General features: G+C 71.4%; 103 protein-coding genes and 1 pseudogene. 34 read left to right on the top strand and 70 right to left on the bottom strand.

The genetic code is table 11. The features are described from left to right. Positions 1 to 101: 101 nt before the first annotated feature. From EUA98_RS05690 to EUA98_RS05635, 12 genes are all read right to left on the bottom strand, one after another. Positions 102 to 497, bottom strand: coding sequence for a hypothetical protein (locus EUA98_RS05690; RefSeq protein ID WP_130101702.1), 396 nt, complete (start codon positions 495 to 497; stop codon positions 102 to 104). A gap of 2 nt (positions 498 to 499) precedes the next feature. Then, positions 500 to 709 (bottom strand): hypothetical protein, encoded by a 210-nt coding sequence (locus EUA98_RS05685; protein WP_130101701.1) that lies wholly within the window; start codon positions 707 to 709, stop codon positions 500 to 502. A 1-nt stretch (position 710) separates the two neighbouring features. After that, positions 711 to 980, bottom strand: coding sequence for a WhiB family transcriptional regulator (locus tag EUA98_RS05680; protein WP_130101700.1), 270 nt, complete (start codon positions 978 to 980; stop codon positions 711 to 713). Between the two features lie 145 nt (positions 981 to 1,125). Beyond that, positions 1,126 to 2,163, bottom strand: a complete 1,038-nt coding sequence (locus EUA98_RS05675; protein ID WP_207218981.1) for an AAA family ATPase — start codon at positions 2,161 to 2,163, stop codon at positions 1,126 to 1,128. Between the two features lie 215 nt (positions 2,164 to 2,378). Continuing rightward, on the bottom strand, positions 2,379 to 2,666 hold the full coding sequence (locus EUA98_RS05670) for a hypothetical protein (RefSeq protein ID WP_130101699.1): 288 nt from the start codon (positions 2,664 to 2,666) through the stop codon (positions 2,379 to 2,381). Next, positions 2,659 to 2,919, bottom strand: a complete 261-nt coding sequence (locus tag EUA98_RS05665; RefSeq protein WP_130101698.1) for a hypothetical protein — start codon at positions 2,917 to 2,919, stop codon at positions 2,659 to 2,661. Before EUA98_RS05665 ends, EUA98_RS05670 begins: the two co-directional genes overlap by 8 nt. 4 nt (positions 2,920 to 2,923) lie before the next feature. Then, a complete protein-coding gene (locus tag EUA98_RS05660; RefSeq protein ID WP_130101697.1) occupies positions 2,924 to 3,100 on the bottom strand; it encodes a DNA-binding protein in 177 nt (58 codons plus the stop codon). A 448-nt stretch (positions 3,101 to 3,548) separates the two neighbouring features. Continuing rightward, positions 3,549 to 4,091, bottom strand: coding sequence for a hypothetical protein (locus EUA98_RS05655; protein ID WP_130101696.1), 543 nt, complete (start codon positions 4,089 to 4,091; stop codon positions 3,549 to 3,551). A gap of 74 nt (positions 4,092 to 4,165) precedes the next feature. After that, the gene (locus EUA98_RS05650) at positions 4,166 to 5,263 is read right to left on the bottom strand and encodes a tyrosine-type recombinase/integrase (RefSeq protein WP_130101695.1); all 1,098 of its coding nucleotides are present in this window, start codon (positions 5,261 to 5,263) and stop codon (positions 4,166 to 4,168) included. 1,367 nt (positions 5,264 to 6,630) lie between these two features. After that, positions 6,631 to 6,951, bottom strand: coding sequence for a hypothetical protein (locus tag EUA98_RS05645; RefSeq protein ID WP_130101694.1), 321 nt, complete (start codon positions 6,949 to 6,951; stop codon positions 6,631 to 6,633). A 543-nt stretch (positions 6,952 to 7,494) separates the two neighbouring features. Next, positions 7,495 to 7,947, bottom strand: coding sequence for a hypothetical protein (locus EUA98_RS05640; protein ID WP_130101693.1), 453 nt, complete (start codon positions 7,945 to 7,947; stop codon positions 7,495 to 7,497). Positions 7,948 to 7,989: 42 nt separating this feature from the next. Beyond that, positions 7,990 to 8,346: a hypothetical protein gene (locus tag EUA98_RS05635; RefSeq protein ID WP_130101692.1), complete on the bottom strand. Its 357-nt coding sequence runs from the start codon at positions 8,344 to 8,346 to the stop codon at positions 7,990 to 7,992. 186 nt (positions 8,347 to 8,532) lie between these two features. Between EUA98_RS05635 and EUA98_RS05630 the strand changes: the two genes are divergently transcribed. Continuing rightward, positions 8,533 to 9,108, top strand: a complete 576-nt coding sequence (locus EUA98_RS05630) for a GrpB family protein (RefSeq protein WP_207218980.1) — start codon at positions 8,533 to 8,535, stop codon at positions 9,106 to 9,108. A gap of 46 nt (positions 9,109 to 9,154) precedes the next feature. On the opposite strand, the gene EUA98_RS05625 is transcribed toward EUA98_RS05630, so the two are convergent. After that, on the bottom strand, positions 9,155 to 9,544 hold the full coding sequence (locus tag EUA98_RS05625) for a VOC family protein (protein ID WP_130101691.1): 390 nt from the start codon (positions 9,542 to 9,544) through the stop codon (positions 9,155 to 9,157). A gap of 253 nt (positions 9,545 to 9,797) precedes the next feature. On the opposite strand from EUA98_RS05625, the gene EUA98_RS05620 reads away from it, so the two are divergent. From EUA98_RS05620 to EUA98_RS05610, 3 genes are all read left to right on the top strand, one after another. Further along, positions 9,798 to 10,199, top strand: coding sequence for a VOC family protein (locus EUA98_RS05620; protein WP_130101690.1), 402 nt, complete (start codon positions 9,798 to 9,800; stop codon positions 10,197 to 10,199). Between the two features lie 203 nt (positions 10,200 to 10,402). Next, entirely contained in the window at positions 10,403 to 10,825 is a 423-nt protein-coding gene (locus EUA98_RS05615; RefSeq protein ID WP_130101689.1) for a YciI family protein, read from the top strand. Continuing rightward, complete coding sequence (locus EUA98_RS05610) at positions 10,825 to 12,066, top strand: RNA polymerase sigma factor (protein WP_130101688.1); 1,242 nt, start codon at positions 10,825 to 10,827, stop codon at positions 12,064 to 12,066. Before EUA98_RS05615 ends, EUA98_RS05610 begins: the two co-directional genes overlap by 1 nt. Before the next feature lie 80 nt (positions 12,067 to 12,146). Here the strand turns inward: EUA98_RS05610 and EUA98_RS05605 are convergent, their stop codons facing one another. From EUA98_RS05605 to map, 3 genes are all read right to left on the bottom strand, one after another. Further along, positions 12,147 to 12,938, bottom strand: coding sequence for an SRPBCC family protein (locus EUA98_RS05605; protein ID WP_130101687.1), 792 nt, complete (start codon positions 12,936 to 12,938; stop codon positions 12,147 to 12,149). Beyond that, positions 12,935 to 13,513, bottom strand: coding sequence for a winged helix-turn-helix domain-containing protein (locus tag EUA98_RS05600; protein ID WP_130101686.1), 579 nt, complete (start codon positions 13,511 to 13,513; stop codon positions 12,935 to 12,937). The genes EUA98_RS05605 and EUA98_RS05600 overlap by 4 nt, the downstream gene beginning before the upstream one ends. Before the next feature lie 76 nt (positions 13,514 to 13,589). Next, positions 13,590 to 14,372 carry a type I methionyl aminopeptidase gene (gene map, locus EUA98_RS05595; RefSeq protein ID WP_130101685.1) on the bottom strand — a complete coding sequence of 261 codons (783 nt, stop codon included), beginning with the start codon at positions 14,370 to 14,372 and terminating at the stop codon, positions 13,590 to 13,592. A 67-nt stretch (positions 14,373 to 14,439) separates the two neighbouring features. On the opposite strand from map, the pseudogene EUA98_RS20215 reads away from it, so the two are divergent. Then, positions 14,440 to 14,697, top strand: a pseudogene (locus tag EUA98_RS20215) (helix-turn-helix domain-containing protein); the annotation flags it as partial. Positions 14,698 to 14,711: 14 nt separating this feature from the next. Here EUA98_RS20215 and EUA98_RS20210 read toward each other — a convergent pair. From EUA98_RS20210 to EUA98_RS05570, 5 genes are all read right to left on the bottom strand, one after another. Then, positions 14,712 to 15,065: a hypothetical protein gene (locus EUA98_RS20210; protein ID WP_242511298.1), complete on the bottom strand. Its 354-nt coding sequence runs from the start codon at positions 15,063 to 15,065 to the stop codon at positions 14,712 to 14,714. A 73-nt stretch (positions 15,066 to 15,138) separates the two neighbouring features. After that, positions 15,139 to 17,295 carry a DEAD/DEAH box helicase gene (locus EUA98_RS05585; RefSeq protein ID WP_130101683.1) on the bottom strand — a complete coding sequence of 719 codons (2,157 nt, stop codon included), beginning with the start codon at positions 17,293 to 17,295 and terminating at the stop codon, positions 15,139 to 15,141. Positions 17,296 to 18,207: 912 nt separating this feature from the next. Then, positions 18,208 to 19,152, bottom strand: a complete 945-nt coding sequence (locus EUA98_RS20480) for a cold-shock protein (RefSeq protein ID WP_130101682.1) — start codon at positions 19,150 to 19,152, stop codon at positions 18,208 to 18,210. 211 nt (positions 19,153 to 19,363) lie between these two features. Then, on the bottom strand, positions 19,364 to 20,008 hold the full coding sequence (locus tag EUA98_RS05575) for an LON peptidase substrate-binding domain-containing protein (protein ID WP_130101681.1): 645 nt from the start codon (positions 20,006 to 20,008) through the stop codon (positions 19,364 to 19,366). 47 nt (positions 20,009 to 20,055) lie between these two features. Further along, complete coding sequence (locus tag EUA98_RS05570; protein WP_130101680.1) at positions 20,056 to 21,288, bottom strand: BaiN/RdsA family NAD(P)/FAD-dependent oxidoreductase; 1,233 nt, start codon at positions 21,286 to 21,288, stop codon at positions 20,056 to 20,058. A gap of 269 nt (positions 21,289 to 21,557) precedes the next feature. Here EUA98_RS05570 and adhE point away from each other — a divergent pair, with 269 nt between their 5' ends. The 4 genes from adhE (at position 21,558) to EUA98_RS05550 (ending at position 26,421) form a co-directional block, all read left to right on the top strand. Further along, entirely contained in the window at positions 21,558 to 24,320 is a 2,763-nt protein-coding gene (adhE, locus tag EUA98_RS05565; RefSeq protein ID WP_130101679.1) for a bifunctional acetaldehyde-CoA/alcohol dehydrogenase, read from the top strand. A 140-nt stretch (positions 24,321 to 24,460) separates the two neighbouring features. Next, positions 24,461 to 24,928 carry a hypothetical protein gene (locus EUA98_RS05560; protein ID WP_130101678.1) on the top strand — a complete coding sequence of 156 codons (468 nt, stop codon included), beginning with the start codon at positions 24,461 to 24,463 and terminating at the stop codon, positions 24,926 to 24,928. 100 nt (positions 24,929 to 25,028) lie between these two features. Continuing rightward, positions 25,029 to 25,157 (top strand): molybdopterin oxidoreductase, encoded by a 129-nt coding sequence (locus tag EUA98_RS05555; protein ID WP_130101677.1) that lies wholly within the window; start codon positions 25,029 to 25,031, stop codon positions 25,155 to 25,157. Between the two features lie 22 nt (positions 25,158 to 25,179). After that, positions 25,180 to 26,421, top strand: a complete 1,242-nt coding sequence (locus EUA98_RS05550) for a pyridoxal phosphate-dependent aminotransferase (protein WP_130101676.1) — start codon at positions 25,180 to 25,182, stop codon at positions 26,419 to 26,421. 15 nt (positions 26,422 to 26,436) lie between these two features. On the opposite strand, the gene EUA98_RS05545 is transcribed toward EUA98_RS05550, so the two are convergent. Beyond that, positions 26,437 to 27,666, bottom strand: a complete 1,230-nt coding sequence (locus tag EUA98_RS05545; protein WP_165372721.1) for a multidrug effflux MFS transporter — start codon at positions 27,664 to 27,666, stop codon at positions 26,437 to 26,439. A gap of 68 nt (positions 27,667 to 27,734) precedes the next feature. Between EUA98_RS05545 and EUA98_RS05540 the strand changes: the two genes are divergently transcribed. After that, entirely contained in the window at positions 27,735 to 28,466 is a 732-nt protein-coding gene (locus EUA98_RS05540; protein ID WP_130101674.1) for an SOS response-associated peptidase, read from the top strand. Positions 28,467 to 28,492: 26 nt separating this feature from the next. Here EUA98_RS05540 and EUA98_RS05535 read toward each other — a convergent pair whose 3' ends face one another. Next, entirely contained in the window at positions 28,493 to 29,587 is a 1,095-nt protein-coding gene (locus EUA98_RS05535) for an adenylate/guanylate cyclase domain-containing protein (protein WP_130101673.1), read from the bottom strand. 73 nt (positions 29,588 to 29,660) lie between these two features. After that, on the bottom strand, positions 29,661 to 30,524 hold the full coding sequence (locus EUA98_RS05530) for a biotin--[acetyl-CoA-carboxylase] ligase (RefSeq protein WP_130101672.1): 864 nt from the start codon (positions 30,522 to 30,524) through the stop codon (positions 29,661 to 29,663). 145 nt (positions 30,525 to 30,669) lie between these two features. On the opposite strand from EUA98_RS05530, the gene EUA98_RS05525 reads away from it, so the two are divergent. The 4 genes from EUA98_RS05525 to EUA98_RS05510 all read left to right on the top strand — a co-directional run bounded on the left by EUA98_RS05525 (position 30,670) and on the right by EUA98_RS05510 (position 34,983). Beyond that, a complete protein-coding gene (locus EUA98_RS05525; protein WP_242511293.1) occupies positions 30,670 to 32,268 on the top strand; it encodes an acyl-CoA carboxylase subunit beta in 1,599 nt (532 codons plus the stop codon). Positions 32,269 to 32,322: 54 nt separating this feature from the next. After that, positions 32,323 to 32,880 (top strand): hypothetical protein, encoded by a 558-nt coding sequence (locus tag EUA98_RS05520; RefSeq protein WP_130101670.1) that lies wholly within the window; start codon positions 32,323 to 32,325, stop codon positions 32,878 to 32,880. Next, the gene (locus tag EUA98_RS05515; RefSeq protein ID WP_242511292.1) at positions 32,877 to 33,125 is read left to right on the top strand and encodes an acyl-CoA carboxylase epsilon subunit; all 249 of its coding nucleotides are present in this window, start codon (positions 32,877 to 32,879) and stop codon (positions 33,123 to 33,125) included. Before EUA98_RS05520 ends, EUA98_RS05515 begins: the two co-directional genes overlap by 4 nt. Positions 33,126 to 33,201: 76 nt before the next feature. Beyond that, complete coding sequence (locus tag EUA98_RS05510; protein WP_130101669.1) at positions 33,202 to 34,983, top strand: DUF885 domain-containing protein; 1,782 nt, start codon at positions 33,202 to 33,204, stop codon at positions 34,981 to 34,983. Between the two features lie 55 nt (positions 34,984 to 35,038). Here EUA98_RS05510 and EUA98_RS05505 read toward each other — a convergent pair whose 3' ends face one another. Next, positions 35,039 to 35,662, bottom strand: coding sequence for a vitamin K epoxide reductase family protein (locus tag EUA98_RS05505; protein WP_130101713.1), 624 nt, complete (start codon positions 35,660 to 35,662; stop codon positions 35,039 to 35,041). A gap of 140 nt (positions 35,663 to 35,802) precedes the next feature. Here EUA98_RS05505 and EUA98_RS05500 point away from each other — a divergent pair, with 140 nt between their 5' ends. The 7 genes from EUA98_RS05500 (at position 35,803) to EUA98_RS05470 (ending at position 43,236) form a co-directional block, all read left to right on the top strand. After that, positions 35,803 to 36,510 carry a Maf family protein gene (locus EUA98_RS05500; RefSeq protein WP_130101668.1) on the top strand — a complete coding sequence of 236 codons (708 nt, stop codon included), beginning with the start codon at positions 35,803 to 35,805 and terminating at the stop codon, positions 36,508 to 36,510. 152 nt (positions 36,511 to 36,662) lie between these two features. After that, positions 36,663 to 38,447, top strand: a complete 1,785-nt coding sequence (locus tag EUA98_RS05495; RefSeq protein ID WP_207218979.1) for an acetyl/propionyl/methylcrotonyl-CoA carboxylase subunit alpha — start codon at positions 36,663 to 36,665, stop codon at positions 38,445 to 38,447. A gap of 11 nt (positions 38,448 to 38,458) precedes the next feature. Further along, a complete protein-coding gene (locus tag EUA98_RS05490) occupies positions 38,459 to 39,034 on the top strand; it encodes an NUDIX domain-containing protein (protein ID WP_130101667.1) in 576 nt (191 codons plus the stop codon). Positions 39,035 to 39,122: 88 nt separating this feature from the next. Further along, positions 39,123 to 40,022 (top strand): iron uptake transporter permease EfeU, encoded by a 900-nt coding sequence (gene efeU, locus EUA98_RS05485; RefSeq protein ID WP_130101666.1) that lies wholly within the window; start codon positions 39,123 to 39,125, stop codon positions 40,020 to 40,022. A 130-nt stretch (positions 40,023 to 40,152) separates the two neighbouring features. Continuing rightward, complete coding sequence (gene efeO / locus EUA98_RS05480; protein ID WP_130101665.1) at positions 40,153 to 41,349, top strand: iron uptake system protein EfeO; 1,197 nt, start codon at positions 40,153 to 40,155, stop codon at positions 41,347 to 41,349. A gap of 8 nt (positions 41,350 to 41,357) precedes the next feature. After that, positions 41,358 to 42,698 (top strand): iron uptake transporter deferrochelatase/peroxidase subunit, encoded by a 1,341-nt coding sequence (gene efeB / locus EUA98_RS05475; protein ID WP_130101664.1) that lies wholly within the window; start codon positions 41,358 to 41,360, stop codon positions 42,696 to 42,698. Positions 42,699 to 42,726: 28 nt separating this feature from the next. Next, a complete protein-coding gene (locus tag EUA98_RS05470) occupies positions 42,727 to 43,236 on the top strand; it encodes a hypothetical protein (RefSeq protein ID WP_130101663.1) in 510 nt (169 codons plus the stop codon). A 34-nt stretch (positions 43,237 to 43,270) separates the two neighbouring features. Here EUA98_RS05470 and EUA98_RS05465 read toward each other — a convergent pair whose 3' ends face one another. Next, on the bottom strand, positions 43,271 to 44,692 hold the full coding sequence (locus tag EUA98_RS05465) for an NAD(P)H-quinone dehydrogenase (RefSeq protein WP_207218978.1): 1,422 nt from the start codon (positions 44,690 to 44,692) through the stop codon (positions 43,271 to 43,273). A 77-nt stretch (positions 44,693 to 44,769) separates the two neighbouring features. Here EUA98_RS05465 and EUA98_RS05460 point away from each other — a divergent pair, with 77 nt between their 5' ends. Together EUA98_RS05460 and EUA98_RS05455 are read left to right on the top strand one after the other, a co-directional pair. Then, entirely contained in the window at positions 44,770 to 45,615 is an 846-nt protein-coding gene (locus EUA98_RS05460) for a purine-nucleoside phosphorylase (protein ID WP_130101662.1), read from the top strand. A gap of 1 nt (position 45,616) precedes the next feature. Beyond that, positions 45,617 to 47,431, top strand: coding sequence for a phospho-sugar mutase (locus EUA98_RS05455; RefSeq protein WP_130101661.1), 1,815 nt, complete (start codon positions 45,617 to 45,619; stop codon positions 47,429 to 47,431). 45 nt (positions 47,432 to 47,476) lie between these two features. Here the strand turns inward: EUA98_RS05455 and EUA98_RS05450 are convergent, their stop codons facing one another. From EUA98_RS05450 to EUA98_RS05400, 11 genes are all read right to left on the bottom strand, one after another. Further along, positions 47,477 to 48,607: an adenosine deaminase gene (locus tag EUA98_RS05450; RefSeq protein WP_130101660.1), complete on the bottom strand. Its 1,131-nt coding sequence runs from the start codon at positions 48,605 to 48,607 to the stop codon at positions 47,477 to 47,479. Positions 48,608 to 48,650: 43 nt separating this feature from the next. Beyond that, entirely contained in the window at positions 48,651 to 48,884 is a 234-nt protein-coding gene (locus tag EUA98_RS05445) for a hypothetical protein (RefSeq protein WP_130101659.1), read from the bottom strand. A gap of 101 nt (positions 48,885 to 48,985) precedes the next feature. After that, positions 48,986 to 50,050: a hypothetical protein gene (locus EUA98_RS05440; RefSeq protein WP_130101658.1), complete on the bottom strand. Its 1,065-nt coding sequence runs from the start codon at positions 50,048 to 50,050 to the stop codon at positions 48,986 to 48,988. 8 nt (positions 50,051 to 50,058) lie between these two features. Further along, positions 50,059 to 51,360, bottom strand: a complete 1,302-nt coding sequence (locus EUA98_RS05435; protein ID WP_130101657.1) for a thymidine phosphorylase — start codon at positions 51,358 to 51,360, stop codon at positions 50,059 to 50,061. Then, positions 51,357 to 51,770: a cytidine deaminase gene (locus EUA98_RS05430; RefSeq protein ID WP_255424280.1), complete on the bottom strand. Its 414-nt coding sequence runs from the start codon at positions 51,768 to 51,770 to the stop codon at positions 51,357 to 51,359. Before EUA98_RS05430 ends, EUA98_RS05435 begins: the two co-directional genes overlap by 4 nt. Further along, positions 51,767 to 53,071, bottom strand: coding sequence for an ABC transporter permease (locus EUA98_RS05425; protein WP_434063481.1), 1,305 nt, complete (start codon positions 53,069 to 53,071; stop codon positions 51,767 to 51,769). The genes EUA98_RS05430 and EUA98_RS05425 overlap by 4 nt, the downstream gene beginning before the upstream one ends. Further along, complete coding sequence (locus EUA98_RS05420; protein WP_434063480.1) at positions 53,068 to 54,315, bottom strand: ABC transporter permease; 1,248 nt, start codon at positions 54,313 to 54,315, stop codon at positions 53,068 to 53,070. The genes EUA98_RS05425 and EUA98_RS05420 overlap by 4 nt, the downstream gene beginning before the upstream one ends. Further along, a complete protein-coding gene (locus tag EUA98_RS05415; protein ID WP_130101656.1) occupies positions 54,312 to 55,889 on the bottom strand; it encodes an ABC transporter ATP-binding protein in 1,578 nt (525 codons plus the stop codon). Before EUA98_RS05415 ends, EUA98_RS05420 begins: the two co-directional genes overlap by 4 nt. A 158-nt stretch (positions 55,890 to 56,047) precedes the next feature. Next, on the bottom strand, positions 56,048 to 57,139 hold the full coding sequence (locus tag EUA98_RS05410) for a BMP family lipoprotein (RefSeq protein WP_130101655.1): 1,092 nt from the start codon (positions 57,137 to 57,139) through the stop codon (positions 56,048 to 56,050). Between the two features lie 165 nt (positions 57,140 to 57,304). Then, on the bottom strand, positions 57,305 to 58,537 hold the full coding sequence (locus tag EUA98_RS05405; protein ID WP_434063479.1) for an amidohydrolase: 1,233 nt from the start codon (positions 58,535 to 58,537) through the stop codon (positions 57,305 to 57,307). 62 nt (positions 58,538 to 58,599) lie between these two features. Further along, positions 58,600 to 59,739 (bottom strand): mannose-1-phosphate guanylyltransferase, encoded by a 1,140-nt coding sequence (locus EUA98_RS05400; RefSeq protein WP_130101654.1) that lies wholly within the window; start codon positions 59,737 to 59,739, stop codon positions 58,600 to 58,602. Between the two features lie 161 nt (positions 59,740 to 59,900). Here EUA98_RS05400 and sdhC point away from each other — a divergent pair, with 161 nt between their 5' ends. The 4 genes from sdhC (at position 59,901) to EUA98_RS05380 (ending at position 63,487) form a co-directional block, all read left to right on the top strand. Beyond that, positions 59,901 to 60,281, top strand: coding sequence for a succinate dehydrogenase, cytochrome b556 subunit (sdhC, locus tag EUA98_RS05395; RefSeq protein ID WP_130101653.1), 381 nt, complete (start codon positions 59,901 to 59,903; stop codon positions 60,279 to 60,281). Then, entirely contained in the window at positions 60,281 to 60,745 is a 465-nt protein-coding gene (locus EUA98_RS05390) for a succinate dehydrogenase hydrophobic membrane anchor subunit (protein WP_130101652.1), read from the top strand. The genes sdhC and EUA98_RS05390 overlap by 1 nt, the downstream gene beginning before the upstream one ends. A 64-nt stretch (positions 60,746 to 60,809) precedes the next feature. After that, positions 60,810 to 62,717, top strand: coding sequence for a succinate dehydrogenase flavoprotein subunit (gene sdhA / locus EUA98_RS05385; RefSeq protein ID WP_130101651.1), 1,908 nt, complete (start codon positions 60,810 to 60,812; stop codon positions 62,715 to 62,717). Further along, entirely contained in the window at positions 62,717 to 63,487 is a 771-nt protein-coding gene (locus tag EUA98_RS05380) for a succinate dehydrogenase iron-sulfur subunit (RefSeq protein ID WP_130101650.1), read from the top strand. Before sdhA ends, EUA98_RS05380 begins: the two co-directional genes overlap by 1 nt. Positions 63,488 to 63,517: 30 nt before the next feature. On the opposite strand, the gene EUA98_RS05375 is transcribed toward EUA98_RS05380, so the two are convergent. From EUA98_RS05375 to sigE, 7 genes are all read right to left on the bottom strand, one after another. After that, positions 63,518 to 64,444, bottom strand: a complete 927-nt coding sequence (locus EUA98_RS05375) for a YihY/virulence factor BrkB family protein (protein ID WP_130101649.1) — start codon at positions 64,442 to 64,444, stop codon at positions 63,518 to 63,520. A 9-nt stretch (positions 64,445 to 64,453) separates the two neighbouring features. Beyond that, positions 64,454 to 65,044, bottom strand: coding sequence for a 2'-5' RNA ligase family protein (locus tag EUA98_RS05370; protein WP_350339481.1), 591 nt, complete (start codon positions 65,042 to 65,044; stop codon positions 64,454 to 64,456). Further along, entirely contained in the window at positions 65,044 to 66,093 is a 1,050-nt protein-coding gene (gene trpS, locus EUA98_RS05365) for a tryptophan--tRNA ligase (protein ID WP_130101647.1), read from the bottom strand. Before trpS ends, EUA98_RS05370 begins: the two co-directional genes overlap by 1 nt. Positions 66,094 to 66,173: 80 nt before the next feature. After that, on the bottom strand, positions 66,174 to 66,626 hold the full coding sequence (locus EUA98_RS05360; RefSeq protein WP_130101646.1) for a twin-arginine translocase TatA/TatE family subunit: 453 nt from the start codon (positions 66,624 to 66,626) through the stop codon (positions 66,174 to 66,176). Positions 66,627 to 66,647: 21 nt separating this feature from the next. After that, positions 66,648 to 68,084, bottom strand: a complete 1,437-nt coding sequence (locus EUA98_RS05355) for a S1C family serine protease (RefSeq protein ID WP_130101645.1) — start codon at positions 68,082 to 68,084, stop codon at positions 66,648 to 66,650. Continuing rightward, a complete protein-coding gene (locus EUA98_RS05350) occupies positions 68,081 to 69,073 on the bottom strand; it encodes an anti-sigma factor family protein (protein WP_130101644.1) in 993 nt (330 codons plus the stop codon). Before EUA98_RS05350 ends, EUA98_RS05355 begins: the two co-directional genes overlap by 4 nt. Next, the gene (gene sigE, locus EUA98_RS05345) at positions 69,070 to 69,711 is read right to left on the bottom strand and encodes an RNA polymerase sigma factor SigE (protein WP_130101643.1); all 642 of its coding nucleotides are present in this window, start codon (positions 69,709 to 69,711) and stop codon (positions 69,070 to 69,072) included. Before sigE ends, EUA98_RS05350 begins: the two co-directional genes overlap by 4 nt. Before the next feature lie 180 nt (positions 69,712 to 69,891). Between sigE and EUA98_RS05340 the strand changes: the two genes are divergently transcribed. Then, positions 69,892 to 70,524 (top strand): O-methyltransferase, encoded by a 633-nt coding sequence (locus tag EUA98_RS05340; RefSeq protein ID WP_130101642.1) that lies wholly within the window; start codon positions 69,892 to 69,894, stop codon positions 70,522 to 70,524. Between the two features lie 54 nt (positions 70,525 to 70,578). On the opposite strand, the gene EUA98_RS05335 is transcribed toward EUA98_RS05340, so the two are convergent. The 6 genes from EUA98_RS05335 to dapE all read right to left on the bottom strand — a co-directional run bounded on the left by EUA98_RS05335 (position 70,579) and on the right by dapE (position 76,653). Beyond that, positions 70,579 to 72,177, bottom strand: coding sequence for a leucyl aminopeptidase family protein (locus EUA98_RS05335; protein ID WP_130101641.1), 1,599 nt, complete (start codon positions 72,175 to 72,177; stop codon positions 70,579 to 70,581). A 4-nt stretch (positions 72,178 to 72,181) separates the two neighbouring features. Then, positions 72,182 to 72,349 (bottom strand): DUF3117 domain-containing protein, encoded by a 168-nt coding sequence (locus tag EUA98_RS05330; protein ID WP_130101640.1) that lies wholly within the window; start codon positions 72,347 to 72,349, stop codon positions 72,182 to 72,184. Between the two features lie 131 nt (positions 72,350 to 72,480). Further along, positions 72,481 to 73,728, bottom strand: coding sequence for a hypothetical protein (locus tag EUA98_RS05325; RefSeq protein ID WP_130101639.1), 1,248 nt, complete (start codon positions 73,726 to 73,728; stop codon positions 72,481 to 72,483). 10 nt (positions 73,729 to 73,738) lie between these two features. Next, complete coding sequence (locus EUA98_RS05320) at positions 73,739 to 74,710, bottom strand: dihydropteroate synthase (RefSeq protein WP_130101638.1); 972 nt, start codon at positions 74,708 to 74,710, stop codon at positions 73,739 to 73,741. After that, a complete protein-coding gene (locus EUA98_RS05315; RefSeq protein WP_130101637.1) occupies positions 74,707 to 75,537 on the bottom strand; it encodes an LOG family protein in 831 nt (276 codons plus the stop codon). Before EUA98_RS05315 ends, EUA98_RS05320 begins: the two co-directional genes overlap by 4 nt. Before the next feature lie 24 nt (positions 75,538 to 75,561). Next, entirely contained in the window at positions 75,562 to 76,653 is a 1,092-nt protein-coding gene (gene dapE, locus EUA98_RS05310) for a succinyl-diaminopimelate desuccinylase (protein ID WP_242511291.1), read from the bottom strand. Between the two features lie 228 nt (positions 76,654 to 76,881). Here dapE and dapD point away from each other — a divergent pair, with 228 nt between their 5' ends. Both dapD and EUA98_RS05300 read left to right on the top strand, forming a co-directional pair. Beyond that, the gene (gene dapD, locus EUA98_RS05305) at positions 76,882 to 77,961 is read left to right on the top strand and encodes a 2,3,4,5-tetrahydropyridine-2,6-dicarboxylate N-succinyltransferase (protein WP_130101636.1); all 1,080 of its coding nucleotides are present in this window, start codon (positions 76,882 to 76,884) and stop codon (positions 77,959 to 77,961) included. Positions 77,962 to 78,083: 122 nt separating this feature from the next. Continuing rightward, positions 78,084 to 78,977, top strand: a complete 894-nt coding sequence (locus EUA98_RS05300; RefSeq protein ID WP_130101635.1) for a hypothetical protein — start codon at positions 78,084 to 78,086, stop codon at positions 78,975 to 78,977. 55 nt (positions 78,978 to 79,032) lie between these two features. Here EUA98_RS05300 and EUA98_RS05295 read toward each other — a convergent pair whose 3' ends face one another. From EUA98_RS05295 to fdxA, 3 genes are all read right to left on the bottom strand, one after another. Beyond that, positions 79,033 to 80,331: a citrate synthase gene (locus tag EUA98_RS05295; RefSeq protein WP_130101634.1), complete on the bottom strand. Its 1,299-nt coding sequence runs from the start codon at positions 80,329 to 80,331 to the stop codon at positions 79,033 to 79,035. Positions 80,332 to 80,610: 279 nt separating this feature from the next. Beyond that, the gene (gene dapC / locus EUA98_RS05290; RefSeq protein WP_130101633.1) at positions 80,611 to 81,750 is read right to left on the bottom strand and encodes a succinyldiaminopimelate transaminase; all 1,140 of its coding nucleotides are present in this window, start codon (positions 81,748 to 81,750) and stop codon (positions 80,611 to 80,613) included. Between the two features lie 48 nt (positions 81,751 to 81,798). After that, positions 81,799 to 82,125 (bottom strand): ferredoxin, encoded by a 327-nt coding sequence (gene fdxA, locus EUA98_RS05285; RefSeq protein ID WP_130101632.1) that lies wholly within the window; start codon positions 82,123 to 82,125, stop codon positions 81,799 to 81,801. 100 nt (positions 82,126 to 82,225) lie between these two features. Here fdxA and EUA98_RS05280 point away from each other — a divergent pair, with 100 nt between their 5' ends. Next, positions 82,226 to 82,480 (top strand): hypothetical protein, encoded by a 255-nt coding sequence (locus tag EUA98_RS05280; RefSeq protein WP_242511290.1) that lies wholly within the window; start codon positions 82,226 to 82,228, stop codon positions 82,478 to 82,480. Positions 82,481 to 82,553: 73 nt separating this feature from the next. Here the strand turns inward: EUA98_RS05280 and EUA98_RS05275 are convergent, their stop codons facing one another. From EUA98_RS05275 to EUA98_RS05235, 9 genes are all read right to left on the bottom strand, one after another. Further along, entirely contained in the window at positions 82,554 to 84,470 is a 1,917-nt protein-coding gene (locus EUA98_RS05275; protein ID WP_130101631.1) for a VanW family protein, read from the bottom strand. Between the two features lie 88 nt (positions 84,471 to 84,558). After that, a complete protein-coding gene (locus tag EUA98_RS05270; protein ID WP_242511289.1) occupies positions 84,559 to 85,059 on the bottom strand; it encodes a flavin reductase family protein in 501 nt (166 codons plus the stop codon). After that, positions 85,056 to 85,445: a DUF6113 family protein gene (locus EUA98_RS05265; RefSeq protein ID WP_130101630.1), complete on the bottom strand. Its 390-nt coding sequence runs from the start codon at positions 85,443 to 85,445 to the stop codon at positions 85,056 to 85,058. The genes EUA98_RS05270 and EUA98_RS05265 overlap by 4 nt, the downstream gene beginning before the upstream one ends. Positions 85,446 to 85,450: 5 nt before the next feature. Continuing rightward, the gene (locus tag EUA98_RS05260) at positions 85,451 to 86,491 is read right to left on the bottom strand and encodes a PIG-L family deacetylase (protein WP_130101629.1); all 1,041 of its coding nucleotides are present in this window, start codon (positions 86,489 to 86,491) and stop codon (positions 85,451 to 85,453) included. 37 nt (positions 86,492 to 86,528) lie between these two features. Then, positions 86,529 to 88,442, bottom strand: a complete 1,914-nt coding sequence (gene typA / locus EUA98_RS05255) for a translational GTPase TypA (protein WP_130101628.1) — start codon at positions 88,440 to 88,442, stop codon at positions 86,529 to 86,531. 169 nt (positions 88,443 to 88,611) lie between these two features. Further along, entirely contained in the window at positions 88,612 to 90,330 is a 1,719-nt protein-coding gene (locus tag EUA98_RS05250) for a dipeptide ABC transporter ATP-binding protein (protein WP_130101627.1), read from the bottom strand. Then, complete coding sequence (locus EUA98_RS05245) at positions 90,327 to 91,271, bottom strand: ABC transporter permease (protein ID WP_130101626.1); 945 nt, start codon at positions 91,269 to 91,271, stop codon at positions 90,327 to 90,329. The genes EUA98_RS05250 and EUA98_RS05245 overlap by 4 nt, the downstream gene beginning before the upstream one ends. After that, complete coding sequence (locus tag EUA98_RS05240; RefSeq protein ID WP_130101625.1) at positions 91,264 to 92,190, bottom strand: ABC transporter permease; 927 nt, start codon at positions 92,188 to 92,190, stop codon at positions 91,264 to 91,266. The genes EUA98_RS05245 and EUA98_RS05240 overlap by 8 nt, the downstream gene beginning before the upstream one ends. A gap of 148 nt (positions 92,191 to 92,338) precedes the next feature. Next, positions 92,339 to 93,964, bottom strand: coding sequence for a peptide ABC transporter substrate-binding protein (locus EUA98_RS05235; protein ID WP_130101624.1), 1,626 nt, complete (start codon positions 93,962 to 93,964; stop codon positions 92,339 to 92,341). Positions 93,965 to 94,305: 341 nt separating this feature from the next. On the opposite strand from EUA98_RS05235, the gene EUA98_RS05230 reads away from it, so the two are divergent. Next, positions 94,306 to 94,974: a PH domain-containing protein gene (locus EUA98_RS05230; protein ID WP_165372720.1), complete on the top strand. Its 669-nt coding sequence runs from the start codon at positions 94,306 to 94,308 to the stop codon at positions 94,972 to 94,974. Positions 94,975 to 95,004: 30 nt separating this feature from the next. Here EUA98_RS05230 and EUA98_RS05225 read toward each other — a convergent pair whose 3' ends face one another. The 7 genes from EUA98_RS05225 to EUA98_RS05195 all read right to left on the bottom strand — a co-directional run bounded on the left by EUA98_RS05225 (position 95,005) and on the right by EUA98_RS05195 (position 103,964). Beyond that, positions 95,005 to 96,771, bottom strand: a complete 1,767-nt coding sequence (locus EUA98_RS05225; protein WP_130101622.1) for an ABC transporter ATP-binding protein — start codon at positions 96,769 to 96,771, stop codon at positions 95,005 to 95,007. 10 nt (positions 96,772 to 96,781) lie between these two features. Next, positions 96,782 to 97,804: an ABC transporter permease gene (locus tag EUA98_RS05220; protein WP_130101621.1), complete on the bottom strand. Its 1,023-nt coding sequence runs from the start codon at positions 97,802 to 97,804 to the stop codon at positions 96,782 to 96,784. A 22-nt stretch (positions 97,805 to 97,826) separates the two neighbouring features. Continuing rightward, positions 97,827 to 99,365 (bottom strand): ABC transporter permease, encoded by a 1,539-nt coding sequence (locus EUA98_RS05215; RefSeq protein ID WP_130101620.1) that lies wholly within the window; start codon positions 99,363 to 99,365, stop codon positions 97,827 to 97,829. 147 nt (positions 99,366 to 99,512) lie between these two features. Beyond that, a complete protein-coding gene (locus tag EUA98_RS05210; protein WP_165372719.1) occupies positions 99,513 to 101,246 on the bottom strand; it encodes an ABC transporter family substrate-binding protein in 1,734 nt (577 codons plus the stop codon). A 215-nt stretch (positions 101,247 to 101,461) separates the two neighbouring features. Next, positions 101,462 to 102,274: an amino acid ABC transporter ATP-binding protein gene (locus EUA98_RS05205; RefSeq protein WP_434063482.1), complete on the bottom strand. Its 813-nt coding sequence runs from the start codon at positions 102,272 to 102,274 to the stop codon at positions 101,462 to 101,464. Positions 102,275 to 102,279: 5 nt separating this feature from the next. Then, positions 102,280 to 103,065 carry an amino acid ABC transporter permease gene (locus tag EUA98_RS05200; RefSeq protein ID WP_130101618.1) on the bottom strand — a complete coding sequence of 262 codons (786 nt, stop codon included), beginning with the start codon at positions 103,063 to 103,065 and terminating at the stop codon, positions 102,280 to 102,282. Positions 103,066 to 103,154: 89 nt separating this feature from the next. After that, positions 103,155 to 103,964 carry a basic amino acid ABC transporter substrate-binding protein gene (locus EUA98_RS05195; protein ID WP_242511288.1) on the bottom strand — a complete coding sequence of 270 codons (810 nt, stop codon included), beginning with the start codon at positions 103,962 to 103,964 and terminating at the stop codon, positions 103,155 to 103,157. 148 nt (positions 103,965 to 104,112) lie between these two features. Between EUA98_RS05195 and EUA98_RS05190 the strand changes: the two genes are divergently transcribed. Both EUA98_RS05190 and EUA98_RS05185 read left to right on the top strand, forming a co-directional pair. Then, positions 104,113 to 104,751 carry a VOC family protein gene (locus EUA98_RS05190; RefSeq protein ID WP_130101616.1) on the top strand — a complete coding sequence of 213 codons (639 nt, stop codon included), beginning with the start codon at positions 104,113 to 104,115 and terminating at the stop codon, positions 104,749 to 104,751. 17 nt (positions 104,752 to 104,768) lie between these two features. Further along, positions 104,769 to 105,362 (top strand): DinB family protein, encoded by a 594-nt coding sequence (locus EUA98_RS05185; RefSeq protein ID WP_130101615.1) that lies wholly within the window; start codon positions 104,769 to 104,771, stop codon positions 105,360 to 105,362. 82 nt (positions 105,363 to 105,444) lie between these two features. On the opposite strand, the gene dinB is transcribed toward EUA98_RS05185, so the two are convergent. After that, a complete protein-coding gene (gene dinB / locus EUA98_RS05180) occupies positions 105,445 to 106,704 on the bottom strand; it encodes a DNA polymerase IV (protein ID WP_130101614.1) in 1,260 nt (419 codons plus the stop codon). Positions 106,705 to 106,803: the final 99 nt, after the last annotated feature.

Genomic DNA, 106,803 nt, shown 5'->3' with positions numbered 1-106,803 from the left:
CTCATACGACCATCGTCGCGTACCGCGATCAAAGACGAACTCATGCTGATGAACTCCTGGTTCACGCCCCACGCTGGCGGACTTGCTATGAACCACCGGCCTCAACTCATCCTGACCCGTAGGGCTTTCGCAGCCCAGGACGGCGCTGTGTGGCTCGTGATCACGTAGTCAGCCCACACGGCCCCGATCGAGTCCCCGAGCAAGCCGACGGTCTGCCCATCGGCGCCCACCTGAGCAGCGATGAGCTCGAGGATCTTCACGTCCTGCGCCGCGAGCGCTTCGGTTTGCGCGAGGATCACGACGTCCTGAGCGGCGAGCGCGACCTGCTGAGCCTCTAGCGCGGCCTGCTTCTCGGCGAGGTTCGTCATCACGGGTCCGAACGACTGAGCGACGGCCGCGCGGTCCTCCATCGCCGTTCGTTCGATGTCGCGAATCGCGCGGCCGATCCAGTCGGGTCCGTCAGGGATGAGGTTGGAGAGGACGCCAGGGATACCCATGGTCAGTTCTCCTCGATCGAGTCGGCGAGCAGGTTCAGCGAAGCGGCGAGCAGTCGCGCATCGTCGGGGCTCATCGACCACTCGCCCAGGTGCACGGACGCCCCGATACGAGGCTGATCGACCGCGCGCGCTCGGATGGTGCGGAACTGGTCGGATGGCTCGTGCAGCGCCGTGTGCTGGCGCTCTGCGAGGACGTGGAGGGTCGGGGTCATGTCAGGCTGCTTTCGTTGGGTTGGTCGTTCGGTTGAGTCGTTCGGTCATGCTTTGGCCCGCATACACTCCTAATTCGCGCTTGCCCTCGCCGGTGCCGTACTCGCGGCATCCCGTGAACGCTGGGCAGGGCGCGCAAAGCCTCTTGGCGGCCCGTACCTCGCGTGGGATCTCGGATACCCAACCGGCGAGGGGATCGGCCCAGCACGGGGCCACGCGGCCCACCTCGGAGAGGTTGCCCAGGGCCTCGAGCAGATCGGCGCGGGTGGTCATCGGGTCACCCCCGCGAGGTACGGGCACGAGTGGTCATGGGAGACCGTCAGGACGTAGATCCCGGCCCCATCGGTCGTGAGCGTTTGGCAGGCGCCACAGTCGTCGCACCCGCCGCCTAGGTGACGGTTCACGAGCTCGTCGAGCATCATCGGGCACCGCATACCGGGTGGGTTGTGGCGCCGTCTCCGAGGTTGAACATCCCCGTGTGACAGATCGAGCACGTTCCATCGGGCTCTGTTCCCCGTTCCCCGACCCCCGGTGTGGGGAACGGGGAACACGCGGGATCAGGCAGTTCGCGCCATGCCTTGAGAGCAGCATTGGCACGCTCTGAGCGCCACTTCATGCGCTCTTTGACGTCCCGGACCGAGGCAGGTCGGGGGTCGAGGGCGGCGAGTGCTGCGACGTCGGCGGCGTCTGCGATCTCCCCCGGGTTCCGGTCGTTGTTCGCCGGCGCGACGATCTGCCACTCGGTCTCGTCCTCGCCATTCGAGGTCATCACGAACGTTCCCGCTAGGGGTTCCTTGTCCCCCGTGGGGCAGTTCGCCCGGACTCCCCCGTGCCGATCCTTGTTGACCACGAGGTAGGCGGCGCCACCCTTGCCGGGCACGAACGCATCCCGGAGAGTCACCCGGAGCGAGATCCCGCCGATAGCACGACGCTTGGCGGCTGTCCCCGTCGACCCCTGAGCGCGTGACTCGGCGCCCTTGGCTAGGTGGTCGATGCACAGGACGGCGGCGCCACCCATCGCTAGCGGCTTCATCACGAGCGAGTGCACGAGGGTGAAGTCGTCGGGGTTGTTGCTCGACCTGCCGAACAGCGGCACGATCTCCCCGAGCGAGTCGAGCACCACGACGTCGGGCTTCCACGTCGAGGCGTCGTGAACGATCGCCACGAGCTCGGCGCCGTCCTCGGGCTCGGCGTACCGGAACCGCGCGGGATCGCGTAGTGCGGTCTCAGGCGCCCCCAGCATGATGAGGCGGGCAATGGTCGAGTGCGGCCCGTTGTGGTCGAGGTCGATCACGAGCGCGCTGTGACCGTGTGAGAGCACCTCGGCAACGCACGCGAGACAGATCCACGTCTTGCCGCTCTCGGGATCTCCGAACACGAGCGAGACCTGCCCCGGGTAGAACAGCGCGCACCCATCGGTCCGATACAGGTAGGTGGGCTTGGGCGGCTTGGGCATCGTGCCGTCGAGTAGCGCGGCAACGTCGGTGTAGAGGCTCTGTTCCCCGTTCCCCACACCCGGGGTACGGGAACAGGGAACACTCGAGATCGTCCCTGTTCCCTGTTCCCGGGGAACACTCGGGGAACGGCTCGCGGCGTGCTGAGCGGCGATCTGCTCAGGCGGAACGGTCCCGGGCTCGGCCGTCTCGGGCCATGCGACGTCGTGAGCGACCGTCAAGATGTCACCCCATTAGCCGAGAGCGTGGCGAGCTGTCGGGCGGCTAGCTCGGGTTCGCCACGACGTCGGCAGAGTTCGGCGTAGCTCGGGGTGTTGGCGATCATCTGCGCGACCGCTGCGGAGACCACGGCGGTCTGGTGCCAGGCGTCATAGACCTCCTGACGGCCAATGGCGATGCCCAGTGCGAGGGCCGATGCGCGCTCACTCTCGATATGCGCTAGGACGATCTGACGGCCCCACGGGCTGATCTCGTGAAGCGCCGGGATCTCTCGAGGTTCAGTCATCCGAGACCACCACACCGACGGGCTCGAGGCGCACCAGGACGACGCGGACGGCCTTGCCGGCGTCACGTGCTCGGCGCTCAGCTCGTGCTGCGGCGGGCAAGTTGAACAGGGCGCGACGGCGAACATGCTCGAGGTCGACGCGCTCGACCAGGACCACGGCGAGGTCGTGCTCGACAGCCCGGGCGGCCTGCTCAGGGGTGAAGGGTGGAAGATGGGTGATTGGACCTGTGGCGTCGTGCTGACGATCGGCCACGGCTCTAGGCCGCGGTGGGGATGAGGACCAGGAGCGCTTCGACGTCCGAGCGCGCGAGCAGGATGCGCTTGGTTCCCAGCCTGTAGGCCGTGAGCTGCCCGCCGGCGATCCGGCGGCGCACCGACCTCTCGGTCTCACGTAGCCAGATCGCCGTTTCCTGTACCGTGACGAGATCGCCCACGGTCCGGTGATCGGAGGGCATCTTGAGATCTGGGTTTTCAGAATGAACGGATCGTGCAACCATCGTGTTGGCCTCTCTAGCGGGGGTTCGCCGCTCACCCCCTGGCCGTTGGCGCGGCTGGATCAGGGGTGAGCGGCTTCAGTTGACGTCATGTATTAGGTCTGTTCGGCCTTGTCATGACTTAACTACACCGATGTGAGTTTCGTCGAGCGCGCGTGTGCACCGGCCTGTGGACACGCTGTGGACAACAGGCCCAGAGCCTGTGCACGGGACGTGCATTAGCTTGTGCACGACCGACCAGTTGTCACGATTCTGAGCGCGGAAGCCGCCCCCGGCCTGTGGACGCGAATCTCGTACCGGGGTTCGGACCGATCGAGCCCCAGTCTGGGCGACGCAAAGCGCCACCCCCGGGCCGTAGCTCAGGGGCGGCGCCGTCGTGCGGGTGAGGTCAGGCGGCGGTGACGCCGTTGATCCGGTCAACAAGGTCCCCGGCTTCGACGAGCCACTGGCCGATCTGACGGGCGTCCGCAGCGCCCTCGATGTCCTCGACGTCCACAGAGATCCCGACCTCGCCGAGGTCGATCGTGCCGTCCGCGTGTGCGTGATCGAACCTGTCTACGGTCACGACGCCCCGCGCCTCGCCCGTACCGAACGAGTGGGATGCGAAGTGCTGCCAGACGTCATCGACGGCGATCCACGACCAAGCGTCGGAACGGTCAGCCCAGCTCGGGCACTCGTCCAGCGGTGCCGCGAAAGTCGGGATGCCGCGACCCGCGGGCCACACGAACAAGCGGTCTGCGTCGGCGTAGACGTCCTCGGTCGCGACCGGACTGCCATCTACGGCGCTCACCCACGTGTCGCCGTCGCTCTTGGTCCAGTGCAGGCGGTTCTCCCTGTGGTCGAAGTGCTCGACCTGCGTTCCGGCGGGGAGTGCGTCGAGGTACCGGGTGGCGAAGGTGCTGGTTGCGGTGGTTGCTGCAATGCTGGTCATGGTCTTGCTCCATCTGTAGTGGTGCTGGACTCGCCCCGGCCGGTGTTAGAGCACTGGTCGGGGCCTTCGTCGTTCTAGGTCTTGCTCACTCCCCCCATCGCGAGGTCGGATAGCGCCCGGGCGAGCACCCGGTCACGGTCGGCTGAGGCGTGCTGGTATTTGAGGGCCATGGCGGGGGTTGTGTGCCCCAGGCGCGCCATAAGTTCGGCCAGGGTGGCTCCCGACGCTGCGGCGAGCGTGGCGCCCGTGTGGCGCATCATGTGGAACCTGAGATCCGGTCGCCCGGCCTCGATCTTGGCCTTGTTGAACATGCCCGTGAACGTCGAGGGCGAGGTCTGCTCGTTGACCCCGGGCTTGCGGGGGAACAGGAGCGCCTCGGGTCCGCGCGCTACGTGGTCGAGCATGTGCGTCTTGACGACGGGCAGGAGGTGAGGGGGTATCGCGATGTCGCGAACGCCTGCCTCGGTCTTGGGGGTGTCGACCACGGGCTTGCCGGTGAGCCACGTGACCCCCCGCCGAACGCGCACAACGCCGTCCTTCATGTCGATGTCACGGCGCCGTAGTTCGGATGCCTCGCCGAACCGCAACTGACACCACGCACCCAGGAGGATCGCGAGCCGGTATCGCTCGGGCATCGCGGCCGTGAGCGCCGTGAGCTCGGGCAGGGTCGCGGGCTTGATCGGCTTCGCGCGGCGAGTCTGACCCGCACCACGCACCCGGCATGGGTTCGCGGGGATCACGTCGTCGGCCACGGCCGTGCCGAGGATCGTCCGCAGGAGTGAGTAGATGTGTGCGCGCTCGGTCGGCCGCTTGGGCAGGAGCAGCGCGTGCCAGTCGCGCACGTCGGCCGGAGCGATCGAGGACAGGGTGCGGTCGCCCCACGTCTTGATCAGTTCCTTGTCGAGCTGACGGCGGTACAGGACGCGCGTCGAGGACTTGAGCGGCCGGTGCGCGAGCCAGTCGTTCGCGTAGTCCTCGAACGTCGTGCGTGCTGCGAGCTGGCTCGGCGTCTTGGTCATGCCGTCGGCGAGCGCGGTCTGCCGGCGGGCGAGCCACGCGAGGGCATCCCTCTTCGTGTCGAACGTCGTCGGCGCGGCGATCGACTCTTCCCCCACCTGATAGCGGGCCTGAAAGCGCTTCGAGGGGAGTCTCCGAACGTTGCCGAACGCCATGACGCACATCCCCTCGTGCCAGATTCGTGCCAGGAGCAAAGTCCCCCAGCGCCTTAAGTGGCACCATACGTCCTGCGCGAAAGGATGCCTAATCCGCAGGTCAGGACACTGGTGTGCAGTTGTGTCCTATCGCGTCACATAGGTAATATCTAGGTTCGAATCCTTTCGCGGGCACCCTCTGAAAAATGCAGCAACGTCATCCCGTGTCATTCGCGTGTCAGAGCGAACGGCGGCAGGCATGGCGCTCCCACTGCTGGCAGTGGCAGATTCCCTCCTGGCACCCGGCTCCATCAGCTGCACCCGCGCGCCTTGAGCGTTCTCGCAAACGACGCGATCGCGCATCCATCTGAAAGACCGACGTCGTGCTCGACATCCGCATCCGCGCACGAACGTGGAGAGCCGCCAGCGCGCCCCACCGCAGTGAACAAGACCTATGCCGCCACCGCGGCCCGCGATGGCCAGTGGTGGGTCATCACCGTGGACGGGATCGGTGCGACCCAGTCCCGAACCTTGCGCGATGCCCCTAGCACCGCCCGCGGACTCATCTCCGCAACGAGGTCCACGTCGAGCCGGCGCTCGACCCCGGGGCTTGCCGCACAGGTTCGAGCTGCACGCAAGCAAATGGCCGATCTCGACCGGCTACAGCGGAACGCTGCAATCGCCTCGCGCGAGGCCGCCCACGCATTGATTCGTGCTGGCGTCTCGGGTGCTGACGCAGCGACCGTTCTCGGCGTCTCACCGCAACGTGCATCCCCACTCCTGGCACCTGCCAACTCGGGAAGAACTGCGGCCGCGCCGACACGCAAGGAAAAGCGTCGCACGGTCTCGAACTCGGCCGGTGGCACCGCTTGACTGTCGCTACCCCGCGACCGGAGTCGCGCTCAGACGCTGCAGGATCACGAGCACGAGTACCACGAGCACGAGTCCGGCAAGCACTGGCTTGGCCCAGTTCGTGCGCTGATTGATTCGAGTCCCATCCTGCCCGCCGCGGGCCATTGGCTTCTGTCCAGCCACGATCCGGCGCTTTCGGCGTGAAGGTTGAACCTGCCGTCGTCGCCGTCCCCGCGGGGGTTGGCGAGGGAGAAGTTGCTCAATCGTCCGCTCGGACTGGCGCCAACGATCGTTGTCCATGTGGTTCTCATCGGCACGGCGCTGGTTTCGCTGTAGCACTCGACAACGGCGTCGCGGCCAACACGTTGAGGCTGGCCAGAGTGAATCCCACGCGTCCGATCACGAGGAGACCGGCAGGGATCGCTCTCACGCGCGACAGGCGACGGCCGTATGCGGCAGCAACGCGAGTCCGCCCGACGCGATCCACACCAGCGACGTGCGGCCGAGGGAATCGCCCGAGCCCCGCTGGACCGTGGTCAGGCCGGCAGTCCGTTCTCGACATCAGCGATGACGCGCCGGTTGTGCGCCCAAACGAGAATGAAACCGGGGGCGATCAGCAGCGTACAGAACGCTGCGATCCAGGGCCATGAAGTGCCCTGTATCACGATCGACACGACCGCTGCGGTCCAGAACCATCCGCCAGCCCATCCCGAGATTGTGCCCAGCGGCGTGCGACGTGTGTCACGAAATATCACGTAGCTGACGGACTCCTTAGGCCAGCTTCGAATCCTGGACAGTTCGAACACAGTCACGCAGAGCGAGGCTGCGATGACGAACAATGCAGTGACAGGTGACACTTCCGTTCACCTCCCAGATTGACCGACAATAGAAACCTATCTCAGATCCGGGACCCAAGGAACAGGTCCATAGGTAGCCCTCGCGGCGGCACGATGTGGACGGCACATCACCTACCAATTGGCGCTACCCGGTGTCGGCCAAACACGCCTTGCGCCGTGCGCTCGGCGGCAGGTCATGGAAGAGGAAGACACCGGGAGGAGAGTTGGTTCCGGGTCTCGCTCATTGTCTGTCGTGATCGATCGATACCCGCGTGATCGCTCCAACGAGGTGCGCAAAGCAAGAAAGCGCGCAAAGGGAATCAGGCTCGGCCGCTGCGGGTCTTCGAGGAGGCCCCGGTCTTCGTCGTGCCACATCCAGACTGCCGCGGCGTCCTCGCCGAACTGAACACCGAACTCGGCTGGGCGCTGCCGCGCGGGCGAGACCTCGCGACGACGGGTACGTCGTTCCCTCGCGGCCGTCCGCCGCGGTAGCCGGCGCAGCGGTCGCGACGAGCGCGACCGCGAGCACGCAGGCGACGTCTGTGCATGTGGGTCTCCTGGCGGTCAGGGCTTGATGGCCGGAGGATCGATGCTTGCGACCGGGCACGGAGCGCCCTCCGCGCAGATATCAGCTGGCGAGCGAACGCAGCTGCCCTCGACGGCCACCGTGTACTCGGCCGGGAGCCCGCCCTCGGGAGGGGTGTCGACTTGTCGGCGCTCGGCGTCCGGCTCGAGCTCGACCGTGCCGACGATCGCCCACCCGGTCTCACCGGGCGCCCGGCGCGCGACCCAGTACTCGGTCGCTCCCAGGTGGGCCTGGGTGTCCCGCCACGTCACGACGACATCCGCGCCGTCGGCCTGCGCGACCACGTCCTCCACGTCGAGCGCGAGCGCGCAGAACTCCTCAAGGGCGACGCCGTCGCTCAAGGTTGACTCCGACGCCGGTGCGCCGCTGCACCCCGTCAGCACCGCGACGACGACGCCAGTCGTGCACCACACGCGAAGCAGCGACGTCATCGCACCCCCTCGACCGGCCGCCCGGTGGCGGTGTCCTGAACGCTAGGGAAAGCGACGGGGTTCCGGGCCGATATCACGAGCATCGCGCTCATCGACTCGTCGGCGCCGACGAGCGCCCAGGGAGTCGATCAGGGCTTCGGCGACAGATCCCAGCGCGAACGCCTGGAGCGCCTGCGGGGCGAGGTCCGTCATGTTCACGGTGTGCAGCGCCAGGGCCACCCCGACGGCCAGCACCCAGAATGGCGTCAGCGCCATCCACCGGCGCCAGTCCTTCGGGCCGAAGCGCCGGTCGACAAACCCCGCGTAGGCGTAGCCCAGGGCGACGCCCACAGCGGTGATGAGCACGAACACGATCGGCTCCTCGAGGTGGGAGACCAGCACCCGCCACGGTAGCGCCATGGCCAATCGCCATGTGATCGTCCGGAGTGGCGCTGTGCGGCCGACCTGGCGGTGAGGGCACACACGGGTTGTCCCGCGAAGTGCAGGGCGGAGCGGGTGGTCAGGTCGATCTGGTCGGCGCCGTGCTCCGGGGGCGCCCTACCGGCACGAGTCAGGGTGAGGCTTGCGGCACGAGAGGATGGGGCCGTGGATGACGATCGCAACGCATATCTCGATGCCGTGCTGATCGGTGGCCGGGAGCCCGCGAGCATCGTGGTGGTCGACTACGACGACGCGTGGCCCGCCCGGTTCGAGGCCCTCGCCGACCGGGTCAGGCGAGCGCTAGGACCACGGGTGCGCCGCCTCGAGCACATCGGGTCGACCTCGGTACCGGGCCTGGCCGCGAAACCCCTCATCGACATGCTCCTGGTCGTGGACGACGTCCAGGACGAGGCCGCGTTCGTCCCGCCGCTAGAAGCGGCCGGCTTCGAGCTCCGCGTCCGCGAGCCGGACCATCGCATGTTCCGGACCCCGCAGCGCGACATGCACCTGCACGTCTACGCCACGGGCCGGGCCGAAGAGCGCGACTACCTGGACCTGCGGGACTGGCTCCGCGTCAGCAGCGACGACCGCCTCCTGTACGCGACCGTCAAGCGGCACCTCGCGCAGCAGCAATGGAACGACATGAACGACTACGCCGACGCGAAGACCGACGTCGTACTCGACATCCTCACCCGCGCGCGAACGTGGCGCGCCGCCAGCGCGCGCCCCGACGAAGCCTGATCAGTTGCCCAAGACCCATCGCATCGCGGTCGTCACGATGGATCCGTCAGCTGATCACTTGTGCCGATTCGAGGTTGAGGACGTTGCCGTCCGGGTCGGCGAACCACACCGCCTTGGCATCCCCCATGATCGCAACGTCGCCGTCCCAGACCAGGCCGTCAATGTCGAAGGTCTGGAAGCTCAGCCCCTTCGCGCGCAACGCCGCCACCTCGTCGTCGAAGGCACCCGGCGTCACCTGGAACGACATCGCGGTGGCCTTGTTCGTTCCGGCGTACTCGGACGGGTACACCAGGAACCCGCTGTTGCCGGCGCGGTACATCACACCATCCGGGACATCACCGGCCGGCGAGAACCCGAGGGTTCCCTCATAGAAGGCGCGAGCCCTTTCGAGGTCCTTGACCGCAATCGCGGGGATCGGCAGGTAGTCAGCGAGCATGATCTCTCCAGCGCGGACCAGGCGACCCTCGACTGGTCGACAAGGACAAATTTAGGGTCGCCTTCCTTGGCGGTCAATCGCACGGTGGCGCACAGGCAACGGGTTCGAATCCATGCGACGTCGTCGAGCGGCACGCCCGTGGATGGGGAGCGACGTGAACCTCTCGTGACGTGAGGTCTTCGCGTCCATCGCAGGAGGTGGACGACACCATGGACCAGACGCGCGTCCCAGCCGCAGTCCATAGCATCGGACGATGACCGACCCCACGCCCTACCTCCGCTTCCCGGGCACGGCTCGTGAAGCCTTGACGTTCTACGGTGACGTCTTCGGCTGCGACGTTCAGCTGCACACCCTCGCGGAGTTCAACCGCACGGACGGTCCGGCTGACGCCATCGCCCACGGCTTCCTGGTCGAGGGACCGGTCGCGCTCTTTGCTGCCGATGTGTCGGGCGACGAGCCGCCGGTCCATTGCGAGGGCCTGATGTTGGCCCTGCTTGGCACCGCCGCCCCCGCCACCCTGCGCACGTGGTTCGCCGGCCTCGCAGAGGGCGGCCGGGTCGTCGATCGCCTGCAGACGCGACCCTGGGGTGCAACCGACGGGCAGGTCATCGACCGGTACGGGCTCCACTGGCTCATCGGGTTCGAGGGCGACTGAACGTCCAGCCGCGGCCAGTCGCACCCCGAGGGCGCGTGCGCCATTGCGCCCGTGACAGCCCGGCAGCGCCGCCGTCCGCTCAAGCCCGACGAGAAGGGCTCCGGCAGCATGTCGAATCCAGCCCTTCCCGTTCGACGCACGGGTGAGCCAAGGTGGAATCGGTCAATGGGGCCGATCCCGGGCAGACGCGAAGGAGCACGGTGATGAAGGTCATGGTTCTGGGCAAGGCGACCGGGCGGTCGGAGGCCGGCGAGTTCGGCACCCCCGAGGAGTTCGTGGCGATGGACCAGTACAACGAGAAGCTCGCCGAGGCGGGCATCGTGCTGGTGGCTGGTGACGGACTCCAGCCGACCAGCAAGGGCAAGCGGGTCGCCCTTGACGCCGACGGCAACGCCACGGTGATCGACGGCCCGTTCGCCGAGACGAAGGAGCTGGTCGCGGGCTACGCGATCTGGGAGGTCGCCTCCATGGAAGAGGCCGTCGAGTGGGCCAAACGCTCGCCGTTGCGCAACAGCGAGATGGAGCTGCGAAAGATCTTCGACGCCGAGGACTTCGCCGACTCCTTCGGCGCCGAGATCGAGGCTGCCGCGGAGCGGGCGCGCCACGACTCCACCACCAGTCCGTAGTGACCTCGACGACCCAGCAGGCGATCGAGGCGGTCTGGCGGATCGAATCCGCCAGACTGATCGCCGGCCTGGCCCGTCTCGTTCGCGATGTCGGGCTGGCCGAGGACCTTGCGCAGGACGCACTCGTCGCCGCGCTCGAACAGTGGCCCGCGTCAGGCGTCCCGGACACCCCGGGCGCCTGGCTGATGGCCGTGGCGCGCCGCCGCGGCGTCGACACGATTCGTCGCGCCGTGACGCTGCAGAGCAAGGTCGATCTGCTCGGTCGCGAACTCAGGGATCAGGCGACGCCGATGGACGAGATCGAGTTCGACCCCCATGTCGAGGACGACGTGCTGCGGCTCATGTTCACGGCCTGCCATCCGGTGCTGTCGGTCGAAGCCCGCGTGGCCCTCACTCTGAAGGTGGTCGCCGGGCTGTCGACCGAGGAGATCGCCCGGGCGTTCCTGGTGCAGACGACCACGATGGCAGCACGGATCACTCGGGCGAAGAAGGCGCTCACCGAGGCCAACGTGCCCTTCGAGGTTCCGGTCGGCGCGGACCTCGACGACCGGCTGAGCTCCGTGCTCGAGGCCGTCTACCTGATCTTCAACGAGGGCTACGCGGCCACGGCCGGCCGGCGGTGGGCCCGCGCCGAGCTGTGCCACGAGGCGATGCGCCTCGGCCGCATGCTCGCTGCGTTGGCAGCCGACGAGTCCGAGACGCACGCCCTGGTGGCGTTGATGGAGATCCAGGCGTCCCGCCTTCGCGCCCGCACCGGGCCCGACGGCGAGATCGTCACGCTCGACAAGCAAGACCGTGCGCGCTGGGACCGGTTGCTGATCATGCACGGTCTCGCCGCGCTGGATCGGGCCGAGGAGATCGGGGGCACCGGCTCCTATGCGATCCAGGCGAAGATCGCGGCCTGCCATGCCAGAGCACCGCGTGCGCAGGACACCGACTGGGAGCGCATCGCCTCCCTGTACGGCGACCTCGTCGCGTTGACCCGCTCGCCGATCGTCGAGCTGAACCGCGCGGTCGCTTTGTCGATGACCGACGGACCGGCCGTCGGGCTCGCTGTGACCGACGGCTTGCTCGACGTCGCCGCGCTGCGCAGCTACCACCTGCTGCCGAGCGTGCGCGGCGACCTGCTGGCCAAGCTCGGCCGCTCCGCGGAGGCACGAGCGGAGTTCGAGCGTGCCGCCGAGCTCACCTCGAACGAGGCGGAGCGCGCACATCTGCTCGCCCGGGCCAGCAGGTCTTGATCCGCTCACGCCCTTGAGTGGTCGAGGAGCGGGATGGACCCGCTCGCTCTGCCAGGCCCAGACGCCGTCGGCCACGTGATTCAGCTTGGGACGGAGAGCTCTCGCAGCCAGGCCTGCCAGCCTGGCTCCTCGCGCCGCACGTAGTCCGCGGCGTCGGCGGAGAACAGGTACGCCCGCACGCCTACCGTCGCCTTGCCGTCGCCCTCGCCGTGCGCGAAGACGCTGAGCATCCCGGGCACCGGCGCGGTCAGCCGAACCAGTGCCTGCCGCTGGCCCACCCGCTCGACCGTGCCGGTGGCGTCGCGGACCTCGACCGTCGCGCCCTCGTCGCCCAGCCCGAGCGCGTCGTGCAGGGCCGACCAGAGCACCTCCGGGTCGCCGGCGTGGGAGGCGGTGACCTCCAGCTGCGTGGCCTCCTGGCCGGGGAAGTGCGCCAGGTAGAGACGCAGGTTGTCGAAGAACGGCATCCAGCTGGTGCCCATGTCGTCCCAGAACTCCGACTCCCAGGCGGCGCCGGTCCCGAAGCCGCTGCTGGTGACGCGCACGAGGCAGGTGCCGCCGGACTGCGCCTCGACGAGGAACTCCGACGTCAGGGGGCTGAGCGCATCCGGGTCCTGGCCCATGAGGGCGGCCCAGTCCTCCTCGTAGACGATGCGGCGCGGCGGGTCCCAGCCGGTGACCTGGCCGTCCGAGCCCATCTCGGGGCCCATCGTGAAGTGCAGGGCCCCGCCCTCGCGCTCCTCCATCTCGGTCGGCAGGAACCAGGCGCTCATCCCCTTGGCGGTGGCGATCGCCTGCCAGACCTGCTCCGGGGTGCCCGGGACCTCGACGGCAAACTCCAGGCGGTACGGGACGTTCGTTTTCGTGCTCATGACGCCTCCTCAGGAAGGGGGTGGGCGGCGACGACGAGCCGGTGCGGGCGCCCGTCGTCGTGGTGGTAGCGCGCGGCCAGGTCGAGAACCGCGGCGGTCAGGTCGTCCGCGAAGGCAGCCCGGTCGGCGGCCGAACGGAAGCCGATCTGCGTGTCGATGGTCAGCGTGGGCAGGCGCTTGCCGGACGCGCCGGCCCGGCGCGCCAGGGCGCCGACCTCGCGCACCAGCCGGCCGGCCAGCGCGACGAGGTAGCCCGCCGACAGGTGGTCGGCGTTGGCGTCCGGGTCGGCCGCCGACGCGCTGACGGCCGCCGGCGACACGACGTACGACGCCGCCGACGCCTGCAGCACCCGCTCGGTGAGCCCGCCGTGCCGGCGCTCCTCGGACAGCTCCACCAGGCCGTGCGCCTCGAGCGCCTTGAGGTGGTAGTTGACCTTCTGGCGCGTGATGCCGATCCGGGCGGCGAGCCCGGCGGCGGAGGCCGGGACGGCCAGCTCGCCGAGCAGCCGGGCCCGGACCGGATCCAGCGCAGCGGCGGCTGCCTCCGCGCTCTCGATGACCTCGACGTCCTGCATGACGCCACCGTGCCATTGACAGTAATTGTTGTCAAGGGCCTGTTGGGCGTCGACCTGGCCGACTGGCCCTGTGGTCTCAGAGTTGTGCCGGCGTCGCCAGGGTGAGGATTTCAGCGCCGTCGCTGGTGATGGCGATCGTGTGCTCGCTGTGTGCCGTCCGGCAGCCTGTCGCGCTTCGAAGCGTCCACCCGTCGGGGTCAGTGATGAGTTCGGCGGTGTCCACCATGACCCACGGTTCCAGTGCGAGCAGCAGGCCGGGGCGCAGGGTGTATCCACGGCCGGGCCGTCCGGTGTTTGAGACGTGCGGGTCCTGGTGCATCGTCGATCCGATGCCATGACCTCCGAACTCGGTGTTGATCGGATACCCCGCCTCGCTGAGGACCGAGCCGATGGCGTGGGAGATGTCGCCGATGCGAGCTCCGGGCCCGGCAGCCGCGATGCCTGCGCGCAACGCGCGTTCGGTTGTACTGATCAGCACGACGCTCTCTGGGGGCTTTGACTCGCCCACGATGAAGCTGACTGCGGAGTCTGCGGCGACTCCTCCTCGGGAGACCGCGAGGTCGAGCGTCAGCAGGTCGCCGTCGGCAATCGTGTAGTCGTGCGGCAGCCCGTGGAGCACGGCGTCGTTGACGGACGTGCAGATGTAGTGCCCGAACGGCCCGCGCCCGAAGGACGGCGCGTAGTCGACATAGCAGGACCGTGCTCCAGCCTCGACGATCATGGTCTCGGCCCACCGATCGATGTCCAGGAGGCTCGTGCCCACGGCGCTGCGGCTCTTCAGGGCCTGCAAGATGTGACCGACCAGGGCGCCTGTCTCTCTTGCGCGGGTGAGCTCGGCGGGGTTGAGGATCTCGATCATGCGGCAACTCTCTCATGAACACCAATAACTATACCGGCCATATTATCCCGGTACTAGAATCGGATCCATGGTCAGGCTGCCACTCACTCCCGCAGAGGTCGAGCGCGGACAGCGCCTCGGCGCCCTGTTGCGTCGCGCCAGGGGCGAGCGCTCGATGCTCGAGACCGCGCTCGACGCACATATCTCACCGGAGACCCTCCGGAAGATCGAGACGGGCCGCATCGCGACCCCTGCCTTCCCGACCGTCGCTGCGATCGCCCATGCCCTCGACCTCTCCCTCGATGCAGTGTGGGCCGAGATCAACGAACCCGAACGCGGCGTCGAACCAACCAGCCCTGGTCAGGCGACGAAGCCGGTCGAGCCCTGCACCGCGCCGAATCCGACCACCGAGACGACCACGAGTGCCGACATCGCCGCGGTCGTCAGCCATCGTCGGCGGCGCCCGATGGTCAACGCGATGGCAACGGTCAACACATAGCTCACCGCGACGACGATCGTCCACGTCACCCCAGCAGCCTGCCGGTCCGCCGCGGTGCATCCGCCCGGCGCCGGATAGACCGCCGGGCAGACGGGCTCCATCGGAACAGCCAGCCACCAGATGGCCGCGCAGGTCGCAAGCGATACCACGGTCGCGAGAGTCACCGCACCGCGCGCCCGGGTGTCGGGCGCTGCCGACCTGCCGTCAATGGTCATGCCGCGAAGGCTACTCAGCGGCCTCGGTACCAGGAGTGCGCTCCCGGCAGGCAGTTCCGCGTCGTCCGGTGGATCAGCCCGCACCCTCGGCGGCGAGCGCGTCGGTGAGCAGCCCGACCAGGGCTTCGAGCTGCACAGTCGTGGACGAAACGACGTCCTCGTCCGCCGCCCCGTCCAGCGCCCGGGCGGCCAGCCCCGACTTGCTGTCGATCAGCTTGGCGATCTTGGAGTCGATGGTCTGCGCAGCGATGATCCGCCACGCGGTGACGGGTTCGGACTGGCCGATCCGGTGGATCCGGTCGATTGCCTGGGTCTGCTCGGCGTCGGTCCAGGACAGTTCGGCCAGCACCAGGTTGGAGGCGACCTGAAGATTCAGCCCCACGCCGGCGGCCATCAGGGAGCACACCACGATCGACACGTCAGGGTCGTTCACGAACGCGGCGATGTTCTTCTCACGCACCTTGGGCGTCTGGTCGCCACGGATCGAGGCGTAGCGGATGCCGCGAAGGGCGAAGGTCTGCTCGGCCTGGTCCATCACGTCGACATGCTTGGCGAAGAACACCACCTTGCCGACGTTGCGGGCGAGCTGCGCGGCGTAGTCGGCCGCGAGCCCGGCCTTGGCCTGGCCGATCCGGCGGACCATCGTGAACACGTTCTCGCCACCGGCCTGCGAGCTCGAGTCCTTGAGCTCCGCCGCCGCCACCCGACGAGCGAGCTCGTGGTCGATCCCGTCCACGACGGCGCTGCCGGTACGCATCTCGATGGCGGACCGGTACCGCCTGAGCAGCCCGCGGACGAGGGCCGCCTCGGCGGCGCGGATCGAGCGGCCGGCTGCGCCGTCGAGCTCGACCGGCAGGTCCGCCACCCGGCGGGCGGGGATGTCGGCGACCACGTCGACCTTGCGGCGACGCACGATGCCCATGTTGATCACGCTGGCCCGCGCGGCGGCGTAGAACCCGGGGTCGGCCGGGGTGAGGCCGGTCTCCTCGAGGGCGGCCTGCAGCGCGCCGAGCGGCTTCGTGTCGTCGATCCAGCCGAGGAACTGCCAGATCGCCCGAAAGTCCTCGATGTCGTTGATCAGCGGCGTGCCCGTGAGTGCCATCAGCAGCGGCCGGGCGGCGCGAGCGCGGATCCGTTCCGAGAGCGCGAGGACGTGCTTGGAGCGCTGGGAGGTCTTGTTCTTGATGAAGTGCGCCTCGTCGACGACCATGCCGCGGAAACCAAAGTCGCCGAGCCAGCCGACGTGCCGGTCCAGGAGCTCGTAGTTCACGATCACGATGTCCGCGAACCCGTCGACCCGGTCACCGTCGCCATGGATCACCGTGGACCGGCGCGACGGCGTCCACAGCCGGACCTCGTGCTCCCAGTTCGTCTTCACCACGTTGGGTACCACGACCAGCAGCGGGTAGGCGTCGGCCACCTGGGCGGCGAGCAGCGCCTGGGCGGTCTTGCCGAGCCCGGGCTCGTCGGCGAGAAGGAACGTGCGATGACCGCCGGCCGTGGCCGTGACGACCCGGGCCTGGTGCGGCATCAGCTCGCGGCCGGGAGGAGCGGACACCGCGCGGGCAGCGGGCAGCGGCATGCACGCGGGTGCGCCGGTGGCGGCGTACTCGAATGACCTGAAGAGCGGTTCGAGCAGCTCCCAGCCGGCCAGTCGGCGGGCGCGTGGAGCGACCCGTCCGGCCGCGGCCGCGAAGTCCGGAGCCAGGAACGGGTTCGCGAGCTGGCGCGAGATCACCGACCGGGGCACCACCTGACTCTCGGCACCGGGCGCCGGCGCGGCTGGCACGGTGGGTGCTGCGGGGGCTGGCTCCTCGGGCGGCTCCATCCCGCCAGCACGCATCAAGGTCACCTTGAAGGCGCGCGCCGCGTCGGAGACTCGGGCATCCTCGGCGAGCAGCTCGAGCAGCGAGGTGTCCCGGGCAGCGGTCCTGGCCAGCATCGTCGCCACCCCGTCGAGCCGCTTGAGCTGCTTGGTGCGCGCCGACTCGGTCGGGCCGCCGTCGGCCATCACCCGGGCCCGCTCTTCTCGCACAAGCAGCGCCACGACCTGGAACTTCGTGCGCACGGCCGGTCGCGTCGGGGGTCGCTGCACAGCACTGTCGACCTCGCGGGCGACCTCGGCGAGCACCGGGATGATCCCCTGCTCGGTAGGACGCGGGGCGCGGTGCCGCTGAACGACGAGATCAGTGCGCGCGCCACCGGACCGGCGTTGGCGTGGTCGTGCCACATCTCCTCCTTCTCGCACATCCGCAAGGCGACTGCAGCGCAGCGCGCCCTGCCGCGCCCGCCCGAGACGGGTCAGGCGTCGAACCCCACCCCGTGTCGCACGGCAACCTGGGCCAGGGCGCCGAGATCGGGCGCCAGGTCCCCGCGCGGCGTCCCCGTCTGCCGCGCTGGCCCGTGCTCACGGCGATGGTGACACCCACCGGACGTCTCGGTGAACCACGGGGGCACGGTCGTGGCCCTGCTCGATCGCCGGAGGACCTGGAGCGTCCCGCCGGACACCGCAACCGAGTCTTGCCAGACACCGATCGCGTGACGTCCGGAGTCGTGCCGCTGGCCGCCGCCGCGGCATACCGTTTGCACGGTCGTGCCGCGTCTGAAGTGTAGAACGGGCCGGGCGGATGCTCGACCATCACACAACCCGAAGACCGGCCAGCGCAGTCCGGCACCGACCTACGTTCCCGCGGGAACGTTCTGGGGCAAAGTCTCGCGATGTGGGCAACGGGCCCAGCGAAGCGGTCGGGGTTTTGAGATGACAACGTTCCTGCGGGAACGTCCTGCTCGACGGACGTCGGATAGCGGTCGCCGTACGCAGACGCGACCAGCGCCTCGATTGGTGCCACCGAGCATCGGTCGCCGGCGCCTCAAGTGGCATGAAGTCGTGTTCGGCGACCGGCAAGCTGGACCTGCGCACATGCCGATGACCAGGTGTCCTTCGTGGCGAAGTGCCGTGACGGGCCAGCACGACGTGCCCACCTCTGGAACCGCGGTCTTTTTCGTTATGCGCTGAACGCGTGGTGAGCGAAGAGCGGCCAAGAACGACATGAGCCGGTCCGAGGCGATCCGGGCCGCAGTGGTGCTCGTCCTCGACAGCGGCGACGGTCGCGAGGAGCTGGGTCGCCGGCGTCCGTCCCGCTCACACCCGTTCGACGCGGTCGGCCTGGGGTCCGCGATCGCTCTGTCGCACCTGGTACCGGACCCGATCGCCCTCACGCAGCGCCTCGGCGCCCCTGATGACCGACACGTGCACGAACAGGTCCGCGCCGACCGCGTCCGGGGCGATGAAGCCGAAACCCCGCTCCGCGTCGTAGCGCACGACCACACCCTCGCCGCCGCGCGCCGGGACGTCGGATGCCTCCTCGTGTCCCGACCGAGCGCGGGTCGTCGACGTCGCGGGCACGCCCCGAGGTGTCGAGCTGCGCGTGAGGACCACGTCGCGCGCCTGCGGGCCCTTCTCGCTCTCGACGATGTCGTACGTCACCCGGTCCCCCTCCTGCAGCTCGGTGAGACCGCCGGCCAGCGCCCGGACGTGCACGAAGACATCGGAGCCGCCCGACTCGGGGGCGATGAACCCGAAGCCCTTGTCCCCGTCGTACCAGGACACGGTGCCGTCCGCCCCGTCGGATGCCGCGGCCTCCTGGGTGGCCTGGGCCCCCAGGGGGAGCAGATGGTCAGCCTGCGGCCCCTTCTCCCCGTCGGCGACGAGGAACGCCACCCGCTGCCCATCCGCGATCACGCCGCCTCCGACGATGGCCGAGCTGTGCACGAAGATCTCGGCACCACCGCCGTCGGGCGTGATGAAGCCGTACCCCTTGGCAGGCTCGTACCAGGCGACGGTGCCGAGCACGCCCAGCGGCTTGTCGGCGGCCCGGTCAGCCGTGACCCGAACGCGGCGTGCCTGCGGGCCGCGGTCCCCCTCGCCGATCTCGAACTCGACCACCTGCCCCTCCCGGAGCAGCTTCATCGCGTCGTCGCTGACGATCTCGGACGCATGCACGTACAGGTCCTCTGCCTCCTGCCCGAGGGCGATGAAGCCGAACCCCCGGTCGGTGTCGAACCAGCGGACGGTTCCCTCGGTCACGGCTGACTCCTTGTCGAAGCTACGGTCGGTATTCACCCAGTGTCCCCGACAGCAGAGCCGGGCATGCGAGACGGGCCGCGTGGACAGCGTCAGAGCGATCTCCCGGTGGGTCGGGCTGTCGTCGCGTTGGCGGTGCGTGCGGACGCCGTCGTCATCCTCGGGGTGTTCTACGGCGGGCGTGACTTCGAACCGATCCTGCCTCCGCGCGGCGCTACTGCTCGTCGTCGTCCGGGTCGCCGGTCCATCCCGCCGCGATGCTGTCCCCGGCGGCGCGCGTCTCCTCGACCAGGCGCGCGATCAGCTCCGCGGCGGTGGCCGAGCGCAACAGCGCCTGCTGGTCCAGGGACCCGATCGGCGCGATGCCGGCCAGCTGCCAGAGGCGCTCGGCCGGGTCGTCCGACAGCTGGACGTCGGCCGGCCAGCGCAGCTCGACGAACTCGCTGTGCCGGGCGAGGGTGTCCCGCACGAGGCGCTCGGCCGCCGCGAGCGCCTCGAGGTCGCCCGGTTCGATCACGAGCGGGGCGAGCTCGCGGACCCGGGCCCGCGGGAACGGGTCCTCTTCGAGCCAGTCGACGACCTCGAAGCGTTCGGTGCCCCGTGCGACCAGGACGATCGATCCCTCGCCGATCTGGACCGTCACGATGCTGGCCACGGTGCCGACCCTGAAGCGGGCGTCGCCGCCGCCGACCTCGGAGCCGCGCTCGATCAGCACCACGCCGAACTCGCGGTCCGCGCCGAGCACCGTCGACAGCAGCGCGACGTAGCGGGGCTCGAAGACGCGCAGCGGAAGCGGCATCCCCGGGAGCAGCGCGGAGCCGAGGGGGAACATCGCCAGCTCGCGGGTCGCTTCGGGCACGGTGCTGATCCTGCCGCACCCGCGGCGCGATGCCGCGCCGACGAGCGCTACCGCGCGGCGTCGCGCGCCAGCCACGCCAACGCTCCCTGCGCGGCGAACACCCCGGTGCTGAACGAGGCCTGCAGCAGGTAGCCGCCCGTGGGCGCCTCCCAGTCGAGCATCTCGCCCGCGACGAACGTGCCGGGCAGCGCCGGCAGCATGAGCGCCTCGTCGACCTCCGACCACGCGATGCCGCCCGCGGTCGAGATCGCCCGGGCGATCGGCATCGTCGCGGTGAGCACCACCGGCACGGCCTTGACCAGCTCGGCCATCTCGGCGGCGTCGCTCGGCATCGCGCCGCCGCTCGACTCCCGCACCAGCGCGATCGCAACCGGATCCAGACCGATGGTGCGGCGCAGCCAGTTCGAGCCGGAGTCCTTCGGTCGGCGGTTCCGCAGCCGATCGGTGAGGGTCTCGACGGTGAGGTCCGGACGAAGGTCGACCTCGAGGACGCCCGGCCCGTCGGCATCGAGGGCGGCCCGGATCGCGGCGCCGATCGCGTAGACCGGGCCGCCCTCCAGCCCGGTCCGGGTCACCATCGCGTCGCCGCGCACCGGTGGAGCGTCCTGGCCGCGCACGGTCAGGCCCACGTGCTTCAGCGGGGTTCCCTCGAACCGGTCCGCGAACGTGTCGGTCCACGCGACCCGCACCCCGACGTTCGCGGGCCGCAGCGGCGTGACCGTCACCCCGCGGTCGCGGAACGGGTCGACCCAGCCGCCGTCCGAACCGAGCCGTGGCCAGGACGCTCCGCCGAGCGCGAAGATCGCCACGTCGTCGGCCGCCTCGGTCACGTGGTCGTCGGGCCCGGTGAAGCGCAGCCCACCAGGCTGGTCCGTCCACCCCGTCCACCGCTGCCGCGTCTCGATCCGCACGCCAAGCGCGGCGAGGCGCGCCAACCACGCGCGGAGCAGCGGGGTCGCCCGGAACGCCCGCGGGAACACCCGCCCGCTCGACCCGACGAACGTCGGCTCGCCCAGACCCGCGCACCAGTCGCGCAGATCCGCCGGGCCGAACACCTCGAGCATCGGCGCGATCCGGTCGGCCGAGGCGCCGTACCGGGCCAGCATGCGGTCGCGGTCCTCGGTATGGGTGATGTTCAGACCGCCGTGACCCGCCAGGAGGAACTTGCGGCCGACGGCGGGCATGTGCTCGTACACCGTCACGGCCACGCCCGCCCGGGCCAGGCCCTCGGCGGCGATCAGCCCCGCCGGACCACCACCGATCACACTCGCCGTGCTCATCGGCCGTGCCGACTGCAGGTGACGGTGCGGAGAGGCATCGAGCGAACGTAACTCACGCACGACGACTCATCGGACCGACGGCCGCGAAGGCTCCCCGACCCGCGGACCATACCCGGGCAAACGGTAGAATCTGCCGGGCAAACCGCCCATTGAACCCCCTCGGCCCTCGGGACCTTCGGCGCACGGTCGCGGCAAACCGGCCTCCTAGCATCGTCAGGACGAGGTCAACGGGGATCTCACCCACCCTTCTCATACAACGGGAGCACCTCGTGACTGCCACCCCCGAGATCGACGCGCTGGTTGCCGGCGCGACCAAGGCCCTCGCGGCCTATGCCAGCTTCACCCAGGCCGACATCGACTACATCGTCAAGAAGGCCACGGTCGCGGCGCTGGACCAGCACGGCGCCCTGGCCGACCTCGCGATCACCGAGACCCGCCGCGGGATCTTCGAGGACAAGGCCGTGAAGAACATCTTCGCGTGCGAGCACGTCACGCACTCGATGGCGAGCCTGAAGACGGTCGGCATCATCAGCCGGGACGAGCTGACCGGCATCATCGAGATCGCCGAGCCCGTGGGCGTCGTCGCCGGCATCACCCCGGTGACGAACCCGACGTCGACCGCGATCTTCAAGTCGCTGATCGCCCTCAAGACGCGCAACCCGATCATCTTCGGCTTCCACCCCGCCGCGCAGAGCTCCTCGGTCGCCGCGGCCCGGATCGTGCGGGACGCCGCGATCGCGGCAGGCGCGCCGGAGAACTGCATCCAGTGGGTGGAGCACCCGTCCCTCGAGGCGACGAGCATCCTCATGAACCACCCGGGAGTCTCGCTGATCCTCGCGACCGGTGGCAACGCGATGGTCAAGGCCGCGTACTCGTGCGGCAAGCCGGCGCTCGGCGTCGGGGCCGGCAACGTGCCCGCGTACATCGAGAAGTCGGCCAAGCTCAAGCGCGCCGTGAACGACGTCGTGCTCTCCAAGGCGTTCGACAACGGCATGGTCTGCGCCTCGGAGCAGGCCGTCATCCTCGACGACGAGATCTACGACGCCGCGATGGCCGAGTTCGCCGTGCTGCACGCCTACCGCGTGAACAAGAAGGAGAAGGCGCTCCTCGAGAAGTTCATCTTCGGCGTCGCGGCCAACGACAAGAACTGCGCCGGCGCGAAGCTGAACGCGGCCGTCGTCGGGCAGAGCCCCACCTGGATCGCGGAGCAGGCCGGCTTCAAGGTGCCCGCCGACACGTCGATCATCATGGTCGAGGTCGCCGCCGTCGGGCCCGAGGAGCCGATGACGCGCGAGAAGCTCACGCCGGTCATCGCCGTGCTGCGGGCGACGTCGACCGAGCACGGCATCCGGCTGTCCGAGCAGATGGTCGAGTTCGACGGCCTCGGGCACAGCGCGGCGATCCACACCCGGGACGACAAGCTCGCCGAGGAGTTCGGCACCCGCGTCAAGGCGGTCCGGATCATCCGCGACGCGCCGTCCTCCCTGGGCGGGATCGGCGACATCTACAACGCCTTCATCCCGTCGCTCACCCTCGGCTGCGGCTCGTACGGCGCCAACTCGGTGTCGAACAACGTCTCGGCGATCAACCTCGTCAACATCAAGCGGATCGGGCGAAGGAACAACAACTTGCAGTGGTTCAAGGTCCCCGCCAAGACGTACTTCGAGCCGAACGCGATCCGCTACCTGTCCGACATGGAGGGCATCTCGCGGGTCACCATCGTCACCGACACGACGATGACCCGGCTGGGCTTCGTCGACAAGGTGCTCGACGTGCTCTCGCGCCGCGGCGAGAAGGTCTCCCTGCAGATCATCGACACGGTCGAGCCCGAGCCGTCCGTCACCACGGTGCTCAAGGGCGCCACGGAGATGCGCGCGTTCCGCCCCGACACGATCATCGCGCTCGGTGGCGGCTCGCCGATGGACGCCGCAAAGGTCATGTGGCTGCTGTACGAGCACCCCGAGATCGACTTCTCGGACCTCAAGCAGAAGTTCTTCGACGTGCGCAAGCGCGCGTTCCGGTTCCCGGTGCTCGGCAAGCTCGCCAGCCTGGTCTGCATCCCGACGACGTCGGGCACGGGCGCGGAGGTGACGCCGTTCGCGGTGATCACCGACACCGTCACGGGCAAGAAGTACCCGCTCGCGGACTACGCCCTCACCCCGACCGTCGCGATCATCGACCCGGTGCTGACCGCGATGATGCCCAAGTCGCTCGCCGCCGACTCCGGGTTCGACGCCCTGACGCACGCCACCGAGGCGTACGTGTCCGTCTACGCGAACGACTTCACCGACGGGATGGCCCTGCAGGCGATCCGGTTGATCTTCGACAACCTCGCCGCCAGCGTCAACGGTGAGCCGGGCGCGCCGGAGACCGCCGAGGCGCGCGAGAAGATGCACAACGCCGGCACCATCGCCGGGATGGCGTTCGGCAACGCGTTCCTGGGGATCGTGCACGCGATGGCGCACACCGTGGGCTCGACCTTCCACCTCGTGCACGGCCGCACCAACGCGGTGCTGCTCCCGCACGTGGTGCGCTACAACGGCTCGATCCCGTCCAAGCTCACGAGCTGGCCGAAGTACGAGAGCTACGTGGCCCCGGAGCGGTTCCAGGCGATCGCGGCGACCCTCGGGCTGCCGGCGGCGACCCCGGCCGAGGGCGTGGAGTCGTACGCGATCGCGCTCGAGGCGCTGCGCTCGAAGGTCGGCATCCCGTCGTCGTTCGCCGCGCAGGGCGTGTCGGAGGCGGACTTCATCGGCCGGCTCGACGAGCTGGCGATGGGGTCCTACGAGGACCAGTGCGCGCCGGCCAACCCGCGCATGCCGATGCGGGCGGACATGAAGGAGCTCCTCACGGCGGCCTACTACGGCACCTCGGTCGCGGACGTCCGGGCCCGGCAGAGCCAGGCCGCGGCCGCCCCTGCAGCCGCTGCGGCTGAGGCAGCGGCTGAGGCGAACGACGTCCCGGCCGACGACGCCGCCCCCGCGGCCGTCGCGGACGAGACGGTCACCGACGAGGTCCTCGCGACCTCCTGACCCGGGCGGACCCGACCGGCGTCCACCCCCGCACGACCCGCACGACCTGCTCGATCTGGTGCCCCGCCGGCGATGCCGGCGGGGCACCGGCCTGCGTGGTGGCCCACAATGGACGTTTCCGATCGACAGGAGCACGAACCATGCGCACCTCCAGGATCCCGTTGGCCTCCGTGGCCCTCGGCACCGCTCTCCTCCTCGGCCTGACCGGCTGCTCGGACGACTCCACCCCCGACCTCGGCGAGCTGGGAGCGTCGATCTCCTCCGCGGTCGACAGCGCCAAGCAGAGCGCCGACGCGGCCGGCGTCGCCATCGACGACGCGCGCGCGCAGCTCGAGGACCTCGCACCCGACGCCAAGGCCGCGGCCGAGGACGCGATCGACTCCTCGACCACCGCCATCGACGACGCCAAGGCCGCCCTCGACGAGGCCAGCGCCGCAGGTTCGTCCACCAGCGCAGCGGTCACCGAGGCCGAGGCGGCGCTCGCCGACGCCCGCGCCAAGCTCGACGCCGCGGCCGAGACCGTCGACGGCGCGGCGAAGTCGACCCTCGAGACGCTCGCCGCGAAGGTCGACGAGCTCAAGGCGCAGCTCGAGGCGACCCAGAACTGACCCCACGCCCGCACAGGTCCCGATGACCTGTGCGGGTGATTTCTGTCGTTCATCCGCCGAAACCATGTCATGACCGGTCTTCCTGCCGATCCAAGTAGGTATGACCGTCCACGACTCCCGCCAGCAGCACCGATCGGGCCACGGCCCCGCCTGGTGGACAGTCTCGGCCTGGGCATCGCTCGGGCTGCTGGTGCTGGCCGGCCTCGCGGGCGCGGTCGGTATCGGCTGACGCCCCGCGTACCCTCGGGCGGATGACCCCCGAGCGCACCGGATCCGTCGTCCCCGGGCGGTGGCGCGAGGTTCTGCACGCGACCGGCCTCCTCGCCGCGGACGGCTCGACCCGCCCGACGATCTTCGCCGAGATGTCTGCCCTCGCGGCGAGCACCGGCGCGGTCAACCTGGGTCAGGGGTTCCCCGACGTCGACGGTCCCGACGCCGTCAAGCGCGCCGCGATCCAGGCGATCGCCGACGGCCACAACCAGTACCCGCCCGGGAGCGGGATCGCGCCGCTGCGCGCGGCCGTCGCGGGCCACCAGCAGCGCTACTACGGCCTCGAGGTCGATCCGGACACCGAGGTGCTGATCACCACCGGGGCGACCGAGGCGCTGGCCGCGACCGTCCTCGCCCTCGCCGGGCCCGGCGACGAGGTCCTCACGCTCGAACCGTTCTACGACTCGTACGCCGCGGTGATCGCCCTGGCCGGCGCGCGGCACACGACCGCGCCGCTGAGCCCGGGCGCAGACGGTTTCCGGCTGGACCAGGCCGCGCTGCGGGCCGCGTTCACCGACCGCACCCGCCTCGTCATCCTCAACACCCCGCACAACCCGACGGGGGCCGTGCTCACCCGCGCCGAGCTCGAGCTCGTCGCGCAGCTCGCCACCGCCCACGACGCCATCGTCGTGACCGACGAGGTCTACGAGCACCTCGTGTTCGACTCGGCGACCCACGTCCCCGTCGCGACGCTGCCGGGGATGGCCGACCGCACGCTGACCATCTCCTCGGCGGGCAAGACGTTCTCGTTCACCGGGTGGAAGATCGGCTGGATCAGCGGGCCCGCCCCGCTCGTCGAGGCGGTCCGGACGGTCAAGCAGTTCCTCACCTACGTCTCGGGGGCGCCCTTCCAGCCCGCGATCGCCGTCGCCCTGGCCGACGACGACTCAGACACCTGGGTGCGCGGGCTCGCCGCGTCGTTGTCCGCCCGCCGGGACCTGCTGTGCAACGGCCTCGAACGCGCGGGCTTCGCCGTCGTCCGCCCGCAGGGCACCTACTTCGTGGTGGCCGACGGCGCGCCGCTCGGGTTCGACGACGGCGCGGCGCTGTGCCGGCGACTGCCCGAGCTGGCCGGCGTCGTGGGCGTGCCGGTGAGCGCGTTCACCCGCGCCGGCTCGCCCGCCGACGTCGCGCTGCGCTCCACCGTCCGGTTCACGTTCGTCAAGCGCGAGTCCGTGCTGCGCGAGGCGGTCGACCGCCTGGGCGCGCTGCGGCCCGCCTGAGCCGGGCCCTCGCGCCTACAGCCGGAGCCACCCGCCGCGACGGTATGCGGGGGTGGCCAGCGCCAGGACCAGCAGCGCCGTGGCGGTGCTCCCCACCATGACCAGGCCCATCGCGCGCGCGTCCCCGCCGAGCACCCCGACCAGCGGGCTCACGACGCCCGCGACCCCGGCCTGCATGGCACCGATGAAGGCGGCGGCCGTCCCGGCCATGGCGCCGTGCCGGCTCAGCGCGATCGCCGACGCGTTCGGCGGGAGGAACTGGATCAGGCCGAGCATGACCCACAGCACGGCGAGCAGCCCGATCAGCCCGCCGGCCCCGGTCAGGATGACCACGAGCAGCACGACGGCGACGGCGAACAGCAGCGGCAGGGCGACCCGCAGGATCCGGATCGGCACGACCCGCCGGACCAGGCTCGCGTTGATCTGCGCGCCGCCCACCAGCGCGACGCCGTTCATGGCGAACAGCAGCGCGAACTGGTTCGCGGACAGGCCGTACCCCTCCTGGAACACGAACGGGGAGCCGACGACGTAGCTCATCAGCACAGCCATCCCGAGCCCGGGCAGCACGGCGATCGCGACGAAGTGCTGGTCGCGCAGCAGGACCCCGTACCCGCCGAGCGCGGTGCGCAGGCCCGCCCCGCGCCGCCGCTCGGGCGGGAGCGTCTCGGGCAGCCGGCGCCAGACCACGACCCACAGCACCGCGCCGAACACCGCCAGCGCGACGAACACCGCGCGCCACCCCCACTGGCCGGCGATCAGCCCGCCGACCGACGGCGCGAACAGCGGCGCCACCCCGATCACGAGCATGAGCCGGGACAGCAGCCGCGACGCGTCCGACCCCACGAACCGGTCGCGGATCACCGCGATCGCGACCACGGTGGCCGCGGCGTTGAAGAAGCCCTGCGCGACCCGGAGCGCGATCAGCGCCCCGATCCCCGGCGCGACCGCGCAGAGCAGCGAGATCACGATGTGCAGCGCGATGCCGATCAGCACCGGGCGCCGACGTCCGAAGCGGTCCGACAGCGGGCCCACGACCAGCTGGCCCACCGCGCCGCCGACGAGCACCCCGGTCATGGTCAGCTGGACGGCCGTGGTCGTGGTGCCCAGGTCGCGAGCGACGTCGGGCAGGGACGGCAGGTAGATGTCGCTGGTCACGGCGGGCAGGGCGCACATCAGCCCGAGCAGCAGCACGTACTTCGCGTTCGGCCGGTAGTCGCTGGGAGTCGGGGGGCCGCCGGTAGTCATCGGGTCGATTCTCCCATCGCCGATCCGATCCGTGGTCATCGCCCGGACCGCTGGGGCAGGCTTGACCCATGTGCGGTCGATACGCCTCCTTCCGCGAGGCCCAGGATCTGGCGGACGAGTTCGCGGTGGCACGGATCGCCGACGACGTCCGGCTCCTGCCGCCGTCCTGGAACGTGGCCCCCACCGACACGGTGCGGATGGTGGTCGAACGGCCCAGCCGCCTCGAGGACGGCTCGGCCGGCGAGATCGAGCGCACGCTGCGCGGCGCGCGCTGGGGCCTGGTGCCGTCCTGGGCGAAGGATCCCAAGATCGGGAGCACGATGATCAACGCGCGCGCCGAGACCCTCGCCACGAAGCCGGCGTTCCGGCGGGCGTTCGCGACGCGGCGCGCCCTGCTGCCGGCCGACGGCTACTACGAGTGGCAGCCGCCCGCCCCCGGCTCACCCACGAAGACGAAGCAGCCGATCTACATCCACGCGCCCGACGACGTCCCGCTCGCGATGGCGGGGCTGTACGAGTTCTGGGCGGATCCGACCAAGGAGCCCGACGACCCGACCCGGTGGCTGGTGACCGCGACGGTCGTGACCACCACCGCCGTCGACGAGATGGGCCAGGTCCACGACCGCCAGCCGGTGATCCTGCTCCCCGACCGGTGGGACGCCTGGTTGGACCCCGCGGTCGACGCTGCCGGCGCCGCGAGCCTCCTCGCCGCCCCCGCCCCGCGGCTGGCCCTGACGCCGGTCTCCACCGCGGTCAACAAGGTGAGCAACAACTCCCCCACCCTGATCACCCCGCTGTGACCTGATCACCCCGCTGTGACCCGGGGTCAGGTGGTGGCGCTGACCCGGACCGGCGCGATCGAGCCCAGCCCGGCCAGGTCCCGGGCCGGCTGCGGCGTGAGGGCGAAGCGCGGGTCCTGGGCGAGCAGCGCCGCCGTCGCCTGGTCCGTGAGCACGGTGCTGGGCTCCGCGATGTCGGTCAGCCGGGCCGCGACGTTCACGGACGCGCCGAACACGTCACCGAACCGCGACAGCACCCGCCCCTGCACGAACCCGACCCGGACGGGCGTCACGCCGCGGGCCCCCTCGGCCATCCCGCCGGCGGAGCGCTCGGCGTCGACGTCGAGCTCGCTGCCGAGCACGCGGGCCAGGCCGAGCGCGACGTGCGCGCCGGTGACGACGTCGTCGGCGATGAACAGGACCGCGTCGCCGATGGTCTTGACGACCCTGCCCCCGGCCGCCGTCACGACGTCGCGTGCGGCGGTCTCGAACCGCTGGACGAACAGGGACAGGTCGGTGGGCCCGAGCCCGGCCGTGCGCCGCGTGAACGACACCATGTCGGCGAAGCCGACCGCGCGGGCCAGCGGCAGGGCGGTCGGGTCGGGGTGGTCCGCCATCCGGGCCTCGCCGAACTCCGCGGCGATCCGGCCCGCCATGGCCGCCAGGTGGCGCCGCCAGGAGTGCACGAGCTGGGCCTCGAGCATCGGCCCCGTCTCGGCGAGCTGATCGAGCACCACGAGCCGCGCGCTCGTGTCGTCGAGCTGGAAGCGGGCCGCGGTGTCTTCCACCAGCGCCTCGACCTGCCACAGCACGAGCCGCTCGGACGTGTGCCCGAGCGCCCGGGTGAGGGTGACCGCCGTGCGCCGCTCCAGGTGCCCCGCGGCGACCAGCCCGGTGATGCGGATCAGCGCGGCGACGTCGTCCTCGGTGAAGACCGGGTCGTCCAGGTCGGCGTGGGGCAGGCCGAGCGTCGACCAGAACAGGCTCGCGTCCTCGACCGCGACGCAGGGATCGGAGCGGGCGGCGAGGTCGCGCAGGGTCAGCGTGCGGTCGCCCCCCAGCAGGAGGGAGTCGAGCCGGTCGACGGTCGAGCCGGCCTCGGGTGGCACCGGCTCGGGGACTGCGGACGTGGGGAAAGTCACACGTGCAGGCTAGTTCACCCCGGTACGACGCCGCGGACGCGGTGCCCTCGGACGCGGCCCACTCGGACGCGGCTCACTCGGACGCGGTCCGCACGTGCAGCACGTCCCCCGCGAGCACGGTGTGCTCGACGCCGCCGTCGTCGATCACCACCAGCGCGCCGTCGGGCCCGAGCCGACGCGCGAGCCCGACCAGCTCGGTGCCCCCCGGCAGCGCGACCCGCACCCGGCGCCCGATCGTGAGGCAGACCGCCGTCACCTCGTCCGCGAGACCGGCGGCGACCGCATCGCCGCCCGCGGCCGTCCACCGCGCGGACAGGTCCGCGAACGCCTCCACGAGGGCGTCCAGGAGCACCTCGCGGTCGAGATCCTGAGCGCCCGCGAGCGCGAGCGAGATCGCGCTCGGCACGGGCAGCTCGTCCGCGACCTGAGTCACGTTCACCCCGATGCCCAGGACGACGGCCGACCCCGCCGGGGTCCGCACCAGCTCGGTGAGGATGCCCCCCACCTTGCGGTCCGTGCCCCACCCGTCGAGCTCGACCGCGCCGGGCTGCGGCACGAGCAGGTCGTTGGGCCACTTCAGCCCCGCCTGGACCCCGGCGGTGGCGCGCAGCGCGTACACCGCCCCCAGACCGGCCAGCAGCGGGAGCCAGCCGAGCGCGTCTAGCGGCGGCCGCGCCCAGATCGAGATCGAGAGCGTCAGGGCCGCCCGGGCCGGCGTCTGCCAGTCGCGCCCGGCCCGGCCGTGCCCGCCCTCCTGGTGGTCGGCCACGAGCAGGCCCACCCCGGGCCACCCTGCCGGGTCGCGAGCCAGGGCGGCCGCGAGCGCGGTGTTCGTCGACCCGACCCGCTCCACCACCTCGACCCGACCGAGCGGACCGCTCGGGGCGAGCAGCAGCTCGCGCAGCACGGACGAACGCAACGCCGGTCGGTTCACCATGACCTCATCCTTTCGGTCCCACGCCTGGTCGACTCCCCATCATCGCGCGCAGGGCGGCGGGCTGCGCCGCGGCCGACCGCCCGGAGAGCGACCGCCCGGAGCGAGATGTCCCGCTCCGGGCGGCGGTCCGTCTAGTCTCGGCCCTGTGACTGACGCACTGACGCCCCCGGAAACCGGCACCGCCGCCAAGCTTGCCGACCTGCGCGAGCGGATCGACTCCGCGACCCGAGCTCCCGAGGAGGCGGCCCAGGGCAAGCAGCACGCGCGCGGCAAGAAGACCGCCCGGGAGCGGATCGACGGCCTGCTCGACGCCGGCTCGTTCGTCGAGCTCGACGCGTTCGCGCGGCACCGGTCGACCAACTTCGGCCTCGAGAAGAAGCGCATCCCGGGGGACGGCGTCGTCGTCGGGCACGGCACGATCGACGGCCGGCAGGTCTGCATCTACGCGCAGGACTTCACGGTCTTCGGCGGCTCGCTCGGCGAGGTGCACGGGCAGAAGATCACCAAGGTGATGGACCTGGCGCTGCGCACCGGGGTGCCGCTGATCGGCATCGCCGACGGCGGCGGGGCGCGCATCCAGGAGGGCGTGGCCGCCCTCACCCAGTTCGCCGAGATCTTCCGCCGCAACGTCGCCGCGTCCGGGGTGATCCCGCAGATCTCGCTGATCCTCGGGCCCAGCGCCGGCGGCGCGGTGTACTCCCCCGCGCTGACCGACTTCATCGTGATGGCCGACGGCACGTCGAACATGTTCATCACGGGTCCCGACGTCATCCGCGCCGTGACCGGCGAGGACGTCGGCCTCGAGGAGCTCGGAGGTGCGCACACGCACAACGAGCGGTCCGGCGTCGCGCACTACCTCGCCGCCGACGAGGACGACGCGTTGGACTACGTGAAGTCGCTGCTGTCCTACCTCCCGTCGAACAACCTCAGCGACCCGCCGGTCTTCGCCTCGGGCGACGTCCCCCTCGAGGTGACCGACGCCGACCGCGAGCTCGACTCCCTCATCCCGGACTCGGACAGCCAGCCGTACGACATGCGCACCGTCCTCGAGCACGTGCTCGACGAGGGCGTGCTGCTCGAGGTCCAGCCGCTGTACGCGCGCAACGTGCTGATCGGGTTCGGCCACGTCGAGGGGCACCCCGTCGGGATCGTGGCCAACCAGCCCCAGCACATGGCCGGCACGCTCGACATCAACGCCGCCGAGAAGGCCGCGCGCTTCGTGCGCACCTGCGACGCGTTCAACCTGCCGGTGCTGACCTTCGTGGACGTGCCCGGGTTCCTGCCCGGGACCGACCAGGAGTGGAACGGGATCATCCGCCGCGGCGCGAAGCTGATCTACGCCTACGCCGAGGCGACCGTGCCGCTGGTCACCCTCATCACCCGCAAGGCGTACGGCGGCGCGTACATCGTGATGGGCTCCAAGCAGCTGGGCGCGGACGTCAACCTCGCCTGGCCGACGGCGCAGATCGCCGTGATGGGCGCCGGCGGGGCGGTCAACATCTTGCAGCGCGCCGCGATCAAGGTCGTGGCCGACGCCGGCGGCGACGTCGAGGAGGAGCGCACCCGCCTGACGAACGAGTACGAGGACGCGATCGTCAACCCGTGGGACGCCGCCGACCGCGGGTACGTCGACGCGGTCATCGAGCCGTCCGAGACCCGCATCCAGATCGTGCGGGCCCTGCGTGCCCTGCGCACCAAACGGGCGACCCTGCCCCCGAAGAAGCACGGCAACATCCCCCTGTAGACCGCTGGGAGACCCGAGAATGGATGACCGGATGGACCACGAAGTGAGGGAACTGTGAGCGAGCACGGCCATGACACCTCAGGCTCGGCCCACTCCGGCCTGCCGCTGAAGGGCATCGACGGCGCCGACCTGCACCGCACCGTGGACGCGCTCGCGGCCGCGCTGCACGAGTACATCGGCACCGCCGTCGGGGTGCGCGCCGAGTTCGGGGCGCACGAGGCCGACGAGGACCCGCGGGTCCTCGCGCTCGAGTCCCGGGTCGGCGCGCTGAACGCCGAGCTCTACGACCTCGTGCACTCGACACTCGGGCTGCACGCCGACCTCACGTCGATGGCGTGGGACGCCGACGAGCACGAGCACTCGCCGGCCGACCTCGACGCGCCGCCCGCGAGCGACGCCGCGGAGGCGTTCCACCTGGGCTTCGTCGTCGGGCCGCCGGTCGGGACCAGCGACGTCACGATGGACTCCGTGCTGGACCTGCTCGACCAGGGCGGCGAGGAGCTCGTGGCCCGGCTCGTGGATGCCGGGTTCGACGTCGTGGAGTGGGCCACCTCGCGCGGCGAGCCGGCCGACTTCGAGGGCTTCACCGACGAGGAGGACGACGACTCGTGATCGACGATCTCGGCGGCGAGCCGGCCGTCGTCCACGTGGTGCGCGGCGAGCCCGACGACGTCGAGCTGGCGGCCCTGGTCGCTGGGCTAGCGGCCGCGGGCGCCGAGGCGGGCGACGACGATCCCACCGCGACGCACCCGCACACCGCGTGGTCGGACCGGTCCCGGGCGATGCGCGGCCGCACCGGCCCGCGCACCCCGACCGCGCCGGGCGCGGACTCGTGGCGCTGGAGCCTGCGCGCCTGAGGTCGTCGGCCGGTTGCCCGCCGGTTGCCCGCCGGATGCCCGCGGGTAGGGCGTACCCGCCGGTAGGGTCCGGGACATGACTTCCCGCCCGGTCTCGCCCGCCCCCACCCGCCGGCCCAGCCCCATCGACGCGATCGCCGAGCGGTACGTCGATCGGGTGGCCCAGCTCGACCCGCTCGCCGCCACGCTGATGGGCATCGACGGGTACGACGCCCAGATGACCGACTACTCGCCGGTCGGCCATGCCCTGCGCGCGGACGCCGGTCGCGCCGTCCTGGCCGAGCTCGCCGCCCAGTGGCCGACCGACGCCGTCGACGAGGTCACCCTGGCGGCGATGCAGGAGCGCATCGGGCTGGAGCTCGAGCTCGACGCGGCCGGCGAGCTGCTGTGCGACCTGAACAACATCGCGTCCCCCGTGCAGGGGCTGCGGGACGTCTTCGACCTGATGGCGACCGACACCGTCGGAGCCTGGGCGAACATCGCCGCCCGCCTGAACCTGCTCCCCGGCGCGGTCGACGGGTACGTCGCCTCGCTGCGCGAGAGCCTGGCGCGCGGCCGCGTCCCCGCGATCCGTCAGGTCGACGAGTGCCTCGCCCAGGCGGAGGAGCTCGCCGACGAGGAGTCGTCGTTCTTCACCTCCTTCGTGGCCGACGACGCCGTCGAGGCCGTCCTGGCGGGCGCGGAGCCGGCGGACACCGCCGCGGCGCAGGCGGTCCGCGTCGAGCTCGACCGCGGCGCCGGGTCGGCCCGGGCGGCCTACCGCGAGCTCGCGCGGTTCCTGCGCGACGAGCTCGCGCCGCACGCCCCCGCGACGGACGCGGTCGGTCGCGAGCGGTACGCGCTGTGGTCGCGGTACTTCCTCGGGGCCACGGTCGACCTCGACGAGACCTACGCGTGGGGGCTCGAGGAGCTGGACCGGGTCGTCGCCGAGCAGGAGGCGGTCGCCCGCGAGATCCTCGGCCTGGAGCCGAGCGGCACCCTCGTCGAGGACGACGGCGACCTCGACGACGGCGACCTCGTGCAGCGCGCGGTCGCGGCGCTCGACGCCGACCCGGCGTACCTCCTGACCGGCACGCAGGCGCTGCGCGAGTGGATGCAGACCACGTCCGACGCAGCGGTCGCCGCGCTCGACGGCGTGCACTTCGACATCCCCGAGCCGCTCCGCACGCTCGAGTGCAGGATTGCGCCGACCCACCAGGGCGGCATCTACTACACGCCCCCGAGCGACGACTTCTCCCGCCCGGGGCGGATGTGGTGGTCGGTGCCGCTCGAGGTCACCGAGTTCACCACCTGGCGCGAGAAGACCACGGTCTTCCACGAGGGCGTGCCCGGACACCACCTGCAGACCGGCCAGGCGATCTTCGCCCGGGACGTGCTCAACCGCTGGCGCCGGCTCGCCTGCTGGGTGTCGGGCCACGGCGAGGGCTGGGCGCTGTACGCCGAGCGGCTGATGGGCGACCTGGGGTTCCTCGACAACCCGGGCGACCGGCTCGGGATGCTGGACGGTCAGCGGATGCGCGCCGCCCGCGTGGTGCTCGACATCGGCGTGCACCTCGCACTGCCGGCGCCGGAGCGCTGGGGCGGCGGGACGTGGGACGCGGACAAGGCCCTGACGTTCCTGCGCGCCAACGTCACGATGCCCGACGCCCTCGTGCAGTTCGAGCTGACCCGCTACCTCGGCTGGCCGGGTCAGGCGCCGTCGTACAAGGTCGGGCAGCGGCTGTGGGAGCAGGCCCGCGACGACGCTGCCGCCGCCGCCAAGGCACGTGGCGAGGAGTTCGACCTGCGGGCCTTCCACGACCGTGCGCTCGCCCTGGGCTCCGTCGGGCTGGACGTGCTGCGGACCGCGCTGGGGTGACTCAGGGCTGAGCCGCCGCGCTCCGCCGGCGGGCCGTCGAGACGGCCGCCGTCGGTCAGCCGAAGACCGCGGCGCCGTACTTGGCCAGGATGAGCGCGATCAGCAGGATCAGCCAGGCGGCCACGAAGAAGACGTCGTTGTCGCTGCGCACGAACTCCCGCGCGCGGCGCTCCAGGCCCTTGGGCAGGAACAGGTTGCCCTCGCGCAGGTTGTAGTGCGTCAGGCTCCAGAAGACCAGCGTCGTCGACAGCGTGATGAGCAGGCACCAGGGGCAGAGCGCGTGGATCACGAGCATGGACTGGCTGAACAGCCAGTAGGCGAAGATCAGCCCGAGCGTGTAGACGAACTGCGCGGAGGCCATGAACCACCGCGGGAAGCGCACCCCGCCGAGCAGCGCGACCGCCACGGTGATGACGACCGACTCGGCGATGAGGCCGAGGAACGCGTTGGGGAACCCGAACAGGCTCGCCTGCCACGAGAGCCCGACCTGCCCGCAGCTGATCACCGAGTTGATGTCGCAGCTCAGGGCGGCGTTGGGGTCGCGGGCCAGCTCGATCGCGTCGACCGACAGCACGAAGGAAGCCAGCAGGCTGAGACAGGCGGAGAACAGCATCGTGCCGAAGATCCAGCCCTCGGAATGGCGGAGCCGGTGCATGCGATTTCCACGCTCGTCGATCATCACGCTCACCAGTGCCTCATCTCTGTTGGCCGACGACGGCTCGTCGCGGCGCGGGACGCAGTCAACTCTAGATTGGTGAGGGGACCCTGAACGCCGAGGGGTGAAGTTCCCTCGGTCGTGCGCCGGTACGCTCCTTGGCCGTGACCCGACTGCTGCTCGCCTCCGCCTCGCCCGCCCGACGCGCCACGCTCGCCGGAGCGGGGATCGACGCCCTCGTCGCGACCTCCAGGGTCGACGAGGAGGCGGAGCTCACCGCCGCCACGGAGCGGTTCGGCGCGCTCGAGCCCGCGGACGCGGTCCTGGTGCTCGCCCACGCGAAGGCGCAGTGGGTCGTCGAGCACCGCCCCACGCCCGAGGCCGAGGCCGAGGCCGACGTGAGCGTCGCCGGGCAGGACCCCGCGTCCGACCTCATCGTGATCGGCTGCGACTCGATGCTCGAGCTCGACGGCGAGATCTTCGGCAAGCCGGCCGACGCGGCGCAGGCCGGGGCCCGCTGGCGGACCATGCGCGGCCGCTCGGCCGTGCTGCACACCGGGCACTGGCTGATCGACGACCGCGACCCCGCCGCGGGCGGCACGGGCGGGACCCTCGGTGCGACGTCGTCGACCGTGGTGCACTTCGCCGACCTCACCGACGCCGAGATCGACGCCTACGTGGCCACCGGCGAACCGCTCGCGGTCGCCGGCGCGTTCACGGTCGACGGGCTCGGCGGGGCCTTCGTCACCGGGATCGAGGGCGACTACCACGGCGTGGTGGGCCTGAGCCTGCCGTTGCTGCGCGAGCTGCTCGGCGAGCTCGGCGTGACGATCCCCGAGCTGTGGCGCCAGGCCGCGGGTGTTGTGGCCTGAACACAAGCGCGACCGGCAGGGCGCACTCGGTGACCCGGCGTCGTCGTGGGAAACCTACAAACCCCCGGCGCAGGGGTTGGGAGATCGTCCAATCTTCTCGCAAGGATGCGCCAGAGAGCGGGTCCGCCGGACGGCGGGCGTTACGGTGAGCCGTGCCCCCCATCTCGAAGGTCCTTGTCGCCAACCGCGGTGAGATCGCCGTCCGTATCGTCCGGGCGTGCAGCGACGCCGGTCTGGCGTCCGTGGCCGTGTACGCAGACTCCGACCGCGAGTCGCTGCACGTACGCCTCGCCGACGAGGCGTTCGCCCTCAGCGGGATGCGCGCCGCCGAGACGTACCTCGACATCGCCAAGCTGATCGACGTGGCGCGCCGCTCGGGCGCCGACGCCGTCCACCCCGGCTACGGCTTCCTCGCCGAGAACGCCGCGTTCGCCTCCGCCGTGATCGGCGCCGGGCTGATCTGGATCGGGCCGTCGCCCGCCGCCATCGAGGCCCTCGGCGACAAGGTCAGCGCACGGCGGATCGCCCAGCGCGCGGGTGCACCGCTGGTCGCCGGCACGCCCGGGCCGGTGGAGACCACGGCCGAGATCCACGCGTTCGCCGCCGAGCACGGCCTCCCGATCGCGATCAAGGCCGCCTTCGGCGGTGGCGGCCGAGGACTGAAGGTCGCGCGGACGGTCGGCGAGATCGACGAGATGTTCGAGTCCGCCGTCCGCGAGGCGATCGCCGCGTTCGGCCGGGGCGAGTGCTTCGTCGAGCGGTACCTCGAGAACCCGCGGCACGTGGAGACCCAGTGCCTCGCGGACGCGCACGGGACCGTCGTCGTCGTCTCCACCCGAGACTGCTCGCTGCAGCGTCGCCACCAGAAGCTCGTCGAGGAGGCGCCCGCGCCCTTCCTCACCGACGCCCAGAACGAGCAGCTGATCTCGTCCTCGATCTCGATCCTGCGCGAGGCCGGCTACGTCGGCGCGGGCACGTGCGAGTTCCTGGTCGGCGCCGACGGCACGGTGTCGTTCCTCGAGGTCAACACCCGCCTGCAGGTCGAGCACCCCGTGACCGAGGAGGTCTCCGGCATCGACCTGGTCCTCGAGCAGTTCCGGATCGCCGCGGGCGAGCCGCTCGGCTACGACCGGGTCGCCACCCGTGGGCACTCGATCGAGTTCCGGATCAACGGCGAGGACCCGGCCGCGAACTTCCTGCCCCGGCCGGGCAAGATCACCACCCTGCGGCTGCCGTCGGGGCCCGGGGTCCGGGTCGACTCGGGGGTCGTCGAGGGTGACACGATCTCCGGCGCGTTCGACTCGATGCTCGCGAAGGTGATCATCACCGGCGCGACGCGCACCCAGGCGATCCGGCGCGCACGACGGGCGCTGGCCGAGCTCGAGATCGGCGGCATCCCGACCGTGCTGGCGTTCCACCGCGCGGTGCTCGACGAGGTCGCGTTCGTCCCTGCCGATCCGCTCGAGACGTTCGCGGTGCACACCCGCTGGATCGAGACCGAGTTCGCCGAGAAGCTCGCCACGCTCGGCGCCGCCGCGGCGCCCGCACCGCAGGGCGACGAGGTCGCCGAGCCGGCCGCCACCGAGCGCGTGGTCGTCGAGGTCGGCGGCAAGCGGCTCGAGATCATCATCCCGGCCGGGCTCTCCCTGAACCGCGGCCGCGGCACCGGTGCCCGCCGACCGGTGCGGCGCACGACCCAGCGCTCCACCCCCACCGCCTCCGGCACGATGCTCTGCTCACCGATGCAGGGCACCATCGTCAAGGTCGCCGTCGCGGACGGGGCCGACGTCGTCGAGGGCGATCTCGTCGTCGTGCTCGAGGCGATGAAGATGGAGCAGCCGCTGCTGGCCCACCGCGCGGGCCGGGTGACCGGCCTGGCTGCCGGCGTCGGCGCGAGCGTCGGCGCAGGCACGCTGATCTGCGACATCGTCGGCTGACGAACCCCCACGTGCGGTCCGAACCCGGCGACCCGGTCTCAGCCCCGGCCCCGGGCCCGGCCGCCGAGGCTGGCGTCCGGGGCGTCGGCGCGTTCCATCGGCACCCCGGCGACGGCTGGGCCCAGTGCCTCCAGGGCCACCGGCACTGGGGCCTGCACGGTGCGGCCGGCCTCTTGCTGGCCCGGCGCGCGCACGGCGGTTCGATCGACGCCGTCGTGCTCCAGCACCGCGCGCTGTGGAGCGACCAGGGCGGCACCTGGGGCTTCCCCGGGGGTGCGCTCGCACCGGGAGAGTCGGCCGAGGTCGGCGCGCTGCGCGAGGCGAGCGAGGAGGCCGGCATCCCGGCCGCGGCCGTCCGCCTGCGTGGCAGCGTCCTGCTCGACCACGGCGGGTGGACCTACACCACGGTCCTGGCCGAGACGCTCATGCCGTTCGAGCCCGCCGCGACCGACACCGAGAGCCTCGAGGTCGCGTGGGTCCTGCTCGACGACGTCGCGCGGCTCCCGCTCCTGCCCGCGTTCGCCGAGGCGTGGCCGCGCCTGCGAGAACTGCTCGAGGCCGATGGCTTCCACGGCCGAACCACCTGAGGTACTGTTCCGGTTTGTTAGGTAAGGCGTACCTCACCTCGAAATGCCGAGCGACGCCGCCCCCACCACCCGGAAAGAACCGCTCCCCATGGTCGCGAACTACCTGATCGGCCTGCGCGAAGGCCTCGAGGCGGCGCTCGTCATCGGCATCCTCGTCGCCTACCTCGTGCGCACCGGACGGCGCGACGCCCTCCCGCAGCTCTGGCTCGGGGTCGGGGTGGCCGTGGCCGCCTCGCTCGCGTTCGGCGCAGCCCTCACCTACGGCCCGCGCGGTCTGACGTTCGAGGCCCAGGAGGCCATCGGGGGAACGCTCTCCATCGCCGCCGTCGGGCTGGTCACCTGGATGATCTTCTGGATGGCCCGCACGGCCCGGCACCTCAAGTCGGACCTGGAGCACCGCCTCGACGGCGCGGTCGCTGCCGGCCGGTGGGCCGTGCTCGTGATCGCGCTGCTCGCCGTCGGCCGGGAGGGGCTCGAGACGGCCCTGTTCCTCTGGGCGGCCGCTCAGGCCACCGGCTCCACGACGCAGCCCCTGCTCGGCGGAGCCCTCGGGCTGGCGACCGCGATCGCGCTCGGCTGGGGCATCTACCGGGGCGCGCTCACGCTGAACCTGCGGGTGTTCTTCGCCTGGACCGGCGCGTTCCTCGTCATCGTGGCCGGCGGGGTGCTCTCCTACGGGATCCATGACCTGCAGGAGGCCGGCCTGCTCCCCGGGCTGACGTCCGTGGCCTTCGACGTCTCCGCGACCATCCCCCCGAGCAGCTGGTACGGGACGCTGCTCAAGGGGGTCTTCAACTTCTCGCCGGTGACGACCTGGCTCGAGCTGACGGCCTGGGTCGCCTACGTCGGGGTGACCCTGACCGTGTTCGTGCGCGTCGTGTGGTTCGCCCGTCCCCCCGCGGCCCGCACGCCGGCCGGCCCGGCGACCCCCGCGGCCCCGGCCACCCCCGCGGCCGGACCGGCGACCCGGCTGTCCGCGGCCGTCTGACGCCTCCACCTGCGCGATCTGCTCGTCCCCCGCACCGACCCGCACCAACCCACCCGTCGAGCTCCGGCTACCCGGCCGCGTCGAACCGTCGCCCGCACCCCGTGCGTCGACCCATCCTGGAGGATTCCCCATGCGCGCTCGCAGGTCCCTGACCGCCCTCGCGGCCACCGCCCTGTTGATCCCGCTCGCGGCCTGCACGCAGAACGACGTCGGCGCGGCGGCCTCCGGTGGGAACGGTCCGACCACGCTCACGGTGGACTCGAGCGCCGACGCCTGCGCGGTCTCGGCCACCACGGCGCCGTCGGGCACGGTGGTGTTCTCGGTGACCAACTCCGGCAGCGAGGTGACCGAGTTCTACCTGCTGGCGGCCGACGGGCTGCGGATCGTCGCCGAGGTCGAGAACGTCGGCCCCGGGATCACCCGCGACCTGGTCCTGGCCGCGCAGCCGGGCACCTACCAGACGGCCTGCAAGCCGGGCATGACGGGCACGGGCCAACGGGCGGAGTTCACCGTCACGGACTCGGGGATCGAGGTCGGGCCGACCGGCGAGGTGGCCGAGCAGCTCGCCACCGCGAGCACGAACTACGTCGCGTACGTGCAGGACCAGACCGAGCAGCTCCTCGTCGCGACCGAGGCGTTCGCCGCGGCCTTCCTCGCCGGCGACGACGACGCCGCCCGGGCCGCGTACGCCTCGACCCGCGTGCACTGGGAGCGCATCGAGCCGGTCGCCGAGTCGTTCGGCGACCTCGACCCGCGGATGGACCTGCGCGAGGCCGACGTCGAGCCCGGGACCGAGTGGACGGGATGGCACTTGCTCGAGAAGGACCTCTGGGCCCCGACGACCGAGGCGAACGGCGGCGTCGCCTACGTCCCGCTGACCGCCGAGCAGCGCACCCAGTTCACCGACCAGCTCGTGGCGGACACCCTCGACCTCGACGGACGGGTGCACGCCGACGACTTCACCCTGACGGCCGACCAGATCGGCAACGGTGCCAAGAGCCTGCTCGACGAGGTGGCCACCGGGAAGGTCACCGGCGAGGAGGAGATCTGGTCGCACACCGACCTCTGGGACTTCCAGGCCAACGTCGACGGCGCCCGGGTCGCGTTCGAGGGTCTGCGGGACGTGGTCGCGGCCAAGGACGCCGAGCTCGCCACGACGCTCGACGAGCGGTTCGCGGACGTCCAGCTGCTGCTCGACGCCCACCGCGCCGGGGACGGCTTCGCCATGTACACCGACCTCACGTCCGACGAGGTCCGGGCCCTGGCCAACGCCGTCGACGCGCTGGGCGAGCCGCTGTCGCGGCTGACGTCCGCGGTCGTGCTCTGAGCACCGGCATGGTCGAGCAGGACGACGCGCGCCCCGGTGTCTCCCGGCGCGCGATCCTGGGGTGGGCCGGCGCGGCCGCGGCCGTCGGCATCGCGGGTGCGGGCGGCGTCGCCGCCGGACGCGCGTCGTCCCCGGCCACCGGTGCGCCGACCGGCGCGTCCCGGGTCTACCCGTTCACCGGCGCGCACCAGGCGGGGATCGTCACCCCCGCGCAGGACCGTCTGCACTTCGCGACCTGGGACCTGACCACCACGTCGCGCGACGACGTCATCGACCTGCTGCGCCGCTGGACGACGGCGGCGGCGCGCCTGACCCAGGGGCTGCCCGCCGGCGAGTTCGACCCCGGCGCGGGCCCCTACGACTCCCCGCCGGACGACACCGGCGAGGCGGCCGACCTGGCCGCGTCCGGATTGACCCTCACGTTCGGGTTCGGCGGGTCGCTGTTCTCCACCGCCGACGGCACGGACCGGTTCGGGCTGGCGGCCCGCCGCCCCGCAGCCCTGGCCGACCTGCCGCACTTCCCGGGCGACCAGCTGGAGGCCGCCCGCACCGGCGGCGACCTCGCGGTCCAGGCCTGCGCGGACGACCCGCAGGTGGCCGTGCACGCGATCCGCAACCTGTCGCGCCTCGCGTTCGGCACCGCGGCCATCCGGTGGAGCCAGCTCGGCTACGGCCGCACCTCGTCGACGTCGACCGCCCAGCGGACCCCGCGCAACCTGTTCGGGTTCAAGGACGGCACCGCCAACCTCATGGCGGAGGAGCCCGAGCAGGCCGAGGAGCACCTGTGGGTCGCGGCCGACGACGACGCTGCCGGCGGCGCTTCGGGTGGCGGCGACACCGCCTGGATGACGGGCGGCTCCTACCTGGTCGCCCGGCGGATCCGGATGACCGTCGAGACCTGGGACCGGTCCTCGCTGCGCGAGCAGGAGCAGATCGTCGGGCGGACCAAGGGCGAGGGCGCACCCCTGTCGGGCGGGACGGAGCACACCGACCCGGACTTCGCCGCGGGCGGGCGCGGGGGCGAGCCCCTCATCCCGATCGACTCGCACGTGCGCCTCGCCCACCCGAGCAGCAACGGCGGAGCCCGGATGCTGCGGCGCGGGTACAACTACACCGACGGCTCGGACGGGCTCGGACGGCTCGACGCCGGCCTGTTCTTCCTCGCGTACGTCCGCGACCCGCGCACGCAGTACACCCCGATGCAGACGGCCCTCGCGCGGGACGACGCGATGAGCGAGTACCTGCGCCACACCGGCTCCGGGCTCTGGGCCGTCCCGCCCGGCGTACCCGAGGGTGCGACCATGGGGACGCCCGACGGCGCGTTCGTCGGGCAGGGCCTGTTCACCTGACCGGGCCCGTGATCTGCCGAGGAGCACCGTGCGCCTGTCCCTGACCTTCCCCGAAGCGCTCGAGTTCGCCCTCCTGGGCGGGGCCCTGCCCCCGGTCCTGCGCGAGGTGACCGCCACGGGCTCGACCGTCCGGGCCGACGTCGACCTGCGTGCGGTCCCGGCTCCCCCGTTCGCCCTGCGTGCGCTCGCGACCATCGCGCCGACGGTGCGGGTGGACGCCACGTTCCGGTCGTTCGCCGGCGGCCGCGCCACGTTCGACCTGGTCATCAAGGCCGGCGCGGTGCCGGTGCAGAAGCTGCTGAACCAGCTGACGCCGCTGCTCAACTCGGGCCTGCGCGCCGCTCACCTGCCGGCCGGGCTCGTCGTCGTCGAGCAGGGCCCCCACGGTGAGCCGCAGGCCGTGCTGGACCTGCAGTCGGCTGTGGCCCTGCGGGCCACCGGCGTGACGATCACCGCCTTCGAGATCGCCGACGCCTCGGTCGACCTGACCGCCACCGTCCACCAGCTCGCCCTGCGCCCGTCCGCCAGCACCCGCTGACGCGGCGCCGATCCTGGACCTGCCGGGGCGCGCGTCAGGGGGTGTGGCGGTGGAGCATGCGGGCGGCCTCGGCGACCGTCCCGGACAAGGACGGGTAGACCGTGAACGAGTCGGCGATGTCATCCGCCGTGAGCCGGTGCGCGAACGCGAGCGTGATCGGGAAGATCAGCTCGCTCGCCCGGTGCGCCACCACCACGCCCCCGAGGATCACCCCGGTGACCGAGTGGATGTAGAGCTTCACGAAGCCGTACTTCAGGCCCATCATCTTGGCGCGCGGGTTCCCGCGCAGCGGGAGCATGCTCACCCGGTACGCGGTGCCGACCGCCTTGAGCTGGTCCTCGTTGTAGCCGACGGTCGCGATCTCCGGTGAGGTGAAGATCGTCGCGGCGACCTCGGTGGTCTCGAGCGGGCTCACCGCGTCGCCGAGCGCGTGGGCCATCGCGATCCGCCCCTGCATCGCCGCCACGGACGCGAGGGGAAGCACCCCGGTGCAGTCCCCGGCCGCGTAGATCCCCCGTGCGGAGGTCCGCGAGACCCGGTCGACCTCGACGTGGCCGCCCGGACCGAGCCGCACCCCGGCCTCCTCGAGCCCGATCCCGGCGGTGTTCGGGACCGACCCGACGGCCAGGAGCACGTGCGACCCGCGCACCGTGCTCCCGTCCGCGAGCGTCACCTCGACCCTGTCGCCCGTGCGGACGGCCGACTCCGCGCGGGAGCGCGCCATGACGGTCATCCCGCGAGCGGTGAACACCTCTTCGATGACGGCGGCAGCGTCGGGGTCCTCACCGGGCAGCACCTGGTCGCGGCTCGAGATCAGCACGACCTCGGCGCCCAGCGCGTTGTACGCCCCCGCGAACTCGGCACCGGTGACCCCGGAGCCGACCACGATCAGCCGTTCGGGCAGCGCGGTCAGCCGGTACAGCTGGGTCCAGGTGAGGATCCGCTCGCCGTCCGGCTGGGCGGCGGGGAGCACGCGGGGTGCGGCGCCGGTCGCGATCAGGATCACGTCGGCGTCGAACGCCCCGGCGCCGTCGACCACCACCCGCTGCGGGCCCTCGAGCCGCCCCGCGCCGTCGACGACCCGCACGCCCTCGCGCTCGAGCCGGGCCTTGATGTCGACCGACTGCGCCGTCGCGAGCCCGAGCACCCGGTGGTTGACCACCCCGAGGTCCACCTGCACGGCGGCCGCGGCGTCGGCCGCACCCGCAGCCTCCCCGGCCGGGAAGATCCCGAGCTCGGACGCGCGGGCGATGACCGTCATCGACTCCGCCGTGGCGATCAGCGTCTTGGACGGCACGACGTCGGTCAGCACGGCGGAACCGCCGAGGCCGTCGCGCTCCACGAGCGTGACCTCGGCGCCCCGCCGTCGGGCGATCAGCGCGGCTTCGTAGCCGCCCGGACCACCGCCGACGATGACGACGCGCGTGCTCTGCAGGTCCTGCGCCGAGGTGCTCACGACGCCATCATGCCTGTCCGGGCGCCGCGAGCCACCAGATCACGGCCCGGACCCGCCCGGGCCGATAACCTCAGGGCATGAGCCCGACGACGGACACCGCCCCCCACTCGCTCGACGATCCGGCGGTGGACCCGTTCGACGTGGCCCGCGCCGCCGCGGCGCACCTCGCCCGGGTCACCGGGATCGCCCGGCACGACCTGGCGCTCGTGCTCGGCTCCGGCTGGGGCGGCGCCGCCGACCTGCTGGGCGAGACCGTCGCGGAGATCGACAGCGACCAGATCCCGGGCTTCAGCGCACCCGCCGTCGCCGGGCACGGCGCGACCACCCGCTCGATCCGGATCACCGGGACCGACAAGTTCGCGCTCGTGATCGGCTCGCGCACGCACCTGTACGAGGGCAAGGGCGTGCGCCGGGTCGTGCACGGCGTGCGCACCGCGGCCGCGACCGGCGCCACCCGCATCGTGCTCACCAACGGGTGCGGCGGGCTCAACCCGGCCTGGCTGCCCGGCACGCCGGTCCTGATCTCCGACCACCTCAACCTCACCGCGACGTCCCCGCTCGAGGGTGCGACGTTCGTCGACCTCACCGACCTCTACTCGGCCCGCCTGCGGGCACTGGCCCGCGAGGTCGACGGCTCGCTCGACGAGGGTGTGTACGTCCAGTTCCCCGGCCCGCACTACGAGACCCCGGCCGAGGTCCGCATGGCGGGCCGCTTCGGCGGGGACCTCGTCGGCATGTCCACCACGCTCGAGGCGATCGCCGCCCGCCACGCGGGGCTGGAGGTGCTGGGGATCTCGCTCGTGACCAACGCCGCCGCCGGGATCAGCCCGACCCCGCTGTCCCACGGCGAGGTCCTCGAGGCCGGCCAGGCCGCCGGACCGCGCATCAGTGCCCTGCTCGCCGAGATCGCCCGGAGGATCTGACATGACCACGCACACCGCGGGCACCGCGTTCCACCTCGCCGACGACGTCCGCACCTGGATCGCCGACGACCCGGACCCGACCACGGCGGCCGAGCTCGAGCACCTGCTCGCCGAGGCGCTCCAGGTCGCCCCCGAGGGTCCCTCCCCCGCGGCCCAGACCGTCCGGGCGCGGATCGCCACCGCCCGCGACGACCTCGCGGACCGGTTCAGCGGCCCGCTGCTGTTCGGCACCGCCGGCCTGCGCGGCGTGCTCGGCGGCGGCCCGCACCGGATGAACCGGGCGGTCGTGATCCGCGCCGCCGCCGGCCTGGCCGCACACCTGACCGGCACGCTCAGCGAGGCCGTGCCGCGCGTGGTGATCGGCTACGACGCCCGGCACAACTCCCAGGCCTTCGCCCGCGACACCGCGGCCGTCATGGTGGGCGCCGGCATCGAGGCCCTGCTGCTGCCGAGCGCGCTGCCCACCCCGCTGCTCGCCTACGCCGTGCGCCACCTGGACGCCGACGCCGGCGTCATGGTCACCGCGAGCCACAACCCGCCCCGGGACAACGGGTACAAGGTCTACCTCGGCGGACGCATGGCGACCGACGAGGGCCGCGGCGTCCAGATCGTGCCGCCCGCCGACGCCGAGATCGCTGCCCGGATCGCCGCGGTCAGGTCCGTCGCGGACGTGCCGCGCGCCGACTCCGGCTGGACGGTGCTCGGCCCCGAGGTGCTCGACGCCTACGTCGCGGCGGTGGTCTCCCTGGCCGATCCGACCGGGCCGCGCACGCTGAAGATCGTGCACACGTCCATGCACGGCGTCGGTGGCGTCGTGGCCGACCGGGTGCTGCGCGCGGCGGGCTTCACCGATGTCTACCCCGTACCCGAGCAGGCGGACCCGGACCCGGACTTCCCGACCGTGGCGTTCCCGAACCCGGAGGAGCCCGGTGCGATCGACCTCGCGCTCGGCCTCGCCCAGGACACCAGCGCGGACCTCGTGATCGCCAACGACCCCGACGCCGACCGGTGCGCCATCGCGGTCAAGGACCCGCGCGCGCGCATCTTCCGCGGCCCGGACACGGCGGGCGCGGACGGCTGGCGCATGCTGCACGGTGACGAGGTCGGTGCCCTCCTCGGCGCGTACGTCGCCGACCGCGCGCACCGCTCCGGCGCACAGCCGACCGGCGTCCTCGCGAACTCGATCGTCTCCTCGCGCCTGCTCGCCCGGATCGCCGCGTCGCACGGCCTGACCCACGCGTCGACGTTGACCGGGTTCAAGTGGATCGCCCGCGTGGACGGCCTGCTCTTCGGCTACGAAGAGGCGATCGGCTACTGCGTCGATCCGACCCAGGTCCGCGACAAGGACGGCCTGAGCGCGGGGCTGCTCATGGCGGAGCTCGCCGCCGGCCTCAAGTCCGCCGGCCGGACCCTGATCGACGCGCTCGACGACCTCGCTCGCGAGCACGGCCTGTACCTCACCGACCAGCTCGCGGCCCGGTTCACCGACCTCGACCAGATCCCGGCGACCATGGCCCGCCTGCGCTCCGCTCCCCCGGCCACCCTCGCGGGCTCAGCCGTGACCGAGGTGGTCGACCTGGCCGACGGCGCCGACGGTCTCCCGCCCACCGACGGGCTGCGCCTGCTGGCCGCCGACGGCACGCGGGTGGTCGTGCGCCCCAGCGGGACCGAGCCCAAGGTCAAGTGCTACCTCGAGGTGATCATCCCGGTCGCAACGGACGCCGACGACGCCGCACTCACGCACGCCCGCACGGTCGCCCGCGAGCGCCTGGACGCGCTCAAGGTCGACCTGCGCGCCGCCCTCGGCCTGGGGTAGCCGCGCCGTCGGGTAGCCGGGCCGTCGGCGGCCCCGGCGCGGGCGTCAGGCGCGGTGCCGGCCCGCGACCGGCTGGCCGAACGCCGGCAGGATGTGGTCGTCGACGAGCGCCTCACGCTCGTCGTGATGGATGAACGCGTTCCAGGCGGCCGTCACCGTCGCGTCGCGCAGGTCGTCCAGGGTCCAGCCGGCCTCGGTCGCGAGCAGCGTCATCTCGCGGGTGACCGTCGTCCCCGACTGCAGCCGGTTGTCGGTGTTGATCGTGACCGCGAAGCCGAGATCCTTCAGCAGCGTGATCGGGTGCTGCGCGATCGACTGGGCCGCCCCGGTCTGCACGTTGGACGTCGGGCACAGCTCGAGCGGGATCTGGTGGTCCCGGATCCAGTGCGCGAGGGCGCCCAGCCGGGCCTCGTCCTCGACGCCCGGCTCCTTGTCGGCCGGGTCACCCTCCGCACGCACGATGTCGATGTCGTCGACGATCCGCAGCCCGTGACCGATCCGGCTCGCGTGGCCGACGTGCACCGCCTGCGCGATCGAGTCGAGCCCGGCCGCCTCCCCCGCGTGGATCGTGACGGGGAAGTTCGCCTCGGCCAGCAGCCGGAACGCGGTCTCCAGCAGGGTGGGCGGGAAGCCCGCCTCGGGCCCGGCGGTATCGAAGCCCAGCACCCCGCGCTCCCGGTTCTCGAGCGCGAGCCGCGCGATCTCCTCGCCGCGGTCGGTCTGGCGCATCGCGGTGAGGAGCGTGCCGACCCGGATGACATGACCGGTCGAGGCCGCCTCGGCGACGCCCTCGGCGAACCCGGCCTGGACGGCGTCGACCACCTGCTGCAGGGACAGTCCGGTGCGCTGGTGCTGCTCGGGGGCGTAGCGCTCCTCGGCGTAGACGACGCCGTCGGCGACGAGGTCGGCCACCGCCTCGCGCGCGACCCGGCGCAGCGCGTCCTCGGTCTGCATCACGGCGACCGTGTGCTCGAAGGTCGCCAGGTACTGCTCGAGACTCCCGGAGCTGGCCGACCGGACGAACCACTCGCCGAGCTCGGCGGGGTCGGTCGTGGGCAGCGCGTGCCCGACCGTCGCAGCGAGCTCGACGATGGTCGCCGGCCGCAGCCCGCCGTCGAGGTGGTCGTGCAGCACGACCTTGGGCAGCGCCGCGATCGCGGACTCGTCAATGGGCATAGCGCCCACCGTAGCCGCAGCGCCGGGCGTGCGGCTCCGAGGCTCAGGGGTACTCCTCGCGGTCGTCCGGGGGGAGCTCCGCCGACTGCTCGGTGACGTCGGCCGCATCGGCCTCGCCGCGCAGGTCCGGGCGTGGCTCACCCGGCTCGTACTCCTCGTCGACCTGCCCGCCGTCGAGGTCGGAATCGGGCTCGGGTTCGATCTCGATGATGCCGGCTGGATCGACCTCGGAGAGACCCGCGTCGCGCCAGGCGTCGTGTCCGGGAAGGGTGCTCATGGTTCCTCCAGTCGCCGAGGGTGCAGATCCATCGTCGCCCTGCCCGACGGCGAGCGCCAGCCGTTCCGCTCCCGGCCTCCCGGGGGCCGGCGCACCTCCCGTCAGGCCCCCGGCAGCACGGCCCAGCACGCGTGCGACCAGCCGCCGAGCGCGGCCCGGGCCCCGTCCGGGGCCAGCAGCTCGGCCCGGGTCACCGCGTGCACCGCACCGCTGGACGGCTCGTAGACGGTGTACCGACCGGACTCCGGACCCACCTCGCCGGGCCCCGGGGGCGTGGCCGCGGGGGTCAGCAGGACCACGTGCCGGGGGACGGCCGCAGCGACACCACCGCCGAGGTCGCCGCCGGTGAACAGGGGCACCCCCACCCCGGCGGCGAGCGCCCGTTCGGCGCGGCCCAGGAGGGCGCGCAGGCCGCGGGTGTCGGTGTCGTCGATCATGACCGACCGGAAGGTCGCCCCGGGGAACACCGCGGCCCGCGCCGCACCCCACGGCGGGGTGCCGAGACCTGCGGGCCACGACAGCGGGCCGAGGGCGGACCGGTTGGAGGCCCGCCTGACGGCCAGCTGCAGCCCGACGAACCGGGACGCCGCGTCCGTGGCCACGTCGTCCGCCACGGCGCGCGTACCGAGCCACCACGGCCGCGCCGTGGGCATTCGCCGACCCGTCACCAGCCACAGCGCGAGCAGCGGGTCACCGGATGCGGCGAGCATCCCGAGCACGGCGGAGCCGCACGTGGTCGGGTCCATCTGCTGGGCCGGCGCCTCGGCCAGCCGGAGCTCGCGGGCCCGGCCGACCGGGCGCAGCGGCGCGGCCACTTGGGCGCGGTCCCGGTCGGTGAGCTCGGGCCAGGTCGCGGCGAGGAACGCGACGGCGTCGAGCGAGGCGCCGGCGGCGAACACGCGCTCGAGGACCGCCCGCACGTCATCGTGCGGCCTCGCCCCGGCGAGCAGGTCGTCGTAGCGGGACCGCAGCTCCGCGGGCAGGCCGTCCCGGCGCCCGGCCGCGACGACCGCGACCGGCGGCGGCGGCCACCAGCCGTCCGCGACCGCGGGTGCCCCGTACCACCCCGACGGGGCCCCGAACCGCAGCACCCGGCCGAGCCGGCGGGCGACCGTGGTCGCCTGCAGCCGGCGGCTGGCCGGAGCGCTGGGTGCGGGACCCGGCACGACGACGCTCAGCCCGCGGCGATCCGGTCGAGGATCAGCGGCGTGCGGGGCGGGGCCGAACCCTCGGGGGCGATGGTGACCGCGTCGAGCAGGGCCTCCCGCGCCCGCGAGAACCGTTCCGGGGTGTCGGTGTGCAACGTCATGAGCGGCTCACCGGCGCGCACCAGGGCACCGGGCTTGGCGTGCATCACGACCCCGGCGCCGGCCTGCACGGTGTCGCTCCGGCGCGCGCGACCGGCGCCGAGACGCCAGGCCGCGACCCCGACCGCGAGCGCATCGAGCCTCACGACGACGCCGTCGGCCGGGGCGAGGACCAGCTCGGTCTCGCTCGCCCACGGCAGCGCCGCGTCCGGGTCCCCGCCCTGCGCCCGGATCATCCGCTTCCACACGTCCATCGCCCGCCCGTCGACGAGCGCGTCGGCCGGGTCGACGCCCGTGACCCCGGCGCCCGCGAGCATCTCCCGGGCGAGCGCGACGGTGAGCTCGACGACGTCGGCCGGCCCGCCGCCGGCGAGCACCTCGACGGACTCCCGCACCTCGAGCGCGTTCCCGGCGGTCAGCCCGAGCGGCGTCGACATGTCGGTCAGCAGCGCCACCGTCCGCACCCCGGCATCCGTGCCGAGGTCGACCATGGTGCGCGCGAGCTCGGTCGCCTGGTCGATGTTCTTCATGAAGGCGCCGGACCCGACCTTGACGTCGAGCACGAGGGATCCGGTCCCCTCGGCGATCTTCTTGCTCATGATCGACGACGCGATCAGCGGGATCGCCTCGACCGTGCCGGTCACGTCGCGCAGCGCGTAGAGCTTGCGGTCGGCGGGGGCCAGGCCGGACCCGGCCTGGCAGATGACCGCGCCGATGCTCTCGAGCTGCGCCAGCATCTCGGCGTTGCTCAGGGCGGCGCGCCAGCCGGGGATGGACTCGAGCTTGTCGAGCGTGCCGCCCGTGTGACCGAGCCCGCGGCCCGAGAGCTGCGGGACCGCCACGCCGAACACGGCGACCAGCGGTGCGAGCGGGAGGGTGATCTTGTCGCCGACCCCGCCGGTGGAGTGCTTGTCCGACGTCGGGCGGGACAGCCCGGAGAAGTCCATCCGCTCGCCGGACGCGATCATCGCCGCCGTCCACCGCGCGATCTCGGGTCGGTCCATGCCGTTGAGCAGGATGGCCATGTTGAGCGCCGACATCTGCTCCTCAGCCACGACGCCGCGGGTGTAGGCGTCGATGACCCAGTCGATCTGGGCGTCGCTCAGCCGGCCCTTGTCGCGTTTGGTGCGGATGACGTCGACTGCGTCGAAAAGCTCTGCGGTACTCATGCTCGCTCCACCAGGTCCTCGGGTCCGAAGGCGTCCGGCAAGACCTCGGTCATGGGCCGGACACCGCTCACAGTGTTCACCAGCAGCGCGGCCCCGCCGTGCTCCCACAGCAGCTGGCGGCACCGCCCGCACGGCATCAGCGCGTTGCCGTGCGCATCGACGCAGGCGAAGGCCACGAGCCGTCCGCCGCCCGAGACGTGCAGGCCGGAGACGAGCGCGCACTCGGCGCACAGCGTCAGCCCGTAGGACGCGTTCTCGACGTTGCAGCCCACCACGATCCGGCCGTCGTCGACCAGCGCCGCGGCCCCCACCGGGAACTTGGAGTACGGCACGTACGCGCGGCGCATCACCTCGGTCGCCGCGAGGCGCAGGGCATCCCAGTCGATCTCGTTCTCCACGGTGTTCCTCACTTGACGTACGGGATGCCCTCGGAGGCCGGCGCGCGCACGCGCCCGACCACTCCGGCGACGGCGAAGATCGTGACGACGTACGGCGTCATGAGCATGATCTGGCTGGGGATCGGCGTGCCCACGATGCCGAGCACCACCCGCAGGTTGTCCGAGAACCCGAACAGCAGGGCTGCCGCCAGCGCACCGGCCGGGCTCCACCGCCCGAGGATCATGGCAGCCAGGGCGATATACCCCTTGCCACCGGCCATCTCCTTGCCGAAGGCCAGCCCGGCGGCGACCGTGAAGAAGGCACCGCCCAGACCGGCGACCGCGCCACCGAGGACCGTGGACTTCATCCGCGTGAGGTTGACCTTGATCCCGACGGTGTCGGCCGCCTTGGGGTGCTCGCCGACGGCGCGCAGGCGCAGGCCCCAGCGGCTGCGGAACACCATGACCTGGAGCACGGCCACCACGACGTACATGACGTACACGAGCACGGTCTGCCGGAACAGCACCGGGCCGATGATCGGGATCTGCGAGAGCACCGGGATCCCGATGACCGGCAGCTTCGGCGGGGAGTTGAACGTGGCGGCGTCGACCTTGAGCACCGTCGAGAACAGGTAGCTCGTCACGCCGATGACGAGCACGTTGAGCACCACCCCGACGATGATCTGGTCGACCATGTACCGGATCGAGAACAGCACCAGCAGGAGCCCGACCAGGGCACCGGCGATCGGTGCGGCGACCAGGCCCGCGTAGGCGCTGTGGGTGATCGAGGCGACGACGGCGGCGAGGAACGCCCCCGCGAGCAGCTGGCCCTCGATGGCGATGTTGATGATCCCCGACCGCTCGCAGAGCAGGCCCGCGAGCGCGCCGAACACCAACGGGACCGCGAGGAACAGCGAGCCCTGGAGCAGGCCGGTCAGGGGCAGCGCCGAGTCCTTGCCCGCCGCGGACCAGGTGAGGAACGCGAGCACGAGCGCGACGCCGTACACGGACGGCAACCACACCCCGACCTTGCGCCGGGACCGGGTCGCCCAGAACGAGACGCCCGCCAGCACGAGCGCGACCAGGCACAGCAGGAGCGCGGTGGCGGTGGACGGCACGGTGATCGGGGCGATCTGGAAGAAGTCCGAGGAGGTCGACACGGTGAACGTGGTCTCGAGCCCCTTCGGCGCGACCACCACGAACCCGATGAGGGCGATGACGGCCACGACGGCGTAGGCGATCGGCGCCTTCCAGCTGATCGGGGCCAGGACGGCGCCGCTGCGAGGCGACTGGGGACCCGACGACGCGGTCGGGGCTTCCACGACGGTGCTCACAGGCCTACCTCCTTCACGGACGGGCTGACGGCAAGGACGGGCGGTTCCGTCCCGGCCGCGGGTAGCCGGAACAACGCCCGCACCAGAGGTGGCGCGGCGATGAAGAGCACGATCAGCGACTGCACGACGAGCACGATGTCGATCGGGGTCCCGGTCCGGGCCTGCATGGCGAACCCACCCGCCCGCAGCGCACCGAACAGCAGCCCGGCGAGCACGGTGCCCAGCGGCTTGGACCGCCCGAGCAGGGCGACCGTGATCGCGTCGAACCCGAAGCTCGCGGCGACCCCGGCGGTCAGCACCTTCTCTGTGCCGAGCACCTGCGCCGCGCCGCCCAGACCGGCCAGCGCACCGGCGACGACCATCACCCACACGTAGGCCGCGTTGACCGAGATCCCGGCCACCCGGGCGGCGTTCGGGTTCGACCCGACCGCCCGGAACTGGAAGCCGATCGTCGAGCGGTTCATCAGCCACCACACGCCGACCGCGGTCGCGAGCGCGAGCAGGAAGCCGGCGTGCAGCCGGAAGCCGGACCCGAGCAGGAGCGGGAACAGCGAGTTCGAGTTCAGCGGCGGCGAGATCGGGTTGTTGCTGTCGCCGCGCTGGAACGCAGTGGTCGTGAGCAGGAACGCGACGAGGTACACCGCGATGTTGTTGAGCATGATCGTCACGATCACCTCGTTCGCACCCGTGCGCGCCTTGAGCACACCCGCGATGCCGGCCCACAGGCCACCACCGATCGCGGCGGCGACCACGGCGAGCACCACGTGCACGACGGGCGGCAGGTCGAACGTGAAGCCGACGTAACCCGCGAACACCGCGCCGAGGATGATCTGGCCCTGCGCACCGATGTTGAACAGCCCGGCCCGGAAGCCGATCCCGAGCCCGAGCCCCGCGAAGATCAGCGGGATCGAGACGGTCATCGTCTCGGTGATCGGCCGGATCATGCGGGTGAGGGTGCTCGCGCTCGTGTCGACGATCGAGCCCTGGAACAGCGCCACGTACGCGCTCGAGACCGAGGTCCACACGGCACCGAAGAAGTCCCCAGGTCGCGCGAAGAGGTAGGTGGCGGTCTCCTGGACGGCCTTGTCGGCCGCGGCGATGAGCACGCCGGACAGCACGAGCGCCAGCACGACCGCGAGCACGGTCGCGAGCCAGTTGCTGGCCAGCATCTCGTGCAGCGCCTGCTGCCCGCGCGTCCTGCCCGCGGCGGGCTGCGTCCGCTCCGGTGCGATCGGCTGGCTCACGAGTTGTCCTCCTCGGTCGCGATATCGGCGTCGCCGAGCGCGGTGTGATGGGCTGCGGCCTGCTCGCGGGCCTCGACCAGGGGGACGCCGGCCATCATCAGGCCGAGGACGTCGCGGTCGGTGCCGCCGGGCACGATGCCGACGATCTGACCGCGGTACATGACCACGATCCGGTCGGCGAGCGCGAGGACCTCGTCGAGCTCGGTCGACACGATGAGCACGGGGGTGCCGTTGTCACGCTCGGCGACGATGCGGGAGTGCACGAACTCGATCGAGCCGACGTCGAGGCCGCGCGTCGGCTGGGACGCCACGAGCAGGCGCAGCGGTCGGGACATCTCGCGGGCGAGGACGACCTTCTGCTGGTTGCCGCCGGACAGCGTGCTCGCGAACGCGTCGACCGACCCGGTGCGCACGTCGAACTCGACGGTCCGCTTCTCGGCGTTCGTCCGCACCTGCGAGGGGTACAGCGAGAAGCCCTTCGCGAACGGCGGCTGGTCGTACCGGTCGAGGATGAGGTTCTCGGCGATCGAGAAGTCGGCCACCAGGCCGTCCTCGGTGCGGTCCTCGGGGACGAACCCGACCCCGGCGTTGAGCACCTCCTTGACGGTGCGCCCGATGAGCTCGAGCCCGTCCAGCTGCACCGATCCGACGACCGGCTTCTGCAGCCCGAGGATGACCTCGGTCAGCTCGGTCTGGCCGTTGCCCTGCACGCCGGCGATCGCGAGGATCTCGCCGCGCGCGACGTCGAACGAGATGCCGTCGAGCTGGCGGACGCCGAGGGCGTCGAGCACGGTGAGGTCCCGCACCGCGAGGCCGACCTCCCCGGGCTGGGCCGGCGCCTTGTCGACGCCGAGGTCGACGGACCGCCCGACCATGAGGGAGGCGAGCTCGGTCTCGGGCGCGGACGGCGATGCGCTGCCCACGACCTTGCCGCGGCGGATCACCGTGATCCGGTCGGCGACGGCGCGGACCTCGCGGAGCTTGTGGGTGATGAACACGATCGAGGTACCGGAGTCGCGCAGCTGGCGCATGATGCCGATCAGCTCGTCGGTCTCCTGCGGGGTGAGCACCGCGGTGGGCTCGTCGAGGATGAGGACCCGGGCCTCGCGCGAGAGGGCCTTGATGATCTCGACGCGCTGCTGGGCACCGACGGTGAGGTCCTCGATCTTCGCGTCCGGGTCGACGTCGAACCCGAACCGGTCGGAGATCTCGCGCACGCGGCGCCGCGCCTCGGTGAGGTCGATCAGCCCGCCGCCCCGGACCGGTTCGTGCCCCAGGACGACGTTCTCGGCGACCGTGAACACGGGCACGAGCATGAAGTGCTGGTGGACCATGCCGATGCCGGCGGCCATCGCGTCGCCCGGTCCGTCAAAGTTCACCGCGGTGTCGTCGATGAGGATCTCGCCGTCGTCCGGGTCGTAGAACCCGTACAGGACGTTCATCAGGGTGCTCTTGCCTGCACCGTTCTCACCGAGCAACGCGTGGATCTCGCCTGACTCGACGACCAGGTCGATGTGGTCGTTCGCCACCAAGGACCCGAAGCGTTTGGTGATCCCGCGTAGTTCCAGCTTCACGTGACCTGGTCCCTTTCAACATCGTTGTTGCTCGAACAGTAGCGCTCTGCACGGGACTCGCCCGGGAGCCGCGCAGAACCCGCGGGACGAGCGGCAGACGCAACGACGGTGGCCCGGGCAGGGGTGCTGCCCGGGCCACCGTGGTTGCAGGTGTACTGCTAGTTCTGGCTCTCCGACTCGACCACGAGGTCACCCGAGATGATCGAGGCCTTGAGCTCGTCGAGCTTGGTCACGAGCTCGGCCGGGACCGTGGCTTCGAAGCTGTGGAACGGCGCGATGTCCACGCCACCGTTCTCGAGCGTGCCCACGTACGGGTCGCTGGAGAAGTTGCCCTCGACGGCCTGGGTGACGGCGTCGACGACCGACTGCCCGATCTTCTTGATGACCGAGGTCAGGATGATGTCGGAGTAGTCCGGCGCCGTGTCGAACCAGTCGGCGTCGACGCCCACGATCATGACGTTGCCGGCGGCCTTGGCGGCCGCGGCAGCGCCGAGCCCGACCGGCCCGGCGACGGGCATGATGACGTCCGCGCCCTGGTCGATGAAGCCCTGGGCGAGGTTCTGGCCGTTGGCCTGGTTCTCGAAGTCACCGGTGAAGGAGCCCGTCTGGGCCGCCTTGTCCCAGCCGAGGACCTTGACCGCGGTGCCGCTGTCGGTGTTGTACTGCGCGACGCCGTCGGCGAAGCCGTCCATGAAGATCGAGACGGACGGGAGCTGGATGCCGCCGAACGTGGCGACCGTCCCGGTCTTCGACATGCCCGCGGCGGCGTAGCCGGCGAGGAAGGACGCCTCCTGCGTGTTGAACAGGAGCGGCTTGGCGTTGTCGATCGTCAGCGGGGAGAAGTCCGGCGCGGAGAACGAGCTGTCGACGAGCGCGAAGTTGATGTCCGGGTTGGCCTCGGCGGCCGCCTGGATCGGGTCCTCGAGGAGGAAGCCGACCCCGATGATGAGGTTGCAGTCCTGCTGGACGAGGCTGTCGATGTTCGGGGTGAAGTCGGTCTCCGCGGAGGACTCGACCTTGATCTCCTCGATCCCCAGGTCTGCGACCGCCTGGTCAAGGCCCTCGGCACCGGACTGGTTGAACGACTTGTCCTCGAAGCCACCCGAGTCCGAGACCATGCACGCCGTGAAATCGGTGGCAGCGCTCGTCTCCTCGGCAGTGGTGGTCTCCTCCTCGGGCGCGCTCGAACACGCCGTCAGTGCCAGGGCGGCGACAGCCGCCAGACTTGCGACTCGCGTCATTCTCTTCACGTCGTACTCCTGTTGCTCTGTAGACGCCGAGCCGGTCCAGGGGTTCTCAGCGGGACAGTTCGCATCGTTGCGAACCCCCCGCCAAAACTGGCCGACTGATGTACCTGGCACATTAGTGGGCGGATGTGACGACCTCGCGCTACTAAGCGGTAACACTGCCGAACGTTATGGATTCGGAATGTTCGTGGCAACCCTGGGCATGGGCGGCACGTCCCGTGCGGTCAGTGCCGCCCGGGTGAGCAGCTGGACGCCGATGTCGATCGACCGTTCGTCGATCTGCAGGTCGCCCTGATGGATGTCGTGGGTGTACCCGCCCGGTGTCCTCGTCCCGAGCCGCGCCATCGCACCGGGAACCCGCGTGAGGTACCACGCGAAGTCCTCGCCCCCGAGAGACTGCTCGGTCAGCAGGACGGAGTCCGCCCCGAGCATGTCCCGCGCGGCCGTCTCGAGCGTCGCCGTGCAGCGCTCAGCGTTCTCGACCGGTGGCACGCCCCGCTGGTGGCGCACCTCGACGTCGACGTCGTACGGCGCCAGGACCTGCTCGACCGCGGAGTGGAACACGCTCGAGGCGCGTTCCCACGCGCGCACGTCGAGGCAGCGCAGCGTGCCGCGCACCGATCCGCTCGCCGGGATCGCGTTGTGGGTCGTCCCGGCCTGGACCGCGCCCCAGGTGAGGTTCACCCCGGAGCGGGGGTCGAGGCGCCGCCCGAGCACGGCGGGCACCTGGGTGATGACCTGGCCGAGCGCGAAGACGACGTCGCCCGTCAGGTGCGGGCGGGACGTGTGCCCACCCGCCCCGGTGAGGGTCACGGTGACCTCGTCGGACGCCGACGTGATGGGCCCGATCCGGGTGCCGATGTAGCCCACGTCGACCCTCGGGTCGCAGTGCACGGCGAAGATCTGCCCGACGCCGTCGAGCACGCCCGCCGAGATCGCGTCGAGCGACCCGCCGGGCTGGACCTCCTCGGCCGCCTGGAAGATCAGCCGGACCCCGGTCGTGAGCAGGCCCCGCGCCGCGAGCTCGGCGAGCACGAGGCCGGCGCCGAGCACGATCGTGGTGTGGACGTCGTGGCCGCACGCGTGCGCCACCCCGGGCACCGTCGAGCGCCAGGGCAGGCCGCAGGAGTCCTGCAGCCCCAGGGCGTCGAGGTCGGCCCGCAGGGCGATGCGGCGATGGCCGCTCGTGGCCGGTCCCGGGCCGATGTCGCACACCAACCCGGTCCCGGGCAGGCGGCGCGGCGCTAGTCCGGCGGCCACGAGTCGATCGACCACTATGCCGGTCGTGCGCTGCTCGGTGCGGGCGATCTCCGGGTGGGCGTGCAGGTCGCGGCGGATCTCGATGAGCTCCGCGCTGAGCGCGGTGACGAGCTCGGTCAGTTGGGCGACGTCGGCTGGCACGCTCGCGAGCCTAGCCACCTCGCGAGACCGGTCGTCGGCCGCGCTCATCCCCGGTGATGGCGTCACAGCAGATCGTCGCGCCCGCGCGCCCGCAGGGCGTCGACCGCGTCCTTGACCTGCTGCGCGCGCGCCCGGGTCGTGACCAGGAGCGCGTCAGGCGTGTCGACGATCACGACGTCGTCGAGCCCCAGGACCACGACCATGCGGTCAGTACCCGGCACCACGAGCGAACCGAAGGAGTCGAGCCGCACGACCGACGCGGCGTCGCCGAGCACGCGCGCGCCGTCGTCGGCACCACCGCCGAGCGCTGGCAGCAGGCTGCCGAGCGAGGCGAAGTCGCCGATGTCGTCCCAGCCGAAGTCCCCGGGCACGACGGCGACCCCGCCCGCTGCGGCCACCGGCTCCGCGATCGCGTGGTCGATGGCGATCTTCTCGAGCCCGGGCCACACCTGCGCGAGGACCTGCTCGCGGTCCGGGGTGTCCCAGGCCGCCGCGAGCGTGCGGATCCCGGCGTGCAGGGCCGGTCGCTGCTCGGCGAGGTGGTCGAGCAGCACCCCGGCGCGCACGACGAACATCCCCGCGTTCCAGCGGTACTCCCCCGTGGCGAGGTAGGCGGCGGCCGTCGCCGCGTCCGGCTTCTCCGTGAACCCGAGCGCGTGGCGCACCGTCGGCGCACCGGGCAGCTCGAGCGAGGCGCCGGACCGGACGTACCCGAACGCGGTCGAGGGGTGCGCCGCCGCGATGCCGACCGTGACGACGTACCCGGCGCGCGCGGCCTCGATGCCCTCGCGCACGGCCCGCTCGAACGCGGCCGTGCCGTGGATGACCTGGTCCGCGGCGAACGAGCCGAGCACGACGTCGCCGCCGTGCCGGTGGGCCAGCACGGCCGCGGCCAGCCCGATCGCGGCCATCGAGTCGCGCGGCGACGGCTCGGCCAGGACCTCCCCGGCACCGACGCCGGGCAGCTGCGCGCGCACGGCCTGCACGTGCCGTTGGCCGGTGACGACGAGCACCCCGCCGGGCTCCGCGAGGGGGGTCAGGCGGTCGGCGGTCGCCTGCAGCAGGCTCCGGCCCGACCCGGTCAGGTCGAGCAGGAACTTCGGCGCGCCCGACCTCGACAGCGGCCACAGGCGGGTGCCCGCCCCACCTGCGGGAATGACCGCGTAGAAGCCAGGGACCGGACCGTCGAGAGTTGCTGTCATGGAGGTAAGGGTAGTGACCTGCCGGGGTGTGGTATTGGTCACAATCGACCTAGGACGAAGGGCCTGTACGCGGCGGCTCGCCCGGGAACGGGGCCCACGTGTCTACAGTGGGCAAAACCCCGGACGGCGTCGTCCGACCTCGCACCTGTAGGAGGCTCGAAGTGCCAAGCGCTCCCGCCGGCACGCTCTATCGCGGCCGTGAAGGCATGTGGTCTTGGGTCGCGCACCGCGTGACCGGAGTGATGATCTTTTTCTTCCTGCTCGTGCACGTGCTCGACACGTCGCTCGTGCGACTGTCCCCCGAGACCTACAACGCGATCATCGGCACGTACAAGAACCCGGTCATGGGTCTGGCCGAGGCCGGCCTCGTCGCCGCCATCGTGTTCCACGCCTACAACGGCATCCGCCTCATCCTGGTGGACTTCTGGGCGAAGGGTCCGAAGTACCACCGCGTGATGCTCTGGATCGTCGTCGGCCTCTTCGTCGTGACGATGGCTGGGTTCCTGCCGCGTCACCTGATGCACGTGTTCGGAGGCGAGTGATGAGCGCGCAGACCCAGGGCGCGGCCGCGATCGCCGATCCGGGAGCGCCCTACCGGCGCCGCAGGACCACCCGCGGCAACTTCGAGCTGTACACGTGGGTGTTCATGCGGGCGTCCGGGGCGATCCTCGTGCTGCTGATCTTCGGGCACCTGTTCGTCAACCTGGTGGCCGGCGAAGGCATCAAGGCCATCGATTTCGGTTTTGTCGCCGGCAAGTGGGCCAACCCGTTCTGGCAGGGCTGGGACCTCGTGATGCTCTGGCTCGCGATGATCCACGGCACCAACGGTGTGCGCACGATCGTCAACGACTACGCCGAGCGGGACGGGCTCCGACTGGTGCTCAAGCTCGCGCTGTACGCGGCCTTCATCGTCGTCGTCACGCTCGGCACGCTGGTGATCTTCACCTTCGACCCGTGCCCGGCCGGCGCTCCCGCGGACCTGCTGCCCTCGTTCTGCTCCACCTGACCGACCGCGCCCGAACCCCGTCGTCGGCCCCGATCCACCCCGCCTCAGGAGATATCGACCACAGATGCAGACTCACCAGTACGACGTCGTCATCATCGGTGCCGGCGGCGCGGGGATGCGCGCGGCGCTCGAGTCCTCGAAGCGCACGCGCACGGCCGTGATCTCCAAGCTCTACCCGACGCGCTCGCACACGGGTGCCGCGCAGGGCGGCATGTGCGCCGCCCTCGCCAACGTCGAGGAGGACAACTGGGAGTGGCACACCTTCGACACCGTCAAGGGTGGCGACTACCTCGTCGACCAGGACGCCGCGGAGGTCATGGCCAAGGAGGCGATCGACGCCGTCCTCGACCTGGAGAAGATGGGCCTGCCGTTCAACCGCACGCCCGAGGGCAAGATCGACCAGCGCCGGTTCGGCGGGCACACCCGCAACCACGGCGAGGCGGCCGTGCGGCGGTCCTGCTACGCCGCGGACCGCACCGGCCACATGATCCTGCAGACGCTCTACCAGCAGTGCGTCAAGCATGACGTCGAGTTCTTCAACGAGTTCTACGTGCTCGACGTGCTCCTCTCGGACGACCTCACCGGCGGCGAGGTGCCCGACGGCGCCGAGGTCAAGGTCTCCGGGGTGGTCGCCTACGAGCTGGCCACCGGCGAGATCCACCTCTTCCGCGCCAAGTCGGTCATCATCGCCACCGGCGGCGCGGGCAAGATCTTCAAGACCTCGTCCAACGCGCACACCCTCACCGGGGACGGCATGGCGCTCGCCTTCCGCCGCGGCATCCCGCTCGAGGACCTCGAGTTCTTCCAGTTCCACCCGACCGGCCTGGCCGGGCTCGGCATCCTGCTGTCGGAGGCGGCGCGCGGCGAGGGCGCCATCCTGCGCAACGGCGACGGCGAGCGCTTCATGGAGCGGTACGCACCCTCGATCAAGGACCTCGCGCCGCGGGACATCGTCGCGCGGGCCATGGCCAACGAGGTGCGGGACGGTCGGGGCGCCGGTCCCGAGAAGGACTACATCCTGCTCGACCTGACCCACCTCGAGAAGGCGCACATCGACGCGAAGCTGCCGGACATCACGGACTTCGCGCGCACCTACCTCGGCATCGAGCCGTACACGGAGCCGATCCCGGTCTACCCGACCGCGCACTACGCCATGGGCGGCATCCCGACCACGATCACCTCCCAGGTGCTCCGCAACAACACCGACACCGTGGGCGGCCTCTACGCCGCCGGCGAGTGCGCGTGCGTGTCCGTGCACGGCTCCAACCGGCTGGGCACCAACTCGCTGCTGGACATCAACGTGTTCGGCAAGCGTGCCGGGGTCGCCGCGGCGGAGTACGCGATCGGCGCGGACTGGGTCGACCTGCCGGACGACCCCGAGGTCGGCGTGGTCGCCGAGCTCGAGGAGATGCGGACCCGCCCGACCGGCGAACGCGTCGCCGACGTGCGCCGCGAGCTGCAGCAGACCATGGACACCAACGCGCAGGTGTTCCGCACGGACGCCTCGCTGCGCCAGGCGCTCGCCGACGTGCACGCCCTGCAGGTGCGGTACGCGACCGTGAGCGTCCAGGACAAGTCCAAGGCGTTCAACACCGACCTGCTCGAGGCGCTCGAGCTGGGCTTCCTGCTCGACGTGGCCGAGGTCGTCGTCGTCGGGGCGCTGAACCGCCAGGAGTCCCGCGGCGGGCACTTCCGCGAGGACTTCCCGCTGCGCGACGACGCGGGGTACATGAAGCACACGATGGCCTACCGCCGGCCGCTCGGCCAGGTCGCCCCCGCCGCGGTCTCGACCGCGACGTCAGCGGGACCGACGGCAGCCGGCGCGACGGCAGCCGGCCCGACGGCGACCGGCAGTGATCCGGTCGAGTCCGTGGGCGGGCCGGGCGCGAGCGCTCCCGGCACCTTCGACGTCGTCCTGGGCTACAAGCCCGTGGTCGTGACCCGGTACGAGCCGATGGAGCGTAAGTACTGATGGCCACCACAGCAACCACCGACGCGCCCGAGACCTCGGGCGCCTTCGGCGCCGTCCCGTCGTTCGACGTGACCCTCCGCATCCGCCGCTTCACCCCGGAGCTCACGGGCGCCGAGGCGTACTGGGAGGAGTTCACGGTCACGGCCTACGGCACCGACCGGCTCCTCGACGCGCTGCACAAGGTCAAGTGGGACCTCGACGGCTCGGTGACGTTCCGCCGCTCGTGCGCGCACGGGGTGTGCGGGTCGGACGCGATGCGGATCAACGGCAAGAACCGGCTCGCGTGCAAGTCGCTGCTCAAGGACCTCAACCCGGACAAGCCGATCACGATCGAACCGATCAAGGGCCTGCCTGTGATCAAGGACCTCGTGGTCGACATGGATCCGTTCTTCGCCTCGTTCCGCGAGATCATGCCGTTCCTCATCACCACCGGGAACGAACCGACCAAGGAGCGCCTGCAGTCCTCGGCGCAGCGCGAGCGGTTCGACGACACCACCAAGTGCATCCTGTGCGCCGCGTGCACCACGTCCTGCCCGGTGTTCTGGACGGACGGGCAGTACTTCGGGCCGGCGGCGATCGTGAACGCGCACCGGTTCATCTTCGACTCGCGCGACGAGGGCGCCGCGCAGCGGCTGGAGATCCTCAACGACAAGGAGGGGGTCTGGCGCTGCCGGACGACCTTCAACTGCACCGAGGCGTGCCCGCGCGGCATCGAGGTCACCAAGGCGATCGCGGAGGTCAAGCGCGCGATGATCACGCGCGCGTTCTGATCAGTCGCGAGCTCTGATCACGCGCACTGATCAGTCGCGCGCCGGGACCGCCGCCTCGCTGTGACCGCGCGGCGCGGGCGGGTCTGCCGTCCACGCCGCCGCCAGCAGCACGATCCGCGCCATCAGGTTCACCCAGATCAGCAGGGTCACGATCACGGCGAACGACGCCAGCAACGGGTTCGTCCCCACGCTCCCGGCCACGACGCTCGTGCCGAGCAGCCGGACGGCGCCGACCCCGGTGGCGGCGATGGTCGCGCCGGTCAGCAGGTCGCGTCGCGGCGGCCGGACGCCGGCCAGCACGACGACGACGAGGATGAAGACCGCCACGTCCACGCCGAACGCCACGACCAGCCCCAGACCCCGCACCAGGAAACCCGAACCGTCGCTCAGGCCCACCAGAGCGAGGAGCCAGTCGGCCGCGGCGGTGACCCCGAAGGTCAGGATCGTGGACACAAGCACGGCCAGGGCAAGCCCGGAGAACCCCGCCAGCTCCCGGAGCTTGGAGGTCACGACGTTGCCGCTCGAACCGCCGACGTCGAACATCGCCCGCACCGCGGAGCGCAACGCCGCCAGGGCACCGGTCGCACTGACCAGCAGCACGACGACGGCGATCAGACCCGTCACGTTGAGCCCCACGCTGAGCACGAGGTCGTCGGGCTCGACGAGTCCCTTGCCGTCACCGGTGTCGATCAGGCCGGGGAGCGACGCCGCCAGGGTGTCGAGGACGTTCTGGCGCAAGGTCTCGTTGCCGCCGAGCACGGCCATGAACGCCGTGAAGCCGATCGTCAGGGCGGCGAACACCGAGAACAGTGCGCTGTAGGCGATCCCGCCCGTGAGCACGCCCCCGCCCACCGCGCCGAACCGGGCGTTGGCCCGCGCCGGCCGCGTCCGCTCCCACCACGCCAGCAGCGCCTTCGCGCGCGCAACGATGCCGTCGAGCCAGGGCGGTCGAGTCATCGGACGACCCTACGAGATGCCTGGCCTCGCTGCCTCGTTCGCGGTGGTCCGCGGTCGCGTGTTCGAGCCGGTGAGCAGGTAGTCCCGCACGGGGCGCCACACGTTGTCGTCGCCGTGCTCGTAGAACTGGAAGCCGCTGACCACGAAGCGCGCCTCGAAGGTCGCGAGCTCGTCGAACGCCGTGTCCAGGTTCGGGTCGGGCACCTCGTGCGCGACCGTGACGTGGGGGTGGTAGTTGAACCGCAGGTCCTGGGTCAACGGCCCCGAGCGGACCATCGACTCGAGCTGCTCGCACTCCGCGATTCCCTCGACCACCTGCATGAACACCACGGGCGAGATCGGCCGGAACGTGCCCGTCCCGCGCAGGTGCAGCACGAACGGTCGCCCGGAGGTCGACACCTGCGCGAGGTGGTCCGAGACGGCGTCGAGCGCGGCCGGCTCGACGACCGTCGGGCCCAGCAGCGTGATGTGCGGGGGGATCTCGTTGGCGAGCGGATCGCCGAACCGCTCCCGAGCGTGCTGGAGCACCGACCCGTAGGGCTCGGGCACGGTGATCGCGACCCCGATCCGGATCTGGTCGCCAACCCGATCCGGCAGCATCACGAGCGGCGCCCGCGCGCGGGGAGCAGCCCGACCCGGTCGTACATCCGGGCCAGCGTCGTGGCCGCGATCTCCCGGGCACGCTCGGCCCCGTCGGCGAGGATGTCGTCGAGCGCGTCCGGGTCGTCGAGATAGCCGGTGAACCGCGCCTGGAACGGCGCGAGGAAGTCGATGACGACCTCGGCGAGGTCCTTCTTCAGGTCGCCGTAGCCCTTGCCGACGTAGTCGGCCTCGAGGGTCGCGATGGCGGTGCCGGTCAGTGCCGAGAAGATCGTCAGGAGGTTCGACACCCCGGCCTTCGCCTCGGGGTCGTACTGGACCTCGCGGCCGGTGTCCGTGACCGCGGATCGGATCCGCTTGGCGACGACCTTGGGGTCGTCCAGCAGCTCGATGATCCCGTTCGGGCTGGCGGCCGACTTGCTCATCTTGGACGTGGGGTCCTGCAGGTCGTAGATCTTCGCCGTCGCGGCGACGATGTGCGGCTCCGGGACGATCGCGGTGCCCGCCCCGAACCGGGTGTTCATGCGCTGCGCCAGGTTCCGCGAGAGCTCCAGGTGCTGACGCTGGTCCTCGCCGACCGGGACGAGACGCGTGTCGTAGAGCAGGATGTCGGCCGCCATCAGCACGGGGTAGGTGAACAGGCCCACCGAGGTGCCCTCGGCGCCGTGCTTGGCCGACTTGTCCTTGAACTGCGTCATGCGGCCGGCCTCGCCGAACCCCGTCTGGCAGCTGAGCAACCAGGCGAGCTCGGCGTGCGCGGCCACGTGCGACTGGACGAACAGGATCGACCGCTCCGGGTCGACCCCCGCGGCCAGGTACTGCGCCGCGGTGCTCCGGGTGCGGTGCCGCAGCACGGCCGGGTCGGGCGAGACCGTCAGCGCGTGCAGGTCGACGACGCAGTACAGCGCCTCATGGGTCTCCTGCAGCGCCACCCACTGGGTCAGCGCCCCGAGGTAGTTGCCGAGGTGGAGGGAGTCCGACGTGGGCTGCATCCCGGAGAACAGGCGGGGGCGCACGGCAGGCGTCGGAGAGTTCAACGCGGAGGACATCGGACCATTCTGGCAGGTGCGTCGGGGTGTTCTGACCGCGAAGCCTGCTCCGCGGGCGCTCCGGCGCCCGGGACGTGCGGTCAGGTCGCCTCGTCGTCGAACGGTGCGCCGACCGCGGGGCCGTCGGCCGCCGAGCCTGCTGCGGCCCCGGCCACCGCCGCGTCGCCGGCACCAGTCGCGGCGACACCAGTGGCGGCACCGGTGGCGGCGGCACCAGTGGCGGCCGGGCGCACCCGGGACGTGTACGTGCGGGCCGCAGGGTTCACGGCCGGCGGCGGCGGATCGTCGAGCAGCGCCTCGCGGACGATCCGGCGCGGGTCGTAGCGCCGGGGATCGAGGGCGGTCCAGTCGACGTCGCCCGCCTGCTCCCCGAGCTCCTCGTCGACCCGGGTCTTGGCGCTGCGCAGGAAGCCACGCAGCGTGCGGACCCACGCACCGAGCTGGGCCGCGTACCGCGGCAGGCGCTCGGGTCCGACGATGACGATCGCCACGAGGATCAGCAGGAGGAACTCGCTGCCGTTGATGTCGAACACGAGGTCACGCTACCCGCGAAGTCACTCGCTGGTCGCCTCGTCGAGCACGACCCTGACCTCCCGTTCGGGCTCGTCCCCGGTGCGCACCCGCAACGAGACCGTCTCGCCCGGGGCCTTCGCCCGGATGGCGACGATGAGCTCGTCCGGTTCGGTGACCGGTCGCCCGTCGATCGACAAGATGATGTCCCCCGACCGGATGCCGGCCTTGTCCGCCGGCCCGCCCGAGCTGACCGCTTCCTGCCCCTGCTGGGGCTCGGTCGCGACCTGCACACCCTCCCCGCCGTAGCCCTGGTCGAGCAGCACGCCGACGACCGGGTAGGTCGCCTGGCCGGTCTCGATCAGCTGTTCGGCGGTGCGCCGCGCCTGGTTCGACGGGATCGCGAACCCCAGCCCGATGCTCCCGGCAGCGGTCGTGCCCGCGCCCGGCGGCTGCGCGATCGCGGAGTTGATGCCGATGACCTCGCCGGCGCCGTTCACGAGCGGTCCGCCGGAGTTCCCCGGGTTGATCGCGGCGTCGGTCTGGAGCGCGTTGATGAAGGCGATGTCGGTCGCGTCGCCGGCCGAGACCGGCCGGTTCAGCGCGCTGATGATGCCGGTCGTGACGGTGCCCTCGAGCCCGAGCGGAGCGCCGACGGCCACCACCGGGTCGCCGACCGCGACCTCGTCGGAGTCGCCGAGCACCAGCGGGACCAGACCGGTCCGCTCGACCTTGACGACGGCGAGGTCGTAGTCCCCGGTGCGCCCGACGATGGTCGCCTCCTCCTCGGTGCCGTCCGCGAACAGCACGACGATCCGCGCGCCGCTCTCCGCCCCGGCCGCCACCACGTGGTTGTTGGTGAGCAGGTAGCCGTCCTGGCGCAGCACCAGCCCGGAACCCGTCGAGGTGCCTTGCGAGCTGTCGACCTGGATCGAGACCACGCTCGGCAGGACCCGGGCGGCGAGCCCGGCGATGCTGTCCGGGGGTCGCGTGGCACCACCCGACAGGACGGTGACGGGCAGGCCCGCGTCCGCGAGGCGACCGTCGCCCAGCACCCGGTCGGCCGCCACGCCACCGAGCGCACCGGCTCCCAGCGCGAGGACGAGCAGCGGCCCGATCCAGACCGCGCTGAGCGCGCGCCGAGGCCGCCGCCGACGCCCCGGCCGATCCGTGGGTCCCGGAGCCGCGAGCGGGTCGCCGCTGACGGCCCACGGTGGGGGTGGCGCGCCCCACGTACCCGTACCGGCACCCGCAGGCGCGAGGGCGGGCGGCGGTCCGGAGACCGCGTGGCGGTGCGCCGATGCGGGCGCGGACATCGCGATCGGCGCCGTCGCCGACGCGAACGGGCCCGGGGACGAGGTCGCCGGCGTCGACGCGTATCGGCTCGTGGACGGCGGCGCGAACGGGTTGTCGCTGGGCCGGCTGTCGGGCCGCTGGTCAGGCTGGTCGGCGGGGACGGCCGGCTGGTCGGGAGTGGTCATGGGCGGGCGAATGCTCCTGTCACCGTGTCCCAGCCACGCGTGATCCGCGCGGGCAGGCCGTCATCGAATCCAGCTGCCGGGAAGTCGGCGACAAGCTCCGCCACGCTGTCCGTCGAGGCCTCCGACACGACGGACACCACCGTGTCGCCCGACTGCCAGACCACGTGCCACGGCTGGCGGTTGATCACGTACACCGTCCGGTCGCCGATCGCCTCGGTGGGAGTGCCCGTGAGGGCCACGGCGTCGAGGACACCGCGCTCCTCCGTCACGACGATCGGACCGTCGGGTCCGGCGAGGTCGAGCTCGAGGAGCTCGTCGGTGTCGCCGGTCAGCCGGGCCGCGGTGATCTCGTAGCCGCCCGGCACGCCCGTCGGGCACGCCCAGCCGGCGTCGCGCATCCACGCGAGGACGTCGGCCTCGGTCAGCCCCGATCCCCCGACCCCAGCAGCGGCGGTCGAGACCTGCGCCGCGAGGTCGGGCGCCAGGGTGCCCGAGACGGTCTCGCCCGGCCCGCGGGCGTGGCCGAGGATCGACAGGACCTCCGCCGGATGCGCCGTGGGCACCACGGGCGGCTGGTCGCCGATCAGGAACAGGCCGATCACGGCGACGCCGACCGACGCGAGGGAGCCGACCGCGACCCGGTAGCTCGGCCGGCGGCGTGCCGTGAGATCGCCACTGAGCGCGCGCGCGGGCAGCGAGTAGGCCGACAGCCCGAGCGGGACGACCTGCTTGCGCTCACCGGGCCGGGCGGGGCCGGCTCCCTGCCCCATCGGCGGGCAGGAACCGAGCGCCAGCAGCCGTGCGGTCAGGTCCGGGGCGGGTGCGACGTCGTGCACGACGGACAGCACGCGACGCGCCTGGCGCGCCGCGGCGAGCTCGTGCGCGCACTCCGGGCAGGCCGCCACGTGGGCCAGCGCCCGCTCGGTCGCCGCCGGACCGAGCTGGCCGTCGACGAGCGCGCTCACCCACGTCCCGAGATGCTGCGTCACGGCCGCGTCACCGTGTCCTCGATCAGGTCACCCGCCAGCAGGGCTCCCGGCGCACGGTGCGCGAGCGAGGTCCGCAGCTGCGCGCGCGCCCGGTGGATCCGGGACCGGACGGTGCCGAGCTTGATGCCGAGCGTGACGGCGATCTCCTCGTACGACAGGCCCTCGATGTCGCACAGCACGACGGCGGCCCGGTACCCGGGCGACAGCTCGGCCAGCGCGCGCTGCACGTCGTTGTCGAGGTTGGCGTGCTCGAAGCCGCGCTCGGGGTCCTGCAGCTCGCCGGTCGCGGGGTAGCGCTCGGCGTCGTCCCCGATCGCGTCGATCCGGATCCGCTTCTTGCGCCGGACCTGGTCGAGGAAGAGGTTGGTCGTGATCCGGTGCAGCCAGCCCTCGAACGTCCCGGGGGTGTACCCGCCCAGGGACCGGAACACCCGGACGAAGACGTCCTGGGTGAGGTCCTCGGCCTCGTGCTGCGTCCCGGTCAGCCGGTACGCGAGCCGGTACACGCGGGCGGAGTGCTCCCGCACGATCTCTTCCCACGACGGTGGGGTCCACGGATCGACGACGCCGTCCTCGGGAGCGGCGGACGGCGGCGCGCTCGACAGGGACAACGCGGGGTCGGGCGTGGCCACGGCCATGTCGCGGTTTCGCTCCTCGTCAGGTCTCAAGGGTGGTTCGTCGGGGGGATTGCTCGAGCAAGTCTCCCAGGTGCGGAGGCTTTCTACGAGTGGTGACAACGCACGCGGGCGCCGCTGTTGTTCCGGCGGTAGCATCGCCGCACCGTCCTGCCACCTGCAAACACGCCTCGGGAGGCCATCATCTCCACCGACAAGACCCAGAGCTGGGTCTACTCCGAGGAGTTCCTGCCCGAGGACGAGGTTCTCCTCCGGGCCCGCGAACGGGCCAGCCAGCTCGGCTGCGTCCCCGTCCAGCCCGGTTCGGGCGCGGTGCTGAGCGTCCTGGCGGCGAGCGCCCAGGCGCGCTCCGTCGTCGAGATCGGCACCGGTGCGGGTGTCGGCTCGCTGTATCTGCTCCGCGGCATGCCGCTCGACGGGGTGCTCACCACGATCGACGTCGAGGTGGAGCACCAGCGGGCCGCGAAGGAGGCGTTCGCCGAGGCGGGCATCCGGTCGACCCGGACCCGCACCATCTCCGGTCGCGCCCACGACGTGCTCCCCCGGCTGACCGACGGCGCGTACGACCTCGTGTTCATCGACGCGGACCCCGAGGGCTGTGCGGGGTACGTCGAGCAGGCGCTGCGGCTCCTGCGACCGGGCGGGGTGGTCGCGCTCGACCACGCGCTCTGGCACGACCGGGTCGCCGATCCGGCGCGCCGCGACGAGATCACCACGATCATCCGCGAGGTCGGCCGGGCCCTGCGCGCGGACGAGCGGGTCCTGTCCGGGATGCTCCCGACGGGCGACGGGCTGCTCCTCGGCGTGCGCCGCTGACGGCTGTCCCGGCGAACTGAGCCCGGTGCTGCGAGCTGACCCGCAGCGAGCGGGTCAGCGCAGCGTCTCGAGGTAGCGCAGCAGCAGGCGAGCGCCGTACCCGGTCGCGCCCTCGGTGATCTCGTGCTTGTCGGAGGTGGCCCGCGCCGGCCCGGCGATGTCGAGGTGCGCCCACCGACGCGATCCGACGAACTCGCGGAGGAACAGGGCCGCGGTGATCGAGCCCGCACCCTTCCAGCCGTTCGGCACCTGACGCAGGTCCGCCACGTCGGAACGCACCGCGCCCGCGTACTCCTCCACGAGCGGCATGTGCCACACGGGCTCGCCCGCCGCGACCGCCGCGGACTCGAGCGCGGAGACGAGGGCGTCGTCGGCCGAGAACAGCGCGCCGTGCTGCTTGCCGAGGCCGATGCTGGCCGCGCCCGTGAGCGTGGCGACGTCGATGAGGATGTCCGGGTCGAGCTCGGCGTCCGCGAACGCCAGGGCGTCGGCGAGCACCATCCGACCCTCGGCATCCGTGTTGGCGACCTCGACGGTGCGTCCGCTGCGCATGGTCACGACGTCGCCGGGCCGGTAGGACGACCCGCCGAAGTGGTTCTCCGCGAGCGGCAGGACCGCGGTGACCCGGTGCCCGAGCCCCTTCTCGGCGGCGGCGAGCACGGTGGCGAGCGCGACGGCGGAGCCGGCCATGTCGGTCTTCATCGTCACCATGGACTCGCGCGGCTTGATCGAGATGCCACCGGTGTCGAAGGTGATGCCCTTGCCGACGACGACGACGTGCCGCCCCGTCGATCCGGTCGCCGGGGTGTAGCTCACGATCACGAGCCGCGGCTCGCTGGCGGAGCCGGACCCGACGGCGAGGATGCCGCCGAACCCCTGCGCGGCCAGCTCGGTCACACCGAGCACGCGCACGTCGAGGCCGAGCGGGGCAGCGAGCTCGCTCGCACGCTGAGCCATCCACGGCGGGTTCTTCGTGCTGGCCGGGGTGTTCGTGAGGTCCCGGACCAGCCAGGTCGCGCGCGCCGCGATCTGCGCATCGGCGATCGCGGCCTCGACCCGCTCGCCGTGCCGACCGAGCAGCACCAGCTCGGCGGCGGGCGCCTTCGCCGGGGTGCCCGTGGCCTGCGTGGGCAGGCGGTAGGACGCGAGGAGATACCCCTCGACGAGTGCGCGCGCGGCCTCGGGGGCCTGCACACCACCCTCGGCGCCGAGCGTGGTGACGACCCGGTCGAGTCCACGGGTCTGCCGCGCGAGCGCAGCCCCGGCACGCCGGAGCGCGTTCGGGGAGCCGTCGCCGACCCCGACGAGGATCAGCCGCGCGGGCAGCCGACCCCACGGGAGCTCGGGGCCGGAGCTGAGCAGCCGACGCGGCAGGTGCAGCGTCCACGCCTCACCGGGCGCACCGGTCAGACCGGCGCGCTCGGCAAGGTCTCCGAGGTCGATCCCGTACCGCGCCGCCGCGTCCGCGGTCCCGGCGCGTGGCTGGACCTCGGTCTCGCCGTCGGCCGGGGGCGCGACGGGCACCGCCACAGCCGCGACGTCGTCGGCTGCGAGCAGCGTGGACGTCGCTACGCCACCGCGAGCGGTGGTGACTGCGGGGAGGGTGCGCCCGACCGGCGCCTTGACACGCGAGGTAGTGCCGCGACCAGCCAACGGGTCAGCTGACGACCGAGGTCAGCGCGTCGCCGAGGGCCTGGGCCTCCGTGGCGTTGAGCTCGACGACAAGTCGGCCACCGCCCTCGAGCGGCACGCGCATGACAAAGCCGCGGCCCTCCTTGGTGACCTCGAGCGGGCCGTCACCAGTCCGCGGCTTCATGGCGGCCATGTCGTGAGTCTCCTTCATTCGTGCCTGACCGCACCGCTCCCTCGCACGCCCAGTCACAGGGCGTCACGCGGAGGTCGGGTTGGATGTCCGGAACCATTCTAGGTCACGACGACCACAGCAGAGTGTCGAACTCACGGCGGCCATCCCGCGGGCGGGGTCAATCGCCACAGCGCCCACACCCAGCCGACCTGGCACAACACCATCGCGACGACGATCAGCGCGAGCCAGGCGCGACGCCGTCGGGCCGGCGCGCGGACCATTCCGGCGGTGACTGCCGCGAGCGGGAAGGCCAGCAGCAGGAACCGTCCCAGGCTCGTCCCGGGCTCGACGACCCCGACCAGGTAGCCGAGGTAGGCGGCCGGCCACGTCCACAGCTCGGGGCCCAGCCGCCGGGCCGGCCGACACAGCAGCAGCGCCGCCACACCGGCGAGCACGACGGCGAGCGCGAACGTCCCCCAGCCGCCGAAGAGCCAGCGCGCCATGTCCACCCAGGGCAGCACGGGGACGACCTCGGGCCGCGCCCGCCAGGCGGCCTGGGTCTGGAGGTAGCCGTCCGGAACCCCGGTGACCGCGCCGCACACGAGCTGCCAGGCGAACCCGCTGGCGACGGCGACGACCAGCAGCGCACCGAGCCCGAGGGCGTCGCGTCGGCCGAGCGAGTCCTCGCCGCGCCGCGCCGCCCGCCAACGCGCGGCCGCGTGCACGACGACGACCACCGCCATCGGCAGGGCCACCGCCCGGGTGAAGCCGAGCGCGACCACGAGGGCGATCGCGAGCGGGTAGCGCCGCCGGATCAGGGCGAGCAGCGCCGAGGCGACCAGGAGCAGCGCGAGGGATTCGGAGTAGGCGACCTGGAGCACGACCGACGTCGGGAAGAACGCCACCAGCGCGACGGTCACGAGCGGCAGACCCGGCCGGGCGGCGACGGCCCGCGGGGCTCCAGCCTCGACGGACCGGTAGATCACCACCATGGCGGCCGCCCCGGCCGCGAAGGCGAGCAGCGGGGCGGCGACCTGCCAGGGCGCACCCGTGATCGCCGTCAGACCCCGGGCCAGCAGCGGGAACAACGGATAGAACGCCCAGGCGTTCTGCTCGACCGAACCGTCCGCGCCGACCGGCAGGTGCGCGGGGTAGCCCTGCTCGGCGATCTGCCGGTACCAGCTCGCATCCCACATCAGGCCCGTGAACTGCGTGTACGACGGAGACGCGGGGGTCCACAGGTTCGCGACCTGCTCGCGGGCGACGGCGAGCAGGATGGTCGCGCTGACGACCCGCGCCACCGCGTAGACCGCGAGCACCTGGACCCACCATGGCCACCGGGTGGGGCGCGACCAGGTGCCCGCGCCCGCCCCCGCGAGCGCGGGCGCCGGTCCGCTCACGCTGAACCGCTCACGCCAGGCCGCGAACGGCACGTGCGGGCGGCGCGTCGCCCCGGATCGCCGCGACCATGTCGAGCGTGCGGCGGGTGGCCCGCACGTCGTGCGTGCGGAACACCCGGGCTCCGAGCCACGCGGCCACGGCCGTCGCGGCGAGCGTGCCCTCGAGCCGCTCGTCGACAGGCAGGTCGAGGCTCTCGCCGACGAAGTCCTTGCGGGAGAGCGCCATCAGCACGGGGTGGCCGAGGCCGACGAGCGCGGCGGTCCGCCGCACGAGGTGCAGGGAGTGCCAGGTGTTCTTGCCGAAGTCGTGCGTCGGGTCCACGAACACCGAGCCCGGGTCGATCCCGAGCGACACCGCGCGCGCCGCGGCGATGGCGAGCGTGGCCAGGACGTCGTCGACGACGCCGTCGCGCAGGTCGGTGCGCGGGTCGGCGCCCGGGTCGGCGCCCGGGTCGCCGTCGGGCCCGGCCGGCGCGGCCCGTGGGTACGCGACCCGGAAGGGGTCGGTCCGCGGGAGCGCGCCACCGGTGTGCGAGCAGACCACGCCGACGCCCTCCTCGGCGGCCACCTCGACCAGGTGCGGGTCGTGGCCCGCCCAGGTGTCGTTGATGAGGTCGGCGCCCGCCCGCGCGGCCTGCCGGGCGACGTCGGCCCGCCAGGTGTCCACGCTGATCAGCAGGTCGGGATGGCGATCTCGCACCAGCGCGATCAGCGGGACCACGCGACGGACCTCTTCGGCCGCGTCGACCCGAGGCCCGCGGCCCGCCCGGATGCCGCCGATGTCGACGATGTCGGCGCCCTCGCCGGCGGCCTGCGCGATCGCCTCGACCGCCGCGTCCGACGAGGAGTGGCGCGCGGGCGCGTAGAACGAGTCGGGCGTGCGGTTGACGATCGCCATCACGACCGGGTGGTCGGCGCCGAACGTCCGACCCCGCAGCCGGACCGGGGCGCCGGCGGCCGGGACCCCGGCCGGGGTCGTCATACGTCCCCGGAGGCGCCCGCGGCCCGCTGGGCGGCGGCGGCTTCGACCACGGCCGCGTCCTCGGCGGCCCGCAGCTGCGCATCGCGCTCGACGACGAGTGCGACGGCCTCGTCCGGGTCGTCGACGAGTCGGATCAGATCGAGGTCGAGGTGGCCGATCATGCCGTGGGCGCGGACCGGTCCGCCGAGCCAGTCGAGCAGCCCCTGCCAGTAGGAGCTGCCGACCAGCACGATCGGGAACTCGGTGACCTTGTGGGTCTGGACCAGCGTGAGGGCCTCGGACAGCTCGTCCAGCGTGCCGAACCCGCCGGGCAGCACGATGAATCCCTGGGCGTACTTCACGAACATGAGCTTGCGGGCGAAGAAGTACCGGAAGTTGACGCCGAGGTCGACCCACTGGTTCATGCCCTGCTCGAACGGCAGCTCGATCCCGAGCCCGACCGACACGCCGCCGGCCTGGTTCGCACCCTTGTTTGCCGCCTCCATCACCCCCGGGCCGCCGCCGGTGATGACGGCGTAGCCGGCGTTCGCGAGCCCGCGCCCGACGCGTTCGGCGAGCGCGTACTCGGGGTGGTCGGGGCCCACGCGGGCCGAGCCGAACACGCTCATCGCCGGGCCGATCTCGGCGAGCGCCCCGAAGCCCTCGACGAGCTCGCTCTGGATGCGGAGCACCCGCCAGGGGTCCTCGTGCAGCCAGCTCGCGCCCTGACGGGGCGCCGCCAGCAGTCGCTCGTCGGCGGTCATGGTCGGGATCTGGCCGCGGCGCAGCAGCACCGGTCCGCGTCGGTGCCCGCTCCCCGGGGTGGGCACGCCCTCGTCGCTCGTCATGACCTGAACTCTAAGAGGTGACCTTCACGAGGTCAGCCAGGAACGCAGCGCGTCGTGGCAGAGCTGGATCTGCGCGACGGCGCAGTGCTCGTCGTCCTTGTGCGCAAGGAGCGGGTCGCCGGGGCCGAAGTTGACCGCCGGGATTCCCAGCTCGGCGAATCGGGCGACGTCGGTCCAGCCGAACTTCGGGGCCGGGACGCCGCCGGTGAACGCCAGCGCGGTGGCGGCGAAGTCGGCGGCTGCGGGGTCGTCCAGCCCCGGGCGGGCGCCCGACGCGGCATCCGTGAGCGTCACGTCGAACCCGCTGAACAGCTCCCGGACGTGCGCCTCGGCGCCGGCGACCGAGGTCGACGGCGCGAACCGGTAGTTGACCGTGACCACGCACTCGTCCGGGACCACGTTGCCGGCCACCCCGCCGCTGATCGCCACGGCGTTCATCCCCTCGCGGTAGACCAGCCCGTCGACCTCGACGTCGGCCGCCTCGTACTCCGCCAGCCGGCGCAGCACCTCGGCGGCGCCGTGGATCGCGTTGACGCCCATCCAGGAGCGGGCCGAGTGCGCAGCCACGCCGGGCACGCGCACCTCGACGCGGAGCGTGCCGTTGCAGCCGCCCTCGATGCCGGCGTTGCTCGGTTCGCCGAGCACGGCGAAGTCGGCGGCGAGCCAGTCCGGGTGGTTCCGGGCGATCCGGCCGAGCCCGCTGAGCGACGCCTCGACCTCCTCGTGGTCGTAGAAGACCCAGGTGACGTCCCGCGTCGGCGCGGTCAGGGCGGCTGCGAGGGCGACCTGGATCGCCACCCCGCCCTTCATGTCGACCGTCCCCCGCCCCCACACGGCAGCCTCGGAGCCGCTCCCGACGACGGTGGTCGGCAGGTTGTCCGCGATCGGCACGGTGTCGGTGTGCCCCGCGACGACGACCCGTTCCGCGCGGCCCAGGGACGTCCGGGCGACCAGCGCGTCGCCGTCGCGCAGCACCTCGAGGTGGGGGTAGCGGCGCAGCGCCGCCTCGATCGCGTCGACGATCGCGGTCTCGTCACCGCTCACGGACGGGATGTCGCACAACGCCCGGGTGAGCGCGAGCAGGTCACCGGTCGGGTCCAGCACAGTGGTCGTCACCCGCCGACCCTACCGATCACCCCGGTCCGCCGGTCCGCCGGTCCGCGCTGACGCCGCCGGCCATCGCGCGCCCGGCCGAGAAGGTGATGCGCACAGCCGCACGTGTGCCTGTTGATGCCTCGAGGTGCGCGCGGGACGCCCCATCCGCCCCAACCGTTCACCTCAGCAGCACGTGCGGCTGTCAGCACCACTCAGGTGTGGCTACGCCGGACGTTTAGGGTGGGGGCCATGAGTCCGCGCACCGCCTGGGGTTTCGGCCTGGCCACGATCACGACCCCCGTCCACGCTGCCGACAGCTCCGCGGGCGACGCCGACAGCTCCGCGGGTGACATCGCTGCCACTGGCACCACCGCCACCGTCACCGCAGCCGGCGCGACGACCGCGGAATCTCGCACCGGGACCACCCTCGACGTCTGGTACCCGGCCCCGGCCCTCGGTGAACCGCCAGCCGACGCCGCCGCACCGCCCGAGCTGCTGGCCCTCGAAGGCGCCGACGCCGCTCGGGGCGTGCGGACCACCGTCGTCCGCACGGTGATCGACCTGGACACGCCGCCGCGCGACGCCGCCGACGCCTACCTGCGTCTGCACCTGCTCTCGCACCGCCTGGTCGTGCCGCACGGCCAGAACCTCGACGGCATCTTCGCCCGGCTCGAGAACGTGGTCTGGACGGACCGCGGGCCGTGCGCGGTCGAGGACTTCGAGGCGACCCGGCTGCGCCTGCGGGCCGCGACCGGCACGCCGGTGACCGTGTTCAGCGTCGACCGCTTCCCGCGGATGGTCGACTACGTGCTGCCCAGCGGCGTGCGGATCGCCGATGCGGACCGCGTGCGGCTCGGCGCGCACCTCGCCCCGGGCACGACCGTGATGCATGAGGGCTTCGTGAACTTCAACGCGGGCACGCTCGGGGTGTCGATGGTCGAGGGCCGCATCTCCTCGGGGGTCGTGGTCGGCGACGGCAGCGACATCGGCGGGGGCGCCTCGATCATGGGCACGCTGTCCGGCGGCGGCCGTGAGGTCGTGTCGATCGGTCGGCGGTCTCTGCTCGGCGCGAACGCCGGCCTCGGCATCCAGCTCGGCGACGACTGCGTGGTGGAGGCGGGCCTGTATGTCACGGCCGGCACCAAGGTCGCCCTCGTGGGCTTCAAGGCCGACGACGGCGGCGCGCTCGACGGCCGCGTGGTCAAGGCGCGCGACCTGTCCGGATCCCACAGCGTGCTCTTTCGCCGCAACTCCCTGACCGGGGGCGTCGAGGCCGTCGCCCGCGCCGGCGCCGGTGTGGAGCTCAACGCCGCGCTGCACCAGCACTGACCCGGGCCGTGTCCCGACCAGCACAGTCCCGACCAGCACAGTCGCGATCAGCGCAGTCGCGATCAGCGCAGTCGCGGGCCGGGTCCGGACCGGCACAGTCCCGACCAGCACAGTCGCGGGCCGTGTCCCGCCGGCGCCGCCGCCGGTCCTGGCGCACCGCGCTCGCGCTGCTCGCGACGGCGGCGATCGCCGTGACCGCTGTCGTGGCGCTGCTCAACCAGGTCGACGGCGGCGACGTCCGCGCCGAGCGCTGCGCGGCCGAGGCGGACGGCACCAGCTGGTACCTGACCCCGGCCCAGGCCGACAACGCGGCGCTGGTCGCCGCGGTGTCGGTGCGCCGCGGGATGCCCGCCCGCGCCGCGACCATCGGGATCGCCACCGCCCTGCAGGAGTCGAAGCTGCTCAACATCGACTACGGGGACCGCGACTCGGTCGGCCTGTTCCAGCAGCGCCCGTCGCAGGGTTGGGGCACGGTGGAGCAGATCCTCGACCCGGTGTACTCGGCCAACGCGTTCTTCGACGGGCTGGACAAGGTGCCGGACTACGAGGCGCTCGAGATCACGGTGGCCGCGCAGGAGGTCCAGCGGTCCGGCTTCCCCGAGGCGTACGCGCAGCACGAGACCCGGTCCCGGGCCTGGGCCTCGGCCCTGACGGGCTACTCCCCCGCCACGGTGACCTGCGACCTGCACACCGTCGGCGGGCCGGGGTCGACGGAGGCGGTGGCCGCGCGGGTGGCGCGCGACTTCGGCGCCGTGCCGACGACGTCGGCCACCGACGACGACGGCACGGTCACCGTCACGATCGACGGCGGGGCGCTCGGTGCCGGCACCCCCGACGACGACACGCGCCTGGCCTGGACCCTCGCCCACTGGTCGGTCGCGGTCGCGCACGGGTTGGACGTCGACGCCGTGAGCACCGCGGACCAGACCTGGTCCCGGGACGAGCCGACCTGGTCACCGTCCGGCACCGACCCGGTGCCCGCGGGCGAGGTCCATCTCACCCTCGCGACGCAGTAGGCCGGCCGACCCGCCGGGATCGCGAGGTCCGGGCGGGTCCGGCGGGCCCAGCGGTCTAGCGGGACTCGACCGGCAGGTAGTTGCGCTCGACGGCACCCGTGTAGATCTGCCGCGGGCGGCCGATCTTCGTGGTCGGGTCCGTCATCATCTCGCGCCACTGCGCGATCCAGCCCGGCATCCGACCGAGCGCGAACAACGGCGTGAACATCTGGTCCGAGAACCCCAGCGCCTTGTAGATCAGGCCGGTGTAGAAGTCGACGTTCGGATAGAGCTTGCGCTCGGTGAAGTAGTCGTCGTTGAGCGCGATCTCCTCGAGGTTCATCGCGATGTCGAGCAGCGGGTCGGGCTTGCCGAGCTTCTCCAGGACCGCGTGCGCGCTCTTCTTGACGATGGCCGCGCGCGGGTCGTAGTTCTTGTAGACCCGGTGCCCGAAGCCCATCAGGCGCACACCCTGGTCCTTGTTCTTCACGCGCGTCATGAAGGCCGACGCATCGCCGCCGTCGGCCTTGATCTCGGTGAGCATCTTGAGCACGGCCTCGTTCGCACCGCCGTGCAGCGGCCCGGACAGCGCGTTGATGCCGGCCGCGACGGAGGCGTACAGGTTCGCGTGGCTCGAACCGACCATCCGCACGGTCGACGTGGAGCAGTTCTGCTCGTGGTCGGCGTGCAGGATCAGGAGCTGGTCGAGCACGGCGACCGTGGTGGGGTCCGGCTCGTACTGCTGGTACGGCACCGCGAAGGTCATCCGCAGGAAGTCCTCGACGTACCCGCGCGAGTAGTCCGGGTACAGCAACGGTTCGCCCACCGCGCTGCGGTGGAGGTAGGACGTGATCGTGCGGGTCTTCGCGAGGATGAGGACCGTGGCCAGCTCGACCGTCTGCGGGTCGAACGGGTCGAGCGACTCCGGGTAGAACGTCGACAGCGCGTTGACCGCGGAGGACATGACCGCCATTGGGTGCCCGTTGCGCGGGAACGTCCCCATGAACGTGCGGAAGTCCTCGTGCACCAGGGTGTGCCGGTTCACGCGTTCCATGAACGCGTCGCCCTCGGCCTGCGTCGGCAGCTCGCCGTGGATGAGCAGGTAGGCGACCTCGAGGAACGAGGACTTCTCGGCCAGCTGCTCGATCGGGTAGCCGCGGTAGCGCAGGATCCCCGCGTCGCCGTCGATGTAGGTGATCTCGGAGTCGCACGACGCGGTGTTCATGAAGCCGGGGTCGACGGTGACCAGGCCGGTCTCCTTGAGGAGCGACGAGACGACGATGCCGTCGTTGCCCTGCGTGGCGCTGACTAACGGGAGTTCGAGCGTGGTTCCCCCGACGGTGAGACGACCGGGTTCCTTGACTGCCTCGGACATGCGCTTCCTCCCTGCATCCCCTGTCCGCGACGAGATCGCGGGCCGGGGAAGACTGTTGGCGGCGACCGGAATCGGTCGGACCTGGCGGCCCTCGATCGGCTCGCGATCGCTCACGCTACCCGCGAGCGGCGATCTGCGACGAATTCCGGTGGACCCAATCCCGCGCCAGTCGCGTGACGCGGGTCACACCCAACCGAACGGCAATCAGCAACAAACCGTCCCCTACCGTGCGGTCATCTGCCGCCTCGGCGACGGCCGTGCGGTCACGCACCGCTGACGTCAGCGACGACCCGGTCCGCCACCGGTCAGTCGAGCGGCGGCCTCCGCGATGCGCTCGTCGGGTGCGGTCAGCGCCAGTCGCACGTGCCCCGCGGCCGCCGCGCCGTAGAACGCACCGGGCGCGACCAGGATCCCGAGGGCCGCGAGATCAGCGACCATGCTCCAGCTGTCCTGCGGAGCGCCGACCGGGCGGGCCCACAGGTACAGCCCGGCCTGGGATCCGTCGACCGCCAGGTTCGCGGCGCCGAGAGCCGCCCGCAGCAGGTCCCGGCGGGCCCGGTACACCTCACGCTGCACGGCGACGTGGGCGTCGTCACCCAGCGCGACGGTCATGGCGGCCTGGACGGGACCGGGCACGATCATCCCGGCGTGCTTGCGGGTCTCGACCAGCCGGGCGATCAGCACCGGGTCGCCGGCCACGAAGGCCGCGCGGTATCCCGCGAGGTTCGACTGCTTGGACAACGAGTAGACGGCGAGCAGCCCGGTGAGGTCACCGCCGGTGACGCGTGGATCGAGCAGGCTGGGCACCCCCGCGGTCGCCCACGGCTCCTCCCAGGCCAGCTCGGCGTAGCACTCGTCCGAGGCCACGACGGCGCCCGTGGTGCGGGCGGCGTCGACGACCTCGCGGAGCTGGTCGACCGATCGAACGGTCCCGTCCGGGTTTCCCGGTGAGTTGAGCCAGACGAGGCGGGCCGGGCTGTCGGCCCAGGCCGCGACGTCGTCGGCGGGCAGGGGCGTCGCCCCGGCGAGGCGCGCGCCGACGTCGTACGTCGGGTAGGCGGTGCGGGGATGGACGACGACGTCCCCGGCGCCCAGGCCGAGCAGGGACGGCAGGAGAGCCACGAGCTCCTTCGAGCCCACGGTCGGCAGCACTGCCGCCGGATCGAGCCCGGGCACGCCCCGCCGGCGCGCGAACCAGTCGACGACCGCCTGGCGCAGCGCCGGGGTGCCGTGGGTGGTCGGGTAGCCCGGCGAGTCGGCAGCCGCGGCGAGCGCGTCGCGGACGACGGCGGGGGTCGGGTCGACGGGTGTACCGACGGACAGGTCCACGATGCCGCCCGGGTGGGCGCGCGCGATCGCCGCGAGGGGCTTGAGCGTGTCCCACGGGAACTCCGGGAGGGCGCCGGTCTGCAGGCCCATCAGGCCGCGTTCGGGCGACGCGCAGCGATCGAGCGGATCACGTCGGTGCTACTCGCTGACCACCTGGAGCGGGAGGGTGGCGATGATCGGGTGGTCCTTCTCGATCCGGCCCATCTTCGCGGCGCCGCCCGGGGAGCCGAGGTCGTCGAAGAACTCGACGTTCGCCTTGTAGTACTCGCTCCACTGCTCGGGGACGTCGTCCTCGTAGTAGATGGCCTCGACCGGGCAGACCGGCTCGCACGCGCCACAGTCCACGCACTCGTCGGGGTGGATGTAGAGCGACCGTTTGCCTTCGTAGATGCAGTCGACGGGGCACTCCTCGATGCAGCCCTTGTCTTTGACATCTACGCAAGGCTGGGCGATCACATACGTCACGGTCGATCCTCCTGTGGGGCCCGTTCGATCGGATGCGCCTCGATCGGCACCGGGCTTCTAGTATCCACCAGATGACCCGGATAGAGCAGACGCGACCGACGTGACGAACCCCATCCCCGCACCCGGGCGACGCGCCTGGCTCGCCTGGCCCGTCGGGGCCCGCGTGATCGTCCGCCGGCACCTGGCCGAGGGCGGGTACTCCGACGTGCTCGGCGACCTGCTCACGGTGGACGACGACGGCGTCGAGGTCGAGACCCGCCGGGGCCCGGTGCGCGTCCCGGCGGCCGACATCGCGATCGGCAAGCTCATCCCGCCCGCGCCGCCCCGCCGCGGACCACGCCGCCAGACCGAGTAGCCGACCCGGGCGCCGGCGGGCTCCCCCGCCGGCCGCCCCCGGGCCGGCCGAGCCATCCGGCGCCGGCTGCCCCCTACCCGGTGGGCGGGTCGCAGACGACGGCGTTCTGCGGCTTGTAGCGCGTGGTCCGCTTCGTCGTCTCCGTGAGCTCCCCGTTGAGCAGCAGCTGCCGCGTCACGGTGACGGAGAAGCCGGGGTTGCCGGCCGACATCGGCAGGCAGGTCGGCGAGGCGGAGTGCACGGTGCTCGGCGAGACGACGCCCGAGCGTCCGCTCGTGGAGGACTCCACCGTCCAGTACTTCGTGCCCCAGACCGCCACGTGCAGCCGGCCGTCCGCGACCCAGGACTGCAGCAGCGCGCCGTACGGCGTGGTGTTCTTGAACTTCATGTCGATCGAGCCGCTGTAGAGGGTGGCCTCGCGCCCCTCCGGGTACCGGGTGAACCACTCGGAGTGCGGGGTGTGCTCGACGTCCTCGAACCCGGCGAGATAGGCGGCGTTGAACGTCGTCGTGGACATCTGGGACAGCCCTCCCCCGGTGCCCTTGACGTGCTCGCCGTTGACGATGACCCAGGCCTCGTTGAAGCCGGCCGCGGCCGTGATCGGGCCGAGCGTCTCGGTCAGGCTGAACGTGTCCCCGGGCCGGACCAGGGTGCCGTTGACCTTGGTGGCGCCGGTGCGCAGGTTCTCGGTGCGCAGCGGCTCGTTCGTCAACGGGGTGGAGAACTCCGAGACGAGCTCGATGATCCCGAGCGCCTGAAGCTTCTCGGTCGACTGCGCCGGGTCGCTCGCCACGAGCTCGACGCGCGCGGTTCGGTCGTTCGAGACCCCCGCCGCCGCCACGGCGTCGGCCAGGACCTGCGGGTCGAGCGTGGTGCCGGGGATCCCCGGGACGATCACGGGCACGCCGTTCTCGAACGCGAAGCTCGCGTCCGCCGACGGTGTGAACAGGCCGGTGGTGCGTTTGACGATCTCCTCGACGAGCAGCGGGCCGTCGAGCGTGAGCGTGAGGTCGGAGTCCTCGGCGACGAAGCTGGCGGCTGCGGTCACGACGGCGGCGGGAAGCTCGACGGTCTGCCCGGCGACGGCGACGGCGATGGGGGCACGGGCGAGCGGCTGGGCGAGCGTCGACAGCGCCAGGTCCGCCTCCTCCTGCGAGATGTCGGGCCCGACGACGCGGACGGGGAGCTCCAGGGGTCGGGCCGCGGTCAGCCAGGTGGAACGCAGCAGCTCGGCCGCGGCGCTCGGGTCCACCTCCGCACCGTCGACCGCCTCGGTCGCCCGCGCTTCGCTGTCCGCGAAGACGACCTGGGCGTCGACGGGCGCGGTGACGAGCGCAGCGGCGACCAGGTCGACGGCGTCGGCCAGCAACGCGTCGTTGACGAGGGTGACGGGCTGCGCCTCGCCGTTCCCGAACGCGTGCTGCCAGAGCCGCCCGGGCTGGAGGTCGAAGCCGGTCAGCCCGCGCACGGTGGCGTCGGCGTCGAGGACGAGACCCGCATCGGCAGGGGCGAGAGACGTGCTGACCTCGCCGGCCACCAGCGGGATGGGCTCACCGACGACGTCGGCCAACCCGTCCTCGAGCGTCGTGACGGCCGTGGCGGAGTCGAGACCGCCGATCTCGACACCCGCGACGGTCGTGCCCCGCGGGACGCGATCGGCGAGGGCCCAGGAGGCGCCGACGTAGGTGCCACCCAGGACGACGACGACCGCGAGGGTGGTCAGCACCACCCGCGGCCAGCGGCGGCGCTGCTCGTCCTCGTCGAAGATCGCGAGCGGCGACGCAGCCGTGGGATCGGACGGGACGTCCCCCGACGCCTCGGCCGGCCGGGTCACGGGGTCGAACCGCATCGCCGGGGAACCCCCGGGCACAGCGGCACGCTCGGTCGGCACAGCGGCACGCTCAGGAGGCACAGCGGCACCCTCGGGCGCGGCTGCATCGTCGGCCGCGTGCTGGCGAACGTCGCCGTCACTGCCGGACTTCTTGACCATCGGATCTCTCTTCTTGACCGCACTTCCAACGGGCCCCCCGCCACCGCGCGATTCTACGTGTGCCCTCGGACCAGACCGCGAACGTCCCTCATAGGATGGGCCGGATCCGACCACGCTGGTGCACCAGGCCACCCGCGCTCGGTGCCCCCTGCCGTGCGACCAGCACGGACCCCACGACGATGTCGTGGTCGCCGGCACGGTGGATCGCCGACGTCCGGCACTCGAACCAGGCGGCGGCGTCGTCGATGAGCACGGCGCCGGTCCGCGGGCCCACGGTGTGCGGCACGCGGTCCAGCTGGCCGATCGCGGGACGGCCGGGGGACGCGAGCCAGTCGGCCACCGGTCCCGCGGTGTCGGACAGCACGTTGAAGGCCCAGAGGTCGACCTGGTCCAGCGCCTCCCGGAACCGCGCATCCTCGTGGACGCAGAACAGCACGAGCGGCGGGTCGAGCGACACGGACGCGACGGCGCTCGCCGTCATCGCGTAGTCGACGTCGCGCCAGCGCAGGGTGACCACCACGACGCCGGCGGGCAGGCGGCCGATCGCCGAACGGAACTCGTCCGGGTCGGCCAGCTCGTCCGGGCTCACGCGTCGAGGTCGATCGGGACCGGCGCCGTCAGCTCACCCGCGAACCAGGCGCGCGGCGCGAACGCCGCCACGCCCATCATGACCAGCCCGCCGAGGATCCACGCATAGCCGACCACCTGCCCGGCCGGGATCAGGACGTCGCCCCCGGGGCCGGTGAGCGACAGGACCTGCACGACGACGACCCACGCGATCCCGTACACCAGCAGCCCGGTGAGTCCGACCCAGGCGCGGGCCAGCACGGCCGAGGCGAGCACGAGCGCCAGGCAGGCGACGACCCCCCACGGCATCCACGCGCGATGCAGCACGGTGCCCGCGGCACCCACCAGGCCACCGAGCAGGAAGACGCCGAGCCACCGAGCGAGCACCTGCAAGAGCGATCTGACCATGGCGTTCACGCTACCGGCCTGACCGCGGCGGGCCACGAGATGCCCGCCGCTCGCCAGGCGTCCTCGAGGTCGACGCCGACCGGCACGCTGCGGTAGAACTCCTGGCTCAGCAGCGGGGCGAGGACGTCGTTGCTCAGGGCGTAGCAGCCGACGACGACGGCCGGCCGGTCCCGTGGTCCGGTCGCCGCCTGCGCGAGCCGATCGGCGTCGAGCGCGATCGAGCGCACCTGGGTGCGGTGGGCCGACAGCGCCGCGGCGACCCGGTCGAGGACTCCGGTCACGTCGACCACCAGGTCGACGAGGTCGCCAGCCACGGCGACGGACGGCAACGGGCCACCGGGGTCCGGGAGCGCGAGGTGCGGATCGGCGACGCGTTGCGCCGTCACGGCGGGCAGGTCCGTGAGCGCGCGGTACGCGGCGCGCAGCGTGTCCGCGGGGACGACGGCGGCCAGCACCGCGCCAGGGATGTGGGGCGGGTCGTCGAGGACGAGGTGCGGGTCGCCCGCCAGCTCGAGCGCGCGCATGGTCACGTCGTGCGTCCGCACGTGGTCCGGGTGGCCGTACCCGCCGCCGGGCTCGTAGGTCGCGACGACCTCCGGCCGGCGCGAGCGGATCACGGCGGCGAGCCGCCGGGCGGCGGCGTCGAGCGGGACGGCGACGAAGGCGCCGTCGGGCAGGTCCGAGACGCGACCCGCGCGCCCCACCCCGGCCCACGCCATGCCCGAGTCGGAGAACCGGAGCGCGACGGGGTCGCCGTCGGGCACGTCGCCGTCGGCCACGCTGTCGAGGAACACCTGGTCGACCACGCCGAGCGCCGCCAGCGCGGCAGCCAGCTCGCCCTCGCGATGAGCGGCCAACGCGGGCCCGTCCCCCTCGAGGTGGCCCGGGTCGTCACCGATGACCTCACCGAGCTCGCCCCGGGTACAGGTCACCACGGTGACCGGACGGCCGGAACCGGCCCAGACCGCGATCAGCCCTCCGGTCGCGAGCGTCTCGTCGTCCGGATGTGCATGGACGACGAGAAGCCCGCCGGTCGGTCCGGTCACCCGCCGGCCTGCTGGGAGCAGAGTCGGGTGCGCCGGCTCAAGCGCGCTTGGCCTTCGCGAACACGCGGCCACGCTCGGACTGGTCGAGGATCACCTTGCGGAGGCGGACGACGTCGGGGGTGACCTCGACGCACTCGTCCTCGCGGGCGAACTCGAGGGACTCCTCGAGCGTGAGGTGCCGCGGCGGGGTGAGGTTCTCGAACGTGTCGCTGGCTGCAGCGCGCATGTTCGTGAGCTTCTTCTCCTTGGTGATGTTGACGTCCATGTCCTCGTTGCGCGAGTTCTCGCCGACGATCATGCCCTCGTAGACCACCTGGGTGGGGTCGACGAAGAACGACCCGCGCTCCTGCAGGTTGATCATCGCGAACGGCGTGACGACACCCGAACGGTCGGCCACCAGGGACCCGTTGATGCGGGTCTCGATCGGGCCGGCCCACGGCTCGTGGCCCTCACCGATCGAGGACGCGATGCCGGTGCCGCGCGTGTCCGTGAGGAACGTCGTGCGGAAGCCGATCAGGCCGCGGGACGGAATCTTGAACTCCATCCGGACCCAGCCGGTGCCGTGGTTCGCCATGGTCTCCATGCGGCCCTTGCGGATCGCCAGGAGCTGGGTGACCGCGCCGAGGTACTCCTCGGGGACGTCGATGGTCATGCGCTCCATCGGCTCGTGCACCTTGCCGTCGATCCGCTTGGTGACGACCTGCGGCTTGCCGACGGTGAGCTCGAAGCCCTCGCGGCGCATCTGCTCGACGAGGATGGCCAGCGCGAGCTCGCCGCGGCCCTGGACCTCCCACGCGTCGGGACGCTCGGTCGGGAGCACGTTGAGCGAGACGTTACCGACGAGCTCGCGGTCGAGGCGGTCCTTGACCTGGCGCGCGGTGACCTTGTGGCCCTTGCCACCCCGGCCGGCGAGCGGCGAGGTGTTGATCCCGATGGTCATCGAGATGGCCGGGTCGTCGACCTTGATCAGCGGCAGCGGCCGCGGGTCGTCCGGGTCGGTCAGCGTCTCACCGATGGTGATGTCGGCGATCCCGGCGACGGCGACGATGTCGCCGGGGCCCGCGGACTCGGTGGGAACGCGGCTGAGCGCCTTGGTCTCGAGCAGCTCGGTGATCTTCACGTTCTGGATCGTGCCGTCGGCACGCGCCCAGGCGACGGTCTGGCCCTTGCGGATCGTCCCGTTGAACACGCGGAGCAGCGCGAGGCGACCGAGGAACGGCGAGGCGTCGAGGTTGGTGACGTGCGCCTGGAGGGGCGCGCCCTCGGTGTAGGTCGGCGCCGGGATCTTCTCGAGGATGACCTGGAACAGGGCCTCGAGGTTCTCGGAGTCGGGCTGGGTGCCGTCGGCCGGCTGCGTCAGCGACGCGCGGCCGGTCTTGGCCGCCGCGAAGACGACGGGCATGTCGAGGATCGCGTCGAGGTCGAGGTCCGGGACCTCGTCCTGCAGGTCGCTCGCGAGCCCGAGCAGCAGGTCGGTCGACTCGGCGACGACCTCGGTGATGCGCGCGTCGGGCCGGTCCACCTTGTTGACCAGGAGGATCACGGGGAGCTTGGCCTCGAGCGCCTTGCGGAGCACGAACCGCGTCTGCGGCAGCGGGCCCTCGCTGGCGTCGACGAGCAGCACCACGCCGTCGACCATGGACAGGCCGCGCTCGACCTCACCACCGAAGTCGGCGTGCCCAGGGGTGTCGATCACGTTGATCGTGATGCCCTCGGGGTGCCCGTGGACGGTGGCAGCAGGACCGGTGTAACGCACGGCGGTGTTCTTCGCGAGGATCGTGATGCCCTTCTCGCGCTCAAGGTCACCGGAGTCCATCGATCGCTCGTCAGCGTGGGCGTCGTGCGCCGCGAAGGCACCCGACTGCTTGAGCATGGCGTCCACCAGCGTGGTCTTGCCGTGGTCGACATGGGCGACGATGGCGACGTTGCGCAGGTCGGAGCGCACAGACATGAGTACTCGTTTCAAAGATGGGGAGCGCCGCGTCGTGGGGCGCGCCGACAATTCTACCTTCTCAGCGGCCCGGCACTCGCCGCGGGCGCACTTCTGGCCCCGTCCCGGCATCGGGACAGGGCCAGAAGGGCCGTGCCGTGCACCACAGAGTTGGGTGCGCGACGGCGGCTCAGAACGTGAGCTTGGCGCCCGGGATCGCGGCGAGCAGCTCCCGCGTGTACTCCTCGCGCGGGTTGTCGAAGACCTCGTCCGTCGTCGCGGACTCGACGATCTTGCCGGTCTTCATCACGCACACCTGGTCGGCGACCTGTCGGACGACCGCGAGGTCGTGGGTGATGAACAGGTACGTCAGGCCGAGCTCGGCCTGCAGGTCGTTGAGCAGCGTGAGGATCTGCGCCTGGACCAGCACGTCGAGCGCCGACACGGCCTCGTCGCACACGATGACGTCGGGCTCGAGCGCGAGCGCCCGCGCGATCGCGACCCGCTGGCGCTGGCCACCGGAGAGCTCGTTCGGGAACCGGCGCATCGTCGACTGCGGGAGCGAGACCATGTCGAGCAGGTCGCGCACCTTCTGCAGCCGGGACTTGCGGTCGCCGACCCGGTGGGTGCGCAGCGGCTCCTCGATCGTGCGGTAGATCGAGTACATCGGGTCGAGGGAGCCGTACGGGTCCTGGAAGATCGGCTGCACCCGGCGACGGAACGCGAACAGCTGCTTCTTGTTCAGGGTGCTCAGGTCGGTGCCCTCGAAGTTGATCTTGCCCTCGGTGGGATCGATCAGGTTGAGCATGATGTTCGCGACGGTCGACTTGCCCGACCCGGACTCGCCGACCAGCGCCATCGTCGTGCCGCGCTTGATCGTGAACGACACGTCGTCGACGGCCTTGAACGTCTTGGCCGCGCCGGGACGCCCCCCACGCAGGTGGAAGACCTTGGTGAGGTTGTCGACGACGACGATGTCCGGCCGGGTCTCGCTGACGCCGTCGCCACCCGTGGGGGCGAGCAGCTCCGTCGCCGTCACGCCGAGCGCCTTGGCGCTCTGGATGCGACGCGAGGCGAGCGACGGCGCCGACGCCACGAGGCGCTGGGTGTACGGGTGCCGGGGCGCGGAGAGGATCTGGGCGGCCGGGCCGGACTCGACGACCTTGCCGCGGTACATCACCACGAGGTGCTCGGCACGCTCGGCGGCCAGCCCCAGGTCGTGCGTGATGAACAGCACCGCGGTACCCAGCTCCTCGGTGAGGTGCTGGAGGTGGTCGAGGATCTGGCGCTGGACGGTGACGTCCAGGGCCGACGTCGGCTCGTCCGCGATGAGCAGCTTGGGTCGCGCCGCGAGGGCGATCGCGATCAGGGCGCGCTGGCGCATCCCACCGGAGAACTCGTGGGGGTACTGCTTGGCACGCCGGGCGGCGTCGGGCAGGCCGGCCTCCTCGAGGAGCTCGGTGACCCGGGCGTTCGCGGCGGAACCCTTGGCGATGCCGTTCGCCTTGAGCGCCTCCTTGACCTGGTACCCGATCTTCCAGACCGGGTTGAGGTTCGACATCGGGTCCTGCGGGACCAGACCGATCGCCCGGCCGCGCAGCGCGATGATCTCCTTCTCGGTGGCGGTGGTGATCTCGGTGCCGTCGAACATGATCGACCCCGCGGTCACCTTGCCGGTGCCCGGGAGCAGGTCGATGATCGCGTGCGCGGTCGTCGACTTGCCCGATCCGGACTCGCCGACGATCGCGACCGTCTGGCCGGGGTAGACGGTGAGGTCCACCCCGCGCACGGCCGAGACGAGCCCCGTGGCGGTCGTGAACGAGACCTCCAAGTCCCGGATCGCCAGGAGCGGGACGTGCACGTTGCTGTCCGCCACCACGACGGGGGCGGTGGGAAGGGTCTGGCTCATCGCTTGCGCGCCTTCGGGTCCAGGGCGTCGCGGACGACGTCGCCCATCATGATGAAGCTGAGCACCGTGAGGGCGAGCGCCCCGGCCGGGTAGAACAGCACGGACGGCTGGCTGCGGAGCGAGGCCTGCGCCTTGGAGATGTCAGCCCCCCACGAGACGATCGACGTCGGCAGGCCGATCCCGAGGTAGGACAGCGTCGCCTCGGCCACGATGAAGATCCCGAGCGACACCGTCGCCGTGACGATGATCGGCGCGGCGGAGTTCGGCATGACGTGCCGGGCGAGCGTCGCGAGCCGCGACGACCCGAGAGCCTTCGCGGCGGTGATGAAGTCGGCGTTCTTGACGCTCATCACCGCACCACGGGTGATCCGAGCGATCTGCGGCCAGCCGAAGACGCCCAGCACGACCGTGACGGTCATGACGCTCACGTCGTCGTACATCTGCATCACGACGATGGCGGCGAGCACCAGCGGGATCGCGAAGAAGATGTCGGTGACCCGCGAGAGCAGCGAGTCGAACCAGCCGCCGTAGAACCCGGCGAACGCGCCGAAGACCGAGCCGATCAGCACGACGACCAGGGTGGTGAGCACGCCCACCGTGACCGAGGCACGCGCGCCGTAGATGGTGCGGGAGTAGATGTCGCACCCCTGCCGGTCGAACCCGAACGGGTGGCCGGCGGTCGGCGGGTCGAGGCTGTACTTGAGCTCGCAGAACCCCGGGTCGAGCGAGGTGAACAGGCTCGGGAAGAGCGCGACGAGCGTCACCAGCGCGATCAGGGTGGCGGAGATCCAGAACAGCGGCCGGCGGCGCAGCGAGTGCCAGGCCTCGACCCACAGGCTCGCCGGAGCGGCCGACTCGTCGACGAGGTCGACCAGTCCGAGCGGGGTGGAGTCGAGGTCCGCGAAGAAGTGGCTCTGGTGCGGGCGGGTCAGTTCAGGCATATCGAATCCTCGGATCCAGGGCCGCGTACAGCAGGTCCACGAAGAGGTTGGCGAAGATGTAGACGATCACGAGCACGGTCACGAGCGAGACGACCGTCGGTGCCTGCCCCTGCTGGATCGCCTTGTACAGCGTGTTGCCGACGCCGGGGATGTTGAAGATCCCCTCGGTCACGATCGCGCCGGCCATCAGGCCACCGAGGTCCGCGCCGAGGAACGTGATGACCGGGATCAGCGAGTTGCGCAGCACGTGCACGTTGACCACGCGGCTGCGGGTGAGCCCCTTCGCCGTGGCGGTGCGCACGAAGTCGGCGCTGAGGTTCTCCGCGACCGAGGTCCGGGTGAGGCGCAGGACGTACGCGAACGAGACCGCGCCGAGCACGATCGCGGGCATCAGCAGGGTCTGGAACGAGACGTCGCCGCCGACCGTGGGGGGCAGCCACTGGAGCTTCACACCCACGACGTACTGCATCACGAAACCGATCACGAACGTCGGCATCGCGATGACGAACAGGCTGACCAGCAGGAGGGTCGCGTCGAAGACGCCACCCTTGCGCAGGCCGGCGATGAGGCCGAAACCGATCCCGAGCACACCTTCGAAGATCAGGGCCATCACGGCGAGCTGGATGGTCACGGGGAACGCTTCACCCATGACGTCGATGACCGCACGGCCCGAGAACGTCGTCCCGAAGTCGAGAGTGAGGATGCCCTTGAGGTAGAGCAGGTACTGGACGAAGAACGGCTTGTCCAGGTTGAACTCTGCACGGATCTGCTCGGCGACGGCGGGGTTCAGACCCCGATCGCCTCCGAGGGCCGCCACGGGGTCACCGGGCAGCAGGAAGACCATGGCATAGATGAGCAGCGTCGCCCCGAGGAAAACCGGGATCATCTGCAAGACCCTGCGCCCGATGTACCAGGCCATCAGGTCTCCTTCTCGTGGGGGAATATTCGGGAAACGTTCACACAGCGGCGCGTCACTCTAGACCGCAGCTGGCCGGTTGCACTACTTGCTCATGTGAAGGGGGGTGGGGCCCGGTCGGGTCCCACCCCCCTCACGCGCTCGAACTAGGTCAGCTCTTCGTGACCTCGTAGTAGAGCGGAACGCTGTTCCAGCCGAACTCGACGTTGTCGACCGTGGCGGCCGAACCGCCGGTCACGTTCGAGTACCACAGCGGGATGGCCGGGAGGTCCGTGAAGAGGATCTCCTGCGCCTGCTGGAAGAGCTTGTTGGCCTCGTCGACCGTGGCGGCCGTCGAGCCGTCGGCGAGCAGCGCGTCGAACTCGGGGTTCGTGTAGTCGCCGTCGTTCGAGCTGGCGTCGGTGGCGTAGATCGGGCCGAGGAAGTTGAACAGCCCCGGGTAGTCCGCCTGCCAGCCGGTGCGGAACGCACCCGTGATGGTCCGGTTGGTGACGTCGTCGCGGAACGACTTGAAGTCCGGGTACGGGTTGCCCTCGGACGCGATGCCGAGGGTGTTCTTGATGCTGTTGGTCACGGCGTCGACCCAGGCCTGGTGGCCACCATCGGCGTTGTAGCCGATGGTGAACGTGCCGGTGTACGGCGCGATCGCGTCAGCCTCGGCCCACAGGGCCTTGGCCTCGGTCTCGTTGTAGTCGAGAACCTCAGCACCGGGGATGGTGTCCGACCAGCCGGCGATGACCGGCGACGTGAAGTCGTTGGCCGGGGTGCGGGTGCCCTGGAAGATCGCGTCCGTGATCTCGGGGCGGTTGATGGCCATCGAGATCGCGGCGCGGCGGAGCGCACCCTCTTCACCCGAGAAGCCGGGCAGGTTCTGCGGGATGGTGAAGGACTGGAAGACGGCTGCCGGCTGGTTCACCGCGCGGTCGCCGAGCTCGTCCTCGAACGTGCCGAAGGCGCTGTCCGGGACGGCGTCGAGCACGTCGAGCTGGTCGGCGAGCAGGTCGTTGTACGCGGCCTCCTGGCTCGCGTAGAACGTGAACGTGACGCCGCCGTTCTTCGCGGTGCGGTCGCCCTCGTACGCCGGGTTCGGGATGAGGTCGATCCCGACGTTGTGCTGCCAGGCGCCTTCCTTGGCCAGCATGTACGGGCCGTTGCCGATCGGGTTCTCACCGAACGCGGCGATGTCCGTGAAGGCCACCTCCGGCAGCGGGAAGAACGCCGAGTAGCCGAGGCGCAGCGGGAAGTCGGCCCGCGGCTCCTTGAGCTTGACGGTGAAGGACGTGTCGTCGACCACGGCGAGACCCGTGAGAGCGGAGTCCTCGTCGTAGGAGAAGCCCTCGATGTCCTCGAAGAAGTAGCTTCCGAGCTGGGCGTTGCTCAGGAGAGCGGTGTAGTTCCAGGCGTCCACGAAGTTCTTCGCGATGACCGGCTCGTCGTTGGAGTACGTCAGACCGGACTTCAGCGTGATCGTGTAGTTCTGGGCGTCCGTGGTCTCGATCGACTCGGCGACCTCGTTGTGGGGCTCACCCGCGGCGTCGTAGTAGACCAGGCCGGCGAAGAGGAGGTCGACGACCTTGCCGCCACCCACCTCGTTGATGTTGCCCGGGACCAGGGGGTTCTGGGGCTCGCTGCTGTTCGCCGTCACGATGCCGGTCGAGGTTCCCTCGGCGGCGGCGGACGTGCTCTCGGTGTCGCTCGGCGTGCTGCTGCAGGCCGTGAGCACAAGTGCACCCACTGCAACTGAAGCCGCGAAGCCGGCGATGCGCCTGATCTTCAATGTTCCTCCTGAAAGGGATGGCGGCACGGGAAGCCACCAGGTACCGGGCCAGACCGAACCCGCCCGCGATAGCACCCACGCGCTCCATGGGTTGCGAAGAGGCTACCGAACGCCAACCGGACAAACTCCACGACTGCGGCGCCGTGCCGAATCGTTACACGATTGATACTGGTGAGTACCGTCCAGCATATGAGACAGCGCCGAACCTGTCTGCCGCTCGATCCCGTGATCCGTCTCCCGATCGCGGTCTGGTGTGTCCACGAATCGGACAGGATCGCCGCAGGATCGCTCCGGGTCTGATAGGGCGGTCGGTCCGTCCTGACCATGGAACGATGGTCGGCGTGCCTCCCCCCGTGACCGGCCACACCGTTCGGCCGCGCTCGGCGATCGCCGCAGCGGTCGGCTGGGGGCTCGTGACGCTCGGCTGGTCGTGGTTCGCGGTGCACGACGGCGGCCCGGTCGGCCTGGTCCGTCAGGTGCCGGGCCTGGTGCTCGCCGCGACGCTGGTCTACGCCGTGCTGGTGCGACCCTCCGTCGAGGTCTCCCCCACGGGTGTCGCGCTGCGCAACGTCGTGCGGGACGTCATGGTGCCCTGGGCGGCGCTCGCCGAGGTGCGCACGCGCTACGCGCTGACCCTCGTGACCACGGACGGGCGTCGCTTCACGGCCTGGGCGGCCCCGGCGTCCGGCCGGCACACCGACGCCCGGCTGACGCTCCGCGAGGTGCAGACGCTCGGTCTGGGCCCCGACGAGGTGCTCCCGACCGCGAGCGCCTCGAGCGCGAGCCAGTCCGGGGCGGTCGCTGCCTGGGTGCGGCGCGAATGGGGGCGTTCGGTCGAGACCGACGGCGCGCCGCTGTGCCCGACCGGCGGCGCACCGCAGTGCCCGCCCGGCGGCGCACCGCTGTGCCCGCCCGGCGGCGCGCCCGTGGTGCGTACGCGCCTGGCCCGCGGCGTGCTCGTCGTCGCGGGCGTGTCGGCGGCGCTCGTCGTGATGACCGCACTGGTGTGACCCCCGGCCCGCGAGCCAGGTTCGCGGGTGCTAGTCCTCGGCGTCGGCCCCGGCGGCCAGTGCGGCGGCACGACCCGCTCGACGGGTCTGCTGCTCGTCCGGGTCGGGAACGGGCGCAGCGGCGATGAGGCGGCGCGTGTAGGGCTCACGCGGGTGCAGCAGCACCTCCTCGCGGGTGCCGATCTCCGCGAGCTTCCCGCGGTGGAGCACCGCGACCCGGCTGGCGAGGATCTCGACCACCGCGAGGTCGTGGCTGATGAACAGGCACGCGAAGCCCTGCTCGCGCTGCAGCTCCTGGAACAGCTCGAGCACGTGCGCCTGGACGGAGACGTCGAGGGCGCTGGTCGGTTCGTCCGCCACCAGCAGGTCCGGCCCGAGCGACAGGGCCCGGGCGATCCCGACGCGCTGGCGCTGCCCGCCGGAGAGCTCGTGCGGGAAGCGGTTGCGGTACGCGTGCGGCAGCTGGACCTGGTCGAGCAGCGCCTCGACCCGGCGGTCGAGCGCGGCCTTGCGCAGCTTCTCGTGGATGAACAGGGGTTCGCCGATGGACTCCCCGATGGTCATCCGCGGGTTGAGGGAGGCGGCGGGGTCCTGGAACACGATCGCCGACCGGCGGCGCAGCGGACGCAGCTCGCGCCGGGACAGGCCGGCCACGTCGGTCCCGCCGATCGAGACCGAGCCGGACGCCACGGGCAGCAGGCCGACGACGGCGCGGCCGATCGTCGTCTTGCCCGACCCCGACTCCCCCACCAGGCCGAGGACCTCGCCGTGCGCGATCGAGAACGACACGTCGTCGACGGCGCGGAAGGCCGGCGTGCGCCCGCGGCTGGGGTACTCGAGCACGAGGTTGCGCAGGTCGAGCGCGGGGACGACCGGCGCGGGGGCGCGATCCTCGAGGCCCGCCGTCACGGCCGCCGTCCCCGGCGCGGGCTCGCGCACCACGAGCTGCCCGGCCGCGATCTGGGCACCGAGGTGCGGCACGGCCGCGAGCAGCTCTCGGGTGTACCCCTGCCGGGGGCTCGAGAAGACCTGCCGGATGGGGCCGGACTCGACCACCCGACCGTCCTTCATGACCACGACCGTGTCGGCCAGGTCCGCGACCACGCCCATGTCGTGGGTGATCAGCAGGATGGCCGAGTCGAGGCGGTGGTGCAGCGTGCGCAGCAGGTCGAGGATCTCCGCCTGGACGGTGACGTCGAGCGCGGTGGTCGGCTCGTCCGCGATGAGCAGCACGGGGTCGCACGCGATCGCCATCGCGATCATCACGCGCTGGCGCTGCCCGCCGGAGAGCTGGTGCGGGTAGCTGTCGTACCGGCCCTCGGGGTTGGGCAGGTCGACGAGCCGGAACAGCTCGATCGCGCGCTCGCGCGCCTGCGCCGGGGAGATGTTCTGGTGGCTGAGCAGCACCTCGGACACCTGGAACCCGTTGGTCAGCACGGGGTTCAGCGCCGTCATCGGCTCCTGGAAGATCAGCCCGACGTCGTTGCCGCGCACCGCGCGCAGCGCGGCCGGTCGGGCGCCGATCAGCTCGGTCCCCCGCAGCGTGGCCGAGCCCACGGTGCGGGAGTTCTTCGGCAGCAGCCCGAGGATCCCCATCGCGGAGACCGACTTGCCCGACCCGGACTCGCCGACGACGGCGAGCACCTCGCCGGGCTTGATCGTGAAGTCGACGTCGCGCGCCGCCATCACCCATTCGCCGTCGACCCGGAAGTCGACGCCGAGGCCGCGGACCTCGAGGATCGGCCCGGTGTCTTCGGGTGCGCGCCGCAGGTCGGGCGCCTGAGTCTCGATCGCCATCTTGGGCCTCCTAGGCCTTCACGCGGTCCTGGCGGGGGTCGAACGCGTCGCGCAGCCCGTCGCCGATGAAGTTGACGGCGAGTGCGATCGCGATGATGAACAGCCCGGGCCACCAGAACAGCCACGGCCGGGTCGTCATCGCCGACCGGTAGCTGTTGATCAGCTGACCGAGGGAGGTGTCGGGCGACTGGACGCCGAACCCGAGGAAGCTCAGCGCCGACTCGAGCAGGATCGCCGAGGAGATCGCCAGCGTCGCCGCCACGATGATCACCCCGATCGTGTTGGGCAGGATGTGCCGGAAGATGATCCGCCCGCTCGACGCGCCGACCGAGCGCGCCGCGTCGACGAACTCCTTCTCGCGCAGCGACAGGAACTCCCCGCGCACGATCCGCGCCAACCCGGTCCAGGTGACCAGACCGAGGAAGGCGCCGAGGATCCAGACCCCACCGAGCCCCTTGCTCGACACGGCGATGACCGCGGCGACGGCGAGCAGCGGGATGGTGATCATCACGTCGGTCAGCCGCATGAGCACGGCCTCGGTCCAGCCGCGGAAGTACCCGGCGCACGCGCCGATCACCGTGCCGATCACGGTCCCGACGATCCCGACGAGGAACGCGATGATCAGCGACTGCTGCGCGCCCTTCATCGTCAGGGCGAAGTAGTCGCGGCCGATGTTGTCCTGGCCGAACGGGTGCTCACCGAGGCTGGGCGGCCACACGGACAGCGTCGGCGCACCGGCGTCGACCAGCGGCATGGGGATCTTGAAGTCGAGCTTCCACCACCCGGGCACCGGGCCGAACCCGATCGAGCTGAACGCGAGCAGAATGATCGCGACCAGCACCACGAACCCGCTCATGGCGGCCCGGTGCTGGCGGAACCGGCGCATCACGGTCTGGGTCGAGCTGCGCGCGGCCACGGACTGCTGGGCGAGGACGTCGACCTCGGCGAGGTCGTCGTCGAGGGTCACCAGCGTCCCCATGGCGAGCTCGATCGCGGGCCCGTCGTCGGGCAGGTCGTTGCGCAGGTCGGTCATTGCCGTCCTTCGATCGTGAGCGTCATCGGAGCCGGATCCGGGGGTCCAGGTACGCGTAGGCGATGTCCGCCAGCATGTTGAAGAGCACCGTCGCCACGGCGGTCACGAGGAAGAACGCCATCACCGGGTTCGGGTCGATGTTGCTCAGCCCGCTGGTGAAGAGCTTGCCCATCCCCGACCAGCCGAACACCGTCTCGGTGACGACCGCGCCGCCGAGCACGCCGGCGAAGTCGAAGGCCACCAGGGTGGCGAGCGGGATGAGCGCGTTGCGGAACGTGTGCCGCACGACCACGGTGCGCTCGTTGAGGCCCTTGGCCCGCGCGGTGCGCACGTAGTCCTGATTCATCACGTCGAGCATGCTGGCCCGCGTGTACCGGGTGTAGCTGGCGAACGAGATGAGCATGATCGCCAGCGTCGGCAGCGCCAGGTGCAGCCCGAGGTCGAGGTTCGACTCCCAGAAGGTCCCGTTCAGGTTCGCCGTCTGCGAGCCCGTCGTCGCCATCGGGCGACCGCCCGTGGCCTTGAAGAGCGCCGGGTAGGCCCGCATGAGCTGGTCGACCGACATCAGGACGACGACGGACACCGCCGTCACCGCGGAGATCTGCATCGCGAGGCGTCGGGTGTGACCCCCGACGAGGTAGCCGATCCCCAGCCCGAGGGCGATGAGCACGAGCACGAGCGCCCCGAAGGTCAGCCACGTCATCTCGGCCATCAGGGGCTGGGCGAGCGCGACGACGATCGTGCCGGCGACCGCGGTGGCCAGGCTCGCGTACAGCACGGGCCGGGTGCGCGGCCGCAGTCCGGCGAAGAGCGCACTCCAGAGGAACGCCAGCACGAGCGCGGAGACGGCGATCCCGGCGATGCCCAGCGCGGGCCGGCGGAACCAGCCGACGTTGAGCAGCACGATCAGCGTGCCCGACGTCGCGGCCGCCGCCACCGCCGCCACGACGAGCCGCCGGCGCGCGTCCCCGCCGATCACGATGGTCCAGATCAGCCCGGCGACCAGGCCGAGCAGGCCGATCGAGGCGTAGGTCATCTGCGGGTCCTGCAACCACGTGTTCAGGTCGATCGCGATGTACTGCTTGAGCAGCGTCGAGACCCAGAACACCGGGAGCGAGAAGCACAGGAAGGCGATGAAGGTGACCGAGTAGTCGAAGGTGCTGTACTGCCGCAGCGCCGTCACGACGCCGGTCACGACGCCCAGCAGCAGGGCGAGCACGGTCGCGGCGATGACGAGCCGCATCGTGGAGCCGAGCGCCACGTCGAGCTGCGGAAGCACCGGTCGCAGCTTGCGGTCGAGGCCGAGCGTGCACTCGTCCCCGCCGGGGGCGACGCACGTGCCGACCTCCTGCAGCCAGAGCACGTAGCGACCGGGGATCGGCACGTCGAGGTTGAGGGCCGCGGTGCGCGCGGCGATCCGCGCCTCGCGGCCGGGCCCGTTGTACTCCAGCAGGTCCTTGAGCGGGTTGCCCGAGAGCGCGACCAGGACGTACATCAGCGCGGTCGAGGCAAGCACGATGAAGAACGAGACGACGGCGCGTCTGACGACGAAGACGAACATGCGTCTCCCAGCTCGAGGTGGACGAACGGCGACAGTGGACCAACACACTGGGCGGGTACCGACAGCGTCGGTACCCGCCCAGCACTGGTACTACTTACCTAGCGCGAGAGTAGCGCGCGGGGGGCGGCACGAGCGCCCAGGGCGGTGCTAGCTCAGCGACTTGGTCCAGGTCTCCGCGTTCCACGTGGAGCCGTACTGCGTCGGGTTGTAGCCCGGTCCGGAGACCTTCGACGAGTACGCCGTGACACCGGGATTGGCATAGAGGACGACGTTGTAGGGGTTGACCCACAGCTGCTCCTCCATCTCGGCCTTGAGCGGCTCCGCCTCCTCGTGGCTGGTGACCGCCACGATCTGCGACCACAGCTCGTCGACCTTGGCGTCGGAGTACCCGCCGAAGTTCTGACCGCCGCCGGTGACGTAGATCGACTGGCCGGAGGCGATGAGGCCCGAACCGGCCCAACCGAAGACCGCCGCGTCCCACTGGCCCGGGAGGGTCAGCGTCGTGAACAGGTCGGGGTCGGCCACGGCCGTGACGTTGAACCCGGCCTGGTCGCAGGACGCCTTGATGAGCGCGACCTGGTCGGCCCGCAGCGTGGACTGCGCGGAGAAGTTGAAGCGGATCGTCACCGGCAGGGTGGCGCCGGTACCGGTGAGCAGCGCCTTGGCGCCCTCGAGGTCGACCTCGGCGTAGTCCTTGGCGGTCGGGACGTCGGCGAGGACGTCCTCGTAGGCCGCCTGGGCGGGCAGGTACTCGCGCAGGTTGAGCACCTGGGCGTCCGGGTTGATCGGCGCGGCGAACTTGTCGACCAGCTCCTGGCGCGGCACGCACTTGAGGAACGCCTGGCGCACCGCGACGTCGGAGAACACACCGGTGCCCGAGGAGTCGAAGTCGATGTGGCTGAACGACAGGGCCTCACCGGTCTCGACCGTCGCGGCGTCACCGAGGTCGGCGAGCTGGGCGACCATGTCGCTCGTCGCGTTCGACGGGTCGAACTGGTCGATCTCACCGTTCTGCAGCGCCTGGACCATCTCGTTGGCGTCGATGGTCTTGAAGACGATGCTGTTGGTCTTCGCCGGCTCGCCCCACCACTTGTCGTTGGCGACGAGCGTCAGGGTGCCGTTGGACGCGTTGTCGTACTTGTACGGACCCGAGGTCGGGATGAGCGCCGCGTCGGGCAGCTCGGGAAGGTTCTCCTGGTAGGCCCAGCCCGCGCTCCAGAACTCCGCGACCGGCGTGAGCGCGGCCGTGTCGTCGCCCTGGATGGCGGCGACCAGCTCGGCGCCGTCACCGTCCGCGCTCAGCCCGCTCTGCTCGGCGGCGATGTGCGCCGGCATGAACCCGGTCGCGAGCACCTCCCAGTCGGCGTACGGGGTGGTGAAGGTCAGCGTGAAGGTCTTGTCGCCGGCCTCGCCCTCGGGCATGGTCACCTCGGCCCAGCCGTTGGTGCTCGCCGCGTGGAACAGGTCGAGGGGGTCGCCCGCCTCGTCCACCTCGCCGGACGGGTGCGTGCCCGAGAACGCGGCCCAGGTCAGCAGCGCGTCGTCGAAGTCGATCGGGGTGCCGTCCGACCAGACGGCGTCGTCCGCGAAGGTGTACTCGACCGTCAGCGGGTCGTCCGAGGTCTTCTCGTACGTTCCGAAGGCCTCGTTCGCGACGATGGTGCCGTCGGGCTGGATCTTGGTGAAGTTCTGCTGCGTGAGGTTGTCGACATAGGCGTTGTAGACGCTGTTGCTGATGTCCGTGTTCGCGTTGTAACCGTCCGGCGCCTGCTCGATGCCGATGGTGATCGTGTCCGCGAACTCGTCCGCGCTCGCGGCAGGCTCCTCGGTGCCAGCGCCTGCGGAGCCGCACGATGCCAGCAGGAGCGAGCCTGCTGCCACGGCCGAGATGGCGGTAAATCTACGTCGAAACGTCACTATTCCTCCAGGACAAGGATGAACTGTTAGCAAAACGCTAGTGAGCCGCGACGCGACAATTCGGACACCCGGGGCAGGCACACCAAATCGTTACCTGATCGAGACTGCGCAGATTTGCTGCCGAAATGACGAATTAATGACCGGAAACACCGCGGCCCGACCAACGAATGAACAGAGCCTCAGTACGGTTCGGACTCGCCGGGCTCGACATGGGTCGGGTCGAGGACGCGGCGCAGGAACTCGCGCGTGCGCTCCTCGGTCGGCGCCGAGATGACCTGCTCCGGCGGCCCCTGTTCGACGATCATCCCGTCGTCCATGAACACCACGCGGTGCGCGACCTCGCGGGCGAAGGCCATCTCGTGCGTGACGACGAGCATGGTCATGCCCTCGTCGGCGAGCCGCCGCATGACGGTCAGCACGTCCCCGACCAGCTCGGGGTCGAGGGCCGACGTCGGCTCGTCGAACAGCATGAGGTCAGGGTCCATGCTCAGCGCGCGGGCGATGGCGACCCGCTGCTGCTGTCCGCCGGAGAGCTGCGCCGGGAAGGCGTCCAGCTTGTCGTCGAGGTTGACCCGCGCGAGCGTCGAACGGGCGATCCGCTCCGCGTCGGCCCCCTTGCGCCCCAGCACCTTGTCCTGCGCGATCGTGCAGTTGCGCAGGACCGACAGGTGCGGGAACAGGTTGAACTGCTGGAACACCATGCCGACGTGCCGACGGACGAGGTCGATGTCGACGTCGGGATCGGTGACCTCCATCGCGCCGATGCGGATGGTGCCGGCGGTCGGCTGCTCGAGCAGGTTCACGCAGCGCAGCAGGGTGGACTTGCCCGACCCGGACGGGCCGATGATGCAGACCACCTCGCCGGGGTGGACCACCAGGTCGATCCCCTTGAGGACCTCGTGCGTGCCGAACGACTTGCGCAGCCCACGGATCTCGACGAGCGGCTCGCCCTCGACCGGGGCAGGGGTCAGTTCGCTGATTGCGGAGGTCACTGCGGTCACCGGGCCTTTGCTGAACGGGACTCGAGCCTGCGCACGAGGAACCCGAGCGGAATCGTGATGATGAGGTAGCACAGGCCCGCGAGGACCAGCGGGGTCAGGTTGGCCGTGTCCGACATGGCGGTCCGGCCGAATTTCGTCAGCTCGTACTCGCTGGTCGCCAGCCCGAGCAGGTAGATCAACGACGAGTCCTTGGTCAGCGCGATCAGCTCGTTGGTCAATGGCGGAAGAATGATCCGGAACGCCTGCGGGATGACGATCGAGATCATCGCGCGACCGGACGACATCCCCAGCGAGCGGGCCGCCTCCATCTGCCCCTTGGGCACGGCCTGGATACCGGCCCGGAGCGTCTCGGCGATGTAGGCCGCCCCCACGAGCCCGAGCGAGATCATCACGGTCATGTAGATGCCGAACCGGACCCCGAAGGCGAGCGGCAGGCCGAATCCGAAGGCGATGAACACCAGCAGGGCCGGGACGCCGCGGAAGAACTCGATGTACAGGTTCGCCAACCACCGGTAGGGCGCCACCGACGACAGCTTCATCAGGGCGAGCAGCAGGCCGAGGACCAGCGCGAACGAGAATCCGAGCGCGGTGTAGATCACCGTGTTGACCAGGGCCACCTGGATGATCTCGGGGAACTGCTCGGCCGCGATCTGGGGGTTCAGGAGACGGTCGCTGATCGTCTCCCAGTCGGCGACGAGCGCGAGGACGACGAGGACCACCACGAGCACGCCGTACTGCAGTCCGCGCACCGTTCTGGCGCGTTGGCGGCGAGTCAGGGCCACGTTCTTCTCCACATCTGGTGCGCGCGGCCGGTCGGGTTCCGACCGGCCGCGCGCACCGTCACATCAGGGGTGCTGCACGGGCAGACGACTCAGCTGCTGGCGGGAGCCGAGCCGAAGTACTTCGCATAGAGCGTGTCGTAGGTGCCGTCGCCCTTGATCCGCTCGAGGGTGCCGTTGACCGCCTCGAGCAGTGCCGTGCTGCCCAGCTTCACGCCGAGCCCGTACTGCTCACCGGTGTCGAACTCGGCGGACACCTTGACGTCGTCGTTCAGGCTGGCGAAGTCGAAGAGCACGCCGTTGTCGTTGATGGCGGCGTCGACCTGCCCGGTCTGCACGGCCGTCTGGAGCAGAGCCAGGTCCTCGAACTGGACCAGCTCGGCGCCCGGCGCGTTCTCCTGCGCGTAGATCTCCCCGGTCGTCGCGGCCTGCACGCCGAGCTTCTTGCCGTCCAGGTCGTCGAGCGACGCGATCGTCGAGTCCGACTTCACCATCAGGGCCTGCGTGGCGTCGAAGTAGGGGTCGGAGAAGTCCAGCGCCTGGGCGCGCTTCTCCGTGATGGTGATCCCGGCCGCCGCGATGTCGCACTTGCCGGTGTTGAGGTCCTCACCGCTCTGGGTGCCCTCGAACGGGGTGTCGACGACCTCCTGCTCGACGCCGAGGTCCTTCGCGATCTCGGCGACGATGTCGATGTCGAAGCCGGTGATCTCACCGCCCTCGCTGAACTCGAACGGCCGGTAGGGCAGCTGCGTGCACGTGGTGAGCTTTCCCTCCGAGATGAGGGGGACGCCTCCGGTGCCGGTCGCGGCCGTGTCGTCGCTGCTCGCGCAGGAACTCAGCGCGAGGGCGGCCACGGCGGTCACGACGATCAGGGTGCCAGTTCGACGGGTACGGATGCGCACGGTGCCTCCACATTGTCGTAGGTGCGTCCAACAGATGAACTTCGAACGTCCATTTGTTGTCACTGGGCCGGATCGTAGTGCGGAAATCGCCGTCGCGGCGGTCACGACCAGGAAATGACCGGGCATTTGGTGTGTCACGATGCGAGGTATGCGACTCGATCACGTCTCCTATGCTGCCGAACCCGACGGACTTCGCGCGACTGCGGCGCGGCTCGGAGCCGCGCTCGGGGTGGCTCCGGTCGACGGTGGGATGCACCCGCGCTTCGGTACCCGCAACGTCATCTTCCCGATCGCCGACGGCCGCTATGTGGAGGTCGTCGAGGTGCTCGACCACCCCGCGTCCGACAAGGCCCCGTTCGGGCAGGCCGTACGTGCGCGCTCCGCCGACGGCGGCGGATGGCTGTGCTGGGTCGTCGAGGTCAGCGACCTGGCACCGTTCGAGATGCGCATCGGCCACCAGTCGGACCCGGGCAACCGGCACCGGCCGGACGGGGTCGAGCTGCGGTGGCGGCAGATCGGGGTCAAGGGCCTGCTCGTCGACCCGCAGCTGCCGTACATGATCCATTGGGACACTCCCCGCGACCTGCACCCCTCCGCCGGCGGGTCCGCCGACGTCGTGCTCACCGGCCTGGAGATCGCCGGCGACCCCCAGCGCGTCCGCACCTGGCTGGGCCTCGCCGCCGACTACACGTCCGAGGCGCTGGACTTCACCTACGTGGCACCGCACGGCACCCCGGGCCTGCTCACGGTCACCTTCATGACCCCGACCGGCCCGGTCGAGATCTGAGCCACCCGCTGCCCTCCATGAACCCACCCGGACCGAAGGCCGAGCTCCAGCGGTATCTGCAGGAGGCCCGCGAGGCGCTCCTCCGCAAGCTCGAGGGCCTCCCCGAGTACGACGCCCGCCGCCCGCTGACCCCGACCGGCACGAACCTGCTCGGACTGGTCAAGCACGTGGCGAGCGTCGAGCTCGGGTACCTCGGCGAGACGTTCGGGCGCCCGTCGGGCGAGCCGCTGCCGTGGTTCGCCGACGACGCCGAGCCGAACGCGGACATGTGGGCCACCAGCGAGCAGTCGCGCGCCGACATCATCGAGCTGTACCGCCGCGCGTGGGCCCACTCCGATGCGACGATCGCGGCCCTCGACCTGGACGCCGTCGGGCAGGTGCCGTGGTGGCCGGCCGAGCGGAACGTGGTCACCCTGCACCGGGTCCTCGTGCACCTGATCGCGGAGACCAACCGGCACGCCGGACACGCGGACATCGTCCGCGAGCTGATCGACGGCGAGGTCGGGCTCCGCACGACCAACGACAACCTGCCGTCGGAAGACGAGTCCTGGTGGTCGGCCTACAACACCCGTCTCGAGCGTGCAGCCCGCGAAGGACGCACGTCGACATAGTCCCTCACGGTCGAGAGAGTCCTTCTGAACGCACTATGTCGACCCGGAAGGACGATTTCGAGCCGGGCCGGGGCCTGCCCGATCACAGGTCGTGCTCGGCGAGCTCCCGGAACTCGTCCGGCACGCCGGCTCCGGTGCGCCGCACCGCCGGCAGATAGCCCACCGCTTCGCCGCCGAACCGCGCCCGGATCGCGTCCATCGAGCCGTCCACCGCCCGTCGGGCCGCACCGGTCGCCGAGCCAGGACGCCACGGGTCGCTGGGCGCCAGGTCGAGCTCGGGCTGGATCGTCGTCTGGTCGGTGAGGTTCGACACCGACACGGCGAGCAGCGTGATCTCGGGCTCGTCGGGGCTGTCTGCGATCGCCGACCAGACGAGCCGCTCAGCGACCTCGGTCAGCGTGAGCGTGGCCGCATTCGGCTCGGCCAGGGTGTGCGACCGGGTCACCACGCGGATCCCGGCGAACCGCACCCGCACCGTCACGGTGCGCCCGGCCCGGTGTTTGGCCCGCAGACGCCGCGCGACCCGGTCGGCCAGGTGGGCGAGCACGGCTCGCACCTCCGCTGGCTCCGGGGTGCGCCGGCCGATGGCCGACTGCGCACCGACCGACCGCGCGCGATGGGACGTCGCGACGCGGCGGGGGTCGTCGTCGTGCGCCATGGCGCTGAGCTTGTGACCGACGGCGTAGCCGAGGATGTGCTCGACCGCCGACGACGGCGTCAACGCCAGCTCGCCGATGGTGCGCACCCCGAGGTCCGCGAGCCGCTTCTCGTTGACCGGACCGACGCCCCAGATGAGCCCGACCGGCAGCGGGTCCAGAAACTCCCGCTCCCTGCCGGGCTGCACGATGACGATCCCGTCCGGCTTCGCGACCTGGGACGCGATCTTGGCGAGGTGCTTGGTCCGGGCGGCGCCGACGGAGATCGGCAGCCCGATCTGGTCGCGGACCCGCTCTCGCACCATCGCGCCGATCTGTGCCGGCGAGCCGAACAGGTGCACCGAGCCGGAGACGTCGAGGAACGCCTCGTCGATCGAGATCCGTTCGACCAGTGGCGTGAAGTCCTCGAAGACCGCGATGACCGCGTCCCCGAGCCGTTGGTACTCGTCGAAGTGGCCCCGGACGAACCGCAGCTCGGGGCACAGCTTCGCCGCTCGCCAGCCCGCCATGCCGCCCTGCACCCCGAACGCCTTGGCCTCGTAGGAGGCCGCGAGCACCACCCCACCGCGAGGACCCCCACCGACGGCGACGGGTCGACCGCGCAACGTCGGGTCGAGCAGCTGCTCGACCGACGCGTAGAAGGCGTCGAGGTCGGCGTGCAGGATCGTCGGACCCTCGGAGGGCATGGATCCATACTACTCGAACACCTGTACTGTGTCGCTTAGCGTGGATATGGCACGCTCAAGATTGTCCGCTCAGGACCACAAAGACGGAGTTGCGGCAGC

Source organism: Pengzhenrongella frigida, from assembly GCF_004168625.1.
Taxonomy (GTDB): Bacteria; Actinomycetota; Actinomycetes; order Actinomycetales; family Cellulomonadaceae; genus Pengzhenrongella; species Pengzhenrongella frigida.
Note: the sequence above shows the minus strand (reverse complement) of the source record. Positions and strands in the feature narration are given on the sequence as shown.

Bases quoted from the DNA above. Each gene is read 5' to 3' on its own strand.
- EUA98_RS05250 (WP_130101627.1), bottom strand. From the start codon at position 90,330: ATGAGCCAGACCCTTCCCACCGCCCCCGTCGTGGTGGCGGACAGCAAC.
- EUA98_RS05625 (WP_130101691.1), bottom strand. From the start codon at position 9,544: ATGCTCGCTGACTACCTGCCGATCCCCGCGATTGCGGTCAAGGACCTC.
- EUA98_RS05330 (WP_130101640.1), bottom strand. From the start codon at position 72,349: ATGGCCGCCATGAAGCCGCGGACTGGTGACGGCCCGCTCGAGGTCACC.
- EUA98_RS05615 (WP_130101689.1), top strand. From the start codon at position 10,403: ATGAAGGTCATGGTTCTGGGCAAGGCGACCGGGCGGTCGGAGGCCGGC.
- EUA98_RS05690 (WP_130101702.1), bottom strand. From the start codon at position 497: ATGGGTATCCCTGGCGTCCTCTCCAACCTCATCCCTGACGGACCCGAC.
- EUA98_RS05400 (WP_130101654.1), bottom strand. From the start codon at position 59,739: ATGACAGCAACTCTCGACGGTCCGGTCCCTGGCTTCTACGCGGTCATT.
- map (WP_130101685.1), bottom strand. From the start codon at position 14,372: ATGATCGAGATCCTCAACCCCGCCGAGCTCACCCGCGCAAGAGAGACA.
- EUA98_RS05185 (WP_130101615.1), top strand. From the start codon at position 104,769: ATGAACCCACCCGGACCGAAGGCCGAGCTCCAGCGGTATCTGCAGGAG.
- EUA98_RS05295 (WP_130101634.1), bottom strand. From the start codon at position 80,331: ATGTCCGAGGCAGTCAAGGAACCCGGTCGTCTCACCGTCGGGGGAACC.
- EUA98_RS05545 (WP_165372721.1), bottom strand. From the start codon at position 27,666: ATGACTACCGGCGGCCCCCCGACTCCCAGCGACTACCGGCCGAACGCG.
- EUA98_RS05435 (WP_130101657.1), bottom strand. From the start codon at position 51,360: ATGAGTACCGCAGAGCTTTTCGACGCAGTCGACGTCATCCGCACCAAA.
- EUA98_RS20210 (WP_242511298.1), bottom strand. From the start codon at position 15,065: ATGACCATTGACGGCAGGTCGGCAGCGCCCGACACCCGGGCGCGCGGT.
- EUA98_RS05675 (WP_207218981.1), bottom strand. From the start codon at position 2,163: ATGCCCAAGCCGCCCAAGCCCACCTACCTGTATCGGACCGATGGGTGC.
- sigE (WP_130101643.1), bottom strand. From the start codon at position 69,711: ATGGCCGTGGCCACGCCCGACCCCGCGTTGTCCCTGTCGAGCGCGCCG.
- EUA98_RS05190 (WP_130101616.1), top strand. From the start codon at position 104,113: ATGCGACTCGATCACGTCTCCTATGCTGCCGAACCCGACGGACTTCGC.
- EUA98_RS05680 (WP_130101700.1), bottom strand. From the start codon at position 980: ATGACCACCCGCGCCGATCTGCTCGAGGCCCTGGGCAACCTCTCCGAG.
- trpS (WP_130101647.1), bottom strand. From the start codon at position 66,093: ATGTCCTCCGCGTTGAACTCTCCGACGCCTGCCGTGCGCCCCCGCCTG.
- EUA98_RS05620 (WP_130101690.1), top strand. From the start codon at position 9,798: ATGACCGACCCCACGCCCTACCTCCGCTTCCCGGGCACGGCTCGTGAA.
- EUA98_RS05655 (WP_130101696.1), bottom strand. From the start codon at position 4,091: ATGACCAGCATTGCAGCAACCACCGCAACCAGCACCTTCGCCACCCGG.
- EUA98_RS05450 (WP_130101660.1), bottom strand. From the start codon at position 48,607: ATGCCCATTGACGAGTCCGCGATCGCGGCGCTGCCCAAGGTCGTGCTG.
- EUA98_RS05560 (WP_130101678.1), top strand. From the start codon at position 24,461: ATGCGCACCTCCAGGATCCCGTTGGCCTCCGTGGCCCTCGGCACCGCT.
- EUA98_RS05245 (WP_130101626.1), bottom strand. From the start codon at position 91,271: ATGCCTGAACTGACCCGCCCGCACCAGAGCCACTTCTTCGCGGACCTC.
- dinB (WP_130101614.1), bottom strand. From the start codon at position 106,704: ATGCCCTCCGAGGGTCCGACGATCCTGCACGCCGACCTCGACGCCTTC.
- EUA98_RS05510 (WP_130101669.1), top strand. From the start codon at position 33,202: ATGACTTCCCGCCCGGTCTCGCCCGCCCCCACCCGCCGGCCCAGCCCC.
- EUA98_RS05355 (WP_130101645.1), bottom strand. From the start codon at position 68,084: ATGACCACTCCCGACCAGCCGGCCGTCCCCGCCGACCAGCCTGACCAG.
- EUA98_RS05605 (WP_130101687.1), bottom strand. From the start codon at position 12,938: ATGAGCACGAAAACGAACGTCCCGTACCGCCTGGAGTTTGCCGTCGAG.
- dapD (WP_130101636.1), top strand. From the start codon at position 76,882: ATGAGTCCGCGCACCGCCTGGGGTTTCGGCCTGGCCACGATCACGACC.
- dapC (WP_130101633.1), bottom strand. From the start codon at position 81,750: ATGGGCCTGCAGACCGGCGCCCTCCCGGAGTTCCCGTGGGACACGCTC.
- EUA98_RS05460 (WP_130101662.1), top strand. From the start codon at position 44,770: ATGAGCCCGACGACGGACACCGCCCCCCACTCGCTCGACGATCCGGCG.
- EUA98_RS05220 (WP_130101621.1), bottom strand. From the start codon at position 97,804: ATGACCGACCTGCGCAACGACCTGCCCGACGACGGGCCCGCGATCGAG.
- EUA98_RS05635 (WP_130101692.1), bottom strand. From the start codon at position 8,346: ATGGCGCTACCGTGGCGGGTGCTGGTCTCCCACCTCGAGGAGCCGATC.
- EUA98_RS05370 (WP_350339481.1), bottom strand. From the start codon at position 65,044: ATGCTGCCGGATCGGGTTGGCGACCAGATCCGGATCGGGGTCGCGATC.
- EUA98_RS05685 (WP_130101701.1), bottom strand. From the start codon at position 709: ATGACCCCGACCCTCCACGTCCTCGCAGAGCGCCAGCACACGGCGCTG.
- efeO (WP_130101665.1), top strand. From the start codon at position 40,153: ATGCGCGCTCGCAGGTCCCTGACCGCCCTCGCGGCCACCGCCCTGTTG.
- sdhA (WP_130101651.1), top strand. From the start codon at position 60,810: ATGCAGACTCACCAGTACGACGTCGTCATCATCGGTGCCGGCGGCGCG.
- efeB (WP_130101664.1), top strand. From the start codon at position 41,358: ATGGTCGAGCAGGACGACGCGCGCCCCGGTGTCTCCCGGCGCGCGATC.
- EUA98_RS05315 (WP_130101637.1), bottom strand. From the start codon at position 75,537: ATGACGAGCGACGAGGGCGTGCCCACCCCGGGGAGCGGGCACCGACGC.
- typA (WP_130101628.1), bottom strand. From the start codon at position 88,442: ATGTCTGTGCGCTCCGACCTGCGCAACGTCGCCATCGTCGCCCATGTC.
- EUA98_RS05640 (WP_130101693.1), bottom strand. From the start codon at position 7,947: ATGACGTCGCTGCTTCGCGTGTGGTGCACGACTGGCGTCGTCGTCGCG.
- EUA98_RS05505 (WP_130101713.1), bottom strand. From the start codon at position 35,662: ATGATCGACGAGCGTGGAAATCGCATGCACCGGCTCCGCCATTCCGAG.
- efeU (WP_130101666.1), top strand. From the start codon at position 39,123: ATGGTCGCGAACTACCTGATCGGCCTGCGCGAAGGCCTCGAGGCGGCG.
- EUA98_RS05275 (WP_130101631.1), bottom strand. From the start codon at position 84,470: ATGGTCAAGAAGTCCGGCAGTGACGGCGACGTTCGCCAGCACGCGGCC.
- EUA98_RS05445 (WP_130101659.1), bottom strand. From the start codon at position 48,884: ATGAGCACCCTTCCCGGACACGACGCCTGGCGCGACGCGGGTCTCTCC.
- EUA98_RS05215 (WP_130101620.1), bottom strand. From the start codon at position 99,365: ATGTTCGTCTTCGTCGTCAGACGCGCCGTCGTCTCGTTCTTCATCGTG.
- EUA98_RS05600 (WP_130101686.1), bottom strand. From the start codon at position 13,513: ATGCAGGACGTCGAGGTCATCGAGAGCGCGGAGGCAGCCGCCGCTGCG.
- EUA98_RS05550 (WP_130101676.1), top strand. From the start codon at position 25,180: ATGACCCCCGAGCGCACCGGATCCGTCGTCCCCGGGCGGTGGCGCGAG.
- EUA98_RS05320 (WP_130101638.1), bottom strand. From the start codon at position 74,710: ATGACGACCCCGGCCGGGGTCCCGGCCGCCGGCGCCCCGGTCCGGCTG.
- EUA98_RS05530 (WP_130101672.1), bottom strand. From the start codon at position 30,524: ATGGTGAACCGACCGGCGTTGCGTTCGTCCGTGCTGCGCGAGCTGCTG.
- EUA98_RS05570 (WP_130101680.1), bottom strand. From the start codon at position 21,288: ATGAGCACGGCGAGTGTGATCGGTGGTGGTCCGGCGGGGCTGATCGCC.
- EUA98_RS05540 (WP_130101674.1), top strand. From the start codon at position 27,735: ATGTGCGGTCGATACGCCTCCTTCCGCGAGGCCCAGGATCTGGCGGAC.
- EUA98_RS05375 (WP_130101649.1), bottom strand. From the start codon at position 64,444: ATGACTCGACCGCCCTGGCTCGACGGCATCGTTGCGCGCGCGAAGGCG.
- EUA98_RS05650 (WP_130101695.1), bottom strand. From the start codon at position 5,263: ATGGCGTTCGGCAACGTTCGGAGACTCCCCTCGAAGCGCTTTCAGGCC.
- EUA98_RS05225 (WP_130101622.1), bottom strand. From the start codon at position 96,771: ATGGCGATCGAGACTCAGGCGCCCGACCTGCGGCGCGCACCCGAAGAC.
- EUA98_RS05390 (WP_130101652.1), top strand. From the start codon at position 60,281: ATGAGCGCGCAGACCCAGGGCGCGGCCGCGATCGCCGATCCGGGAGCG.
- EUA98_RS05555 (WP_130101677.1), top strand. From the start codon at position 25,029: ATGACCGTCCACGACTCCCGCCAGCAGCACCGATCGGGCCACGGCCCC.
- EUA98_RS05380 (WP_130101650.1), top strand. From the start codon at position 62,717: ATGGCCACCACAGCAACCACCGACGCGCCCGAGACCTCGGGCGCCTTC.
- EUA98_RS05240 (WP_130101625.1), bottom strand. From the start codon at position 92,190: ATGGCCTGGTACATCGGGCGCAGGGTCTTGCAGATGATCCCGGTTTTC.
- EUA98_RS05265 (WP_130101630.1), bottom strand. From the start codon at position 85,445: ATGGTCAGATCGCTCTTGCAGGTGCTCGCTCGGTGGCTCGGCGTCTTC.
- EUA98_RS05455 (WP_130101661.1), top strand. From the start codon at position 45,617: ATGACCACGCACACCGCGGGCACCGCGTTCCACCTCGCCGACGACGTC.
- EUA98_RS05670 (WP_130101699.1), bottom strand. From the start codon at position 2,666: ATGACTGAACCTCGAGAGATCCCGGCGCTTCACGAGATCAGCCCGTGG.